68 protein-coding genes and 2 tRNA genes are annotated in these 88,842 nt (G+C 48.3%); 41 read left to right on the plus strand and 29 right to left on the minus strand.

What is annotated here, in order from left to right; translation table 11 throughout:
- The 3 genes from CIL02_RS15595 to CIL02_RS15605 all read left to right on the plus strand — a co-directional run.
- A partial coding sequence (locus tag CIL02_RS15595) for a sigma-70 domain-containing protein (protein ID WP_305775617.1) occupies positions 1 to 534 on the plus strand: 534 nt, incomplete at its 5' end.
- Between the two features lie 173 nt (positions 535 to 707).
- Complete coding sequence (locus tag CIL02_RS15600; protein ID WP_094403142.1) at positions 708 to 1,502, plus strand: hypothetical protein; 795 nt, start codon at positions 708 to 710, stop codon at positions 1,500 to 1,502.
- A gap of 179 nt (positions 1,503 to 1,681) precedes the next feature.
- Positions 1,682 to 3,430, plus strand: a complete 1,749-nt coding sequence (locus tag CIL02_RS15605; protein WP_094403143.1) for a GNAT family N-acetyltransferase — start codon at positions 1,682 to 1,684, stop codon at positions 3,428 to 3,430.
- Positions 3,431 to 3,490: 60 nt separating this feature from the next.
- Here CIL02_RS15605 and CIL02_RS15610 read toward each other — a convergent pair whose 3' ends face one another.
- Positions 3,491 to 5,827, minus strand: coding sequence for a TonB-dependent receptor (locus CIL02_RS15610; RefSeq protein ID WP_094403145.1), 2,337 nt, complete (start codon positions 5,825 to 5,827; stop codon positions 3,491 to 3,493).
- Between the two features lie 268 nt (positions 5,828 to 6,095).
- Between CIL02_RS15610 and CIL02_RS15615 the strand changes: the two genes are divergently transcribed.
- The 16 genes from CIL02_RS15615 to CIL02_RS15690 all read left to right on the plus strand — a co-directional run bounded on the left by CIL02_RS15615 (position 6,096) and on the right by CIL02_RS15690 (position 23,898).
- Positions 6,096 to 7,445 carry a TlpA disulfide reductase family protein gene (locus tag CIL02_RS15615; RefSeq protein WP_094403147.1) on the plus strand — a complete coding sequence of 450 codons (1,350 nt, stop codon included), beginning with the start codon at positions 6,096 to 6,098 and terminating at the stop codon, positions 7,443 to 7,445.
- A gap of 300 nt (positions 7,446 to 7,745) precedes the next feature.
- Positions 7,746 to 8,750 (plus strand): SPOR domain-containing protein, encoded by a 1,005-nt coding sequence (locus CIL02_RS15620; RefSeq protein WP_094403149.1) that lies wholly within the window; start codon positions 7,746 to 7,748, stop codon positions 8,748 to 8,750.
- Positions 8,751 to 8,865: 115 nt separating this feature from the next.
- The gene (locus CIL02_RS15625; RefSeq protein ID WP_094403150.1) at positions 8,866 to 9,402 is read left to right on the plus strand and encodes an FHA domain-containing protein; all 537 of its coding nucleotides are present in this window, start codon (positions 8,866 to 8,868) and stop codon (positions 9,400 to 9,402) included.
- A gap of 189 nt (positions 9,403 to 9,591) precedes the next feature.
- Entirely contained in the window at positions 9,592 to 10,455 is an 864-nt protein-coding gene (gene purU, locus CIL02_RS15630; protein ID WP_094403151.1) for a formyltetrahydrofolate deformylase, read from the plus strand.
- 28 nt (positions 10,456 to 10,483) lie between these two features.
- A complete protein-coding gene (hisH, locus tag CIL02_RS15635; protein WP_094403153.1) occupies positions 10,484 to 11,086 on the plus strand; it encodes an imidazole glycerol phosphate synthase subunit HisH in 603 nt (200 codons plus the stop codon).
- On the plus strand, positions 11,086 to 11,811 hold the full coding sequence (hisA, locus tag CIL02_RS15640) for a 1-(5-phosphoribosyl)-5-[(5-phosphoribosylamino)methylideneamino]imidazole-4-carboxamide isomerase (protein WP_094403154.1): 726 nt from the start codon (positions 11,086 to 11,088) through the stop codon (positions 11,809 to 11,811). The genes hisH and hisA overlap by 1 nt, the downstream gene beginning before the upstream one ends.
- On the plus strand, positions 11,799 to 12,560 hold the full coding sequence (gene hisF / locus CIL02_RS15645) for an imidazole glycerol phosphate synthase subunit HisF (RefSeq protein WP_094403156.1): 762 nt from the start codon (positions 11,799 to 11,801) through the stop codon (positions 12,558 to 12,560). Before hisA ends, hisF begins: the two co-directional genes overlap by 13 nt.
- Before the next feature lie 44 nt (positions 12,561 to 12,604).
- Positions 12,605 to 13,249, plus strand: a complete 645-nt coding sequence (gene hisIE, locus CIL02_RS15650) for a bifunctional phosphoribosyl-AMP cyclohydrolase/phosphoribosyl-ATP diphosphatase HisIE (RefSeq protein ID WP_094403157.1) — start codon at positions 12,605 to 12,607, stop codon at positions 13,247 to 13,249.
- Between the two features lie 50 nt (positions 13,250 to 13,299).
- Complete coding sequence (locus CIL02_RS15655; RefSeq protein WP_094403159.1) at positions 13,300 to 14,004, plus strand: cell division ATP-binding protein FtsE; 705 nt, start codon at positions 13,300 to 13,302, stop codon at positions 14,002 to 14,004.
- Between the two features lie 57 nt (positions 14,005 to 14,061).
- Entirely contained in the window at positions 14,062 to 15,381 is a 1,320-nt protein-coding gene (locus tag CIL02_RS15660; RefSeq protein WP_094403161.1) for an aspartate kinase, read from the plus strand.
- Positions 15,382 to 15,424: 43 nt separating this feature from the next.
- Positions 15,425 to 16,582 (plus strand): diaminopimelate decarboxylase, encoded by a 1,158-nt coding sequence (lysA, locus tag CIL02_RS15665; RefSeq protein ID WP_094403163.1) that lies wholly within the window; start codon positions 15,425 to 15,427, stop codon positions 16,580 to 16,582.
- Positions 16,579 to 17,733 (plus strand): glycosyltransferase, encoded by a 1,155-nt coding sequence (locus CIL02_RS15670; protein ID WP_094403164.1) that lies wholly within the window; start codon positions 16,579 to 16,581, stop codon positions 17,731 to 17,733. The genes lysA and CIL02_RS15670 overlap by 4 nt, the downstream gene beginning before the upstream one ends.
- An 11-nt stretch (positions 17,734 to 17,744) precedes the next feature.
- The gene (locus tag CIL02_RS15675) at positions 17,745 to 18,914 is read left to right on the plus strand and encodes a hypothetical protein (protein ID WP_094403166.1); all 1,170 of its coding nucleotides are present in this window, start codon (positions 17,745 to 17,747) and stop codon (positions 18,912 to 18,914) included.
- A complete protein-coding gene (locus tag CIL02_RS15680; RefSeq protein WP_094403168.1) occupies positions 18,901 to 20,892 on the plus strand; it encodes a fructose-1,6-bisphosphatase in 1,992 nt (663 codons plus the stop codon). Before CIL02_RS15675 ends, CIL02_RS15680 begins: the two co-directional genes overlap by 14 nt.
- Before the next feature lie 254 nt (positions 20,893 to 21,146).
- The gene (locus CIL02_RS15685) at positions 21,147 to 23,120 is read left to right on the plus strand and encodes a histidine kinase (protein ID WP_170935133.1); all 1,974 of its coding nucleotides are present in this window, start codon (positions 21,147 to 21,149) and stop codon (positions 23,118 to 23,120) included.
- A 22-nt stretch (positions 23,121 to 23,142) separates the two neighbouring features.
- Positions 23,143 to 23,898, plus strand: coding sequence for a LytTR family DNA-binding domain-containing protein (locus CIL02_RS15690; protein WP_094403171.1), 756 nt, complete (start codon positions 23,143 to 23,145; stop codon positions 23,896 to 23,898).
- A gap of 51 nt (positions 23,899 to 23,949) precedes the next feature.
- On the opposite strand, the gene CIL02_RS15695 is transcribed toward CIL02_RS15690, so the two are convergent.
- Positions 23,950 to 26,148 carry an autotransporter assembly complex family protein gene (locus tag CIL02_RS15695; protein ID WP_094403172.1) on the minus strand — a complete coding sequence of 733 codons (2,199 nt, stop codon included), beginning with the start codon at positions 26,146 to 26,148 and terminating at the stop codon, positions 23,950 to 23,952.
- 76 nt (positions 26,149 to 26,224) lie between these two features.
- Here CIL02_RS15695 and CIL02_RS15700 point away from each other — a divergent pair, with 76 nt between their 5' ends.
- The 3 genes from CIL02_RS15700 to hisB are packed head-to-tail and all read left to right on the plus strand — an operon-like array spanning position 26,225 to position 28,926.
- Positions 26,225 to 26,989 carry an RNA methyltransferase gene (locus tag CIL02_RS15700; protein WP_094403174.1) on the plus strand — a complete coding sequence of 255 codons (765 nt, stop codon included), beginning with the start codon at positions 26,225 to 26,227 and terminating at the stop codon, positions 26,987 to 26,989.
- Between the two features lie 24 nt (positions 26,990 to 27,013).
- The gene (locus tag CIL02_RS15705; protein ID WP_094403175.1) at positions 27,014 to 27,853 is read left to right on the plus strand and encodes a hypothetical protein; all 840 of its coding nucleotides are present in this window, start codon (positions 27,014 to 27,016) and stop codon (positions 27,851 to 27,853) included.
- On the plus strand, positions 27,850 to 28,926 hold the full coding sequence (gene hisB / locus CIL02_RS15710) for a bifunctional histidinol-phosphatase/imidazoleglycerol-phosphate dehydratase HisB (protein WP_094403177.1): 1,077 nt from the start codon (positions 27,850 to 27,852) through the stop codon (positions 28,924 to 28,926). The genes CIL02_RS15705 and hisB overlap by 4 nt, the downstream gene beginning before the upstream one ends.
- 41 nt (positions 28,927 to 28,967) lie before the next feature.
- Here hisB and CIL02_RS15715 read toward each other — a convergent pair whose 3' ends face one another.
- Positions 28,968 to 29,609, minus strand: coding sequence for an HAD family hydrolase (locus tag CIL02_RS15715; RefSeq protein WP_094403242.1), 642 nt, complete (start codon positions 29,607 to 29,609; stop codon positions 28,968 to 28,970).
- A gap of 113 nt (positions 29,610 to 29,722) precedes the next feature.
- Between CIL02_RS15715 and mltG the strand changes: the two genes are divergently transcribed.
- Positions 29,723 to 30,769 carry an endolytic transglycosylase MltG gene (mltG, locus tag CIL02_RS15720; RefSeq protein WP_094403179.1) on the plus strand — a complete coding sequence of 349 codons (1,047 nt, stop codon included), beginning with the start codon at positions 29,723 to 29,725 and terminating at the stop codon, positions 30,767 to 30,769.
- 88 nt (positions 30,770 to 30,857) lie between these two features.
- On the opposite strand, the gene CIL02_RS16575 is transcribed toward mltG, so the two are convergent.
- The 5 genes from CIL02_RS16575 to thrS all read right to left on the minus strand — a co-directional run bounded on the left by CIL02_RS16575 (position 30,858) and on the right by thrS (position 34,798).
- Positions 30,858 to 31,040, minus strand: a complete 183-nt coding sequence (locus CIL02_RS16575; protein ID WP_094403181.1) for a hypothetical protein — start codon at positions 31,038 to 31,040, stop codon at positions 30,858 to 30,860.
- A gap of 238 nt (positions 31,041 to 31,278) precedes the next feature.
- Positions 31,279 to 31,623 (minus strand): 50S ribosomal protein L20, encoded by a 345-nt coding sequence (rplT, locus tag CIL02_RS15730; protein WP_094403182.1) that lies wholly within the window; start codon positions 31,621 to 31,623, stop codon positions 31,279 to 31,281.
- 37 nt (positions 31,624 to 31,660) lie between these two features.
- Positions 31,661 to 31,858, minus strand: coding sequence for a 50S ribosomal protein L35 (rpmI, locus tag CIL02_RS15735; RefSeq protein ID WP_094403184.1), 198 nt, complete (start codon positions 31,856 to 31,858; stop codon positions 31,661 to 31,663).
- A 75-nt stretch (positions 31,859 to 31,933) separates the two neighbouring features.
- On the minus strand, positions 31,934 to 32,632 hold the full coding sequence (gene infC, locus CIL02_RS15740) for a translation initiation factor IF-3 (protein WP_094403185.1): 699 nt from the start codon (positions 32,630 to 32,632) through the stop codon (positions 31,934 to 31,936).
- Positions 32,633 to 32,845: 213 nt separating this feature from the next.
- Positions 32,846 to 34,798, minus strand: coding sequence for a threonine--tRNA ligase (gene thrS, locus CIL02_RS15745; RefSeq protein WP_094403187.1), 1,953 nt, complete (start codon positions 34,796 to 34,798; stop codon positions 32,846 to 32,848).
- Between the two features lie 685 nt (positions 34,799 to 35,483).
- Between thrS and CIL02_RS15750 the strand changes: the two genes are divergently transcribed.
- The 4 genes from CIL02_RS15750 to CIL02_RS15765 all read left to right on the plus strand — a co-directional run bounded on the left by CIL02_RS15750 (position 35,484) and on the right by CIL02_RS15765 (position 40,389).
- Positions 35,484 to 35,771 carry an HU family DNA-binding protein gene (locus tag CIL02_RS15750; protein ID WP_094403188.1) on the plus strand — a complete coding sequence of 96 codons (288 nt, stop codon included), beginning with the start codon at positions 35,484 to 35,486 and terminating at the stop codon, positions 35,769 to 35,771.
- Positions 35,772 to 36,060: 289 nt separating this feature from the next.
- Positions 36,061 to 37,635 (plus strand): Rne/Rng family ribonuclease, encoded by a 1,575-nt coding sequence (locus CIL02_RS15755; protein WP_094403190.1) that lies wholly within the window; start codon positions 36,061 to 36,063, stop codon positions 37,633 to 37,635.
- A gap of 305 nt (positions 37,636 to 37,940) precedes the next feature.
- Positions 37,941 to 39,671: an ATP-binding protein gene (locus tag CIL02_RS15760; RefSeq protein ID WP_094403191.1), complete on the plus strand. Its 1,731-nt coding sequence runs from the start codon at positions 37,941 to 37,943 to the stop codon at positions 39,669 to 39,671.
- A gap of 25 nt (positions 39,672 to 39,696) precedes the next feature.
- Positions 39,697 to 40,389, plus strand: coding sequence for a nitroreductase family protein (locus tag CIL02_RS15765; RefSeq protein ID WP_094403193.1), 693 nt, complete (start codon positions 39,697 to 39,699; stop codon positions 40,387 to 40,389).
- 171 nt (positions 40,390 to 40,560) lie between these two features.
- On the opposite strand, the gene CIL02_RS16900 is transcribed toward CIL02_RS15765, so the two are convergent.
- The 3 genes from CIL02_RS16900 to pdxS all read right to left on the minus strand — a co-directional run bounded on the left by CIL02_RS16900 (position 40,561) and on the right by pdxS (position 42,642).
- Positions 40,561 to 40,686 carry a hypothetical protein gene (locus tag CIL02_RS16900; protein WP_256387565.1) on the minus strand — a complete coding sequence of 42 codons (126 nt, stop codon included), beginning with the start codon at positions 40,684 to 40,686 and terminating at the stop codon, positions 40,561 to 40,563.
- A 488-nt stretch (positions 40,687 to 41,174) separates the two neighbouring features.
- On the minus strand, positions 41,175 to 41,756 hold the full coding sequence (gene pdxT, locus CIL02_RS15775) for a pyridoxal 5'-phosphate synthase glutaminase subunit PdxT (RefSeq protein ID WP_094403196.1): 582 nt from the start codon (positions 41,754 to 41,756) through the stop codon (positions 41,175 to 41,177).
- Positions 41,757 to 41,766: 10 nt separating this feature from the next.
- Positions 41,767 to 42,642: a pyridoxal 5'-phosphate synthase lyase subunit PdxS gene (gene pdxS, locus CIL02_RS15780; RefSeq protein ID WP_094403197.1), complete on the minus strand. Its 876-nt coding sequence runs from the start codon at positions 42,640 to 42,642 to the stop codon at positions 41,767 to 41,769.
- Between the two features lie 359 nt (positions 42,643 to 43,001).
- Here pdxS and CIL02_RS15785 point away from each other — a divergent pair, with 359 nt between their 5' ends.
- A complete protein-coding gene (locus tag CIL02_RS15785) occupies positions 43,002 to 43,772 on the plus strand; it encodes a YaaA family protein (RefSeq protein ID WP_094403199.1) in 771 nt (256 codons plus the stop codon).
- Positions 43,773 to 43,786: 14 nt separating this feature from the next.
- Here the strand turns inward: CIL02_RS15785 and CIL02_RS15790 are convergent, their stop codons facing one another.
- From CIL02_RS15790 to rpsF, 6 genes are all read right to left on the minus strand, one after another.
- Positions 43,787 to 44,680, minus strand: coding sequence for a bifunctional hydroxymethylpyrimidine kinase/phosphomethylpyrimidine kinase (locus tag CIL02_RS15790; RefSeq protein ID WP_094403200.1), 894 nt, complete (start codon positions 44,678 to 44,680; stop codon positions 43,787 to 43,789).
- Between the two features lie 7 nt (positions 44,681 to 44,687).
- A complete protein-coding gene (locus CIL02_RS15795; protein WP_094403202.1) occupies positions 44,688 to 46,847 on the minus strand; it encodes an alpha-amylase family glycosyl hydrolase in 2,160 nt (719 codons plus the stop codon).
- A gap of 3 nt (positions 46,848 to 46,850) precedes the next feature.
- On the minus strand, positions 46,851 to 47,738 hold the full coding sequence (fabD, locus tag CIL02_RS15800; RefSeq protein ID WP_094403203.1) for an ACP S-malonyltransferase: 888 nt from the start codon (positions 47,736 to 47,738) through the stop codon (positions 46,851 to 46,853).
- Positions 47,739 to 47,837: 99 nt separating this feature from the next.
- Entirely contained in the window at positions 47,838 to 48,377 is a 540-nt protein-coding gene (gene rplI / locus CIL02_RS15805) for a 50S ribosomal protein L9 (protein ID WP_094403205.1), read from the minus strand.
- A 16-nt stretch (positions 48,378 to 48,393) separates the two neighbouring features.
- A complete protein-coding gene (gene rpsR / locus CIL02_RS15810; RefSeq protein WP_094403207.1) occupies positions 48,394 to 48,666 on the minus strand; it encodes a 30S ribosomal protein S18 in 273 nt (90 codons plus the stop codon).
- Between the two features lie 2 nt (positions 48,667 to 48,668).
- The gene (gene rpsF, locus CIL02_RS15815) at positions 48,669 to 49,013 is read right to left on the minus strand and encodes a 30S ribosomal protein S6 (protein WP_094403209.1); all 345 of its coding nucleotides are present in this window, start codon (positions 49,011 to 49,013) and stop codon (positions 48,669 to 48,671) included.
- Between the two features lie 182 nt (positions 49,014 to 49,195).
- Here rpsF and CIL02_RS16185 point away from each other — a divergent pair, with 182 nt between their 5' ends.
- From CIL02_RS16185 to CIL02_RS15835, 5 genes are all read left to right on the plus strand, one after another.
- Entirely contained in the window at positions 49,196 to 49,399 is a 204-nt protein-coding gene (locus tag CIL02_RS16185; RefSeq protein WP_141210276.1) for a hypothetical protein, read from the plus strand.
- 300 nt (positions 49,400 to 49,699) lie between these two features.
- Positions 49,700 to 50,299 carry a riboflavin synthase gene (locus tag CIL02_RS15820; RefSeq protein ID WP_094403211.1) on the plus strand — a complete coding sequence of 200 codons (600 nt, stop codon included), beginning with the start codon at positions 49,700 to 49,702 and terminating at the stop codon, positions 50,297 to 50,299.
- 333 nt (positions 50,300 to 50,632) lie between these two features.
- Positions 50,633 to 52,408: a glutamine--tRNA ligase/YqeY domain fusion protein gene (locus CIL02_RS15825; protein WP_170935134.1), complete on the plus strand. Its 1,776-nt coding sequence runs from the start codon at positions 50,633 to 50,635 to the stop codon at positions 52,406 to 52,408.
- A 74-nt stretch (positions 52,409 to 52,482) separates the two neighbouring features.
- Positions 52,483 to 53,874, plus strand: a complete 1,392-nt coding sequence (locus CIL02_RS15830; RefSeq protein WP_141210277.1) for a tetratricopeptide repeat protein — start codon at positions 52,483 to 52,485, stop codon at positions 53,872 to 53,874.
- A complete protein-coding gene (locus CIL02_RS15835; RefSeq protein WP_094403215.1) occupies positions 53,871 to 54,491 on the plus strand; it encodes a DedA family protein in 621 nt (206 codons plus the stop codon). The genes CIL02_RS15830 and CIL02_RS15835 overlap by 4 nt, the downstream gene beginning before the upstream one ends.
- Before the next feature lie 235 nt (positions 54,492 to 54,726).
- Here CIL02_RS15835 and CIL02_RS15840 read toward each other — a convergent pair whose 3' ends face one another.
- Positions 54,727 to 58,791, minus strand: a complete 4,065-nt coding sequence (locus tag CIL02_RS15840; RefSeq protein ID WP_094403217.1) for a glycoside hydrolase family 2 TIM barrel-domain containing protein — start codon at positions 58,789 to 58,791, stop codon at positions 54,727 to 54,729.
- A 269-nt stretch (positions 58,792 to 59,060) separates the two neighbouring features.
- On the opposite strand from CIL02_RS15840, the gene CIL02_RS15845 reads away from it, so the two are divergent.
- Positions 59,061 to 60,539, plus strand: coding sequence for a tagaturonate reductase (locus CIL02_RS15845; protein ID WP_094403218.1), 1,479 nt, complete (start codon positions 59,061 to 59,063; stop codon positions 60,537 to 60,539).
- Between the two features lie 76 nt (positions 60,540 to 60,615).
- Here CIL02_RS15845 and CIL02_RS16580 read toward each other — a convergent pair whose 3' ends face one another.
- The 7 genes from CIL02_RS16580 to CIL02_RS15880 all read right to left on the minus strand — a co-directional run bounded on the left by CIL02_RS16580 (position 60,616) and on the right by CIL02_RS15880 (position 69,500).
- Positions 60,616 to 60,819, minus strand: coding sequence for a hypothetical protein (locus CIL02_RS16580; protein ID WP_094403219.1), 204 nt, complete (start codon positions 60,817 to 60,819; stop codon positions 60,616 to 60,618).
- A gap of 180 nt (positions 60,820 to 60,999) precedes the next feature.
- Entirely contained in the window at positions 61,000 to 61,749 is a 750-nt protein-coding gene (locus tag CIL02_RS15855) for a hypothetical protein (RefSeq protein ID WP_094403221.1), read from the minus strand.
- 28 nt (positions 61,750 to 61,777) lie between these two features.
- Positions 61,778 to 62,332 (minus strand): hypothetical protein, encoded by a 555-nt coding sequence (locus CIL02_RS15860; RefSeq protein WP_094403222.1) that lies wholly within the window; start codon positions 62,330 to 62,332, stop codon positions 61,778 to 61,780.
- Between the two features lie 19 nt (positions 62,333 to 62,351).
- The gene (locus CIL02_RS15865) at positions 62,352 to 65,855 is read right to left on the minus strand and encodes a hypothetical protein (protein ID WP_094403224.1); all 3,504 of its coding nucleotides are present in this window, start codon (positions 65,853 to 65,855) and stop codon (positions 62,352 to 62,354) included.
- A gap of 26 nt (positions 65,856 to 65,881) precedes the next feature.
- Positions 65,882 to 67,426 (minus strand): hypothetical protein, encoded by a 1,545-nt coding sequence (locus tag CIL02_RS15870; RefSeq protein WP_094403225.1) that lies wholly within the window; start codon positions 67,424 to 67,426, stop codon positions 65,882 to 65,884.
- A gap of 59 nt (positions 67,427 to 67,485) precedes the next feature.
- On the minus strand, positions 67,486 to 67,929 hold the full coding sequence (locus CIL02_RS15875) for a hypothetical protein (protein ID WP_240513753.1): 444 nt from the start codon (positions 67,927 to 67,929) through the stop codon (positions 67,486 to 67,488).
- A gap of 80 nt (positions 67,930 to 68,009) precedes the next feature.
- A complete protein-coding gene (locus tag CIL02_RS15880) occupies positions 68,010 to 69,500 on the minus strand; it encodes a hypothetical protein (RefSeq protein WP_094403228.1) in 1,491 nt (496 codons plus the stop codon).
- Positions 69,501 to 69,628: 128 nt separating this feature from the next.
- Between CIL02_RS15880 and CIL02_RS15885 the strand changes: the two genes are divergently transcribed.
- The 7 genes from CIL02_RS15885 to CIL02_RS15915 all read left to right on the plus strand — a co-directional run bounded on the left by CIL02_RS15885 (position 69,629) and on the right by CIL02_RS15915 (position 81,725).
- Positions 69,629 to 71,662, plus strand: coding sequence for a DUF5686 family protein (locus tag CIL02_RS15885; protein WP_094403230.1), 2,034 nt, complete (start codon positions 69,629 to 69,631; stop codon positions 71,660 to 71,662).
- Positions 71,663 to 71,755: 93 nt separating this feature from the next.
- Positions 71,756 to 75,055: an exodeoxyribonuclease V subunit beta gene (locus tag CIL02_RS15890; RefSeq protein ID WP_094403231.1), complete on the plus strand. Its 3,300-nt coding sequence runs from the start codon at positions 71,756 to 71,758 to the stop codon at positions 75,053 to 75,055.
- Complete coding sequence (locus CIL02_RS15895; RefSeq protein ID WP_240513755.1) at positions 75,052 to 77,937, plus strand: PD-(D/E)XK nuclease family protein; 2,886 nt, start codon at positions 75,052 to 75,054, stop codon at positions 77,935 to 77,937. The genes CIL02_RS15890 and CIL02_RS15895 overlap by 4 nt, the downstream gene beginning before the upstream one ends.
- A 93-nt stretch (positions 77,938 to 78,030) precedes the next feature.
- Positions 78,031 to 80,568, plus strand: coding sequence for an ATP-dependent Clp protease ATP-binding subunit (locus tag CIL02_RS15900; RefSeq protein ID WP_094403233.1), 2,538 nt, complete (start codon positions 78,031 to 78,033; stop codon positions 80,566 to 80,568).
- A 188-nt stretch (positions 80,569 to 80,756) separates the two neighbouring features.
- Positions 80,757 to 80,830, plus strand: a tRNA-Asp gene (locus CIL02_RS15905).
- Positions 80,831 to 80,854: 24 nt separating this feature from the next.
- A tRNA-Asp gene (locus CIL02_RS15910) sits at positions 80,855 to 80,928 on the plus strand.
- Positions 80,929 to 81,317: 389 nt separating this feature from the next.
- Entirely contained in the window at positions 81,318 to 81,725 is a 408-nt protein-coding gene (locus CIL02_RS15915) for a hypothetical protein (protein WP_094403235.1), read from the plus strand.
- 46 nt (positions 81,726 to 81,771) lie between these two features.
- On the opposite strand, the gene CIL02_RS15920 is transcribed toward CIL02_RS15915, so the two are convergent.
- The 4 genes from CIL02_RS15920 to CIL02_RS15935 all read right to left on the minus strand — a co-directional run.
- The gene (locus CIL02_RS15920; protein WP_094403236.1) at positions 81,772 to 82,278 is read right to left on the minus strand and encodes a redoxin domain-containing protein; all 507 of its coding nucleotides are present in this window, start codon (positions 82,276 to 82,278) and stop codon (positions 81,772 to 81,774) included.
- A gap of 37 nt (positions 82,279 to 82,315) precedes the next feature.
- Positions 82,316 to 85,348 carry an efflux RND transporter permease subunit gene (locus CIL02_RS15925; protein ID WP_094403238.1) on the minus strand — a complete coding sequence of 1,011 codons (3,033 nt, stop codon included), beginning with the start codon at positions 85,346 to 85,348 and terminating at the stop codon, positions 82,316 to 82,318.
- The gene (locus tag CIL02_RS15930) at positions 85,345 to 88,368 is read right to left on the minus strand and encodes an efflux RND transporter permease subunit (RefSeq protein WP_094403239.1); all 3,024 of its coding nucleotides are present in this window, start codon (positions 88,366 to 88,368) and stop codon (positions 85,345 to 85,347) included. Before CIL02_RS15930 ends, CIL02_RS15925 begins: the two co-directional genes overlap by 4 nt.
- Positions 88,369 to 88,374: 6 nt before the next feature.
- Positions 88,375 to 88,842, minus strand: a 468-nt coding sequence (locus tag CIL02_RS15935; protein WP_206073529.1) for a hypothetical protein, incomplete at its 5' end; no start/stop codon positions are given.

The following is an 88,842-nucleotide window of genomic DNA, read 5'->3' on the forward strand; positions in this document are numbered from 1 at the left end:
AAAAAAAAAAAACTTCAGGCCATCGCCGAGCAGAGCCGCATCGTCAGACTGCCACTCAATCAGGTAGGCTCACTCAACAAGATAAACCACGAGATTAGCCGGTTCGAGCAGGAACACCAGAGAAGACCGTCTATAGCAGAACTGGCAGAGGCAACAAATATCGACCAGGAGAAAATTGGGCAGAGCATGATGGCCGATGGCCACCATGTGAGCATAGACGCACCATTCCAGGATGGTGAGGAAAACTGTATGCTCGACGTCATGCCCAGTAGCGATGACAGCCGCACCGACCGCTCGGTAGACCATGAGAGCATGGCCCTGGAGCTGAACAACGTGCTTAAGGACGTACTGAAGGAGAGAGAGATTATCATCATACGCGAATGTTTCGGCATAGGTTGCCACGAGAAAGGACTGGAGGAAATTGGCGACCAGCTCGGACTTACACGCGAGCGAGTAAGACAAATAAGAGAGAAAAGCATAGCAAAGCTACGCGAGAGCGGCAACGTAAAGATACTGATGAAGTATTTAGGGTAAGAAGATAGTGAGAGGTTTAAGGGGTTCGAAGGGTTTGAGAGGTTTGAAGGGTTTTGAGCCTCTCAAACCTTTTTTTGTTGTCCATTCCATTTTTTAGCTATAAAAGTTTGCACTTTACAAATTATTACTTACTTTTGCAGGCAAAGAGAAAACATAAAAAAACAAAAGACTATATGAGAGATAAAAAAGCTTTGACTCTTAAGACTTTAAACAAAAGCAACGTTTGGGACATACAGGAAAACGACATCTTCAGACTTTGGGAGGCAGCCGAGAAAGAGGCCGACCTGAAGGATAATGTCCGTCATTATACGGACATCATCAAAAGCGCCTTCGAGATGGAGGAGGTAAAAGTGGACAAGCCTGAGGTTATCAAGAAATATGAGGCAAGAGATTTCAAGATAGGTACTCTGAAAATTGACGAATCGGCAAAGATAAAGTTCGCCATAAAGAAAAAGCCTATCCTCAGAGTCACCGACCTCACCTATGAGAACATCCGCCATATCTCTGCCGCCAAGCTCATGGAGGTGATAGAGCGCAACTTCGGTGGCGGATGGGACTCTTTGTCTCAGAGCATACAGGACATCATCCTGACAGGCTTCGACATCAGTACAACCACTCTACCACAGGACAGGCTTCACAAGCCAGGTGGTCTCTACGAGAAGAAGGTCAACGATGGTTTCGAGGTTCTGGAAATAGCCAAGGGCACATGGGTAGAGGCTATCTTTGCAAAAGAGAAACCAGAGACTGAGAAGCCAAGAATGAAATTCGGACAGGACGACCTTGACGACAAAGACTACGATGACGACGAGGACTTGCCGGAGAATGACTATGAGGACGAGGAGGAGGACGATGATGACGATAGCTTCGATGACGACAAGCTCACCGAGGAAAGCTACCGTACAACATTCGAAACCAATCCCGATGACCTCAACCTTGAGGCAGAGGACGTTGCTGACGACGATTATTAAAGTCCCCGTCATCCATTAGACTGTCAGGCGGCTAACGACTTGCTTGTATTTAAGCAACATAAAAATACGAGACTACAGGCTGGCAACCGCCAGGCTGCAACTACGGCTTCATCCCATGATGGAGCCGTAATTATAGAATTATATACCAACTCTCCATTCCTGACAACACATACAACAAGATGATAAGATTCAAAGACGTAACCATACATGACAAAGAAACCATCGAGAGTTTCACCATGTGGGGCAGTGGCCAGAACTGCGACCTCTCATTCGCAAACATCATCATCTGGCGTTTCCTGTACAATACCCAGTATGCCATCGTCGATGACTATCTGGTATTCCGCTTCTATGCCGGACATCATCTTGCATACATGATGCCGATAGCAAGGCCGAAGCCCAACGGCGAGGGAGTGCTGAGGGTTGAGCCTTGCGAGGAATGCGACATCAACGTCATAAAGGCTATCCGGGAAGACTCCATAGCCATGGGGCATCCTCTGCTCATCCTTGGTGTGAGCAACTATATGTGTGATATCATTGACAGCCACATGCCAGACATGTTCAATGCCAAGCCCGAAAGAGACTACGCAGACTACATATACACACGTGAGAAGCTTGTGAGGTTGTCAGGAAAGAAATTGCAGGGCAAGCGTAACCACATAAACAAGTTCAAGAGCCTATATCCACAATATGTATACCGGCCTCTGACACCCGACCTGATACCACACTGTGTGGAGTTGGAGAGGAAATGGCGCATGGCACAAGGCTCTCTCGATGGTGCCACCGAGGAGCTAAGGGCTATGACATGCGCTTTCGACAACTGGGACAACCTACAGCTCATGGGTGGAACAATATGGGTTGACGAGACCCTTGTGGCATTCACCTTTGGTGCCCCCATCAACCATTGTACCTTTGACGTGTGCGTGGAGAAGGCAGACACAAGCTATGAGGGAGCATACGCCATCATAAACCAGGAATTTGCCAGCCACCTGCCAGAGGACTATTTCTACATCAACCGCGAGGAGGACATGGGCGATGACGGCCTGCGCCAGGCAAAGCTCTCATACAAGCCCGACATTCTGCTGGTAAAAAACTCACTAACCGAGAAACGGCCACTTGCCGACTTCGAGGACACCACCCGCATAAAGGGAGAGACCCGACAACTGTGGGAAACGGTGTTCTGCGAGGACAGCAAGGAATTTGTTGACCTGTACTTCTCACGCGTCTACCACGACAATATCAACATCACCTGCCAAATCGGCGGACATGTGGCAGCAGCGCTACAGGCAATCCCCCACTCCATTCTCCTCAAAGGACAAGAGGCCAAAGCCGCATACATTAGCGGAGTATGCACAAGCCCTGAGCACAGACGGCAGAACATCGGCAACAGCCTCATGGCCCAGGCTCATTTCCATCTTTACACCTTGGGGACAACATTCGCCACACTCATACCGGCTGAGCCATGGCTGCACGACTGGTATGGCAAGTGTGGATACACAAAGGACATTAAATGCCTGCCTGCACCAAAGGATTTCGCTACTTCCTCGTTTGAGAACTACGACAGGTGGCAGCGTTCCCACGAGTGCATACTGCTCAACGATGCTGACCAATTCGACATTGCCTGTAAAGACTATGGCCTCGACCCTGACCACTACTTGTCACAACAGGAGCCTGTACAAGGCATGATAAGGATAATAAACGCAAGAAAGGCACTGGAGCTATATGCCTCGGCAAACACAGGCATGGAGATGACCGTACTCGTGACAGGTGACAGGCACATACCAGCCAACAACTGCTATTACACCATCGCACACGGCAACGTAACCACAAGTCACGAGCCACGTCCCGATGCCCAAGTCATGACCGTCCAGCAATTGTCCACCTTCATTATCGGATCACAACAGCCCGTCATGTGTCTGATGCTGAACTAAACCTCTCGAACCCCTCAAACCTCTCAAACCCCTCAAACCCCTCGAACCTCTCGAACCCTTTTATATTGAAACCTTAGCTCCAACAAAGAAAGTTCGGGGCTGTGTAGGTCCATAGAAATACCCTGAATCACGGTAAGTACCCCTGTCAAGGTCTTTCTGGAAGGCATCAAAGATATTCTGCACACCACCATTGAGCTGTACTTTCACATGGTCGTTGAGCACAAATGTATATGCCACCTTGGCTCCAAGCTCGAAGAACTGCGGCGTGTGCACCATCTCGTCCTTGTCTATATAGCTATAAGGATATTCCTCCGGTATGACATCTGAGGGCGCGAAGTGGGGAACATGCATCCTGCCGGTGTATATTCCCGAGAGCGATATGTCGAGCCTCTTTAGCGGTTGGGCTGTAAGCGTGACATAGCCATAGACATCAGGTGTTCGGGGCATGTTGCTGACAGCAGCCACTTCAGGGTTGTCGCTCCACTGCGTCGGTTGCTTGTATCTGCTACGCTGCATGGTCAGTCCGGCCTGTACGGAGAATGTCGAGCCATGAGCCGCCTTGGCATCGAAGTTGACGCCATACACCTCCGCACCACTTCCGTTGCGGCGTTCCTGTATGGAATTGCCCTGGCTGTCCGTACCAAGGTCGTGAAGATAGAACACATCGTCGAGTGATGTATAGAAAGCCTCGGCAAGAATATTGAATTGGAAATGGCCTGCCCGGAAAGTCCAGTCAGCAGAGCCGCTAAAGCTGTTGGAGCGTTCGGGGCTTAGCCCGTCGGCCAGCTTGATGAGTACGCCCTCACCGCCAACGGCAGTCACGTGCAAGTCCTCGTCGTAGGCCTGTGGAGCCCTGAAGCCCGTCGACCATGTTAGTCTCGTCTGGATGTACTGTGAGGGTTTCCACATGAAGTTGACACGCGGACTGAGAATAGGATTGTCTATTAGGTTATGGTCGTCCAGTCTCAGACCTGCCAGCACGGTACATTGTCCTATCTTCCATTCCGACTGTGCAAATGCGCTTGCTATTCTCACCTCCTGCTTCAGGTCACGCCCGTAGCCGACCATTATGTCGTGGAGCGTGTTGAGCTGATATTCCAGACCGGCGGTCAGCGTGGCTGGTGCTACAAGCAGCTTGCGCAGCTGTCCGGTATATGTGGCTCCGCCAACATACGTCAGGTCCTTGGTCTTGCCGTATGCGTCGGGGTTTTGCTGTGCTCCATAATAGCTGTTACGGTCTACATGCTGTACCGACGAGTATACCGATAGTTTATGGGCATACTCACGCCAGAACAGGTCGTAGTTCACTCCGCCACTGTTTATGATGTGCCTCGTCTGCTCCGTGATGTCCGTCAGGAAAGGCTCCTGGTCAAACTTGTTTCCTCCGCGCCTGAACTCGTTGGTTGTATGGTATTCTATTCCGAGACGGCTCATCGCTGTGGGACGATAGTAGCCACGCAGTCCGAAGGTATGCGCATTGAGCTTGCCAATCTCCGAAAAGCCGTCACCATCGTCGTCGTATGGCATACGGTTGCGGTATGACTGGTACAGGGCAAGCCCATACACATTATCCTTTGACACTATCGAGGCATTGGCTCCAACATATTCCTCCCATGCGTCGCTACCGATATTCGACAGTGTCGAGGACACCTGTAATGAGTTGTTTACAGGGTCCTTGGTAATGATATTTATGGTGCCGCCGACAGCGTTGGCACCGAACAGGGCCGAGCCTCCACCACGTACCACCTCCACACGGTCGATCATGCTCACGGGTATCTGCTCCAGCCCGTACACCCCCGACAATGCACTGACTACGGGACGGCTGTTTATGAGTATCTGCGAGTATGGGCCCTCAAGGCCATTTATGCGCACCTGCGGGAAACCGCAGTTCTGGCAGTTGTTCTCCACTCTGAGTCCCGACTGGTAGCTCAGCGACTTTGCCAGGTCTGTAGAGTTCACCGTCTCGAAAAGCTTGTTGCCGATGACGTTCACCACCACGGGCGCGTCACAACGGCTTACCTCATTACGGTTAGCAGACACTACGACTTCACCTGTTCTGAATGCCGAAGCCTCCATGGCGAAATGCAGGTCGGTGGTGAAATTATTGCTCACAGTCACCACCTTCTCCTGTGTCTCATAGCCAAGCAGCTGCACACGCAGCGTATATGAGCCAGCTGGCAGCTTGTCGAAAGCAAACAATCCGTCGTTGTCAGAGACTGCTCCCTGCTTGGTCTCAACTATCAAGATGGTGGCATGGGGAAGGTTTTCCTCCGTTGTCTTGTCAATTACATGTCCAGTTACCCTATTTCCATGCTTTACGGGTTCTGTCGATTCGGCAATCACTGTCGCATTGGCACTCACGAGCATGGCCATGAGATAAGTCATCAGTCTTTTCATTTTTCTTTTGCTATTTCTGTTAGCCTTGAAGGCGGTGCAAAGATACTGAAAAACATCTGTCCGAACATCCTTGACAACATACCCAAAAATAGGTATTTTGGCTCATGCGTCTTCAATGTCTTAAATTATTTTCATCATTACACACCTTGTTTCACAAAAAAAGCTAAGAAAATGACATTAATGTGTGATGCAAGGAAAAAAAACACTATCTTCGCAGAATGTAATAATATTGTATTGATAATAGAACAAACAAACGGACTACAAGGAAATGACTAAACGGAAACGACTGTTTACAACATTGCTGATGGCAACAACAATATTGGCTGCCATGGCTCAACAGAAGAAGATAACGCTGAAGACAGACTCCCCACAGGACAATGGAGAGGTTATGATGTACATCCAGCCTCTTAACGCTGGGGCGCAGGACGATGCCCAGAAGATGGTGCAGACGGGTACGGCGTTCAGCGCAGACACCGAGACATCCTCATACGGGCTGTACCGGGTGATATGCATAAGAAACCAGACTCAGACCTTCCTGCCGATATATATACCCAAGGGGGAGAATGACAACAGCATAAAACTGGAGATTACCGCCAAGGGCCCCATCGCCGTAGAAGGCAACGACAACAAGGCACTGTCTGCATACGCTACTAAGGTCTTCGATGCCGACCAGACGCTATGGACGGCCCAGAACGTTGGATGGCAGGGCTATGCCGACATGCTCGGAGGCTATATGACGGCTGCCGACTCCATACTTTCCCTCTACGCATGCAGCAGCACCGTGAGCCAGTATATCAGGCTGTGGGCCTGTACCTCGGCGTACAACGCTTTCAGCTCGCTGCCGAACATCACCAAGACAAAAGCGTTCGACATTCCGCTGAGGCTCGAAGACATTATTGGCGAACCGAGCAAGACCCTCGACACCCCATTGGCATCGCTATTCCCAACCACCAGCCAGCTCATAAGCTCTACCATGCCACGTCAGGCAACGCTAACTCAGAAGATGGAAACGCTGTTTGACAACTATAAATGTGAGGAAATCAGAAACACCGTTGCCAACAACATGCTCCAGAATTTCATCACCAAATTCAACTACCAGCGTGACTACGAGTCTGGACTGGCTGAGCTGACGGCCCTTACTGAGCAATACTCCCTGGACGGCAAGTACCTCAAGACTTTCGTCAGCAACCGCGCCACCATAGCAGGCACGCCATTCCCCGAGGGACTGACCTTCGTGGACAAGGACGGCAAGCAGCACAGCATAAGCGAGCTGAAAGGCAAATACGTATACATAGACCTTTGGGCATCATGGTGCGTACCGTGCTGCAAGGAGGTTCCTCACCTGCAGAAACTTGAGGCTGAGCTGGCCAACGAGAACGTAGCATTCCTGTCCATATCCATCGACAAGACCGCTGAGCCATGGCTGAAGAAGATGAACGAACTGCAAATGCACGGCAACCAATGGCTTGACACTGGTAGCAAGCTGGCAAACGCCCTCAACGTCAGAGGCATACCATTCTTCGTCATCTACGACAAGGAGGGCAAGCTCTATAAGTACAACGCTCCAAGACCAAGCAGCGGCGAACAGCTCAAGAGCCTACTTGATAGCCTGAAATGATACGAATACTCACCATAATATCATTATCATCGCTGATGACTGTACCCTACGCCGCAGCCGTCGGCGATGATACGTAAGGTGACAAACAACTTACAGAATTTAAACGATGACATTTTTCAGGAAAGACACGTTCAATGCCTTATGAAAGCGCCTCCGTTGGCCAACGAAGAGATCTTCTATTTTTATAGTATTATATATATATGTTTGCGCACGCACGAGAGGACAAATATGGCACAAGGACGTGAAAATATATTTGGCAAATAATTTGTTTATCTTGCAAAAAAATCCTATCTTTGCAACATGATTGAGCTCGAGAGACACATAGAAATACTGCTCCTTGACAATGATTGCGTCATAGTCCCTGATTTTGGCGGCTTTATGGCACATCATGTTGACGCGCGCTTTGACGAGAGGGACTATACGTTCATCCCGCCATTGCGTACGCTTGGGTTTAATCCAAAGCTTACAATGAACGACTCCCTGCTCGCACAGTCGTATGTCGAGGCATACGACATCAGCTATCCGGAGGCCGTGAAGCGCATCAGCGACGAGGTTAGGGAGGTAAGGGAAAGAATAAGCCATGATGGCTCGTACGAGCTCCACAACATAGGTGTCATCTCCATCAACGATGACGGGAACTACGAGTTTGAGCCTTGCGAGGCAGGAATACTCACACCCGGGCTGTACGGTCTCGGCAGCTTTGTCTTCAAGCCCATATCTGCCACTGCGGAACAGGAGGAGACAGCACAGGATGCGGCCGCCAGCATGGCAGACGACACGGAGGACAAGACCATAAGCATCAGGTTGAGCCTTCTCCGCAACCTTGCTGCTGCCTGCATCGCCATCATCGCTTTCCTGCTGCTGCCCAAGCCTCTTGACAACCATACGGCTCAAACGGCTGGCACCACCATTGACACTGGCATGCTTGACAGGATTATGCCAAAGGATGTTACCACCGGTACGGATGTAGTCAAGAACATTGATGTGCGCAAGGTCATCAAGGAAGCCAAAGCAACAAAAGAAACTACTGAAGAGGCCAGCCAGCCGACTGCAGAGGTAATAAAGACAGAAGAGACAAGCTATGTCATAGTACTGGCATCGAAAGTAGGCAAGAAAAATGCTGAGGCATACGCACAGACTCTCCGCAACAAAGGCTACGAGGAGGCACGGGCCGTGACAAGGACAAACGGCTCGAAAGTAGTATACGGAAACTACAGCAGTCAGGAAGAGGCCCAGCAAGCTCTTAGGGATTTGAGAAGCAAGAGTGAGTTTGCCGACGGATGGGTAATGAAGGTAACTCAATAATGGTTTAACGGTTTAATGGTTTAATGGTATAACGGTTTAATGGTTTAACCTAATAACCTAATAACCCTTTACCCCAATAACCTAATAACCCCTTAAAATAACCCCTTATCACAGGATGAAAAGAGTAAGATGTCCGAAGTGCGATAACTTCATAACGTTCGATGAGACCAAATACGAGTCTGGCCAGTCACTGGTGTTCAAATGCCCGGAGTGTGGAAAGGAATTCGGCATAAAAATTGGCGTGACAAAACTAAGGAACAGGCAGAAAGAGGAAAACCCTGACGAGATGGCCAACGAGAAAGGCTGCGGCTCAATAGTTGTCATAGAGAATGTCTTCCACTACAAGCAGGTAATACCACTCCAGATGGGCGACAACGTCATTGGACGCTACATGAAAGGCTCCGGCATCAACTGTCCCATAGAAACCAACGACCCGAGCATTGACATGAACCATTGTGTCATAAACATCAGCCGTGACAAGAAGGGCAACTTGAAATACATCCTACGCGACGGCCCGAGCTATACCGGCACGTTTGTAGACAACGAAATCCTTGGTGATAAGGAACGGAGGGTTATTGGCAACGGCACCCTTTTCACCATTGGTGCAACATCAGTAATACTGCGCACTACCGACGAGGATGAGGCAGAGTAAAAGGCTGACAGGAAACAGCACCCTGCACCAATGCCCAGTGTCTGTATAATGTCAATTTGTGGCATCTAAGGCAAGAAAACATTTCATTTTATAAATAATACTGCTACATGCCGTAATTTTTCGTAATACAATTTCCTGTTTTCAATTAATCTTTGTATCTTTGCAACGTTTATTAACAACGTTGCGAACATGAAATCAACAGCAATACTGCTTCTTCACTGTCCCGATGAGCATGGAATAATCTCGGAGGTGACCAAGTTTATAACAGACAACAAGGGTAACATCGTATACCTCGACCAATATGTCGACCGTGAAGACGGCATGTTCTTTATGAGACTGGAATGGGAACTGGAGGATTTCATCATTCCACGGGAAAAGATAAGAGAATATATCGACACGCTATACTCGCAAAGGTACAGCATGACCTTCAACCTTTACTTTAATGACGAGCGTCCACGCATGGCCATCTTCGTAAGCAAGATGAGCCATTGCCTGTACGACCTGCTGGCACGTTACAAGGCCGGTGAGTGGAACGTGGACATACCATGCATTGTCAGCAACCACGAGGACCTTCGCTACGTTGCCGAGCAGTTTGGCATCCCATACTACGTATGGTCAATAAACAAGGACCACTCCAACAAGGACGAGGTGGAGAAGGCCGAGATGGAGCTGCTACAGAAGGAGAAAGTTACCTTCATAGTACTGGCAAGGTATATGCAGATTATCACCGACAACATGATAAACGCCTATCCGCACCATATCATCAACATACACCACTCGTTCCTCCCGGCCTTCATAGGCGCCAAGCCGTACCATCAGGCATGGGAACGCGGAGTGAAGATTATCGGTGCTACAAGCCACTATGTCACGGCCGACCTCGACGCAGGACCAATCATTGAGCAGGACGTTACGCGCATTACTCACAAGGACACGCCCGAAAGCCTCGTCCTCAAGGGCAAGGACTTGGAGAAAATTGTTCTGTCAAGGGCTGTCACGAAGCACATTGAGCGGAAAATCCTCACTTACAACAACAAGACCATCATATTCAGCTGACAACAACAGCAGGAAGGACTGACGAAACGTGAAAGTATCTATTGTAAAATACAATGCCGGAAACATCTACTCCGTTGTCAATGCCTTGAGAAGACTTGGAGTAGAACCGCTGATAACGGACGACGCAGAGACATTGGCATCGTCAGACAGGGTGCTGTTCCCCGGACAGGGCGAGGCCCGCACCACCATGTCGTATATCAGGGAACATCGCCTTGACGACATCATACGCAACCTCAGACAGCCCGTTCTGGGAATATGTATAGGACAGCAACTGATGTGCAGCCATAGCGAGGAGGGAGATACAGACTGCATAGGCCTGTTCCCAATGACTGTGAGGAGGTTTCAGCCTACATGCCACGAGGACAAGGTTCCTGCTATGGGATGGAACAGGATTTCGATAGGCGACACTCCCGACAGGCTATTCGCAGGAATTGGCAACGAACCGTATGTCTACTTCATACACAGCTACTATGTGCCTGAATGTCAATGGACCATAGCCTCAGCAGACTACATACACCCGTTCTCTGCCGCCTTAAGGAAAGACAACTTCTACGCTACACAGTTCCATCCGGAGAAGAGCGGCAAGGTGGGTGAGAGGATATTGAGAAACTTTCTTGAGATAGAACCATAATGAGAAATAAAATAGAGCTTATACCGGCCATAGACATCATAGACGGCAAGTGCGTGAGGCTTACCAAGGGTGACTACGGGCAGAAGACAATATATGACAACAGCCCCGCTGACGTGGCTCGCCGCTTTGAGGACCTGGGCTTCGACAGGCTGCATGTCGTAGACCTTGACGGAGCAAAGTCAAGGCATATCGTCAACGATGCGGCCCTACGCTCCATAACCTCGTCGACAAATCTGAAGGTAGATTTTGGAGGAGGCATCAAGACAAGCGATGACATAGCCAAGGCGTTTGATGCCGGAGCGGCAATGGTAACCGTAGGCAGCGTGGCCGTGACATGCCCGGAACTGTTCATGGGATGGCTCGACACCTATGGAGCAGACAGGCTCATACTGGGTGCAGACGTGCGCAACGGAATGATTTCCATAAATGGATGGAAGGAAGACTCTGCCGAGGAGCTGCTGCCATTCCTGAAGCAATATGTCGACAAGGGGGTAAGGAACGTGCTCTGTACGGACATATCGAAAGACGGCACCCTGCAAGGTCCTGCAATCGGTCTCTACAGACAGATAATGGACGCCTACCCCACCCTGCACCTGATAGCCAGCGGGGGCGTTGGCAGCAACGAGGACATAAAGGCCCTGGCCGACAGCGGCATTCCTGCCGTGGTATTCGGCAAGGCATACTACGAGGGCAAGATAAACATCGACACACTATGGGAACATTAGCAAAACGCATCATACCATGCCTGGATGTCAGGAACGGCGAGACCGTGAAAGGCACCAACTTCGTAAACCTGCGCAGCGCTGGCGACCCTGTGGAGCTGGGCAAGGTATACAGCGAGGCCGGAGCCGACGAGCTGGTATTCCTCGACATAACAGCAAGCTTCGAGGAACGCAAAACCTTCACGGACATGGTGACACGCGTGGCCAAGGAGATAAACATCCCCTTCACCGTTGGTGGCGGCATCAACCAGCTGTCGGACGTAGACAGGCTGCTCAACGCTGGAGCTGACAAGGTGAGCATCAACTCCGCTGCCATCAGAACACCTCAGCTCATCGATGACATAGCGGGCACATTCGGCTCGCAGGTCTGCGTATGCGCCATTGACGCACGGATGGACAGCGACGGATGGCATTGTTATGTAAAGGGAGGCAGAGAACGTGTGGAACTGGGACTTTTCGACTGGGCACACGAGGTACAGGAGCGTGGCGCAGGAGAAATACTCTTTACCAGCATGGACCACGACGGTGTGAAGCAGGGTTTTGCCAACGAGGCTCTGGCAAAGCTGGCCGACCAGCTCAGCATTCCAGTCATAGCAAGTGGCGGAGCGGGAACGAAGGAGCATTTCCTCGACGCATTCCGCAAAGGAAAGGCTGACGCCGCTCTTGCAGCAAGCGTCTTCCACTTCGGCGAGATTAGCATACAGGAGCTAAAGGCCTATCTGAATGACAATGGGGTGAACGTCAGAATGTAGTAAAAGACAGATAAAGGACATATTCGAAATATAGATATACGATAATGGAGATTGACTTCGACAAACTGGGAGGCCTCGTGCCGGCAATTGTTCAGGACGCAAGAACAAAGAATGTTCTTATGCTGGGCTTCATGAACCGTGAGGCTTACGACAAGACTGTCGCTACGGGAAAGGTGACTTTCTGGAGCCGCTCCCGCAACTGCCTTTGGACAAAGGGCGAGACATCAGGAAATTATCTGAACCTCGTAGAGGTGAGGAACGACTGCGACAAGGACACGCTGCTCGTGAAAGCCATCCCTGACGGACCGACTTGCCACACGGGAACAGACACCTGCTGGGGCGAGGACAATAGCGCAAACCCACTGCTGTTCCTCACGGAACTGCAGGACTTCATAGAGAAACGGCATGAGGAGATGCCTGAGGGCAGCTACACTACGAGCCTATTCCGGAAAGGAATTAACAGAATAGCACAAAAGGTTGGCGAGGAGGCTCTTGAGACTGTCATCGAAGCTACTAACGGCAGCAATGACAAGATGGTCTACGAGGCTTCCGACCTGCTGTACCACCTCATTGTGATGCTCACCGAGAAGGGACTGCGCATAGAGGATGTGGCAGGAGAACTGCAGAAAAGACACGACCCGGAATGGGACAAGAAACGGAGAATGGAGAAGAGCAAGGAAGCCAAATAATAAAAATCTGAGAACAAGGCAAATAACACAATAATAACAGAATAAAAGAAATGCTGATTGAGTACAAGAACGTAAACATATACCAGCAGGACACGATGGTTCTCAGCAACGTCGACTTTCACGTTGACGAAGGCGAGTTCATATATATCATCGGCAAAGTAGGCTCGGGCAAAAGCTCGCTGCTCAAGACCACCTACTGCGAGTTGGACCTGTATCAGGACGAGGCCGACAAGGCTGAGATACTTGGACGCAACCTGCTGAAGCTCAGACGCAAGGACATACCGTCGCTTAGGAAGGAAATGGGCATCATATTCCAGGACTTCCAGCTGCTGCATGACCGTACGGTGTACCAGAACCTGCTGTTCGTGCTGAAAGCTACCGGATGGAAAGACAAGGAGAAAATCAAGACGCGCATATCCGAAGTGCTTGCCGATGTCGGCATGCAGGACAAGGCTGACTCCATGCCCCATGAGCTGTCCGGAGGTGAGCAGCAGCGCATATCAATAGCGCGCGCATTGCTCAACCAACCAAAGGTAATCATTGCCGACGAGCCTACCGGCAACCTCGACCCAGAGACAGCCAGCTCGATACTGCAACTGCTGAAGGACATCACGGCGACGGGCACGGCCATTGTGATGACCACGCACAACATTCCACTCATCGACAAATATCCCGGCATCGTATATAAATGTCAGGACGGAAAGATTACAGACATCACAAAGGACTATAGCCACATGTGCCTCGAAGAGGAATAGGCATCACGGGGCTGTAGGCAAGACTATAAAGGAACAAATAAAATAATAATAACGATTATGAAGGTAATGAAATTTGGAGGCACCTCGGTGGGTACTCCTGAGAGAATGAAAAACGTTTCACAGCTCATCACCGAATCGGGTGAGCAGACTTTCGTTGTGCTCTCCGCCATGAGCGGTACTACCAACTCCCTCGTTGAAATCAGCGACTATCTGTACAAGAAGAACCCGGAGGGCGCTAACGAGGTTATCAACAACCTGGAGAAGAAATACATGCAGCATGTAGAGGAACTGTTCTCTACCGACGAATACAAGCAGAAGACATGCGAGTTCCTGCAGTCGGAGTTCAAGTTCCTGCGCTCGTTCACCAAGGATCTCTTCACAAGCTTCGAGGAAAAGAGCATCGTGGCACAAGGCGAGATTATCAGCACCAACATGGTTGTGAACTATCTTCAGGAATGTGGCGTGAAGGCCATTCTGCTCAATGCCCTCGACTTCATGCGCACAGACAAGAACGCAGAGCCAGACCCCCAATATATCAAGGAGAAGCTGCAGGCCATAATGAACGACAACGAGGGCTACCAGATATACATCACCCAGGGTTTCATCTGCCGCAACGCCTACGGAGAGATTGACAACCTGCAGCGTGGCGGCTCCGACTATACCGCCTCTCTCATTGGTGCCGCCCTGCCCGCAGAGGAGATACAGATATGGACCGACATTGACGGCATGCACAACAACGACCCACGCATTGTCGACAAGACTGAGGCCGTTAGGCAGCTCAACTTCGAGGAGGCCGCCGAGCTGGCATATTTCGGTGCGAAGATACTTCATCCGACATGTGTTCAGCCTGCCAAGTACGCTGGCATTCCCGTAAGACTAAAGAACACCATGGACCCACAGGCCGAGGGAACAATCATTGACAACGTCATTGTAAGAGGCAAGATAAAGGCTGTCGCTGCCAAGGACAACATCACGGCAATAAAGATAAAGTCGTCGCGCATGCTTCTCGCAACAGGTTTTCTCAGAAAGGTATTCGAGATTTTCGAGAGCTACCAGACGCCTATCGACATGATTGCCACATCAGAGGTGGGTGTAAGCATGAGCATCGACAAGGACGACCACCTGAACGATATCGTCAACGAGCTGAAGAAATATGGCACCGTGACGGTAGACACGAACATGTGCATCGTATGCGTTGTCGGCGACCTTGACTGGAGCAACCTCGGGTTCGAGACTCTCGCCACAGACGCAATGAAGAACATCCCCGTGAGGATGATAAGCTACGGAGGAAGCAACTACAACATATCATTCCTCATAAAGGAAAGCGACAAGAAGCGCGCTCTCCAGAACCTTAGCGACGTACTGTTCAACAAATAAGCAACTTATCAGAAACAACACATACACTTACAGATTAGCATATATGAAAGGTAATTTCCCCATAGAACGGTTCAGTGGCATAGAGACGCCATTCTACTACTACGACAGCGAGTTGCTGCGCAAGACGCTCAATACCATCAACGACGAGGCCGGCAAGCATGAGAACTTCTGCGTGCATTATGCCGTTAAGGCCAATGCCAACCCGAGAGTTCTGAACATCATCTGCCAGGCCGGCCTTGGTGCCGACTGCGTAAGCGGTGGAGAGATTGAGGCATGCATAAAAGCAGGGTTCGCACCATCGAAGATAGTATATGCCGGAGTAGGCAAGAGCGACTGGGAGATAAATCTCGGACTCGACCACGACATCTTCTGCTTCAATGTAGAGAGCATAGCAGAGCTGGAGGTTATCAACGAGCTCGCACAGGCCAAGGGTAAGGTGGCAAGGGTGGCCTTCCGCATCAACCCTAACGTGGGCGCGCATACACACGCCAACATTACCACAGGACTGGCAGAGAACAAGTTCGGCATTGCCATGGACCAGATGGAGGAGGCTATTGCAGAGGCTGAGAGGATGGAAAACGTAAGCTTCGTTGGATTGCACTTCCATATTGGCAGTCAGATACTTGACATGGGTGACTTCGAGGCTTTATGCAACAGGATTAATGAGCTGCAGGACCAGCTGGAACGTCACCATATCAAGGTTGAGAACATCAATGTGGGAGGCGGACTGGGCATCAGCTACGACCATCCAAACCGTGAGCCGATACCCGACTTCAAGTCGTACTTCAGCACATACGCGACAAAACTGAAGTTGCGTCCCGGACAGAAGCTGCACTTCGAGCTGGGCAGGGCTGTAGTGGCACAGATGGGAAGCCTCATCACACGCACCCTCTATGTAAAGCAGGGAACGGCCAAGCAGTTTGCCATCGTTGACGCCGGCATGACCGACCTCATACGTCCGGCACTCTACCAGGCTTACCACAAGATTGAGAACATAAGCAGCGACCTGCCCTGCGAGACATACGATGTAGTAGGTCCAATCTGCGAGTCGAGTGATGTCTTTGCCAAAGCTATAGACATCAACAAGACACGGCGCGGTGACCTCATAGCTCTTCGCTCTGCGGGCGCTTACGGCGAGATTATGGCCAGTCAGTACAACTGCCGTAAACTCCCCAAAGGTTATATCACAGAAGATTTATGACAATAGATCAGACAACTATCATTACAAGCGGCATACTGCTGCTGTTGGCCATCGTAACACCATTCCTTAACCCCTTCTTCCGAAAGATCAGGAAGGAGGAGCAGGAAGACAACTGCGATGACGGTCAGCAGCAGCAGTTGCCGCCTATAACGGTTTTAATCACCGCTCACGACAACGCTCCAGAGCTGAAGCGCAACCTTCCGCTCATACTGGAGCAGGACTATCCTGCCGGCTACCAGGTTATAGTAGTGGCAGAGAGAGGGGACAGCGAGAGCGAGGATGTACTCAAGAGGCTCTCGGCAAACAGCCACCTCTACTACACGCTCATACCGGAGTCGTCAAGATACATGAGCCGCAAGAAGCTCTCCGTGACTCTGGGAGTGAAAGCGGCGGCCAACGAGTGGATACTGATGACGGAGCCCACGTGCGCTCCACAGTCTGATAAGTGGCTTGCCACAATGGCCCGCCATTGCTATCAGGGCAATGACTTGGTGATGGGCTACAGCAACTACGTGCCCTCTGCCCCACTCTACTACCGTTTTGAGAGACTTCATGCAGAATGTTACTCCCTGCGCGAGGCACAGAAAGGCATCGCATACGGGCATCCAGGCTCCAACCTGCTGTTCCGCAAGAGCATCTTCCTGAACGAGGAGGGCTTCAGGGGCAATCTCAACCTTGTCAGGGGTGAGTACGACTTCATTGTCAACAAGTTCGCGAAAAAAGGAAACACAGCTACGGAAATAGCTCCCGAGGCATGGGTGAGGGAGGACGCTCCCACCCGCAAGGCTTGGAAATACCGGCACTTATACTACCTCGAGACACGTAAATACCTTTCACGCGGCTTTGCCCATCGCTTCCTGTTCAACCTTGACCAGACGATGCTGCACCTCAGCTTTCTGGCCTCGGCAGCAGGATTGATATTGTCGGCAATACAGCAACAATGGGTGATTACGTCGGCTGCTGCGGCATCTATATTAATAATGTGGATAGTGCGTGGCATAATGATGGTACGGGCAGCACGAATGCTCGGCGAGCACATACCGGGAATATTGGCCTTGCCATTGCAGCTTGCTGTCGTATGGCACAACATCGGTTACAGAATAAAATACCTTCTGGCAGACAAGCTCGATTTCACTACTCACAAGCTATAGGTTACGACATCATGAGAATACTACTGTTCATACCCAAGGACACATACGACATTGCCACCAACAAAGAGCTGGTGACAATGCTGGCATCGTATCTGAACAAATGGGGTGATACGGTTGTTGCTCATCACTACAAACCCGGACTACTTGACGGCGTCACTCTCGTACATGTCTTCGGATGCTGGAGGACAGAGGCTTCGAGAATAATATCCAAGGCAACACAGCTGGACATCCCAACGGTGTTCTCTCCGCTTGGCGGACTGGAGCCGTGGATAATGCAGGGACAACGCCTGCGCCGCCAGCTGCTCACGTCCACATACCAGCGCAAGATGACACGCAAAGCCTCTGCCGTGCACCTATGTGGCAGATACGAGCATAGCACCTTCACAAAGCTCAAGTGGAACTGCAGGACTGCCATCATAAAGAATCCTACGCTGACAAGCCAGCTGTCGCCCGAGGAGATGGGGGCAAGCGTTATGGAGCTATACCAAAAAGTGTTAGACTCGAATGTCAACATGCTCATAAGTCCCAAGGCGGTAAAAGCTCTACGCAGCATACTGTACGCCTCCGTTTGCCGTGACATTGCAGGCAAGCCGCGGATGTATTCAGAGGCAAAGGCCGATATTGAGGCCATCGATGACACGGACTGGCGAAACATCTGCCTGTATGCTGCCGACGAACATGTAGCCGACTTTGTCAGGAATGGTGCAGAGGTGATGGGGATTACCAGGACATTCGTAACACTAACCCCCTCCATGAGGTTCGGGCACGACTACGGCTATAATGACGGAGATATTCCCTGCGATGACGTCATCAGCAACAACATCATGCTGAGAAGCAAAATGGAGGACATCGCCTCAGACGACGAGCAGAGGGAACGTGTGATATGCACCATGGTACTGAACATAAAATATGAGCTGACACACGGAACATTGCCATTACGCCACGCCATGAACTTATTGGAGTCTCTCATGCAAGGGAATTTTGATGAAGACCGACTACGGTCCATGCTCGCGGCAACGGGAGCACTGGCGTTTATGAGACACCTTGAGGGAGCCATGAGCACTATCGCAGGCCTTGGCGAGGGCTTCATGCCCGTAACTCCGAGGTACGGAAAACAGGCTGACAAGATAGCTACGAGAATAATGAAACTTAAAAACATACAGAAAAATGACTACTCCTAAAGACATTGAAAAAGACTTGAGATACCTGCAACTGCTCGCCCACTCGTTCCCGACAATTGCAGACGCCAGCACGGAGATTATCAACCTCCAGGCAATACTCAACCTCCCCAAGGGCACGGAACACTTCCTTGCCGACATACATGGAGAATACGAGGCTTTCCAGCATGTCATAAAGAACGCGTCTGGAAACATCAAGCGAAAGGTCAACGACCTCTTCGGCACAACACTGCGCGAGAGCGAGAAACGGGAGCTATGTACTCTGATATACTATCCAGAACAGAAACTGGAGCTGGTAAGGGCGAACGAGGAGGACCTTGACGACTGGTATCACATAACCCTTCACAAACTTGTGGCCGTATGCAGGGACATATCAAGCAAGTACACACGCTCGAAGGTAAGAAGTACCCTTCCTCCTGACTTCGCATACATCATCGAGGAACTACTCCACGAGCGTACCGACGACCTTAACAAGGCTGCCTACGTAAACGTCATCATCGACACCATTATATCTACTGGCAGAGCCAACGACTTCATCATAGCCATGGCTGAGGTGATACAGCACCTTGCCATAGACCAGCTGCACCTACTCGGCGACATCTTCGACCGCGGTCCCGGCGCACACCGCATCATGGACCTTATGGAGCAGTACAGGCACTGGGATATAACATGGGGCAATCATGACATTCTCTGGATGGGTGCAGCCGCCGGCAATGACGCCTGCATCTGCAACGTCATACGCCTGTCACTAAGATACTCCAACCTCGTGACGCTGGAAGAGGGGTATGGCATAAACCTCATACCACTGGCCACATTCGCAATGGAGATGTACAAAGACGATCCGTGCAAGGAATTCCAGCCAAACCTTAACGGAGGAGCAGAGAGTACCAATGCGAAGACGCAGCGGCTAACAGCTCAGATGCATAAGGCCATAGCCGTAATGCAGTTCAAGATAGAGGCTCAGATGTATCACAAGCATCCCGAATGGCGAATGGAGGACCGTGACCTTCTCAGCAACATCAACTACGAGAAAGGAACCATCACTATCGGCGGAAAGGAGTATGATCTGAAGAGCAATAACTTCCCCACTATAGACCCTGCCAACCCGACAAGGCTTACCGAGGAGGAGGAGGCACTGATGAAGCACCTGCACCATTTCTTCATGGTCAGCGAGAAGCTGCACCGGCATCTGCGTGCCCTGCTTGGACACGGATGCATGTACGGCATCTGCAACAACAACCTGCTATATCACGCCTCTGTACCTCTCAACGATGACGGAACTCTCAAGAGTGTCGAGATACGGCCTGGCCACTCATGCTCAGGACTGGAACTGATGACAGACATAGGTATGCAGATTAGGGCAGCATTCCAAAACGACACTCCGGATGATGAGAGACAATACGCCATCGACTATTTCCTCTATCTGTGGTGCGGTCCTGACAGCCCCCTTTTCGACAAGTCAAAGATGGCTACGTTCGAACGCTACTTCATTGCAGACAAGGAGACCCACCATGAGGCTAAGGGCAACTATTTCCTACTGCGTGACAACGAGACTATATGCGACAATATACTAGATGCCTTCGGCGTGAATGGCAATAACAGGCATATTATCAATGGACATGTGCCCGTACATGTGGCAAGCGGCGAAAATCCAATAAAGGCTAATGGAAAACTGATGGTTATCGATGGCGGCTTCTCACAGGCGTACCACAAGGAAACAGGTATAGCAGGATATACGCTAGTATATCACAGCCGAGGTTTCCAGCTTGTACAACACGAGCCGTTCACAAGCACTGAGAAAGCTATTATGCAGGGTACCGACATCAAGAGTACTACACAGATAGTTGAGATGTCAAGCCATCGTATGCTCGTCGCTGATACAGACAAGGGTGTTGAGCTAAACAAGCAAATAGCAGACCTTAAAAAACTTCTCTACGCCTACAGGCATGGCTTCATAAAGGAAAGTGAAAGAAAAAAATAAGAAACCATACACATCTATCCAAACAGAGTGCATTTTCAGCCAAAAGGTATTTTCCTTAGTCTGAAATGCATTCTGCATGGTTAAAAGGATAGTATACTGACTCTTAACGACAATATTTAGGACTAATTATTAATATAAAAAAGAACCTTTTTTATTTATTTTTGTTATATTTGCAAGGAAATATGCAATAGTCTATGGAAAAGGGTAATATATTGTCTTGTCGAATCCTAATAATAATTCTGACAGCCATAATTATGGCTGCCTGCAATGACTTGGACACTGACAAGTCTGATAATAATATCTCCCTATATTACCAAAGCACAGACTCTCTAAACAACAGGAATTTGGCTTTCGCAGAGAAAACCTTACGACAGTTGGACAAGACAGCCGACCAAGACAGCAACATCTACTACCTCAGCCAATGCCTAAAAGGCAAGATGGCATTCATCAATAATGACACAGAGGTAATCAATAATGTTAGGACTTTGCTTAAGAATTTCCTAAAGCGCAACAACAGCAGTCATAACGAAATAAAGGATGTCATTAGGGTTGAATACTACAGCATTGAGGGACTGTACTGGATTAAATGCGTTGGCAATACCGACTCTACGTATAAGTATTTCAACAAGGCATACATGCTGGCAAAGAATACAAAATCCATCCCAAACAGCAGCATGGTTAACATCATAATCAATCTTGCTGACACCTACAAGCAGACAGGACACTACGACCAGGCCATCATCTACTACATTGAAGCAGCTAAAAAGGCGCAGAGGGAAAAGCAAAACTACAATAACGTCATAGCCATATACATGGGTATAAGCATTGCCTATACCTCCATGGGCGACTTCAAGATGAGCGAGAAATGGTGGGACAAGTCGGGGCAGTACTGGAGCCACATGAATTCCAACGACAGGTTTATCTATCTCAACAACCGTGGGCACGATTACTACCAACGCAAACAATTTGAGAGGAGCAGGTATTATCTTGAGAAAGCAGACTCCATGCTCTCGGACAAGCCCGAAGACGAATGGAACAAGATGTTCGTCAGAGTCAACCTGTCTGATGTATACATACAACTCGGCATGTATGACAAAGCAGAGGCAATGATTCATGTCACTGAGGCTTATTTCCAGAAACAGAAATACCTCATACCCCTACATTATCTCAAGACACAGAGGATGACACTCGACCAGAAACGTAGAGGCGTACCATCTGAAAATTATTTGTCGGAAAGACTCATTGCCGATGACCTTGACAATGTTACTGGAGTGACCGAACTGAAGAGACTACGACTGCAGGCTCTCATCAATCACTATGCCGAAATAGGCGACTGCCGCAGACTCTATTCCGCAGGCGAGACGTTGAGAATACTCGACGACTCACTGCGCAACAACAATATGCGAATGAGGTTCACAACACTTGTAAAAGATTACGAGCACGACCGACGGCTGCTTCAGCAACAGAGGCAGATTGAGCGTCATAAGCAGAACTTCATTATAACAGCTATGTCAGTAGTCTTCCTGCTGATGTTCATCATAGTAAGTACACTCGTATTGCTGCTCAAACGCAGGCAGCGCAAAATTAAGGAGACAAAGCTCCTTAAGAAACTGATGGTTATGAGAATGGAGATTGTCAGAGGACGCATAACACCGCACTTCATCGGCAACTCTCTGAACATAGCCATGAATGACCAGATGGCAGGAAAGCCTATAGACCTCACTCCGTTAGTAAAACTGCTACGAATGAGTACAGAAACTGCAGACACCCTGTTTGTATCATTAGATACTGAGTTGCAGTTCATAGACTATTACGTAACGGTCATGTCCAGCTCACTCGGCCCTGATTTCAAATACAACAAGAACATAGAGCGTGACATGGATACTACGCATATTATGCTCCCGTCAATGACACTGCTCACTTTCGTCGAGAACGCTGTCAAACACGGACTGTCAAAACTACCTGACGATGTTGAGAAGACTCTCAAAATTAATATCAGGAGGCATGACAAAGGTGTAAGGATAGAAGTCATAGACAACGGCCATTGCAATAAAGATGCACAATTTTCAAACACAAACACTGGACTCAAAGTTATAAGACAGACATTAATGCTCTTAAACGAGAACTACAAAGAGAAAATGACTTTCGGTGTGGGAAACATCGAAAGCGGGCATGGCTTCATGTCATGGCTATACATACCTGATAACTTTACTTTTACCAACTATTAGAATACTCTAACCACAAAAAAAAATGAAAAGCAAACTAGTAAAAGCATACATCATAGATGACAACAGGTCCTCTATTGACATTCTCAAGAAAATGCTTGAGGACAACTACTCCGTAGAGGTTATTGGTACGACAACAGACGCACAGGATGGACTGAGGGGTATCGAGGAGTTGTCTCCCGACATACTGTTCCTTGACATAGAGATGCCAGACATATCAGGACTCGAGGTCTGCTCAACCCTCAAGGACATACTCTCTAATGACACAAAGGTTGTATTCTATACAGGCTACAACAAATACATGCTCGATGCTATACGCAGGCAGGCATTCGACTATCTGCTCAAGCCCATACAGGCTTCCGACCTCAGTACCATCATGAACCGTTATTACGAGAACAGGCTTAGCAACATAAGAACGGTGGCAACAAATTCCAACGCTACAAGCCTGCCTATACTCGTTGTAAACTCCACCAATGAGCATCTTGCCCTCAAAACCAACGACATAGCTTACTTCAGATATAACCTTACGAAGAAAGTATGGGAGATTATCAGTTCTGACACCACTGTCTACACCCTGCGCCACCGTACCTCGTCCGACATCATACTTGCCCATTCCAAGCAATTCGTACAGATACACAAGCGTTTTATTGTAAACATCAACTTTATCAACAAAATACAGGACAACACATGTTTCCTCACTGGACAACTGAGTGATATAACCGAGTTGAAGGTAAGCAAGAACTACAAAAAAGGCCTTATGGACTCTTTCTACGACCTGTAATCGTGAAAGCCGACAATGTCTCTCTGGGAGATTATCTCTCTGAGGGGCATATCAGAAAGGCAAGCCGACAGCAAAGTGGAAGGAGAAGTCCCTACCAAAATCAGGATTGAGGAACGCATAGTGTTCCTTATGGTTCTCATAGGCGGGATTGATGGCTTTCATGCCCATATCAAATCTCAGTATGAAATAGCCGAAGTTCAGACGCAAGCCAACGCCGTATGCAACGGCTATTTGCTTATAGAACTCGCTGATTTTAAACTGTCCGCCTGGTTGCTCGGCATACGAACGCAGGGTCCATATATTTCCAGCATCTATGAATGCCGCACCATCGAACTTCCAGAACAGGAAGGTACGGTACTCGGCACTTAAATCAAGCTTCATGTCTCCCGTCTGGTTGATGAAATCAATTCTTCCATCTGTTCCCTTGAACTTACCCGGACCAAGCTCTCTCACTCCCCATCCTCTTACGGAGTTTGCACCTCCCGAGAAATATCGTTTCTCAAAAGGAAGCACGGTGCTGTTGCCATAGGGATAGGCTATGCCGAAAGCACCATGAAGTGCCAAGACATTATGTGTGTCGAAGCGTATCTGTTTGGTAAAGTCGAAATCGAACTTCACGTACTGGGCATATGCAATATTGAAAAGAGTGTGCTGTCCGACATCATTCTTACGGAAACTCGCCATATTGGCGAAAGCACCGAGGAGATTGCCTGCCGTTTCGACATTTGCTCTGAGGGCAAGCTTGTCATTGTTATAAGTGATGCCGAAACCCATCTTCATTATGAACAGGTCCTCGTAATTATATCGTAGGATGGCGTTACGGTTGCTTACGCTATCAAGATAATCATGCTTGAAGGTTGCACTTATCCATGGCATATACACGTAGTTGAGGTCCAGAAGGTCGAACCTGTAGCTCACATGGTGGCGAGGCTCAGCCCATCTGTATCGCCATGCCGTAGAGAAGACTCGCCTATGAAACTCTGGTCTGTTCTGTAAGTCCCATGCGACAGAGAGCTCTGATGAGGCTGTACTCCTGCGACGGAATGTCTTTGACAGGAATGGAGCAACGAAACGTGGAAACTGCAATTTTGCCTCAACACTATACTCCTCGTAGTCTTGGTTCTGATAACCCTCAAGTCCGGTGATAGCCTCGAAGGCACCACGCAGCTCTATACTGAACAACTCGCTGCCATGAAATATATTTCTGTTCTCATATGTCAACGACGCAGCCGCGCCAAGGTCACCTGCGGTATTGGTTCCCTCTGGCTGGAATGACAGCGTATGCGGTTTGTTGGTGCTCACCTGAATGTCGCAGTCAAGAACAGATGTGTCTGGCAACTCGCTGAACTTTATATTGGTATATCTGATAGCCTTGAGCCTCGCAAAATTATTGTATGTTTTCTGAAGGGCATTGGCAGAGAATGGGGTTCCAGGTATGATTGCTGTATTATACTGCAAAACTTTCGGCCTTAGCTGTATATTTCCCTTATCGCCAGAGGCGTAGCTTACTGTACCGATGGTGTATCTTGGGTGTAGGGTCTCCGGGGCATTGCTGTTGGGCCTGTATTTGTCGAGGTGCAGCGTAAGGTCTATTTCTCTGCTGTCCCTGGCTGAGTCGGCACTGAAATGTATAAAGTCTTTGTTGAATTTGTAGTACCCATTCTCAAGAAGAAAGTTGGTAATTCGGTTTCTTTCCGCATCAAGCCGCTCAACCGTAAATGGTGCTCCCGTGCGCAAGGTATATTGCCTGTCAGCATCGAGAAGAGCCCTGATACTGTCGTCAGCGATATCATACCTTACATTTCTGAGATAATAAGGCTCTCCAGGTTTCAGAATATACGTCACACGAACCTTTTTACCCTTGTGACGAGTTTGCAGCTCCACTTCCGAATGGAGATAGCCCATATTGGACATCGCTGACCTAAGAGCCTCGCATGACCGTTCAGCCATTACGGTGTCATAGACTACAGGAGCCTCACCGATATTCTTCAGCGTACGGTTAATCCAACGAATCGTATCTGTCCCGGAAAGGGAATAGGTGGCAAGAGGTATCTTGAACAGCGAGAACCATTTGGAATTGGCTTTCTGCCTGACGTAAGGTTCAAGTAACGATACATTAAAGTCCTTCTGAGCGGACTTCACCTCCACTTGGTCAAGGAGGTAATCGCCATCAGATATAAACTTCGTTGCCGAGCACGCCGTCAGCAGTATTAGCGCTGTTAGTGCAATATATAATTTAATTAACTTCAAAGGAATACAAATTTGTTTGGCAAAGTTACAAAAAAGAACAGAATAATTACTACCTTTGCAGGAAATATTTTAATTAATGATATCCAAAGCTAAGATAAAATACATCCGTTCGCTGGAACTAAAGAAAAACCGGTTGGCAGACAATGTCTTCGTTGCTGAGGGTCCGAAGGTTGTGGGTGACTTGCTCCGTGTTATGAGAGCAAGGCTCATTGTGGCTACACAGGAATGGATGTCATGCAATGAAAGCGAATGCCATGGAGCAGAGATAATAGAAGTCTCAGCCGATGAGTTACGCAAGGTGAGCTTCCTACAGACTCCGCAAGACGTGCTTGCTGTCTTCAACATGCCAGACAGGAATGATACAGACAACTGCGTGGTGCCAATAGGAAAGTTGTCATTGGCACTTGACGGTGTACAGAACCCAGGGAACCTCGGAACCATCATCCGTATAGCCGACTGGTTTGGCATCACAGAGATTTTCTGCAGCAACGACACTGCCGATGCGTTCAATCCAAAGGTAGTACAGGCAACCATGGGAAGCATAGCAAGAGTCAGCATACGATATGTAAATCTCTCAGAGATGCTCTCTACCCTGCCCGACGGTTTTCCTGTCTATGGCACATTCCTCGACGGCGAGGATATATACCAGCAGACGTTGTCAGACGAGGGACTCATCATCATGGGCAACGAGGGTAACGGTATCAGCCACGAGGTTGGACGACAGATAAACAGACGGTTGCTCATTCCCAACTTCTCTACATCAGAAGACCGGGCAGAGAGCCTTAACGTTGCTATTGCCACGGCGATAACCTGCTCGGAGTTTAGAAGAAAACGCAAATAAGCCAATAATAACAAATAAGCCAATATGGAATCAGAACTTATAAAGAGCCGCAGTTTCTCTTCTTGCATAAAAGCTGCTTTCAATACCTATTGCACAAATGCCAACACCATTCTGCGCAACACCTGGCTGCCAGCATTGGTCAACGCCATGGTTGTAGGACTTGTCCTGTCTTCAAAGACCATTTTAGGAGCGGCAGCATTTGTGCCCCAGCTCATAGCCAGTTTGCTGACAATATTCACAAACGCATGGCTCTACGGGTGCTTGTTCAACATGCTTAACGCTAACGGACTCCGCACAAACCTACAACGCGTGTTCTATGTCCTGTTGTCAATGACTGCCATCAGCATCGCCTTTGGTTTTCTGATAGGATATGCAGCAATGTCCGTAACCGCCAATGCAAATGGTTCAATGTTATCAGCCTTGGCAATTCTGGGGATGTATGCAATCATCATGGCGTTTCTTCTGCCAATCATCTACTCTGGCATCAAATATATAATGGAAAAGAACATGAGGCTAATAGATGTTTTCAGCAAACAGTATATCGTTGGTCTCAAGTCGTGGGGATATCTCTTTATGGTCATGCTCCTCGTTGGTATCGTATTTACTATTGTTGTCATACCGGCTTTCACTCCAGTAAGCTCACTGATGCTTGCGGCTGCCAATAATGCCCAAGGTGTTGGCATGGGCGACCCTTCAGGACTCCCTGCCCTCTTCGGGCTTCGCCTGTTCGTTACTGCATCCTTGTCGGCTTTTGTCCTCAGCTACGTATCCATCTGGGGCACGCTGGCCGCATACTATGCCTATGGAGCGATAGAGAAGAAAAACATAGACCGAAAGAACATAATAGCACAAACACAGGAATGAAAAAAGAAAGACTACTGTTCATAGACCGTGACGGTACTATCATCGAGGAACCGGAAGACGAGCAGATTGACTCGTTTGCAAAACTGAAATTCACACGTGGCGTATTCGGAAGCATGGCGTTCATCAGGCAGCACCTCGACTTCAAATTCGTAATGGTGAGCAATCAGGACGGACTGGGAACCGACAGCTTCCCCGAGGACACCTTCTGGCCCGTACACAACTTCATCCTTCAGACTCTTGAAAGCGAGGGAGTGACGTTCGATGACATAAAGATCGACCGCCATTTCCCAGAGGACAACTCACCGATGAGGAAACCCGGTACAGGAATGCTCACCGAATATATGGACACGGAGAAGTACGACCTTGCCAACAGCTATGTCATTGGCGACAGGGAAACGGATGCCCAACTGGCTGAGAACCTTGGATGCAAGGCACTGATACTGGGACGCGACGGTATGACATGGGAGAAAATCACCGAGATACTCTTTGCCGGTGAGCGCAAGGCTCAGGTCAGACGCACTACCAAGGAGACGGATATTGACATTCGGCTGAACATTGACGGCACTGGCAAATGCGATATCAGCACAGGGCTGGGCTTCTTCGACCACATGCTCGAACAGATAGGCAAGCACGGCATGATGGACCTCTACATACACACACGTGGCGACCTGCATGTAGACGAGCACCATACCATCGAGGACACGGCTCTGGCTCTTGGCGAGTGTCTGCTAAAGGCTCTTGGCGACAAGAGAGGCATCGAGCGCTATGGCTACTGTCTGCCTATGGACGACTGCCTGTGCCAGGTTGCTCTCGACTTTGGCGGACGCCCTTGGCTGGTATGGGATGCCGACTTCCACAGGGAGAAAATCGGTGAGATGCCAACGGAAATGTTCCTTCACTTCTTCAAGAGTCTTAGCGATGCCGCAAAGATGAACCTCAACATAAAGGCAGAAGGGCAGAATGAGCACCATAAGATTGAGGGGATATTCAAGGCTCTGGCACGTGCGCTGAAAATGGCTGTCAAGAGGGACATACACCATTTTGAGTTGCCATCAACAAAGGGAATGCTTTAAGGTGGGTTCGATTAATTCCCACCTTAACAATTATACAAGCATCATAGCAGAAGGATATCAGATGCCTTATTGGCAAAGGTATCCGCACCATGGGCAACGAGGAAATCCCTGTCTCTAAATCCCCATAGCACGCTGATACACGGAATACCACAATTGCGGGCAGTCATCACGTCTACATCACTGTCACCAATATACACAGTTCCTTCTTTACCGGTTCCAAGCTGCCTCATAGCCTCTATGACGGTATCTGGAGCCGGCTTTTTTCTTATGCCCTCACGCTCTCCTATGGCAACAGTTATATAATCACCAAAGAAGTGGGCCACCAATTCCTGAGTGGCAGCATAGAACTTGTTGCTTACTACGGCAACGGATGCCCCATTGCGCCGCAGGCTTGCCAGCATATCCATAACACCAGGATAAGGACATGTGGTATCAAGGTTGTGCTCCATATAGTGCCGTCTGAACGTTGCATACGCTGCGTCGAAAGCAGGATTGGCTTCACCGTTTGGCACAGCCCGCTCCATGAGCTTTCTTACGCCATTGCCTACGAACATCCTTACTTCCTCAAGGGTACGTTCGGGCAGGCCGTTAGTACGGAGGGCATAGTTGCAGCTCGACGCAAGGTCACCAAGAGTGTCAAGGAGTGTGCCGTCGAGGTCGAAGATATAAGCATTGTACTTCATCATCTTGTTCTATTATTATATTTTGTAGCGCAAAGATAACATTTTTATATTGCTGTAGGGTCGGAGTATTCATTTTTTTGTTATCTTTGCATGGATTTTTGATACATATCATTATGAAAGGCAAACCAAATCTAAAGTTTATAGTACCAGCCGCATTATGCGTAATGGTATTAATGGCTGTTGTATGCTTCTACCTGTTCGCGGCGTTCAGCAACAACAAGGAAACAGCATATCTGTATATTGATGGAGATGACAACATTGACTCTGTCTTCACTAAGATTACTCCCATGGCAACCGACCACGGAATGGCAACATTCAAGATTCTGGCACGACACACAAGCTATGACGGGAACGTTAAGACAGGACGCTACGCCATCACACCAGGACAAAGTGCCCTGGCAATATTCAGGCATCTGAAAAACGGTATGCAGACTCCAGTCAATCTTACAATACCTTCCGTGAGGACAACAGAAAGGCTCGCTGCAGAACTTAGCAAGAAACTCATGCTTGACAGTGCAGAGATAGCCGATGCCCTATCTGATGAGGCTACATACAGCAAATACGGATATGACACAGCCACCATCATCTGCATGTTCATCCCGAACACATACGACGTCTACTGGAACACATCTATTGAGAAACTGCTCAACAGGATGGACAAGGAGAGCAAGAAGTTCTGGAAAGGCGAGCGTGAGGCCAAGGCCAAGGCTATGTCGCTAACGCCTGTTGAGGTTATGACGTTGGCAAGCATTGTCGACGAGGAGACGGCCAATGATGCCGAGAAACCCATGATAGCGGGAATGTACTACAACAGGCTCACACTCCGCAACGCAGAATATCCCGACGGCATGCCACTACAGGCAGACCCAACAATAAAGTTCGCATGGAAGGATTTCGACCTGAGAAGAATTTACAACAAGCTGTTGCATATCGACAGTCCATACAACACCTACCGCTATCCCGGTCTTCCTCCCGGTCCTATCCGCATTCCTTCCATTGCAGGCATCGATGCCGTTCTCAATCATGTAAAGCACGATTATCTGTATATGTGCGCAAAAGAAGACTTCAGCGGCACCCACAATTTTGCCAAGACCTACACAGAGCACCTTGCCAATGCTGCAAAATATTCAGCTGCACTAAACAGGCGGGGAATAAAATAGAAACTATTTATTTATTATCAAAAATCAAAACAGGTGAGACAGCCTCTGTCTCACCTGTTTTAATTTTCCTCCCCTATCTTATCTATCCCTAAATCTCCTCTATCTTATCTATTTTATCTATCTCCTCTATCTTATCTATCTCCTCTATCCTTCCTAAACAAAAAAACTGGATTTCCCGACTTCCGATATACTCGGCCACGAGATTCTGTGGCAATTTTTTATAATAATCTAAGAAGGTAATCATTACTCTATGAACCTCTAAGCCTTGCATTCTTTAGCCGGGCAAATCCAGCAATATCGTCACCTTATGGAATATGATGGTTCCTCTTTTTCCTCTATTACAAGTGCAAAGTTAATAATTTTCCAACTAAATAGCAAGTATAAAGCAAGAAAATACTAACTAAATAACAGAAAATAATGCTTTTTTCATATAAAATATATTGTACAACATAAAAAAAAACTGCTGCCATTGTAAGAATGACAGCAGTTAAACAGATATGAAGGCTTATTTATTTCACCTTATCAACGATAGCCTTGAAAGCCTCGGGATTATTCATGGCGAGGTCAGCGAGAACCTTACGGTTGATCTCGATACCAGCCTTGTGAAGAGCACCCATAAGCTGTGAATAGCTCATATTCTCCTGACGTGCGGCAGCGTTGATACGCTGAATCCACAATGCACGGAAAGTGCGCTTCTTGTTCTTACGGTCACGATAAGCATAAGTAAGACCCTTCTCCCAGGTGTTCTTTGCTACTGTCCAAACGTTCTTCCTTGCTCCAAAATAACCTTTGGTAAGCTTAAGAATTCTTTTTCTCTTGGCTCTTGACGCAACGTGATTTACTGATCTTGGCATAGTTTTCTTCTTTTTTAATGTTAGACTAAAAAGTTAATTAGCGAAGGCGCAGCAAGTCGCGTACCTGCTTCATGTTGTCCACGTCAACGATTGTTGTGTGAACAAGGTTTCTCTTCTGTTTCTTTGTCTTCTTAGTCAGAATGTGACTGTGGTAAGCATGTCTTCTCTTAATCTTACCAGTTCCGGTGAAAGAGAATCTCTTCTTTGCGCCGGAGTTTGTCTTTACTTTTGGCATTTTTTTGTTATGTTTAAATTGTTATTATTATGTGGCAACGCATATACCGGGCGTTACGCACTTGTTTACTTGCTATTATTTCTTAAGCTTCTCAAGAGCTTCAGAGCCGTTCTTGGCATTTGCGAACAGACCGCCTGATGCTGGAATATCAAGTTCCTCACTATCGGTAGCAACCGCTGACAGCTTTTCTGTTGCAGCCTTCTCTGCCTCTCTCTTCTCCCTATCAAGTTTCTGTTGGCTCTTCTTTGCTACGCCAGCCTTCTTGGGTGCGAGATATAGGAACATCTTCTTGCCCTCAAGCTTTGGCAACTGCTCCACCTTACCAAATTCCTCAAGGTCATTGGCGAAACGCAACAGGAGAACTTCTCCTTGCTCCTTGAAGAGGATGCTTCGACCACGGAAGAACACGTAAGCACGAACCTTATTGCCTTCCTCCAGAAATTCCTTGGCATGTTTGAGCTTGAACTGATAGTCATGCTCATCGGTCTGCGGTCCGAACCTTATTTCCTTCACCTCAACCTTCACCTGCTTCTGCTTCATCTCTTTCTGATGTTTCTTCTGCTGGTAGAGGAACTTTGAATAGTCGATGAGACGACAAACTGGCGGTTGTGCGTTAGGTGATATTTCTACAAGATCGACCTCCATCTGCCTGGCCATTTCCAAAGCTTGGCGAGTTGGCATCACTTGTGCACCATCTTCTCCTACAACACGAACTTCCCGAGCGCGAATCTGTTCATTCACGCGGTACTGAGTCTTCATTTTGTCATTCTTCATTCAACTATATTAAGTGTCTTTTTGCTAAACGGCTGCAAAGTTACGAAAAAGTGCTCAATATACAAAACAAATTTAAAAGTTTTTTCTGTTTCCCGATTAGTTTTTTGTTTGTAAGTCACAGGGTTGGCTTCTATTGTCATAAGAAACAAATATAACAAGTGTCGCCCTCTGATATGGAGAGCGACACCTATTATATATAATGTACCAACAATACTATTCGTTAAGTGCAGAGAGCATATCTGCCACCTCGGCATTGATGCGTCCGGCAAACTCTTCCATGCTCATGGTAGCCTGTTCGCCACCACCCTGCTTGCGCATGCTGACAAGACCCTCGGCAGCCTCCTTCTCTCCGACAACCACCATGTAGGGAACACGCTTCAGCTCATTGTCGCGTATCTTACGGCCAATCTTCTCGTTGCGGTCGTCGATGGTGGCGCGCACACCCTTGCTGTCGAGGAAGCTGGCAACCTTGCGGGCATAGTCGTTGTATTTCTCCGAGATAGGAAGTATGGCAACCTGGTCAGGAGTGAGCCACAGTGGGAAGTGTCCTGCCGTGTGCTCGATGAGCACGGCTGTGAAACGCTCCAGACTTCCGAACGGCGCACGGTGTATCATCACAGGAGTCTTCTTGCTGTTGTCCTCAGCAGTGTATTCCAGCTTGAACCTCTGTGGCAGGTTGTAGTCTACCTGAATGGTACCCAGCTGCCAGCGGCGGCCAATGGCATCCTTTACCATGAAGTCGAGCTTCGGACCATAGAATGCAGCCTCGCCAATCTCGCAGCGGGCGCTAAGTCCCTTCTCGGCACAAGCCTCCTTGATGGCATTCTGGCTCTCTTCCCAAATCTCGTCAGAGCCGATGTACTTCTCCTTGTCGGCTGGGTCACGGAGTGAGATCTGTGCCTCGTAGTTCTCGAAGTTGAATATCTTGAACACCTTGAGAATGATGTCGATGACATTCTCAAACTCTGCCTTCACCTGCTCAGGGCGCACTAAGATGTGTGCATCGTCCTGAGTGAACGTGCGCACACGTGTCAGTCCGTGCAGCTCACCGCTCTTCTCATAGCGGAACACAGTACCGAACTCGGCAATGCGCAGAGGCAGGTCCTTGTATGAGCGTGGCTTGCGTGAATAAATCTCACAGTGGTGAGGGCAGTTCATTGGCTTAAGCATATACTCCTCGTCCTCCTCCGGAGTGTGTATAGGCTGGAAGGCGTCCTTGCCGTAATGGGCGTAGTGTCCGGAAGTTACGTATAGGCTCTTGCCGCCGATACCCGGAGTGATAACCTCCTGATAGTTGTATGGCTTGAGCAGGCCGCGCAGCAGTTCCTGCAGGCGCAGGCGCAACTGTGTACCCTTCGGCAACCATATTGGCAGACCCTTGCCTACCCTGTCCGAGAACATGAACAGTTCCATCTCCTTGCCTATCTTGCGGTGGTCGCGCTTCTTGGCTTCCTCCAGCATCACGAGATACTCGTCAAGCATCTTCTTCTTCGGGAAGGAGATACCGTAGATACGTGTCATCTGCTCGCGCTTGGCATCGCCACGCCAGAAGGCTCCGGCAACACTCGTTATCTTGACAGCCTTGATAAGTCCGGTCGATACAAGGTGCGGGCCACGGCAAAGGTCGGTAAAGGCACCCTGTGTATATGTAGAGATTGTGCCGTCCTCAAGGTCCTGGTCAATGTGCTCACACTTGTAGAGCTGTCCGTCGGCATTGAACTCTGCCAGCGCGTCGGCCTTCGACACGTCCTTGCGCACTACAGGCTCATCCTTCTTGGCCAGTTCCATCATCTTTGCCTCTATCTTGGGGAAGTCATTCTCTGAAATCACCTGTCCCTCTGCCGGCATCACGTCATAGAAGAAGCCACTCTCCACAGCCGGACCAAATCCGAACTGTATGCCAGGGTACAGCTCCTGGAGAGCCTCGGCGAGCAAGTGTGCCGATGTATGCCAGAAGGTGTGCTTGCCTTCCTCGTCCTCAAACTTGTACAGGGCGATGGTGGCATCAGTGTTGATGGGACGGTTAAGTTCTACAGTTTCACCATTTACTCCGCAAGATACAACGTTGCGAGCGAGAGCCGGCGAAATGCTCTCGGCGATTTGAAAGCCAGTAACTCCCTCTTCGTATTCACGAACGGAGCCGTCTGGAAAAGTAATTTTAATCATAACAAATTAAACAATTATTTGTACTTAAATGATAATTGCTTGCAAAGTTATAGAAAATATATGAAAAGACGAATGTTTGCCAATGTTTTTTTTAAAAACCATCAGCATCTTTTTTATCCGACACCATGGCGTGGTCCTCGCCTCTCATCGCTTGCTACACCTATTTATATATGGTTCGTCAGACGTTTAGAGCGAGTACCACTTACTGCTGCGTGGCCTCTGGATATTATATGCGTGGCCTCTGGATAATATATGCGTGGCCGATAAGGTTAATAACCTTACTGGCGTAAGGTTATTAACCTTGCAGCCGTAAGGTTATTAACCTTATCGGCTGTGCAATTGTATTCTTGGTCCATTACATATATATCAGACTCTCTTTGAGAACAATAGGCTATAAGACATCAATCCATATTTCGGACGGGCCTTATATATTATATGGTTCAAGTCTCACCCCACAGTACACGGACAAAAAAGATTGAAAGCTGCTACCATATCACGCGCATAAGCAAATACAGAAATGCACAATACTGAGCATAAAATGTTGTAGATTAACGACTTCACAAACAAAATACGAGCATTTTTAGAAAAAAAAGGCAAATAAATTTTCTTATCACACAAAAAACTCGTATATTTGCAAGCCCAATACAAAGAGAAAGTAAAATAATATAACAAGACACACAAGAAAATGACGAAAGCAGATGTAATAAACCAGATTACTGAAGCCACAGGACTTCAGAGGAGAGACGTAGCAGCTGTTGTTGAGAGTTTCATGGAAACCATCAAGGACTCTCTTCTAAACCAAAAGGAAAATGTGTACCTTCGTGGGTTCGGCAGTTTCATCATCAAGCATCGTGCAGAGAAGACTGCCCGCAACATCACAAAGAACACCACTATCACCATAGCAGCCCACGACCTGCCTTGCTTCAAGCCTGCCAAGGCATTCGTAGACCAGATGAAGGGTGAGAGCGAGTAACGATTATCATAGACAACATTATAAATAAACTTTAAAAATTACAGCTATGCCAAACGGTAAGAAGAAAAAAGGCCACAAGATGGCTACTCATAAGCGTAAAAAGAGATTGAGAAAGAACAGACATAAGAGCAAGTAAGCCCACTTACTTCTCGTAAGCTGTTCTTATGAGGCGTGTCAATTTTCCCGCCAAGGAGTCTTGACACGCCTTTTTTGGTAACATCATGTTAGGATGGGATGCCAAGGCCGCCACCAACGGCCGCAACACCCATAAATGCGAAAACAAGGAACAATGACAAGCGAAGTCATCATCGACGTCAGGCAGACCGAGATTTCCATCGCACTGCTCGAAGACAAAAGGCTGGTGGAATATCAGAACGAGCCTAAATCGGCAAGTTTCTCTGTCGGAAACATCTACATTGCAAAGGTCAAGAAGCTTATGCCAGGACTTAACGCATGCTTCGTGGATGTTGGATTTGAACGTGATGCCTTTTTGCATTATCTTGACTTGGGAAGCCAATTCAATTCCTACAACAAGTATCTGAAACAGGTACAGAGCGACAGAAAGAAACTGTTCCCGTTCTCGAAGGCTACAATGTTGCCAGACCTGAAGAAAGACGGCTCAGTGCAGCAAGCGCTGACTGTCGGACAGGAGGTGCTGGTACAGATTGTCAAGGAACCGATATCGACAAAAGGACCAAGGCTGACTGGCGAGTTGAGCTTTGCCGGACGATATCTCGTACTCATGCCATTCGGCAACAAAGTTTCCGTATCCTCAAAAATCAAAAGCGGAGAAGAGCGTGCCCGACTGAAACAGCTCATCCACAGCATCAAACCACAAAACTGCAGCGTCATTGTACGTACTGTTGCAGAAGGAAAAAGAGTTGCAGAACTCGACTCGGAAATGAAAATCCTTACCAAACGATGGGAGGACGTTATCAGTAAGGTTCAGAAAACACAGAAAAGACCGCAACAGGTATTCGAAGAAACAGGAAGAGCAGTAGCTCTGTTGCGCGACCTCTTCAATCCGAGCTACGAGAACATCTATGTAAACGACGAAGAAGTGTTCAACGACGTAAAGGACTACGTCACGCTAATTGCACCGGAGAAAGCCAACATCGTGAAACTGTATACTGGCAAGGTGCCCATTTTCGACAACTTCAACGTCACTAAACAAATTAAGTCGAGCTTCGGCAAAACCGTCAACTACAAGCACGGTGCCTACCTCATCATCGAGCATACCGAAGCACTACACGTTGTGGATGTAAATAGCGGCAACCGCTCAAGATCGGAAAACGGACAGGAAGCAAACGCACTCGACGTAAACCTCGGGGCAGCAGACGAACTTGCACGGCAGCTGCGACTGCGTGATATGGGAGGAATCATCGTAGTCGACTTCATTGACATGAATCTTGCCGAAGACAGACAAATGCTCTACGAGCGTATGTGCAAGAACATGCAGAAGGACCGCGCACGGCACAACATTCTGCCACTAAGCAAGTTTGGACTGATGCAGATTACACGGCAGAGAGTGCGCCCGGCCATGGACGTCAACGTAGAGGAGACATGCCCGACATGCAACGGAACAGGAAAAATCAAGTCGAGCCTACTGTTTACAGACCAGTTGGAAAGGAAGATTGACACCCTCGTCAACAAGATAGGCATCAAGAAATTCACTTTGCATGTGCATCCTTACGTAGCAGCCTATATCAACCAGGGAATGATGTCCCTGAAAATGAAATGGCAGCTAAAATACGGATTTGGTGTCAAAGTCATCGCCTCACAGAAACTCGCTTTCCTGCAATACGAATTCTACGATGCACAAAAGCAGTTCATAGACATGAAAGAGGAGAATGAGACCAGCTGACACAAGCAAGGAACACTACACAGGAAAAGGGATGGGAAAGCCAATTCGGCTAACCATCCCTTTTCCTGTTTCCGCTATATTGTGTCATCAAGCTTTTTCAATATCTGCTGTTAGGCTGCAAAATTATATACTAAAACTTTTGTTGGTTTAGCGTCATAATTCTTGGTCTATTGGAACTGATGGCCATAATCAAGGTCGTACACCCCACCTTCCTTCAGATGCACCAATATTTGCAATAAAGAATTTGGCAGATTGTGATAATTGCCGTATTTTTGCACATGAATGGCAAATAAAATGGAGGAAAGATGGAAACTGTAAAGCAAATACCATACGGAGTGGCAGATTTTGAGTCGGTGATCAATCAGAATATGTACTATGTCGATAAGACTATGTATTTGGCTGAATTGGAAAACCAGCCTCGTACACTGATCTTCATCCGTCCCCGAAGATTCGGCAAGAGCCTTTTCATCAGTATGATGAGGGCTTACTACGACAAGTTGAAGGCTAAGGATTTCGACAAGCTCTTTGGCTCCCTGTGGGTTGGCAGCCACCCCACTCCATTGCGCAATCATTACCAGGTGCTGTATCTTGACATCTCGCAAATCTCCAACAATATCGACTTGCTTGAAGATAATTTCAACAGATACTGCTGCATCAAACTTAACGATTTCATCCACACCTATTGTGAAGATTATCCTGAGGATAAAATTAATGAATTCCTTCGTGCAAATAATTTCGGACAGAAGCTCAACATGCTCCTCAACATGTCAAGAAAATATGGGCAGGCACTGTATCTCATTATTGACGAGTACGACAGTTTCACCAATATTGTATTCAGCGAACAAGTTGAAGAAACATATTTCAAAACATCCTTAATCGGAAGATTCTACAGTCATGTATTCAAATTATTCAAGGGAATGTTCGAGCGCATCTTCCTCACGGGAGTTAGTCCCGTTACGCTCGACGACCTCACAAGCGGATTCAACATTGGATGGAATATATCGATGGCGCCCGAACTCGACAAGATGCTCGGATTCTCAACTGAAGACGTGCGTCAGATGTTCACCTATTTCAAAGAGGCAGGACAGTTGCCCGCCGACTGCGACATCGAGGCAATGATAGCAGAGATGAAACCATGGTATGACAACTACTGCTTTGCGAAGGAATGCCTTGAAAGCGACGTAAGAGTGTTCAACTGCGACATGGTGTTGTACTATCTTCGCAATTACATCTCCTACAAGCATTCACCGGAAATCATGCTCGATCCGAACACGAGGACCGACTACAAGAAGCTCAACATGCTCATCCAGCTCGACAAGCTCGACGGAGACCGGAAGGGTGTGATGATGGAAATCATAGAAAAGGGAGAAATCGCCGCCACACTCATCCCCTCGTTCTCAGCTAACGAGATGACCGAGCCGGAGACATTTCCAAGCCTGCTGTTCTATTACGGTATGCTGACCATTAAGGGAAAGTATGGTTCTATGTTGTCGTTAGGCATACCAAACAACAACGTACGTATGCAATATTACAATTACATATTGAAGCAATATGCACAATATAAGATTGTGAATGTCAACAAGCTTCAGATAGCTTTCGTGAAGATGTCATTGGATGGTCTTTGGCAAGAACCACTTCAATACATGGCCGACTGCTACAAGCAACTCTCCTCGGTTCGTGATGCCATCGAGGGTGAGCGTAACATACAGGGGTTCTTCCTCGCCTACCTAAGCCTCAACGACTACTACATCACGGCTCCCGAGGTAGAGCTCAACCATGGCTATTGCGACTTCTTCCTGCTCCCCAATATGACCCACTACCAGGCAAACCACAGCTATATCCTTGAATTGAAATATCTCCCTAAGGCTGATTATACGGAAGAGAAGGCTGCAAAACAATGGGCCGAAGCCGTAGAACAAATCAATGGCTATGCCGTGGCCCCACGTGTCGAGGCACTGCGCCAAGGCACCAGGATGCACAAGATAATCATGCAGTTCTGCGGATGGGAACTGGTGAGGATGGAAGAGATTATGTAGATAACATTATTAGAGATACAAAAGAATGACACTGTCAGAAGCAATCAAATCTCGCCATTCGGTGAGGAAATACATCGACAAACCAATAGAAGAGAACCTTGTCAGCATACTGCAGGAGAAGGTTGACGAGGTTAACGAGAAAGGAAATCTGCACATTCAGCTCGTGACCAATGAGCCAAAGGCTTTCAAGGGCAAGATGGCTTATGGCACCTTCAGCGGAGTAACAAATTACTTTGCTATGGTTGGCAAGAAAGCTGATGACCTCTCAGAAAGAATTGGCTACTATGGTGAACAGCTGGTTCTTCTCGCTGAGACTCTTGGTCTCAACACTTGTTGGGTAGGGCTCACTTACAACAATATCAAAGAGGCATACGAGAAGGCAGATGATGAGAAACTTTGCTGTATGATTGCCCTTGGCTATGGCAATGATCCAGGAAGGAATATGAAGCGAAAAGGCGTCAGGGATGTTAGCAATGCCAGTGAAACCACTCCCCAATGGTTCCTCCGGGGAGTCGAAGCGGCTCTCCTGGCCCCTACAGCTGTAAATCAGCAGAAGTTCCGCTTTGAATACGTCGGCCCTGATGGTGACGGAGTACACAGAGTAAAAGCAGAGAGAACATTCTCGCTTATCGGCTATACAAAGATGGACTTAGGTATAGCCAAGTGTCATTTTGAGATTGGAGCAGGCAAGGAAAACTTTGAATGGTCGAGCCAATGAGAGCAAAGCCAAGCTCCCTTGACCTCATCTTTGCCTTGGGCTATGTGATTCCCGCTATTAGGGATCACCCGAGACTTGCACCCGATAGACAATGCTCATGCCGAGCGTACGAAAAAGGTGGGTACATCCAATAAACGGATGTACCCACATCTTTCTGTTACGGGGAAGTGATTATCTTACGACAAACTTCTTGCCGTTTCTGATATATACTCCCTTTGAAGCCTCGCCCGTGATGCGGCGACCAGCAAGGTCGAAGATTGGAGCATTTGTGACGTCTGCCCCTTCTACTTCAGGCATTCCAATAGCCGAAGGCGTATCTTGGAAGCTGAACGTAAGAGCCTTAGCTGTGGGTGAACAATATCTCCTTGCGACCTTTGCGGCTTGGCGAGAAATATACCACGCAATAAACATCTGCGAGAAAAAGCTCTCGCAAAGGCGCAAAGAGCGCAAAGACAATGTACGTTCAAAACGCTTCTGATACATGCGGCATGGCCACGATGTACTGGCGGGGACTCACATCCATGGCGGTAATACAGAGATTACCTGAAGTCATACTACGATGATTTTGACCTATCTAACAACGAACCTTAATTCGGGTGGCGCATTGACGAAGTCAGGAGATGCAACTTTAGTTGTGGCTTGACAAAGGTGCAATGTAAATAAAATGTTTATTTTGGTTTTTATCTTTCACGCGGACACAGTGACGATTCTGTTAAGGAAAAACGAGAAAGTGGGGAAAAGGCCAAGACGCCCCTTCCCCACTCCGTTGCTATCTACAATCAGGGTTAAGCCCCGATATGTTCTCGTATGATGTCTATGAAATGCGAGTGTATGCGCATGTCTTCGTTCAGCTCCGGATGGAACGCAGTGACAAGCTGGTTGCCCTGCCTTGCCGCAACAATATGTCCATCGACAACAGCCAGAGCCCGTGCGTCACCATACACCTTATTAATATATGGTGCACGGATGAAGGTCATAGGGATGTTGTCTCCTACCTCCTCCACCTTGTCCTCGGTATAGAAACTTCCAAGCTGGCGGCCGTATGCGTTACGGCACACATCGATGTCCATTGTCGACAGGCGATCGAAATCCTGTCCCGTCACCTTGCGTGCCAGAAGTATCAGTCCCGCACAGGTACCGAAGACAGGCAGTCCTTCCAGTATGGCGTTGCGTACAGGTTCAAGCAGGTTCAGGTCGCGCAACAGCTTCAGCATGGTGGTGCTTTCGCCTCCCGGTATCACCAGTCCGTCCATGGGCTGGTACCAGTCACGCTCCTGCCTAATCTCGAATGTCTCGGCACCGAGCTTCTGCAACATCCTTTCGTGTTCGATAAATGCACCTTGCAGTGCCAGAACAGCTATTCTCATCTTCCTGCTCTTACTTTCCTCTCTCTGCCATGAGCAGCTGTATCTCCTGCTCGTTGATACCCACCATGGCCTCACCAAGGTCCTCAGACAGTTCAGCGAGCTTCTTCGGGTCGTTGTAGTTGGTTACGGCCTGTACTATGGCTGCAGCACGCTTGGCAGGATTTCCGCTCTTGAAGATGCCTGAGCCAACGAATACACCCTCAGCACCAAGCTGCATCATCAGAGCAGCATCGGCAGGAGTAGCCACACCACCGGCAGCGAAGTTCACTACAGGCAACTTGCCATTCTCGTGTACGAACTTCACGAGGTCATAAGGCACCTGCAGCTGCTTGGCAGCCTCGAACAGCTCATCCTCAGCCATGGATACGATGCGGCGTATCTCACTCTGCATCTGACGCATGTGGCTGACAGCCTGGACAACATCGCCTGTACCAGGCTCACCCTTGGTACGTATCATGGTTGCACCCTCGGCTATACGACGTAGAGCCTCACCCAGGTTGCGGGCACCGCATACGAAGGGAACGTCAAACTTGGTCTTGTCGATGTGGTAGATGTCATCGGCTGGTGAGAGCACCTCGCTCTCGTCAATATAGTCAATCTCTATGGCCTGCAGGATCTGCGCCTCGGCGATATGACCGATACGGCACTTTGCCATGACAGGTATGGATACAGCTTCCTGAATACCCTTTATCATCTTTGGATCGCTCATGCGCGAAACGCCACCAGCTGCACGGATGTCGGCAGGAATACGTTCGAGCGCCATTACTGCACAGGCACCAGCAGCCTCAGCAATCTTTGCCTGCTCGGGAGTAGTAACGTCCATGATGACACCGCCCTTGAGCATCTGTGCAAGGTTGCGGTTAAGTTCTTGTCTGTTTTCTTTCATCGTAATTGTGTTTTATGAGAATGTGGCTGCAAAGTAATAAAAAATAAAGGAAACAGCACACAACATGTTCCCAAAATGACAATCAATGCGCAGGTATGTATAACAAACTATCAACGTCGGCATACTCTCTTCTTAGCCATGATTCAATCAAGGATAACTCGATTTCCCGTGTATCTCACACTTCACTTTCGAATACAAGGATATTTTTTCTTGCACTATAAATAAGGTTAGCAAAGCATATAAATAGAGAAATATGGCAAAAACAATCATAAATATACGTACTCAGAATGAATGGGTTTGCCAAATTATTTGTACTTTTGCAGAGTATAAACCACAAAAACGAAATGAAGAAATAAGCCATGCAGATATTGCTCGCCAATGCAAAAATCATGTTCGGCAGTTCAGAGACAAAGCCACTGACCGACCCCCTGTTCCAATCCATCGCCAACAGACTCGCTGCGGAGATGGCTACCTGTTCCGTTGACATGCTTGCCCAAAAGCTGGACTGTAGCCATAACCTTGCAGCCGAAAACTGGCGAAGATACCAGAACTACTTCCTTGCAGACAAGATGCCTGCCATCATGGCATATAACGGACAGGCATACAAGCACCTAAAAGCCAAGACGTTGAGCGAGGAAGACCTTCTGTTCGGACAAAAGCATCTGTGGATTACATGTTTTCTCTATGGCTTGCTCAGGCCGATGGATGCTATTGTGCCATACCGCATGGAGCATTGCGTAAGCCTTGAGGCGACAGATGGCAAACCTGTAAATCAATTCTGGAAAGACAAACTTACAGATGTGCTGATAGAGAGTGTGAAGGCTGACGACGGCATCCTGCTTCATCTCTCAACCGAAGAATATGAGCACCTGTTTGACTGGAAAAGGGTACTTTCGGAAGTGAGAGTCATTCATCCGCTGTTCTATGTCAGGCAGAAGAATGGAGGCTTGAAGATGCAGGCGGTATGGGCAAAGTCGTGCAGGGGTGCTATGCTGAGATTTATACTCCAGAATAAGATACTACATCCAGACGAGCTGACCTCGTTCAGTTATGAAGGCTTTGTGTATAATTCGAAATTGGGTGAAGACTCTTTTCCGCATTTTGTCAGGGAACAAGCAATACGTGTATAACAATAACAAGGAGTCTATTCTGCCGAATTGCGCAAACGGTATTCCCTGGGTGTACACCCCATGGCCTTCTTGAAGAACTTCGCAAAATGCGGCTGCGACGAGAAGCCGAAGGCAAAGGCAATCTCCTGCGCTGTACGTGATGTGGAGAGCAGCTGCTGGCGTATGGCTGCCAACAAGTACTCGTCAATAATCTGCTTCGGCGACTTGTCGGCAATCTTCTTGCATACCTGAGCAAGGTAGCGCGGCGACACATTCATCATGTCGGCATAGAAGGCCACGTCGCTGTTGGTGGTGAAATGGGCTGCCACCTTTGATATGAAGTCATGATATAGTTCCGACGAGCGGTCGGACAAGCCATCAAGCATAGGCTTGTGACTGTTGACATAGCTCTCAGCCTTCTGCATGGACTCGTCAACAGGCAAGTCCTGCGACAGATAGAAAGCTATAGCACTGGAATAAGCGTTGTTCTGACCGTGGAGGGCCATGCGCTGCCCTACGACAATAGTGCATAAAGGCAGCAGGTCGGTCTTTATCCGCTCCACGACATCGGTACTTACGAGTCTCTCGCCCTTGCTCGACACGAAGATAGGGTCGTAGACAACATGGCGGGGATGATAGCGTCTGAGAACACCAACCACTACATTCAGTACATCGACCGAGCGTATGAGTCCAACTTTGATGACAGACGGTTGCACATCGTTGACAATGGCCTCAATCTGCCCTGCCACAATATCAGCCGGTATGTCGTAGAACTCCTGGATGCCGAGCGTGTTCTGAACCGTTATCGACGTAATGGCAGAGACAGCATAGCCTCCCAAGGCAGATATTGTCTTGATATCAGCCTGAACACCGGACCCGCCTGTAGAGTCGGATCCGGTGATAGTCAGTATGGCATTATTATTCCGCACAGGCTTATTACTGTACGACCTTAAATCTTACTCTGAAGGTATGTGTAGCCTCATCCCAGTTGGTACCGAGCAGTTCGAAGCGTCCAATCTGAGCCGTCGAGCGAACGTGCTTTCCTATGCATGGACATACGTCGAAGTCGCCGATACGCACAAGCCTAATCTTCTGGCTTGCATCCTTGGGCAGTCTGCTCCTATCGACGCCCTCTGGCAGGTTATCGATGTCGACCGTCTCGAATGTCACAGGCATATCGGCCTGTATCATCTCGTTCATCATCTGCTCAATGGCTTTCTCCTCCTGCCTTGTCGGCTTATGGTCGAGTACATAGCTAATCTTGCTCTTCTTCCTCTCCACATGAGCGTTTGTCGAACGCTTGCATCCGAAAAGCCTGATCATCACCTGATTAAGCAGATGCTCGGCAGTATGTGCAGGTGGGAACTCATCCTTGTTGTGCTCGTTGAACACATAGTCAGTATCGTCCTTCATTATGGTGAATTTAAATATCCTTCCGCTATATGGTCTCAGGTCAGCCGGGAACTGTCCGTTGCGTGTCAGCTCAACAGTCTGCTCCTCACCCGTCAGCAAGTCGATAGCCACCACGGTTGTCTCAGGCAAGCCGAGATAGTCGAAGGCATGGTCAGGAATGTTAACCTTGACATTCATCCGGTCGCCCGAGAAATTGGCTACAACGAGTATGACATCGCTGCCAGCCTTGCGCAGAAAGGCGAAGTTGAAACGGGGATTAAACTGATACGAAGCCGGATTGACGTACATAAGGTCGAAGAAATCGCCCTCGAAGATGGCTTTCTCCCGATTGGCAATGCGCAGTATCTGCTGGTATTTCAGCGCCAGCGCCTTCTCCTCCTTAGGCATGTGCCTACGGTCGTAGTAGCCGTGGATGAGTGAGTCGAGCGACCAGTAGTCGAAAATGGTTGTACGTCCATCACGTCCAGAGAAGCCCTCGGCATCCATACCCCTTTCTCCGAACTCCTGTCCTGCATAGAACATGAACGGGTTACGCATGAGCAGAGCAGAGACAATAACACCGGGAATGGCCTTGTTGCCGTCGCCACAGAAGAAGTCGGACGCTATACGCTGCTCATCGTGGTTCTCAAGGAAATAAAGCATGTGCCCGGCAATGTCGCCAACTGTTTGCCACTGATATGTTATTGATGCGGCAGGGCGCTCGCCACGTATGACAGCCCTGACAGCATCGTACATGCCAACCTTGTCATACAGGTAATCGAAACCTGAGCTGATGAAAGTCCTGTACTGGTTGCCGTCATAAACCTCGCCTATGAAGTCTATCTCCGGATAGCGGTTCTTGACAATGCCCGTAGCATAGCTCCAGAACGATGCCGGCACCATCTCTGCCATGTCGCAACGGAAGCCGTCGACACCCTTAGATGCCCAGAAGAGCAGTATGTCGGTCATCTTGGCCCATGTGTTAGGTATCGGGTCGAAATGATAGCTTCTGCCACGTCCGTTACAATAGTCGATGCCATAGTTGAGCTTTACTGTCTCATACCAGTCGTTGTCGCCAGGCCGGTTGTCAAAGCGGTCGTTGCCTGTTGCCTTGGCAGGTGTCTCTACGTATGGTTTCTCCGGATCCTGATTCCTTGCGGCTGTTACGCCGCTAAGGTCGATGGGCATGCCGGTATAGTAGAAGTTGTTCTGCTGCGAGAAGTTCATCGTCTTGTCGTCGTCCTGTCCAAGGTCTTTAACACCAGTCGGCTTTTTAACCGACTTGTATTCCCTTGCCACATGGTTGGGTACAAAGTCGATGATTACTTTCATGCCTGCCTTGTGGGTACGGTCAACAAGTTCCTCGAACTCCTCCATTCGACTGTTCACGTTCTCAGCCAGGTCGGGATCAATATCGTAATAGTCTGCAATGGCGTATGGTGAGCCAGCAACGCCCTTGACAACTGCAGGCGACTGCTTTGGTATGCCAAAAGACGAATAGTCGGTCTGAGAAGCATGACGGATAACGCCAGTATACCAGACATGTGTTACGCCCATGTCATGTATATGGCGCAATACCGTAGGGGTGAAGTCGTTCATCTTTCCCACACCATTCTCAGCAACCGAACCGTTTACCTTGCGGGTAACGTTCCGGTTGCCAAAAAGGCGTGTGAATATTTGATATATTATTATCTTCTTGTCCATGGATTACTGAATGCCTTGCACATTGACATTCTTACCGATACGGCCAATCATTCCCTGCAATGCCTTGCCCGGTCCGCACTCTGTGAAGTCGTCAGCACCATCGGCAATCATGTTCTGCACACTCGATGTCCACCTTACAGAGCTTGTAAGCTGAGCAATAAGATTCTGCTTAATCTCCTCAGGGTCGGTGTGTGGCTTGCCGTCAACATTCTGGTAAACAGGGAATTTAGGCGCAGAGAACTGTGTCTGCTCAATGGCAGCCTGAAGTTCGTCCTTAGCTGGCTGCATGAGTGGAGAGTGGAAGGCACCACCCACCTTCAGAGGCAGGGCGCGCTTTGCTCCAGCAGCCTTCAGAGCCTCGCAAGCCTTGTTTATGGCATTTACGGTTCCAGAGATAACCAGCTGGCCCGGACAGTTATAGTTTGCGGCAACAACCACCTCACCATCGGCAGATACCTCAGCACAAATCTCCTCAACTTTCTCGTCGGGCAGACCGATGATGGCAGCCATGAGACCAGGGTTGGCCTCGCATGCCTTCTGCATGGCATTTGCACGTGCGGCAACGAGCTTGAGCCCGTCCTCGAAGCTGATGGCACCAGCAGCCACAAGGGCAGAGAACTCACCGAGTGAGTGGCCAGCAACCATGGCAGGATTGAACTCCTCGCCGAGGCACAGAGCAGTGATGACGCTGTGGAGGAATACGGCTGGCTGAGTAACATTGGTCTGTTTGAGCTGCTCGTCTGTACCGGCAAACATTATATCTGTAATCTTGAAACCAAGTATTTCGTCGGCCTTGTCGAAAAGAGCCTTGGCCGTCTCGTTGTTATCGTAGAGTTCCTTACCCATACCTACGAACTGTGAACCTTGTCCGGGAAAAACAAATGCTTTCATAAATACAAAACTTTTAGGTGTTAGAAAAAAACAATAAAACCCCGAAACATCCTGAATGAATGAATCGGGGTTATGGAAAGTTGCTTTACAGTAATAATATTATTCTGCTGCAGGAGCCTCTTCCTCAGCTACAGGAGCCTCAACTGCTGGCTCTGCTGTAGCTGCTACAGTCTCCTCAACCTTTACTTCTTCGGTAGCGTTCTCAGCAACAACCTTTACTGGAACCTTCACCTCAACCTCCTTGTGGAAGTGAACTATAGCCTCGAAGTCGCCAAGCTTCTTTGCATCACGCATGGTGATAATCTTACGGTCAACCTCGATGCCCTTCTTGGCCAGTTCCTCTGCAACAGTTGCAGCGTTGACAGAACCATAGAGGACGCCAGTGGCACTTACCTTAGCGGCAATCTCAAGAGTAAGACCCTCGAAAGCAGCAGCCTTCTTCTCAGCCTCAGCCTTGGCAGCTGCAAGCTTGGCAGCCTGCTGACGGAGATTCTCGGCGAGCACCTTCTTGGCAGAAGGAGAAGCGATAACGCCCTTGCCCTGAGGAATGAGGTAGTTACGGCCATAGCCGCTCTTTACATTCACGATATCGTTCTTGTAGCCAAGACCGATGATATCTTCTTTCAGTATGATTTCCATTATCTATCCTCCTTTATTATTTCATCAAATCGGTTACGAATGGAAGCAGTGCAATCTGACGGGCACGCTTAACAGCCTGTGCCACGCGACGCTGGTACTTGAGAGAGGTACCTGTAATGCGGCGGGGAAGAATCTTACCCTGCTCGTTGAGGAACTTCTTCAGGAACTCAGGATCCTTGTAGTCAATGTACTTGATGCCGCTCTTCTTGAAACGGCAGTACTTCTTCTTCTTCGTATCGATAGAAGGAGCTGTCAAATAACGGATTTCGGTGTTGTTCTGCTCTGCCATGATTAAGCCTCCTCTTTTTTGCCAAGCTTAGCGCGACGCTTCTCTGCGTACTGCACTGCGTACTTGTCGAGTTTAACAGTCATAAAACGAATTACTTTCTCGTCACGGCGATAGCCTATTTCGAGAGTGTTGACGATTGTTGGCTCAGCCTTGAACTCAATCAGACAGTAGAAGCCTGTTGATTTCTTCTGGATAGCATAAGCCATCTTCTTCAGTCCCCAGGCCTCTTCGTTCAAAATCTCAGCACCGTTGTCGGTGAGGAGTTTCTTGAATTTAGCGACCGTTTCCTTCATCTGTTCATCAGACAAAACGGGAGTCAAAATGAAAACGGTTTCGTATTGATTCATAATCAATTTAAATTAATAAAATGTGTTATTTTGCAAAATGCGCCGCAAAGGTACTCATTTTTATTGTAATACAACCACCAATAAGCTATTTAAAACCAAAAGTTTAACAGCTTTTAAGACTTTACATACATCTATGCTAAGCAAAATATTGTTTTTCGGTTGTAATTTAGTAAATTTGCGCCATGAAACGAAAGGTATTACAATTACTGAAACGCCGATGGACAGGGTTTGCCCTAACGGCAACAGGCATACTCGTAATGGCAGTCTGCTATCTGGCAGGACTCTACGACGACGACAACAACTGGCTTCTCGCCCTACCCTTATTATTAATAATAGGTGGAGCGTGGGTATACGTTCACAACATCAAGGGAACAGACAAATACTGAGAAAAAAACAGGCTGTAAATTTTGCCATGTTGACGAATTGCATTAACTTTGCACACATAGAACAATACACGGGAGTTGTGTTGATTAGATAGGGATACTCATCAAATAATATCGAAAACCGATGTTGCCACTCCTGCTAATGGCGGGCCACACTAAAGGGCGAACAACCCGAGCTGTAAAGCCAGTGGATTACAAAGGCGGAGAGCACTCAAATCTTACAGATTAGGAGTTTTCATCACATCATTGGCACGACTCCCACTTTTTTTCTCACAACATCACTCATTAAAACCCACCACGACAATGTTTTCCGGAATTGTAGAAGAGATGGCAACCGTTGTTGCCATAACAAAGGAACAAGAGAACATAGACCTCACGCTGAGATGCTCATTCGTTGACGAGCTGAAGATTGACCAAAGCGTAGCACACAACGGCGTGTGTCTGACCGTGGTCAATATATCCGACGGTTGCTATACCGTAACGGCCATGAAGGAAACGCTCGACCGCTCGAACCTCGGACTACTGAAAGTTGGCGACAGGGTGAACGTTGAACGCTCGATGCTAATGAACGGCAGGCTGGACGGACACATAGTACAGGGACACGTTGACCAGACAGCCGTTTGTACGGACATGCAGGATGCTGATGGCTCAACCTACTTCACCTTCAAATACGACATAGACCGCGAGATGGCACGGCGTGGCTATTTCACTGTTGACAAAGGCTCTGTAACGGTCAATGGCGTATCGCTGACTGTATGCCGACCAACAGACAACACATTTACCGTAGCTATTATTCCGTATACTAAAGAGGTGACAAACTTCCACGACATCAAGGTTGGAACAGTCGTAAACATAGAGTTCGACATATTGGGCAAGTATATAGCCAGACTCCAGCAGCTATAACTTAATTACTGACCTTTTCAAATTAGTTTTAGGAGTCAACCTATTCAAAAAAAAAGACATAACGAAAATATACTGAAATGAAAATGCCCCTTGCTTCACAGCGAGAGGCATTTATTCTCAATAGGTATTAGTCTTTTTTAAGGTAAAAAGATTGTATTCAGGATAACGAGTGCAAAGATATACAAAATAACGATATGCTCCAAATATTTTTTTATGTTGCAGAGCAGGTTTTTGGCTGTTATGGCACACAATTCGAAAAAATATCTACTACAAGGGTGCCATCTACTCATTTTTTCGTATCTTTGCACACATTATTATAATTATATGAGTTTTATGACAGTCACAGAAGAGAACATCACTAATGAGGAAAAGCGCAGCTTAAGCTTCGTAGAGCAAATAGTTGAGCAGGATTTAGCCGAGGGTAAGAACGGAGGACGCATACAGACCCGCTTTCCGCCCGAGCCAAACGGCTACCTACATATCGGCCATGCCAAAGCCATTGCCATAGACTTCGGTGTAGCACGCAAATACGGCGGAGTTTGCAACCTACGTATGGACGACACAAATCCTCAGAAGGAAGATACAGAATACGTAGAGGCCATAAAGAAAGATATCGAGTGGCTTGGCTTCAAGTGGAATAACATCTACTATGCCAGCGACTACTTCCAGCAACTCTGGGACCTTGCCGTAGAACTTATCAAGGAAGGCAAGGCATACGTTGACGAGCAGACATCCGAGGAGATAAGGCAACAGAAAGGTACGCCAACCCAACCAGGCATCGAGTCACCCTATCGCAACAGACCTGTAGAAGAAAGCCTTGCACTGTTCGAGGAGATGAACTCCGGACGAATGGAACCAGGCAAGATGGTTCTAAGGGCAAAGATAGACATGGCCAATCCGAACATGCACTTCCGCGACCCAATCATGTACAGGGTTCTGAACATGCCCCACTGGCGCACAGGCAACAAGTGGAACGCCTACCCGATGTACGACTATACACACGGGCAATGTGACTACTGGGAGGGTGTCACCCACTCTCTCTGCACTCTGGAGTTTGTCAGCCACCGTCCTCTCTACGACCTGTTTGTAGACTGGGCAAAGCAGGCCGCACACGACGACCAGCCGTTGGACGACAACCGTCCGAGACAGACTGAGTTCAACAAGCTGAACCTGACTCACATTCTTCTGTCAAAGCGCAACCTGCTTATACTGGTTAAGGAAGGAATAGTAAACGGATGGGACGACCCACGCATGCCGACCATATGTGGTTTCCGCCGCCGTGGCTATAGCCCAGAAGGCATTCTCTCTTTCATCGACAAGATTGGCTATACAAAGTTTGACGCACTCAACCAAATGTCGCTCTTTGAGTCGGCCGTCCGCGATGATCTGAACAAACGTGCTCTGCGTGTAAGTGCCGTCATCAATCCGGTGAAGCTTGTAATAACAAACTTCCCAGAGGGAAAGACTGAGGTATATACAGCTATAAACAATCCAGAGAACGAGGCCGACGGTACACACGAGATAGAGTTCAGCCGCGAGCTGTGGATAGAGCGCGAGGACTTCATGGAAGACGCTCCGAAGAAGTTCCTCCGTCTTGGTCCGGGCAAGCAGGTGAGACTCAAGAACTCGTATATCATACAGTGTCCGGAGAACATTGAGGACTGTGTGGTAAAGAACGAAGATGGAGAAATCGTTGAGATACACGCTGAACTTATCCCTGAGACGAAGACCGGAGAGGCCAACTGCAACATGAAGATAAAAGGCAAGACCATCCACTGGGTAAGTTGCAACCACTGCCTGGAGGCAGAGGTCCGCAACTACGACCGTCTATGGATGGTAGAGAACCCACGCGATGCAGTAGCCGCCTACTCCGAGGAACACGACGGAGTGAGAGGCATAGAGGCCATGCGCCCATTCCTCAACCCCAACAGCCTTGAGATAAAGAAAGCCTACGTAGAAAAATGGCTGGAGACACGCAAGCCTATGGACTACCTGCAGTTCCAGCGTGTAGGCTACTATAATGTTGACCCAGACTCTACCCCATCCCACCTCGTGTTCAACCGCACGGTACAGCTCACAGATACCTGGAAGAAGATGAGCGGGAAATAATCTGGCCACAGTCAGGAACACCTCATACAAAATACAAACATTCATTGACGAACGATTTCATAAACAACAGAGAATTGGAAGAGAACATCCGGAAATATGAGGAGGCCAAGAAGAATGGCACCTCCATATTTCTGGATGCTGACCAACTGGCCGACATTGCTGAACACTATTACACGTCTGGCCGGAAGGACGATGCCATGCAGGCCATAGAATATGCCATAAGCATGTTCCCAGGCTCTGTGCTGCCGTTATGCTTCCTGGCACGGGAGGCTCTTTCGGAAAACGACATTGCAAAGGCAGAGAAGCTGGGCATGCTGATTGACGACAAACAGCACATTGAGTACATCTTCCTTCAGGCAGAGATAATGCTCGCCAAAGACATGTGCCAACAGGCAGACAACTGGATGGAGCAATGTTATGAGGACACAGAAGAGGCCGAGCGTGACGGTGTGGCCATAGACACGGCATTCTTGTTCTTCGACTACGAGCTGTATGACTATTGCGAGAAGTGGCTCAGCAAATGCTCCGACAAGTCTACAGTGAACTACCGCACACTTCAGACAAAACTTGCATGGATTAAAGGCAACCATGCCGAATGCCAGCAATTGCTTAACACACTCATTGACGAAAACCCTTTCTGCAGCGAGTACTGGAACAACCTTGCTTCCTCGCAGTTTCTCAACAACGAATTAACAAAGAGCATAGAAAGTTGCGAATACTCACTCGCCATAGAGCCTGACAACAGCGACGCCTTGCTGCTAAAAGCCAACTGCCTGTGCGCCCTGACCAACTTTGAGGAAGCCGCCCACTATTATAAGCGTTATGCCGAACAGAATCCGAGCTCAGAGATCGGCGAGCTGTTCTTTGGCATTTGTCTCTCAAACCTCGGCAAATACGAGGATGCCCTACACCATTTCAGCAAGGCTCTCGATATCTGCCCTATGAACTCCCCCAACCTCTCTCAGCTTTACAAGGAATATGCCTATGCGCTCGCATGCCTGCAGAGACTGGACGAGGCTCTCGCCCTGTTGGACATCTGCACGTCACTACCCGATGCGGACACCAGCGGTCTCCTTGCCTTCCGAGGTACATGCTACCTCATCAACGACAAGATCGATGATGCAGACTCATGCTTCACGAAAGCTTTAAGCACAGCCACAGAAGAGCAAATTCCACAGATACGCATAGAAATAGCCACAGCCATACTCGACAACAGCTCACCCGAGTGGGCATACGAAATCCTGCATGAGGCATACAACAAGGAGACAAGCAACAGCCTGACTTACGGATGGGGATACTATGCCCTTGCGTGCCACGAGACAGGCCATTGGGAAGAGTTTCTGTATGCCTTGGAGAAAGCATGCGCCATAAACCCAACAGAAGCCCAACAGGCACTGGGGGAGATTTTCCCTCCGGGTCTTCCCGTAGAGGACTATGTATCATATTTAAAAAATCATCCTAAATGAACATTATCACATCCTTATTAAGCAATCTCAACTACGGCACGGTGTTTTTCCTTATGCTCCTTGAGAGCACGGTAATACCAGTACCGTCAGAGCTTGTCGTGTCACCTGCCGCATATCATGCCGCGGCAGGCAACCTCGATATCGCGCTTGTAATACTGTTCGCCACTCTTGGTGCTGACGCAGGAGCAACCATCAACTATCTCGCCGGCTACTATCTCGGCCGTCCCATAATATACCGTTTCGCCAACAGCAAGTGGGGAAAGATGTGCCTGCTCAACCAGCAGAAAGTGGAGAAAAGCGAGAAATACTTCTATGACCACGGCATGGTGGCCACCATCACTGGACGTCTTCTTCCAGGCATACGCCACCTCATATCCATACCTGCCGGTCTTGCAAGGATGAAGTTCTGGCAGTTCCTGCTCTACACAACCATCGGCGCAGGTGTCTGGAACTGCATACTTGCCGCATTGGGCTGGTATCTGCATTCTGTCGTTCCAGAGGAACAGCTCAACGACAAGATTATGGAGTATGGGGAATACATCAAGTACGGAATAATCGGTATTGTAGCTGTTGCCGCACTGTGGTTTGGAGCAAAGTGGTATCTGAAGAGGAAGTAGAGGGACCTCTACAAGCCTACTTTGGGGTGATTAAGAAATCACTATCTTTGGATACTTAGATAGGGTGTACAGTTTGATGTGCAAAAATTGAACATCCTAATTCTGAAGTTCATGTCGGTAATTGTCGCGCTGTAAGCGCGTGCTGGACACAGTATTTTCTGCGAGCAAGTAGTCTGAGTAAATCAGGAACAACATAGGTTTCATTTTGGGTACGACAAACTGGACACCCTAATATTTAGAAGAATGTCATCTCTGCTCCACTTGCAAAGTCCTGCCCATCCTGGCTGCTTAGGGCCGTGAAACGGACGAAGCGAGCCTTGCATGGCTTGTCGAATAGCACTTTCTTAACCTTCCGGCTGTTGTCGAACTCTCCTTGCGCAACAATGTCGTCCCAAGTCTGTCCGTCGTTGCTTACCTCTATCTTGTATGCCTTGATGTTTCCGTTGGCACTACCATCCTGCCGCGGCATGTACGAGAAGCCCTTTAGAAGCCTCTGCTCGCCACAGTCGAAATCTATCCAATGAGGATATTTCGGCACCGTAATGCTGTACATAGTATGCCATATCGTTGACGGGTCACCATCGAGGAGGTTCCTGGCAACAGCTCCGTCGGGGCCTTCCTCGCTACTCACATAGACAATCTCAACAGGCACGCTTTCGATGCGCTGGAAAGTGACGATTGTCTTTACCCGAGAGTCTCCCTTATACCATGCGCTGACGGTTCCTCCATTACGCATAGGCACAACAGCCTTTGAGTCCGAGCATACCTGTACCTTTCCAGTTTTTCGCATTCCTGGTTCCTGTATCTGATAGCAGATGGTTGAGGGGTCCATGACCATTGTGTCGCCCTGAATTGTGACATTACCTGCGCGGTCTCTTGAAATGCTAACAGGACATGGCACATAGGAAACAATCTGGGAACGTGATGTGAGCTCGGCTCCACGATGAACGGGACGGATGATGAATTTCACTTGATGAAGCGCTCCCTTTACCCTGTCATCGGCAAGAGGGCCTCCCTGACCACAACTGTTTCCTCCAAGTCCCGTAACCTGGCAGTCTATATGCAGATATGTTCCGTCGCTCTGCGGCAACTCATGAGGATGCGCAGCAAGTGTAAGCTGCAAAGCACTCCATGGCAATGCCGAAGCCGACATACTGCAGCTTGCGTTATTGGCAACAATCTGCAGTCCTGTTCCCTGTCCATTCGTCAATGCGCACCAGCGGACATCCTCACGGTTGCCCATACTCTGCGGCTTGGGGAAGTTCACGAACTGCTCTTCCACCTTGCTTGTATAGAGTCCGATGAAAGAGCCTGTCTTGCGGTCGGCATAGTTGTTGAGCGGTCCACGTCCGTAATAAGCATAGTTGTCGAACTCTTTAGGCAGTTTCATCACATATCCCAGCCTCGGAAGGACAACAGACGGGTCGCTACTGATGACGCTGCTTGCCACACATATGTTTCCGTCGGCATATACGGTATATCTCTGTGTAGTCAGGAAGTGGAAATCATCTTCCTCCATCTTGTCGCCAGCAACTATTTCCTCAAACGGCTCACCTGCCTTTCCCGGGCGATGGATTGCGCTTCCCTTGGCTGGAGCCTGACTGCGCACGGAATATATAATGCTCACGCTACCATCCGGGTTGTTGACAACAACAGGCCTTGCCACAGCATAATGACGCAAGTCGTAGAGTCCATTCTGGAACCACTGGCTCCATGCCCAGTTGTCGTTGTCTACAGGAGCACGGAAGGCATCTATCCTCGGTCCACATCCTGGCTCTATGACATTCTCGCCAGCATATACAAGCTTGCTGATACTTCCGTCGGCATTGTTGAAGCTCAGGCTGAAGGCATCGCCTGTGATGGTAATGGCATCAGGGCCGTTGTCTACAACAAGCGGAGAATGTCCCTTGCAGGTAGGTTGAGTCATATCATACTCTCCAGGCGTACATTCCAGCTGTTCGCTCATCTGCACATATCCCTTCCTTGCCCAAGGCATATCCTTGCCAAGACTCAGCTCAACGTTGAGGAAATACTCACCATCACATGGCAAGTCCATGATATTGAAAGGCAGACGGTACTGTTTCGAGGAGCGAGGTCCATGAATGCTGCGGTCGGTGATAAACTCCCCGCTACTCTCCTCACGACCATCCTTTACAAGTATCCATCTAACGAGATAGTCACGTAGCGAGGTGAAATAGTTTTTGTTGAATATCCTAACGGCATTATGCTCGAAGTCGGACTCAATGCCCACGTTCTGATACACTTTCTTCACCTCGAAATATTGTGGTTTTGGAGTAAGGTCAGGCAGCATTATTCCGTTCATGCAGAACATTCCGTCGTTGGGCCAGTCACCGTGGTCACCTCCGTAGCCCATATACTTTAGTCCTGACGGTGTATAGGTGTCCATGGCCTGGTCAACCCAATCCCAGATGGCAGCCCCGCAGAAGTAGTTGCTGCTCTCCATAGCCTTCCAGTAGTCGGCAAGGTTGCCAAGAGAGTTGCCCATGGAATGTGCATATTCCGAAATATGATAAGGATACTTGACGTTGCTCTTGCCCTTTGCCACCTGCTGAACCCACGCAACACTCGGATACTGGTTGGAGCCCATGTCCACAATGTCGTTGTTGCGCTCATACTGTACGGGGCGGCTGGTATCGAAAGCCTTGATAGCCTTGTAAGCCTCAACGAAATTGTTTCCCGGACCAGCCTCGTTGCCCAAGCTCCATATCACTATTGAGGGGGCGTTTACGTGCGCACGTACCATTTCCATATTGCGGGCCACATGGGCATCACGCCACTCTACGGGATGTGACAGAGAAGCCTCTCCATAATAGTATTCATGACTCTCTATGTTAGCCTCGTCCTCAAGGTAGAGTCCGTACTTGTCGGCAAGATAGTAGAAATATGGGTGGTTGGGATAATGGCTGAGCCTGACATGATTGATGTTGGCTCTCTTCATGAGCATGACCTCCTCGGTCATCTGCTGTCTTGTGATGGCATGACCAGTCGTAGGATTAGTCTCATGTCTGTTTACTCCCTTCAGCTTCACGGGCTTGCCGTTGACGAGGAAATAGCGTCCCGCATTTCCGAACTCGTCCTCCTGTGCCGTCATCTCCTTAATCTCAACCGTGCGCACGCCGAAATAAGTACTCGTACAGTCGAGTATGCGTCCACGTTTGTCGAGCAGCTTGGCTACGAGTACATAGCGATGAGGTTCCTCGGCACTCCAAGCCTTTGGATGAGGAACATCTAAAGCTGTTCTGACAACACCCTCCCTGGCATCTCCGCATGATGCTACTCCACTTGCCACACGGCCCGTCACATCGTCGCTATACAGAGCTATTTCATAGACATCGTAGCTGAGTGTTGCCCCACGAAGAGCCTTTTCATTTTTAGAGACAATCTCTGTACGAATGTCTATACATGCAGCCTCGTCATTTAGGGAGGTAGTCCTGACAGCCATGTCGCTGATGCGGTTCTCAGGCACACTGGTCAGATAGACACTACGGATTATGCCTGGCAGACGGAACATGTCCTGAGCCTCAAGAAAAGAGCCGTCGCTACTTCTGTAGACTTCCAGCGAAACAGAGTTCGTCTTATCATAAAACACATATCGAGTTATGTCGAAAGATGCTGTGTTGCGGCTGTTCTTACTGAAGCCTACGTAGTGACCGTTGACCCAGAGGTAGAAGAAACTGTCCACACCATCGAAGTTGATTAGTAGCCTCCGGCCTTTCCACTCCTTCGGCACAGTGAACGACCGCCGGTAGCTTCCAACCTCGTTAGGGTACTTCCATGTTGTATAGAGAGTGTCAGCAGGCACACGCATGACGCCCTTGCGCCAGTCGTCTACGGCCACCTGATGATAGAATATCACGGGTTGGTTGACATATATGGGCACACCATACTTCATGGTACCATCGGTATTTAGCCCTTGCATGTTCCAGCATCCGGGAACGGCAATATCATCCCAGCCACTCACGTCATAATCTGCCGAGGCAAACCCTACAGGACGCTTCTCGGGCGATGGTACCCAACGGAACTTCCATGTACCATCGAGAGACAGCACGTATGACGATGCATCTGGCAATACAGACTGCGCCGATGAGACATCAGCAAAATGAAACATGTATGCATGCGGCTGCTCCTTGTTGAGAGCCAACTGCTCAGGCGACTGCCACTCGTTGCCCGAAGGCGACTGCTCTGAAACATATCGGAAACCTCCCAACACATCGCTTTGAGCCACAACAGGAACATAGGTGAAAAGCAACAATAATGATAAATAGGCTTTAGTATACATATGGCTACTGTTTTTATAGCATTTCTCTCTTATTATGATAGGTTAGCAGCATAGTACAGACTTGGGAAGTATGAGCCCCACAATGCAAGCCGTGAAGTCTATAGATATGCCAGCCTCAATGTCTTTGGCAAATTTACTAAAAAAAGCAACATTCGCAAACCTTTGCGCAATAATTTTTAGATAAATAAATGCCAACGTATGAAGATTTTTATTATCTTTGCATCAATCTTAAACAAGAAACACCGAAAACTAAAACAAATACATCAAAAATGAAAGAATTAAAATCATTGAACAAGCGCACTGCGCCTAAAAGCGTGATGCCAGAGAAAATCATTCAGTTTGGAGAGGGAAACTTCCTACGAGCATTCGTAGACTGGATAATTTGGAACATGGACCAGAAGACCGACTTCAACGGCAGCGTTGTCGTCGTACAGCCTATAGACAGAGGTATGGTCGACTGGCTCAACGGACAGGACTGCCTATACCACGTAAACCTACAGGGCCGTCTCAACGGAGAGGCCGTCAACAGCCTTGAGCGCATTGACGTCATCAGCCGTGCACTGAACCCATATACACAGAACCAGGCCTACATGGCACTTGCCGAGCAACCCGAGATTAGATTTGTCATCTCCAACACCACAGAGGCAGGTATCGCCTTTGATGACAAATGCAAATTCACCGACGCTCCTGCAAGCTCATACCCTGGCAAGCTCGTCCAGTTGCTGTTCCACAGATACAAATATTTCGATGGTGACCCCACCAAGGGACTCATCATTATGCCATGCGAGCTGATATTCCTAAACGGCCATCACCTGAAGGAGTGCATCTACCAGTACATAGAGCTGTGGAAAGAAGACCTTGGCGCTGACTATGAAGGCTTCAAGAGCTGGTTCACAAACAGCTGCTACGTTTGCGCAACCCTCGTCGACCGTATCGTTCCGGGCTTCCCACGCAAGGAGATTGCCGACATACAGCAAAAGATTTCCTACAAGGACAACCTCGTTGTTCAGGCCGAGATATTCCATCTGTGGGTGATAGAGCGTCCTGAGAACATGACTTGCGAGGAGCTAAGAGCAGAGTTCCCTGCTGAGAAGGCAGGACTGCACGTCCTTATCGCCGAGAGCGAGAAACCATACCACGAGCGCAAGGTAACCTTGCTTAATGGTCCTCACACCGTACTCTCACCTGTAGCCTACCTTAGCGGCGTAAATATCGTACGCGACGCCTGCAACCACGAAGTCATCGGCAAGTATATCCACAAGGTACAGTTCGAGGAGCTTATGCAGACACTCAACTTGCCTATGGACGAGCTCCAGCAGTTTGCCGCTGACGTGCTTGAGCGTTTCAACAACCCGTATGTAGACCATCAGGTAACAAGCATCATGCTCAACTCATTCCCGAAATTCTGCGCACGCGACCTTCCAGGAGTGAAGACTTACCTTGAGCGCAAAGGTGAGTTGCCACAGGGACTGGTATTCGGCCTCGCAGCCATCATCACCTATTACAAGGGTGGCAAGCGTGAGGACGGAGCAGAGATTGTACCAAATGACGCACAGGAGATCATGGACCTTCTCAAGGAGCTTTGGGCAACAGGCGACACCCAGAAAGTTACCGACGGCGTACTCGCTGCAACCGATATCTGGGGCGAGGACCTGCATGGCGTAAGCGGATTGGCTGAGTTGCTGAAGAAAGACCTCGACCTTATTCAGGAGAAGGGTATGCTTGAGGCTGTCAAGACAATCCTGTAATGGTATTAAACCGAACAACACACATATATATATAATAGGTGGAAGCAACGTGCTTCCACCTATTATCGTCTCTATTCTACCATGCCTTCTTCTTCTGTGCCAGTTTTGCCCATCTCGGAACGCAAAGCATTGCATGTGCCAACGCAAAGCTTTGCAACCGTCCACGCAAAGCTTTGCAACCGCCAACGCAAAGCTTTGCATCTGCCCACGCAAAGCTTTGCATCCGCTCACGCAAACGTTTGCTTGAAAAGGCGCCTTCATTTTGGAATTCCTTCCCCATGTTTTCCACAGGGTCCTACTTCCACCACAAAACATGTGTGTAAGAAAACGCGGCAATATGTATAAGAAAACGCAGGGGCATGTGTAGTCAAACTCAGCTACATGCTTAGACCAACGCAACAGCGTGAGTGGCAGCTTGCACCGAGGTGTGTTTTCAGGTGTAAACGGACAAGATTCTTCGTTAGTTCTCAAGCTTCTTCATCAGCAGGCCATCGCCAGCATCAATAAGCTCATTCTCCTCATCAAGGTAATAGACAAACGTCTTCCCGTCACCGAAATCGCAGTTCAGTTTGGAATATGTATAATAGAAAGTTCCATAAACCGTAGCATTCCCCCCTGATGTCTCAGCAATAGTGTTACCACGGATGGTGATGAATATTTCTCCGAAGTCAGTCTTCACATACCATGTTCCCTGTATCCATTCGGGTGCCTTCTCTGCATCAGCATGCCTGCCAGGAGCCCTGTCGTTTGGTACAGCAGACGGACGGAGCACGTCTGTAGGAGTTTCGCTAATGACGACAACATTCTCCCTGTATCTGCGGTCTTTCCAGCATCCGCGCAAGGTGAACATAACGACAATTATGAGGCCAACGGCCAGATATATCAGCAACTTAATACATCCCTGACGTGTGTCACGCCTGCGCTTCATGATTTCCTCAGGCGTGGGCTGATGGAAGTTTGGTCCCAAGCCAAAGGGTGCGCCAACAGGCTGTTCTTGTCCAATAAGCGCCTGAGCCTGCTCTATCTGAGCTGGCTGCTCATTGAGTGATGCCACGGTTTCGTCTGGCTCAGGGCCTTCCTCCTTACGGAGGGTATGCTCGAACGGCATTCCGCAACGTGGGCACACACAATCTACCGTCATGGCACCAGCAGGAGCCTCGACATCAAATACAAGTCGGCATTTTGGACATTTTACCGATATATTCTCCATTATCGCTTCTTATCAATATTCTGTTTATCTACTCAAACCTGACGAGAGCCTTTTTTGATACCCTCCATACATCACCTTCCCTAACAGCAGAGCCTTGCTCAATGGTAACAATCCTTGTTGGATACTGACGAGTATTACCCTCAACCTTGCATACGGACTTCACAAACTGACTGACGGAAATCATGGCTGTTGCCAGCGCGTCATGACTGTCAATAAAGGAGAACGAGCCGTTATAGCCATCAGTAGTCGTGAGGCAATAGACGCTTGAACCCTCCTGAACGGCAGGCGAACTGCCAGTAAAGGTGCCATCGGCTGCTGGGGCAGACAGGTAGAGAACTGTGTTTGCGGGAGCCACAGGTTGCTGGGCGGTCATCGTTTCAGCAGAAGATGCCGGCTTGTCAGACTTCTGAGCAAGAAGGGCTTCCAACGACTCGACCTTCTCAGACATAGCTGCTATCTGAGAGTTTAGTGAGCTAATCTTGCTCTTGAAGAATGCCGACTGGCTTTTCAGTTCCTCAACCATCGCACCCATATGTGCAAACGACTCACGAAGTTCCTGTATTTCCTTAGCGTTTCCAAACATTATTGCAGCAAGTTAAATGTTATAATTTCTCTATCAGGTTATCCCTGATGCTACCCTTGATGGGATAGAAGAACGGTACATCCTCTATGGGGTCGTTGCCGTTACGGTCGTTACGGTTGCCGTTCTGATAGTTCCATCCACTTACCAAGTGGTGCTCAAGGTCAAGTCCTACCAGTTGGCGGAAATTCTGTAAGGCTGTATTGTCAACGAGGAATCGGTCGACGACATGTATCTCGTCGCACAAAGCATTGAAGAAGTCGTTGAACGTCCTGACATTTGCCACAATCTGCTCACGAACCTCCTGTTTTTCCATATCATCATATACAAGGCGTTCTTTTCCGATTGTTGACCAGATGACTTTCACCTTGCTGTCGAAAGTATCAAGCATGTTGTTGAGCGTCTCAACATCCCTAACCCCATCACCTGCCGGATTGCCTACCTGCATCAGAGCACCACGGCATGTCAGCTGCTTCGGCTCCCTGCGTTCCATAACTACCGAGAAGCCATCGGAGCCATAGCTACGGCCATAGACTTTCTCGAATACAGCTCTGGTAAGCAGGTCAAGGTCACGCTGGCTGCCCACTATGTCGAGTACCTTAGAGCCAGTACCGCTGAACATCAGGCATCTCGGCATATCGAGATTGCGATGGTGCATCAGGCTGGCAACGTAATAGACGATGGCCGTATAGAAATATATGAACACTATCTTGAACCTTCCGTCCTCACTTAGTCGGGCGTTGTATGAGAAGACATCGTTGCCACCGACAGCCTTGTTGCTGATAACAGAGAAGAGGAAAGCATTAATCTCCTCACTCTTCCTCTTTGCCGTAATGTCGTCGAGAATGCCGTTCAGCTCTCCATACTTATCATCGTCGCTATTGAATATGCGTCTGAAATAGTCTACATACTTGACGGTCATGGGATTGGTGTCTCCATGCGGGACCTGCGAGAAGCCATCGCCAAAGAGAACATTGGCTGCAAAGCGAAACGAAGTCAACAAAGCAGGCTGAGAGGCATTGGCCTCGTAAACAACTACATCCGACGAACCTCCACCAATGTCGATGCTTGCCACCGTAGATGCTGCACCACGATAATTGCTTGAGCAACGGTAAAAATAATATGGAGCAACAGACTCAGGCATCTGCATAATGTTGTGCTGAACATCGGTAATGCCAAACACGTCTGCAAACGTACGCTCCCACAGGCGGGCAAGGGTGTTTATGTTGCCGACCTTCATAGAGAGGGGATAGAACCATACGAGGCGGGTGCGGGCAATGTCGCCTCCACCCAGCAACACCTTTGCACGCATCAGCTGTGCTATCTCTGTCAGATAAGCCTGTATACGCTTCCTAACAGCCATCTCGGCACCTTGCGTAGTGGCTCCATCGGTACCCCACTTGAGGTTTGGCACGATGCGGTTTCCATATCCTGTTGACTCCTTCTCATAGATAAACGGTATATTGGCATCGGCAAGAGCAACTATACTGTCAATATTCTCAGCATCCATGCGCTCACTCTCGCTCAATACCGTACGTTGCGGAAATCCATAATCAGCCCCAATTTCCTTGGGCAGGAACTCCTGCTTCATTATGTTGTCGTAGACATTGTGGGTACCATTGTAGAGTGTTGCCACAAGTCTCTCAACAGCAGCATAGGATATGGCAAGCGGCTCGGGCATTCCGTCGCCCCGCTTACATTCCACATGTGTGTTGGTTGTACCGAAATCGACTGCAAAAGTATATGCGTCATGACCAGGCACATAGAGCGGCCACTTTGGACATACCACTCCCTGGACAATAATGTTTCCCTGCTCATCGGCAAGGCTTACGCCTATATGGTCGAAGTGTGATGCCACACGATAGTAATGCGACCCTACCCTACGCTCCTTCTTCATCGTACGGTTGCGGCATGTCACAACATCCTCCGCCAAAGCCTCAGCAACACCATTACGGAAGAACGACAGACCAAGCGAGTGGTTGTCGAGCATACCCAACGCACGGTCTATGAGCTGTACGTTGTAAAGCTGGGCTCCCTCCGTTCTAACAAACGGGAAGAGCGCAAGAGCAAACGGAACGGTTATGAAATGACCGCAGTCGTTGCTCACGTCATAGCGCATGTCCACTCCATTGGCGTTGGTATATGTACGCTCAAGAGTGATAAAATGTCCCTGTTTCTGAACGGGTATGCGAAGAATAACCTTTACTGTCTCGCCCTGCCCTATCCTGGTATGTACCATCTCAAAGCGTGGCCGTCCGGCAACAGTTCCCCAAAGGTCTGCAACATCAAAATACTTGAAGAACAACGGCTTGAGCGGCAATACGAAATCGTTGTTGTCTGTATCACGGCTGCCTGCGGAGAGGTTTCCGTTGAAGTAGCAGTTGGCGTCCATGGTATAGTCGAGTTTCATAAGCGCAGGCTGGAAGAAGTCTTCAGCCGTCAGCCATGGATATTGATGATTGGTAGCAGGAAGCACTCGCTTGTCTGGCGACAACCTGCAGTCATCAAGAGTTATTATGGTTGTATCGTCCCAATAGCCTGTAACATATCTGAATGGGTCTGTAGAAGGTGCGTTCAGATGGTTCTGAAGAACAAGTGGTATGCGCTCACCCTCAGGCTTGCGAGTGGGAATCATGAGGAAATCGCTCTTGGCAATCGCCTCAACCACGTCTTCCTGTCGCGAGCAATAGAGTGGTACTCCAAGTATCTGTGCTCCGCCTTCAATAGGCGAATAGTTTGCATTGAGATAGTTTCGGGCCTTGTCTGCTCCCTCTATGTCGAGCGACGCAGGGTTGCCGATTTCGGTAAGTATCTGGTCACGCAACTGTTTAGGCAATTTTGGCAAAGAAGCAATGAGATAGGCATTTACCTCGCCACAACGCTTCTTCAGCTGAGGGTATGCGGTGAACAGGGCATAGAGCATGGCTACAAACTTCGGAGTGCGCTGATGTAGCGGTCGCCATGAGTCGAATGCCATCTCGTTTTGCTCAACCGGAATATCCACCGTCTGTGGCTTTGCGTTTGGCGTGGCCATAAAAAGCGTAACTGGTGACGTAGAGCCGAGCACCTTGTTGCCATAGACAAGGAAATAGAGTTTGTCCATAATATCGAAATTGAACGCCTCCTTGTCCTGTTCCAGGAACATAGCCATGGTATCGGCCAGCAACTTGTGCTGTGGCTCATCCTGCAACATGGCAAGGGCCGTAGCCCTGTTCCACTCCACGATGTGCAGCCTTTCCTTCAGCTCGCCATAAGAGAAGAACAGCTGGGCAATATCGAGCGCATTACTGACAAGCTTCTCGTCCATGGCCTCGCCTATAAGGTCTGCATCCATGGAAAGTCTGCGGAAGGCATTCTTTACAAGGTCCATATTGGCAAAGGGCGATGGTATGGCCGTGCGTGGTGTATCGGCGAGTCCGGCGTTCGGGTCGCTAATCATGTTTATCTCGTCGGCCCCATATTGTGCCGTCAGGCTAATCCAACTCTCGCCTGTAGTCTTGTTGTTATAGCTTAATATGTTTGACATATCCTGTTATCACTTAGCATCATAAATTATACTACACCTACAAATTTCTCGTCTATCAACTTCTCCAACACCTCGTCCAGCAAATCAAGGAGCTTGTATGATACGTTGGCCGATGTGTAGCGTCCCGTCTTTGAGATGTCCATACTGGCCTTGTTGAGGGCTGATAGCAGAGTCTTGTAATCGATGGTACCCTGAAAGAGTTTCTTTCTGGGTGCAATGTCGCATAATGCCTCCGAAAGTTTTGTTGTCTCAAGATTGAATGGTGCGAAACTGCGCCTATTGTTTCGCAGTTCTACGAGCCACATCCTGTAAGCCACAAAGAAGTTTGATGTCAGGTCGTTGAAGAACGTCGACGACAGGAACTCGTTGCGTATCTCGGGCTTGTCGTAGGTGTAGCCATGGCCAATATCGGCACGAAACTGGTTTGTGATGTACATATATGCGAGATGGAACATGGCCATGCGCCTGTTGACAAGCGATCGTGTCTGAGCGCCAAAGTCGCGCAGTGTGAGCGTCATCTTGTCGGCGGCAAGGCCATACTCCTTGAATATGGGGTTCAAGGCATTCCCGTTACGGCTCACAAGTTGAGAGTCGGGAATGGACAGGAAGTCAAGTATAGCAAGAGCACCCACATACTCAATGACGTGTGCGTCGTTGCGCTGTCCGTTATCGCCAGGGTCGTTGAAGTAAGGATTTGATGCCACCTCGTCGCCTACATAGTAGCAGGCGTTAATCTTCGACATGTTAAGATCCTGTCCCTCCTGCCTCAGACCTGTGAGGTTATCATGATAATAGAACAGGGCCGACTTGGTCTTTGATATGAAGTCAGCTCTTGATATAGGACTATTCTCGTCTTGCTGTACGTTGAAATAAGGCAGCACGGTAAGGGCTCCTATCTTGGCATCACGCAAATCACCACGGTTGTTGAGCATGGTGTTGTTGGCCGCATTGCGGATATTTTTTACTATGATGGGGTATCCGGCTGCTCCCGTACCTCCAAATATGCTTGATACGACAAACACCCGGTCGTTCTTGTCGAATACGTTAGAGAACTGGCGGAATTCTTCGCTGTCCTTGAACTGGTTGAGAGCCACGGCTCCGATATTTGGGCTGCCCACAAAACCGATATCCATCTTTGTGTCGAGCTGGTAATCGGAGAACATCATCGAGCACAAAGCCTGATTTCCGGAGTCGAGCGTAGGATAGGAAATGAAGTCGCGGAACTTCTTCGACGCCACCGAGCCGAGGTTGAACATAAATGTATCGGCTATACCCGTGCTGTCCGGTATAATATCGCTAAGTGTGGAAATCTTTACTCCGAAGAATCCTTTCTTCACATCATCACTATCTCCGTACATGCTTCTGCGTATCTGTCTGTACCACCTGAGCAGATTGTCCGTCCGCTTCAGGTCTTCGTTGGCCTTGTGAGGATCAACGATGATAGGTACTATCTCGGCAGGCAACTGGTTGCCGTTCTCGTCCAATGGACGTATGCCGGCAGCAAGCTGCATGATAAGCGGACGCATTACGCGTGAGCCTGTACCGCCGACAAGGAATAGGAATAGTCTCATGTGTTGCAGTTTTTTTCTTGAAAATGACTGAGATTATTATGTGTTGCAGACATCGGCTGCTACTCCGGAATTGGGGTGTGCCGGCAATTGCTGCTCCACCAGCGTATGCTGAAGCTCGCAATTACGAACAGTACTGCCGTTACAAAGACATCTGCCAGGCAGAACGAGGCTATCTGCCCTGTAAAATCGTAACCCAACTCCATGAATATACCTACAAGGCTTACGAATATGAACACTGGTCCTGCCACAGAAGCAACACCAAGCATAATGAGCCAATGGTACCATCGGCTGAAACTTACGGAGTTGACTAAATAATAATATGTGAAAGCCGGTACCCATCCAAAGCATACCGTAACAAAGGCTAACAAACGGTAAACTGACAGGTTGTACAACTCATTAGAGAATGCACGCTCATAATAAAGTGCCTCATACAACTGAGGAGCAAACAATACAAACAGCAACGACAATATGCCTCCAGCAATGGGAAAAATTATATTTTTCATTATTCTGTTATTTTTTTGTTCTTGTGATTATATGTTTATTCAAGTTTATTATTCAGATTTAGCACACAGCCTGTTTCCTCTTACTTCTCTAATTTCAACGTCATCGTGAAATAAGCAGGTTCTCCTTTTACGTTCCTCGTGTATGCGTCATATATGCCCTGCATGAGATATCCAAAGGCAAAGGTGCTGTGGGCATCAGGTGTCGTATCGTCATCAATAGATGTTTGCGAAACCCATTCCGGCAACACGTTGCGGAGTGATATGCTTATCTCCTGGTCGTTAGTGAAACTCTTCATGCGCAGTATAAAAAGATGTGTAGCATTACCAGCATATTTCTTTTCGGCAGCCGTAAGATCCTTGTGCTCATCAATGGGCGTAATCTGCTGGATAACAACCTCATCATCGGCACTTACCTTATAGTTGGCAGGGTTAAGCAGGGAACGACTATCTGCAAGCACTCCGCTCAGGTCGGCCGCAAGTACAAGCTGTATATCTCCAGAATTGCGGTCTATCTCTACGTCATCTATATTCGTGATTGCATCCTGCTGTCCCCTAACGGTCCTGAAGCGTCCGCGTATGGACGGGTGACTGAGCAGAAGGGTGTAATGAGGCTTGAAGATATTGGGCGAGGCAAAGAGATACATGTTCTCATATCCAGGCAAAGTCTCCACCTTTGCCAGCGCACCCAGTTCCTTATCGTTGGCCAGTCGGGACATCACGCTATTGTCAGCAACCATAACGACATAAAACGGCCTATTGCCCCGATAGCGAGATACGGCATTGTTGTAGGAATAATACTGTCCGGAAAACATTCCGTTGAGCTTCACAACGAGCATGGAGCGGTTAGCGCTCGGCTCCTTGAATACGGCATTGGTCATGCCCTTGGCTTCGGAAAAGACTTTCTGAGGATTGATACCCTGCATGTCGCGGGTAGAATATATCATATCGGAGAACAATACAGAGAGACAGTTGTTGCCAGTCTTGTTTAGCAGGATATCAAAAATCTCACGGAAATCCGTATACGAAGGGTCTCCGATGCCCTTAGTAGCCTCGAAGATATCGTTGTCTTGCAGGAACTTCGATGTTCCCTCGGGATATTCGTTTACGGTACCGTTAACGATGAACAGCCTGCTTACATTATCGGGAACCTTGTTCATCATACCCACGATAGCCGCCTTGAACGCTCCATCCACATCGGCATTATCGTATCCTGTCATAGAGCCACTACGCTCAAGGTAGAAGTCTACAACCACCTGCTTCCCAGCCACTCCGCTAAACGTAATCTCCTTAGGCGGTCTTCTGTCGGCAAAAAACTCTGTTACATAGTTCTTGACATACTCTACGTTAAGTTCGTCACCATCATAGAACTCTGGATAATGGGCTCGATTTGCTTCGAAGAATGCCGACAATTCTTGCCAGTCGCCACTGCTGATGTCACCATCAGCATCCGCAACATCCAGCAAAAGCTTGTTCAGCTCTCCTTTGCTCCTATCCGCACAACTATCCAAAAAAACTGTCAGCAACAAAGTAAGAATTACCGCTGACGCATAAAATATAATAGTTCGTTTCATTCCTGTTGGACGCCAAAATGTATCAATCCGTTGCAAATTTACAAAATAAAATAATAATAGGAGGCATAAAGGTGCGTTTTTTTCACGATTGCTTTGACATTCCACCCGTTTACGCTAACTTTGCAAGTATGAAATACCTTGCCACATACTTATTGGCAGCAATATGGTTCCTTGCCTGTAGTCAGGAGGCTTCGGCAATAAGGCCAGACTCTCTGATGCTCGAACGGATGTTCCGTTACGCAGCATCGGTAGACACTTCTGATGCCCACGGGACAAGCCGCAGCAACTACACTCGCTTCGGCCTTAACATAGAGCGCAAGAACATCACCCTGCTGGCCGTACCTACAATGTATGCCGTTGCAAATGGAGGCAAAAGGAGCTATATTGACGAGAGCTACGGAGTGACGGAATACAACAGCACGAGGGATGTACGCACACGCACATTGATAAGGAATACTACCATTCCACACAGGCGCAAGACCATGGAGAACGTAACAAAGTATCTTACTCCGAAGCTCTATGACGAGACTATTATAGACGAGTATATAATCTCTCCGTTCAACAAGGAGAACAGGCGGTTCTACAAATACTCCACTACTTTCCTGCTCGATGGAACTGCTCGCATAGAGTTCACCCCGCGGCGTAAGAACACCCAGCTGGTAAGTGGCACGGCTCTTCTCGACTATGCCACAGGAAGAATTATCGAGTGCAACATCCTGGGAGAGTACGACATGATAGACTTCAACCTCAACCTTACCATGGGCGACGAGGGCTTCCGCTCCCTGCTTCCAAGCAAGAGCAACCTCGATACGGAGTTCTCCTTCCTCGGCAACAGGATAACCTGCCGACATGTGGCCTACTATGACCTCCCCGTCAATGGCAACCTAAAAACGGACAACAGGGAGACATGGGAACAGATGGGAACAGTCAGGCCCGACACCCTATCGTACAAGGAGCAGGCGGTAATAGACGAGTATGTAGGGAGCCGTGACACCAAGGACTCTACCATTGAGAAAAAGAAAAAGACACGCTCAGCCATACTGTGGGACATTATAGGCGACCATGCCGTAAACCGAATAAGGTCGCATTTCGGAAACGATGACAGGGGGTATGTAAGGATTAACCCCATTCTGAACCCACTCTACCTGGGCTACAGCCACCGAAAGGGCATCACATACAAATTCGACATCAGAAGCAGCTATATGTTCTCTCCACAGAGCGAGCTATCGGCAAGACTGAAAGCCGGATATTCCTTCAAGCAGAAACAGTTGTACCTGTCCATACCCATCACATGGTATTTCAACAAGGCCCGCAACGGGTATGTCATGGCCGACATTGGAAACGGCAACAGGATATCCAACTCCATGGTGGTCAGACACATGCTGGCACAGTTTCCAGACTCGGCAGATAGTTGGCAAAACTCAAACATAGGTGAGTTTACCGACAACTACCAAAAGATTGCCGCAAACATAGATATTAACAAATACGTAAGCATCAAGGCCGGCATATCGCAGCACATCAGGAACGCCGTAGACAAGCGTACATACAAAGACCTGGGTCAGCAATACACCTATCGCTCATGCGCTCCAATGCTTGAGCTGAAGCTAAGACCATGGTCGTGGAACGGCCCAGTCCTGACGTGCGACTACGAGCGCAGCTTCCGTGGGCTGATGAAGTCAAATACGGAATACGAGCGATGGGAGCTGAACGGAGAATACACCTACCTGCAGAACAATCTTCAGGCACTTCACATGAAGCTGGGAGGCGGTTTCTATACCAGCCGCGGCAGGAACGAGTACTTCCTTGACTACGAGAACTTTAGGGAGAACAACGTCCCAGGAGGATGGAACGACAACTGGAGTGGAGAGTTCGAACTGCTGCGAAGCGAGACTTACAATAATTCCGACTATTATATACGTGCCAACGTAACCTACGAAAGCCCACTCCTGCTGTTCAGCTGGATACCCATTGTGGGCAAGTTCATAGAGATGGAACGCATACATATAAGTACCCTTGACGTGAAAGGCATCCACCCCTACATAGAGTCTGGTTACGGCTTCACCACACGCCTGTTCTCTTTCGGAGCATTCATAGCGACAAGTCAATGGAAATTCCAGTCGGCTGGAGTAAAATGGGGCTTCGAGCTGTTCAGACATTGGTAACAGAAACGATATGACATCACACTATTATTTTATTTGAGAAGAATATATAAACATCTATAACCCCTGCACCCAATAAACCACAGAATTTCAACAATGACCTCCAACAACAAACTGCTTACCGTCTATAGGGCAAGCGCTGGAAGCGGAAAAACCTTTACCCTGACGGTAAAATTCATAGAGCTGCTAATAGAGAGACCTGAGAACTACAGGTCAATACTGGCCGTGACCTTCACCAACAAGGCAACAAACGAGATGAAGCTACGAATACTCAGCCAGCTATACGGCCTGGCCAATGGGCTGCCCGACTCTGACGACTATGCCCGTGCCATAGAGAACAGCTTCCTGAAGAGGGGAAAGACCATAAGCCGCGAACAGATTATGACTAATGCAGCCATCGCCCTGAGGTATCTGCTGCATAACTACAACTATTTCCGGATACAGACCATTGATGCCTTCTTCCAGCAGGTGACGAGGAACATGGCCAAGGAGCTGAACCTAAATGCCAACTTCAAGCTATCACTCAACGACAAGCAGGTGGAGGAGAAGGCTGTCGACGAGATGATTGAGCAACTGTTGCCCAAAAGCGATGTCATGAAATGGATTCTCGACTACATAAGCGACAACATCAGCCAGGACTTGAGTTGGAACGTCATCGGAGCCATAAAGGATTTCGGACTGACCATATATAAAGATGTATATAAAGAGCACGAGGACGAACTGAACAAGATATTCAGCAATCCCGCATTCTTCAAGGACTTCGAGACAAAGATGCGCGCTATCATGAGCAAATCCGAGAAGTTTTACGAAGGAGTTTACGCATCTTTCTGCGAGACCCTGTCCACGCACGGTGTGGAGATATCCGACTTTAAAAATGGTACGCGTGGCGCATGCGGCTATTTCATAAAGTATGGCAAGGGCTTAAGGGAAATGTCGAGGAAGAAGGACGACGACCACTTCAACAAAACGGCTCAAGCCGCTTGCGAGAGCACCTCGGCATGGGTGAAGAAACAGGACATGGGAACCTCTCTCGAACTGGCTGCCGAGGCTCTCAGGAAGCTTATGAACGAGGCCGAGGACAAGAGGCGGGAATATCTCGGCAACTACAAGTCTGCTGCCAGAACCATTGAGCACATCAGCAAGCTGCGCCTGCTGGGAAGCATCAACGACAAGATTGACGAGGCAAACGCTCTGGCCAACAGGTTCCCGCTGAGCGCGACACAGATGCTGCTCAACAGAATGATTGGCGATAGCGACGCCCCGTTCATATACGAGAAGATTGGGACGCAAATCAAGCACATCATGATAGACGAGTTCCAGGACACGAGCATGGCACAATGGAAGAACTTCAAGGTGCTGCTCAACGACTGTCTGGCACAACATTCGACAAGTCTGATTGTGGGAGATGTAAAGCAAAGCATCTACAGATGGCGAAATAGCGACTGGAGACTGCTTAACGCTATCGGCAAGGAGTTCGACAACAAGGATATCGGACAGACAACTCTCGACACCAACTACCGCTCGGAAGCCAACATTATCAACTTCAACAACGTATTCTTCGAGGAAGCTGCAGCCACTGAGTTCGGTGAGTTCAAGGACACGTTTTCCGGCATCGGAGACATATACAGAGGCAGCAACATCATACAGAAAGTTCCAGACAGCAAGCATGGACAGCAGCGAGGGTATGTAGAGATTGCCTTGCTCGACAAGCAGGACTATCGAGCCAACACCCTCGCAAGGACGGTTACCATCGTTAAAGACTTGCTGGCAAGGGGCGCGAGACAGAAATCCATAGCCATACTGACGCGAACAAACTCCAACATAACCACTTTAGGAGAATATCTAATGAATGAGCTGCCTGGCGTAAACCTTGTCTCTGACGAGGCGTTTGTGCTTGGCGCATCACTTGCCGTCAACACAATCATAACGGCCATGAGAGTATTGGCAAACGAAGACGATATCCTTTCCAAGGCCACTCTTGCCAGATACACCCTTCTGCTTATAGGCCAAGACGACACGGCTGCCGACATATTCCGCCACATGGACAATCTGGATGACATTCTGCCAAAAGCATTCCGCAAGGCAGAGAGACAAGTCCTGCTGACCAAGCCTGTCTACGAGCTGGCAGAGACAATATACACCATCTTCTCTCTGGCATCCGTCCGCGAGGAGACAGCCTATGTATGCAAGTTTTTCGACACTCTTGCAACGTTCCTCTCCGACTATCCCGCCACCCTAAAGGACGTGCTTCGCGAGTGGGACGAGAACATGTGCACAAAGGCCATCGAGAGCGACGATGTAGACGGAATAAGGCTTATAACCATACACAAGAGCAAGGGTCTGGAGTACGACAATGTCATCATTCCGTTCTGCGACTGGCCTCTTGAGCGCGGCGGAATCATATGGCTCTCGCCAGATGTAGCCCCATACAATGAGCTGCCACTGGCTCCCATAGAGTTCAGCAAGACCGGACTCGAAGGTACCATCTACGAGGCAGACTACGAGGCAGAGCACGTGCAGAACCTCGTGGACAACATGAACCTTCTGTACGTGGCTTTCACACGTGCGGGGAAAAACCTTTTTGTCATAGGAAGGAAGGCTTCGTCAGCAACATCACAAAACACAGCCATCCGCTCAGCCATTCTCGAAACCGTCTTACCCGAGCTGACGAAGAGCAGTAAGCTGGCTGGAGGCACCTTTGAGGAGGAGAATGACGGAGAAACCTCAAACATGGTATACAGGCTTGGCGAGATATATATTGCCGATGAGAAGGAGGAGAAAGCGTCCGACAACGTATTCAAGGCTAAGCACAGGCAGATTTCACTAACTGATGTTGCCGTAGGCTATAACCCAGCAGAACGGGCAGTACAGTTCCGTCAGAGCAACAAGAGCCGGGAGTTCACGGGCAACCATGAAGAACCCGACGAGGAGCGTAAGGCATACATACAGACAGGAACCCTGCTCCATTACATCTTCTCTACCATAAGCACTCTCGACGACATCGACAAGGCTCTCACCATGCTTGAGCAGGAGGGTGAGCTATACCCGGCCTCGCTATCTAAGGAGAAGCTCATGGCCATGCTGCAGAAGAGGCTCGAGAGCCCGAAGGTAAGGGAATGGTTCTCTCCCCGCTGGCATCTCTTCAACGAGTGTGAGATATTGTCCAGGGACCCTATGACGGGCAAGACTGTAACACATCGGCCTGACAGGGTGATGACCGACGGTAAGGAGACGGTAGTTGTCGACTTCAAGTTTGCCGCACCCAACGATGAGCACAAACGCCAGGTGGCCACCTACATGGCCCTGCTCCGGCAGATGGGCAACAGCAACGTAAAAGGCTATCTCTGGTACGTTTATTCCAACAAAATAGTAGAAATAGAAGCAGAAACGATATGAGCATGACACACAACAATACCTTCCTTGAGCATGTTGCACAGGACATCATCGCACGGTTCGGCACCAACCTGGCCACTACAGCAGTCGTGTTCCCCAACAAGCGTGCCTCGCTATTCATGAACGAGTATCTCACGAGCATTGCCGACAAGCCCATATGGAGTCCCGCATACATCACCATCAGCGACCTGTTCAGAAGACACTCGTCTTTAGAGGTTGCTGACCAGATAGAGCTCATCTGCCGCCTATACGCCGTCTATTCCAAGCATGTTTCCATGCAAGGGGCGGCAGCAGAGTATTCTCTCGACCACTTCTACGGATGGGGCGAGCTGCTGCTGGCCGACTTCGACGATCTGGACAAGAACATGGGCGATGCCGATAAAATATTTGCCGACCTTAGCAGCTATCAGCAGCTTACTACAGCTCCTGCCGACATGCTCGACGAGACGCAGCTGGCACAGCTCCGCAGGCTCTTCGGTTACTTTGCCGAAACCGACAGCGAGCTGAAGGCGAGGTTCAATGAGCTATGGGGAAAGCTGCCCGACATATACCACGACTTCCGCAACGGGCTGGCCAAGGACGGACTGGCATACGAGGGTATGCTCTACAGAAACGTGGCGGAAGAGCCAGACATAGACTTCCGATACGACAAATACCTGTTCGTGGGCTTCAACATGATGCAGCAGGTGGAACAGCAGATGTGCCGTAGACTGAAAGCACAGGGCAAAGCTTTATTCTATTGGGATTTCGACCACTACTACCTCGATTCTAAAAGTTGCGAGGCAAAAAGCGAGGCAGGAATATATATCGCCAAATATCTCGAACAATTCCCCAATGCCCTGCCATCAGCCGATGACAGTCTCTACAACAACATCGGCAAGCCCAAGGACATAACCTACATTAGCGCGCAGACGGACAACATTCAGGCCAAGCTCATTCCGCAATGGCTGGAACAGAAAGGACGCAAGGAAGCCGGAAGGCATACAGCAATAGTTCTGGCAGACGAGAAGCTGCTGCCTACGGTTGTCAGCAACATTCCCCCGGGCATACCTGTAAACATCACAACAGGATATCCACTGGCACTCTCGCCAGCCGCCTCGCTGCTCAACCTGCTCATAACACTGCGCACCGACGGCCTGCGCCCCGACGGATGCTCGTTCAGGCTCAAGGCAGTGAGCAGCCTGCTTACCCACCCATACATTATATATATTAGCGACCAGGCTATGAAGCTCAGGAGCAAGCTGCTCGATGAGCGCAAATATTTCCCTACATGCAAGGAACTGACTATAGACGAGGGTACAGGTCTGCTGTTCAGGCAACCTGCTGAACCAGGCGATACGGCCGAGACCATAACATGGATGGCGGAGGTAATGGAATTTATCGGGCAGCATAGCGGAAGCAACGATGACCCGTTTTTCCAGGAAACCATATTCAGGAGTTTTACTTTGACAAACAGGATAAAACTCCTAAGCGACAGAGGATTACTCGACATAAAGCCACAAACGCTCGAACGCCTGCTGAGTCAGATAGTAAGCTCAACAAGCGTTCCCTTCCATGGAGAACCGGCCGAGGGAGTACAGGTAATGGGAGTACTCGAGACCCGAAACCTCGACTTCGACCATATACTCTTCCTGTCGTGCAACGAGGGAAATATGCCTAAGGGTGTCAACGACTCTTCGTTCATCCCCTACTCCATCAGAAAGTTCTACGGACTGACCACCATCGACAACAAGGTGGCCATCTATGCCTACTATTTTAACAGGCTAATACAAAGGACAACAGACATCACCCTGACCTACAACACCACTACCGAGGGCACCCATACTTCAGAGATGAGCCGCTTCATGCTACAGATGATGGTTGAGGGGCCTCATACCATATCAAGGGAAAGCCTGCTGGCCGGACAGACCCCTATGCGAACTGTCCAAAAAGCTGTAAGCAAGACCGACGATATCATCCGTAAATTGCTTACGCCCAAGAAGGAAGCCAAGCTACCAAGCATCTCGCCATCGGCTCTCGGTATGTATCTCAACTGCCAGCTGCGGTTCTTCTTCGCACATGTGGTAGGGCTCAGGGAGGATGAGGACGAAGAGGACGAAGACATCGACGCACGCATATTCGGAAACATATTCCATAGTGCAGCCGAATTTTTGTATTGCGGGAAAATAGGACGCATACTTCAGGCTGATGACCTGCGGAAACTCCACAAGGAGGTTGACTCATGCGTGGAGAAGGCATTTGTAAAGGAACTGTTCGGACAAGACCCTACAACGGCCAGACTCGGCAGGCTAAACGGACTGCAGGAAATAAACTCAGAGGTTATAAAGAAGTATCTGCACCGATTAGTGGAGGCCGACATGGCGAAGGCTCCCCTTACTATCCTGGCAACAGAGAAATGGGTAGAACGGGAGTTCAGCACAATGGTAGGCGGCAAGGTCGTCACATGCAAGTTCGGAGGCATCATCGACCGTGTCGACCGTACTGAGTCAGACGGCAAGATACGCATCGTAGACTACAAGACAGGCCGATACCCATCGTCATGGCCGAAGACGGTAGAGGAGATTTTCGATAGTGAGAGAAATACCTCCATTCCCGCCAACTACTATCTGCAGACCATGCTCTATTCGTCTATTGTGCGTGCCCAAAACCCGCAGACACCTGTCGTACCAGCACTGCTATACATACAGCGGGCATCAAACAAGGATTATGACCCAACCTTGACTTTCGCCAAGGAACCTATTGGCGACATATCCGACTATGATGACGAATTCAACCAGATGCTCCAGCAGTTAGTTGGCGAAATGTTCAGCACAGACATCGACTTTGCCCCAACAACAGACAGAACAAGATGCGAGAGATGCCCGTTTGCGCAACTATGTTACTGATTTAGTATTTTTTGGCATAGACTTTGCATTATATCACACAAAAATGATATAATTTTGCAGAGTAACAATAAGAAAGAAAGGATACAGACCAATATGACAAGCCAGTTTTCACCAAAAGTATCGGAAATACTTGCATACAGCCGCGAGGAGGCTACACGGCTCGCAAGCAGGTCTGTCGGACCGGAACATCTTCTCCTGGGCATCATACGCGACAGGAAGAGCAACGTTTGCGATGTTCTGAGACGAATGGCTATCAATACGGACATCATAAAGGCCGAACTGGAAGATAGGGTAAGAGAGGACAACTATTCACAACCTCTTATAACAACAGAACTTGTACTTAACGATAAGGCAAGCAACATCCTGAAGCTCGCCGTACTTGAGGCACGCGTGCAACACACACAGACAGTGGACGTGGAACACCTGCTACTGGCCATGCTTCACGACAAGAGCGACAATGGGGCAAAAATTGTGCTCGAATCAAACAATATTACATATGATGACGCTCTTGCATACTTGCACAAGACAAGCAAACCTAACGACGGCATAGGTCTGTCGGATGACGAGTTCGAGGACGAGATGGATGATAACACAGTGGATAACAAAAATCAGAACAAGGACCATATGGCTACAGCAACGAAGAAGCCAGCCGGCAAGACTCCTGTACTGGACAACTTCTCTACCGACTTGACACAGGCAGCACTCGAAGGCAAGCTCGACCCTGTGGTGGGACGTACGGCAGAGATAGCACGAATGATGGAGATACTGTGCCGAAGAAAGAAGAACAACCCCATACTCATAGGAGAGCCAGGAGTAGGCAAGAGCGCTATCGTCGAGGGACTGGCGCAACTTATTGCCCACCATCGCACCTCACCGATACTTTTCGGCAAGAGGGTAGTAAGTCTTGACATGACGGCCATGGTAGCAGGAACGAAATATCGTGGACAATTTGAGGAGAGAATCAAGACCTTGCTGCGCGAACTGGAGCAAAATCCTGACATAATAGTATTCATCGACGAGATACACACCATGATTGGAGCAGGCAGCACGCCTGGCAGCATGGACGCAGCCAATATCATGAAGCCAGCCCTTGCAAGGGGTACCATACAATGTATCGGAGCCACGACCATCGACGAATATAGAAAGAGCATCGAGAAGGACGGAGCATTGGAAAGAAGATTCCAGAAAGTACTTGTCGAGCCAACATCCGAGACTGAGACCCTCGATATCCTGCGCAATATCAAGGACAGATACGAGGAACATCATCATGTCAACTATACCGACGAGGCACTAAGCGCATGTGTCAAACTGACAGGGCGATATGTCAACGACAGACACTTCCCGGACAAGGCCATTGATGCTCTTGATGAGGTGGGAGCAAAAATACACCTGCTGCATGCAGAGGTTCCCGTCGAGATAAGAGACAAGGAAAAGGAAATAGAGCAGATGAAGGCCAAGAAGCAGGCTGCCGTGAAGAACCAGAACTTCGAGCTGGCAGCGGGCTTCCGCGACAGACAGACCGAGCTGGAGGCAGAGCTGGCCGAGATGAACCGCAAATGGACAAGTGGCGACGGAGCAACACGCATAACCGTTACCGATGCTGACGTGGCAAACGTAGTGGCAATGATGTCTGGAGTACCCGTGCAGAAAATAGCTGAGGCAGAGGGTTCTCAGCTGCGGCACATGGCCCAGGAGCTGAAGAACAGGATTGTAGCACAGGATGCCGCCATAGACAAAGTGGTGAAGTCCATACAGCGCAACCGCGTGGGACTCAAGGATCCCAATCACCCCATAGGCGCATTCATGTTCCTTGGCCCGACTGGAGTAGGAAAGACATACCTTGCCAAGCAGCTCGCCATCATGATGTTCGGACGCGAGGACGCACTCATACGCATAGACATGAGCGAGTACAGCGAGAGCTTCAACACTTCAAGACTCGTAGGAGCACCTCCGGGATACGTAGGCTACGAGGAAGGAGGACAGCTGACCGAGCGCGTCAGAAGACATCCCTACTCCATCGTGCTGCTTGACGAGATAGAGAAAGCTCACGGCAACGTGTTCAACATGCTCCTGCAGGTTCTTGACGAAGGCCGACTTACCGACGGCAACGGACGATTGGTAGACTTCCGCAATACCATTATAATAATGACATCCAACGCAGGAACACGGCAGTTGAAAGAATTCGGCAAGGGCGTGGGCTTCAATGCAGGCACCACCATGGGACTATCCCTTGACGACAAGGATAAGGAGTACGCACGCTCCATCATACAGAAGAGCCTCAGCAAGCAGTTCTCGCCAGAATTCCTAAACAGGCTCGACGACATCATCACCTTCGACCAGCTGGACATCCAGGCCATAAAAACCATCATCGACCTTGAGCTCTCCGGCCTATTCGGACGAATGGAACAGATGGGCTACAAGCTCAACATAAGTGACGAAGCCAAGGAAATGGTTGCAACCAAAGGCTACGATGTGCAGTTCGGTGCCCGCCCACTTAAGAGAGCTATCCAAACCTATATAGAGGAAGGTCTCTGCGAGATGATGCTCAATGGAGAGGCACATCCGGGCGACACGATAACAATCGGCAAGGAAGAAGGACAGGAAAAACTGAAATTTGAGATAACAGCCTAATATCCAAGAAATAGGGACGCATTGCAATGCGTCCCTATTTCTTATGTTATTTTTGAACCAACAACTATCAACAATATACATCAAACTCTATTTTTACATAAATCAAAAAAAAGTTCATGTAATATTTGGTGGAAACAAAAAATAATTGTACCTTTGCACTCGCAAATGAGGAACAGCATCCTTTCAATGGTGCGTTAGTTCAGTTGGTTAGAATACATGCCTGTCACGCATGGGGTCACGAGTTCGAATCTCGTACGCACCGCAACTGTTCCTTAATAATGCACAAGGTGCGTTAGTTCAGTTGGTTAGAATACATGCCTGTCACGCATGGGGTCACGAGTTCGAATCTCGTACGCACCGCAGAGAGTCTTAAGTTAAATACTTAAGACTTTTTTTATGCCATATTCCACAGCGGAACCTAATAAGCCCCATACCAGGAGTTGAGGTTTATTATGAATGAGAGTTTGGGGTCAATTTATTCCATTATTGAAAATCTTCCTCCAAAAGGAGTGAGTTTCTCAGATTTTATTGCTACCTTTGCCATGTCTGTCGGGTTTGATACATATTTTGATTTGCAACACTAAGATAAGTGAAAAATCTGACATGGCAAAATTCTGAGGCGCTCGGCTTTGCCGCTTGCCACAAGCAAGAACTTTTTGTTGCTCAGGTACTTAAAAAAAATAGAACTATAGTGTTGCGGAATTAAGGAATATCAATAAACTGAGTAAAGAATCATAAAAATAAACACTATGTCATTCGATTATATATCTGATCTGTTCGGAAAGTTCCGCAAAGGCAAGAGAACACGCTTTACGGACGTAGAAACAACAGCTAAGGACTTGCTTGAAAAATTCGTCAAAGGCGAGATTTGCAATAAGGACTTCGCTGATGGGTTCATAGATGTCGGCAAAAGATTCAATGAACTCATGGACAATGGCAATGAGATCGTTTTCGATGAAGACACCCCATTGTGGCTGAACTCCCTGCTGGGTCTTCATTTCACTGACTGGCTCCAATTCCAAAGGATTGAGCAATACTTCCAGGAACATCCTGAAGAGTTGGTTGGTGAGAGGGCAGCCACCTTTGCAAATTTGAAACAGCGTCAATACACGGAGAAATTCAAGGCTGTATGCGCCAATGTAATTTCTGAGCTCTAAAAGTAAAATTCAATCAAAAACATGGGTTACTTTCCTGCAAAATACCTCATAGATTGTAAACAGGGTTGCCAACTGCAATGACCTTATTGTTATTATCTAGCAAAAATGTTTGTAGAGCAAATTCATCAGGAATATTGTAAGTCTTTTTAAAATATCCCTTTTTATCAAAGAAAACAGGCATATTCCAATCAACCATTCCTAACAGGTTCTCTGCTTCATGCTTTAAAGAAGAATTGAAGACAAGTAACATAACCACGCTTTTCTTCTTATCTGAAACCTCAGATATATACTCTTTCCATTTCTTGAGTTGAAGTCTGCAACTATAGCAATAGGAAGTATCTACATACGAAATGATTTTATATTGATTCTGTTTCAGAATAGAATCAACAGAGACAGGAATAGTATCTTTAACTATGGCAGTATCTGATAATACAATGGTCTGTCCTATCAACTCCGTAATTATTTCATTGACGTTGTTGGTCTTACGATGGTGCAGATAAAGCGAAGATGTGATTAACACTATTATTCCCAAAAGTGTCAACACAACAAACATAGTTTTTTTGATTTGAAATACTTCATTGTTAAAGTTGTTATGATTTATGTAATTTTACTTTTATGTTTAGTCTCAATATTAATGGCAAAAATAACAAAAGAGGAATGACGCTAACTGAAAGGCCACCAATAGTACCAACCGCAAGGGAATACCAGAACGGTTGTTCCTCATGTCCATCAATGAGGAATGGTATCATTCCGAGCATTGTGGATAGAATGGTCAGTAATATCGGCAGAATTTTGTGATTTAGCGAAGTGACGTACGTCTTCACTCCCCTGCATGACATATTATTGTACTGGCATAATACATATATACCTGCATTGACAGTGAGACCAGACAACAGAACCATGGCGGCAAAGCCACCAGTACCGAACGGAACACCTGTAAGGTAGTATGTCAGGAACAGCCCGATGAACGAAACTGGTATCAGCATAGTAATAGCCAGAGCCTGTAACAGACTCTCAAATATTATTGCCAGAATGAAGAAGATAATCACAGCAACAAGTCCGATAAGCCAGTATTGCGTACCATTGTCATCGTATGCCCCATACGTCTTGTTCAGGCATCTGAAACCAACAGGAAACAAATTGTTATATTTCTCAGTAATCCGCTTGATGTATCTGTCTGTATAGGTATATGAGCCAAGAACATTGAATGCTACCCTCAGGACATATTCCTGATTGTTACGTGGAATGACATTCTTGGCCTGACGCTCGTTAATATCCATAAAGTCAGAAGGACGGACAGCGCGACCGCTTACATTGATATAAGAGTTCCGCAGTTTCCACTGGTCATACGAGTCAATGGTAGATGGCTTTATCATAACAGGAAGTCTACAGTCCTTATCCCTGTCAATGATTATCTCCCCTGCACTACGCTGAGACAACAATCCCTGGATAGCATTGTGAACATCCTGCGGCTTTACGCTGTCAACGGCGAGAGCACGCCTGTCATAGTCCATATAGAACTCATCCTCCTGTTCCTCATGGTCTGGCGTTACGATGGCAATATCCGTCACTCGTTTGTTCTGCCTCATATCACTGCACATATCTTCCGCATAACGGTATAACCTTTCGTAATCATATCCGGAAATTTCAATGCTGTTGGCACGATACTGCAGGTTAAGGGAATTGCTGAACCCTCGTTCACTGACACCCGATGTTGCCCAGTCTGCTCCACCTATTGTTATCACCTTGCCTATCACCTTGTTCTCCAGCATATAAGGGAAACCCGTCTGTAAGGCATCTTTCCTGAATTCCACAACGATGGAAGCACCACGCGAACGTATTGAGGTCTCAAATCTCTTTATCTCCTTATACTGTGTCAGGAATGCTTCCACCTCTTTCACCTTCTCGTTTAGTTCCTGCACGCTGCCACCTACTGGCATCTGTGCACGTATTGTCAGTTGCAGCTCTCTGTCTTTCGGACGGAAAGTATTGGAGTCAAGACAGTCGATGAATAGTTTCAATGCCCCACCAAACATACATGCAAAGACAACAAGCAAAGCCCATCTGCCGATGCGATGCTGGGTAATACCTACATACTTTGAATATAAATGCGTGAAAGCAATAATGAAGCGAGTACCAAAATTCCGCTTTACAATGTTTCTCCTGCTGATATACTGCATCCTCTCTACCAAGGCAGGGGCAAAGAATACTGATACAACTATCGCCACTGCGAGGTTTATCATCACAACGACAGAGAAGTCCTTCAGGTCATGCCGTAGGAAATCCGGCAGCCAGAATACGATTACCAATGAACCTATCGTCGTAAGCATGGCGGCTATGATACCGAGGAAAGCCTTGCGGTTACGGTAATATCCATAGTGATCCACCATAACGATGGTAGAGTCAATGATGATACCGAGTGAAACGGTAATGCCAGCCATGGACATAGGATGCAGGCGGATATCCAACAACCAGTAAACCACAGCGGCAATCAGAATATTCGCAGCAAGGGAAATGGCAATGATACAGAGATATTTCCACCGTCCGCGGCTTACAATCCAGACAAACAGCAGGAGAATGATGAGTGTGAGGGACGAACGTACCAGCAGGGTTCTGAACTCCTTCATCTGTACTTCCGCACGGTCGTAGCTTAATTCATATTCCAATGTGTTCGCCTTTGTCTGCGATGACAGACATCCGTCAATAGCATCCTTCACCGCATCGGACACTCTTACGATATTGGCATCCTTTTCTGCGTATATATTTATATATAATGTATTCTGTCCGTTGATGCGGAAATAACTGTCCGGCTGTTTCTCGCGTACAGTGCATGACGTGAGGTTGTTGAGATACATCGTCTTTCCTCCTATACTCTTCAGTGGCATGGACTCAAAAGTATTATCCTTTTCCTTTGATGAGAGGATGAGAGGTATGGTGACTTGACCTTTGTCTGTGGTGACTTCACCGATAACATCCTCCCTACCTGTATAGTTACGCACTGCTTCAGTTATGTCTGCTCCCTTTATGCCATACAAAGCCATTTCCTCCGCATCGTATGCTATCTCCATATAGTGGGAGGTGGCACCAGTTATGTCAACATGGTGTACTCCTTCTATCCTTTCGATGGAATGTCCCAGTCTGCGCTCCACCAACTGTTTTATCTGTTCGCCTGACATATCGGCAGCATTTACCCGATATGTCAGAATCAGCTTTACCTCATTATCATCAGCGGAAGACGCATTGATCTCTCCTCCAGATACTATAGGGTAAGAGACATCCTCCGGCAGTTTGCTTTTCACCTGTCGCAGTATGGAGGCTATCTCAAACTTTGCCATCGACACATTTGCCTTCGGCTTCATCTCTACGGTTATGAGTCCGGAACCGAAACGGCTTACGGAAGAGACCTTCTCCACTCCTTTTACCGAACTAACCAGAGCTTCAATACGCGAGGTCACGTTCTGCTCAACAACCTTAGCGGAAGCATTATGCCATGAGAAGGAAATGGTGAGAGTCTTTCCTTGCTCAGGGCGTGGCTCATTGCTTATGTCCAGGCGTGGTGTTACCCATACACCGATGACCATCAGAACGCACATGATTAGTATTATGGAAAACGAATGTTTCATTTCTTTCTGTATATCATCAGATAAACCAAAGGCACGAAGAACAGGCTCACCATCGTACCTACAACCATTCCCACGATAATGGCGAATGAAAGTGGGAACTGTAATGCGGAGCCCATGTCACCGCGGTGCATCAGCGGCAATATGGCCAGGATTGTCGTCAGCGATGTCATTACGATAGGTCTCAGTCTGCTGTGTCCTGCCTGCAATACGGACTTCAGCAGAGTCATCTTTGTTCTTGCCCCTGCTTTTGTGGCATTCCTATATATCCTGTTGATTGTGTCAACCTTCAAGATGGAATCGTTGATGATGATACCGCACATCACAACTATACCTATCATTGACATTATGTTCAGAGACTCTCCGCAGACAAACAATACAAGCATAACCATTGCAACATCGATAACCACCTCTGTCAGGATGATTACTGGCTGCAGCATACTCTCAAACTGCGCTGCAAGGATGAAGTAAAGGAGCATGACAGCAACTATCAGTACCATCACCAACTCCCATATCATTGAGCGAGAGGAGAAATAACTTCCCTTGAATGAAGGCTGTATGCTGAGTGACTCTTGATCTGAAAGACGAGAGACATACTCCATTATCTCCTTGGCATCACTGTCACTGGTGCTTTCTATGTTTATCACGGAGATCTCCCCGTCATCACCAGAGAGAAGATGTTTGTAGTCTTCCTTTCGAGATTCTTTTACAAGATATGACAAAGGAATATCAACGCCATCCGTATTTCTTATAGTATTGCTGAGCAGGATATGTGCATCCTTGTTGCCGTTGCCTATTATGACAGGAACGCTCTCACCACCGTTGTTGATGTCATAAATACTGTTGCCGCCAAGTAATTCTCTGAAGCGTGCATACAACTGCTGATAAGAGACCTTAAAATAAGCCATCTGTCCGGCATCGGTGATATACTGCAGATATGCTTCTGTTGATACAGGCTGGATGTCAAGGTGTGGAAAATTCAGTCTCAGAGAATCTGTCACCGTCCTTGTCTGTTCCACTGTTGGTCTGCTGCCGTTACGGTTTTGGAGACGTATCTGCAGCGTTGGCTCGTCTATTGAGAATATGAGGTCAAAGATATTCGTTGCAACAGCGGACTCTACCTTGGCTTTCGGATAATGTGTTTCTATATAGCGTGTCATTTCTTCACGCGCCTTCTCGCATTCATCTGCCGATCTGCTCTTGATGTAGCATACAGCCTCACTGCTCGTTATGTTCCTTGTATGAGAGAGAATGAAGTCCTGACCGCCTACCATCGTTGTGTTTGACTCTATATGTTCCTTAGCCTTATCAATGACCTCTGTGACACGTCGGTGATTCTCTTCAGGTGTTATGCCTGCATTCCAGTCAATCATCACCAGCGCATCGTCAAGTGGCAGTTCCGGCATCCTTTCTTTCTTCAGCAGTGGGAACACTATCAGCAATGCTGCTATACAGACAGCAAACACTACTGCGAATTTCTTTCCGTTTCGCAAAGTGAACCTCATGCCTTGCTCGTAGCATTTCTGCATGATGCGTTCTGCCTTATGAAATTGTTGTATGTTTACATTTGCAGTATTGTTTTTGAACAGCAATCGGTAATAGACGGGTATTACGAGTGATGCTACCATCAGCGAACAGAACAGTGCTATGGTTATTCCCATTGCCTGGTCATAGAATAATGCGCCTGCTGTTCCGCTGAGAAATATCAGCGGTATGAAGACAGAGCAAGTGGTAAGGACAGATGACAGCATCGGCATAAACACTTCCTTGACTGAACCAACTATGCTCGCATCATTGCTTTCCTTCTTCTGTCTGATATTGTCTATCACAATGATGGCATTGTCCACTATCATTCCCACTCCAAGGATAAGACCGGAAAGGGATATAATGTTCAATGATATTCCTGTTATGTAGAAGCACAGCAGCGTCAGTATGAGTGAGAGCGGTATGGATATTATTACCAACAGCGGTATTCTCCATCCACCGATGAAGAGGAACAGCACCATGCTTGCCATCACGATACCGAGTACGAGGTTACACTGAAGGTTCTCCATACTGTATGACAGAAGCCGTGTCTGATCACGTGTTACATGAAAGCTGAGTTCTGGATAATCCTTCGTCAGCTGTGTCATCAGTGTGTCAACGCTTCCTTGCAGCTTACTCATCTGAGCATCGCTCTGTTTTATCACCGCCATTGTTATGGCAGGTTTGCCGTCTGAAGTCACCAGACCTTTGCGCTCGGCAGCCTTCTCTTCTATCTTGCAGATGTCCTTCAACTGCAACAAGCGTCCTTCATGATGCAGGTAGATATTCTCAATGTCGTTGACGGAGAGTATCTGCGAGTCGAAATGTATGGTATAGCGATATATGCCATCGCGAACATTAAGTGCCTCCAATACGATATTGTTGTCGCTGATAGCCTTTTCTATGTCGCTGTTGGTGATACCGAGTCCGCAGATACGTGTCTCATCTGGCGTTATGGTAATCTGTGTCCCTACCATTCCGCTGTAATCCACCATCGCTACCTCTGGCAGTTGTTCAAAGCGTTTGCTGATGACATTCCGCACAAGTCGTGACGATTGTTCTGGTTTTCCACCTGTTACGTCGATATAGAATGCTGGTATATCCAATGCTCCAATCTTCATCACCTTCGGACGCTCCATATCCTTCGGCATGGTGCTCATGGCGCGGTCAATCTTTTCGTTTACCTCGATGAAGAGCAGGCTCATGTCGCTGCCAGGGCTGAACGAAAGGGTTATCACTCCTGCATCAGTACGCGATGTGGATTCAATCTCTTTCAGTCCTGTCACCTGAGACAGTTGCTGACGCATGGGTTTGACAAGACGTTGTTCTATCTCACGTGCAGAACTGCCTTGTGCCGACATCTGCACCACGATGCGTGGTACGTCGATGTCGGGCATGAGTGATACCGGTATGCGTGTGAAGCCAAGCACACCGAGTGTCACGATGGCTATCAATGCCATCGTGACTGCTATCGGGCGATGGAGAATGGTGCGTAGCATTAATAACTATTTTAATTTGAGAATGTTTAAGGAATTATCCTCAATCGAAGTTAAGAATAAGCGGTTGTTATTTTCATCTAAAAGCATTTTGTCTGCAATTATATTCATTACCAATTTCCTTATACAGTTACCATTATAATCATAGATTTCAACTTCAGAGAATCCCGTAGCATCGTTTATATTAACATTTTTCTGTGATAGAATGTAAATATATTTACCACATGCTATGTCTGAGTACGTGATACGTTCTGCAGAAAAATCTTCATGTGTATCATAAATGGAAGTCTCTATAACGGTGTATTTTCCATCTATCTTATAGATTATAAATTTGTCAGAATGTTGGTGAGCTATTACAATCATATTTTCATAACTATTCCACACAAAATCATATAGTGATGAATTTCCTTTATTCGAAGAGTCTATGAATGATATGGAATCAACTAAATTATAATCTTCGAGATTAATCAAATTGAG

This window comes from Prevotella sp. P3-122 (assembly GCF_002251365.1).
Classification (GTDB): domain Bacteria; phylum Bacteroidota; class Bacteroidia; order Bacteroidales; family Bacteroidaceae; genus Prevotella.

Excerpts from the sequence above, each read along its gene's own strand:
- hisIE (WP_094403157.1), top strand. The coding sequence starts at position 12,605 with ATGGAGATTGACTTCGACAAACTGGGAGGCCTCGTGCCGGCAATTGTT.
- CIL02_RS15930 (WP_094403239.1), bottom strand. The coding sequence starts at position 88,368 with ATGCTACGCACCATTCTCCATCGCCCGATAGCAGTCACGATGGCATTG.
- CIL02_RS15605 (WP_094403143.1), top strand. The coding sequence starts at position 1,682 with ATGATAAGATTCAAAGACGTAACCATACATGACAAAGAAACCATCGAG.
- CIL02_RS15860 (WP_094403222.1), bottom strand. The coding sequence starts at position 62,332 with ATGTTTGGAAACGCTAAGGAAATACAGGAACTTCGTGAGTCGTTTGCA.
- CIL02_RS15690 (WP_094403171.1), top strand. The coding sequence starts at position 23,143 with ATGAAAAGCAAACTAGTAAAAGCATACATCATAGATGACAACAGGTCC.
- CIL02_RS15680 (WP_094403168.1), top strand. The coding sequence starts at position 18,901 with ATGACTACTCCTAAAGACATTGAAAAAGACTTGAGATACCTGCAACTG.
- CIL02_RS15880 (WP_094403228.1), bottom strand. The coding sequence starts at position 69,500 with ATGAAACGAACTATTATATTTTATGCGTCAGCGGTAATTCTTACTTTG.
- CIL02_RS15875 (WP_240513753.1), bottom strand. The coding sequence starts at position 67,929 with ATGAAAAATATAATTTTTCCCATTGCTGGAGGCATATTGTCGTTGCTG.
- hisB (WP_094403177.1), top strand. The coding sequence starts at position 27,850 with ATGAAAAAAGAAAGACTACTGTTCATAGACCGTGACGGTACTATCATC.
- CIL02_RS15610 (WP_094403145.1), bottom strand. The coding sequence starts at position 5,827 with ATGAAAAGACTGATGACTTATCTCATGGCCATGCTCGTGAGTGCCAAT.
- CIL02_RS16580 (WP_094403219.1), bottom strand. The coding sequence starts at position 60,819 with ATGGGGAAGGAATTCCAAAATGAAGGCGCCTTTTCAAGCAAACGTTTG.
- infC (WP_094403185.1), bottom strand. The coding sequence starts at position 32,632 with ATGAAGAATGACAAAATGAAGACTCAGTACCGCGTGAATGAACAGATT.
- CIL02_RS15900 (WP_094403233.1), top strand. The coding sequence starts at position 78,031 with ATGACAAGCCAGTTTTCACCAAAAGTATCGGAAATACTTGCATACAGC.
- CIL02_RS15895 (WP_240513755.1), top strand. The coding sequence starts at position 75,052 with ATGAGCATGACACACAACAATACCTTCCTTGAGCATGTTGCACAGGAC.
- rpsF (WP_094403209.1), bottom strand. The coding sequence starts at position 49,013 with ATGAATCAATACGAAACCGTTTTCATTTTGACTCCCGTTTTGTCTGAT.
- CIL02_RS15890 (WP_094403231.1), top strand. The coding sequence starts at position 71,756 with ATGACCTCCAACAACAAACTGCTTACCGTCTATAGGGCAAGCGCTGGA.
- CIL02_RS15705 (WP_094403175.1), top strand. The coding sequence starts at position 27,014 with ATGGAATCAGAACTTATAAAGAGCCGCAGTTTCTCTTCTTGCATAAAA.
- fabD (WP_094403203.1), bottom strand. The coding sequence starts at position 47,738 with ATGAAAGCATTTGTTTTTCCCGGACAAGGTTCACAGTTCGTAGGTATG.
- CIL02_RS15660 (WP_094403161.1), top strand. The coding sequence starts at position 14,062 with ATGAAGGTAATGAAATTTGGAGGCACCTCGGTGGGTACTCCTGAGAGA.
- lysA (WP_094403163.1), top strand. The coding sequence starts at position 15,425 with ATGAAAGGTAATTTCCCCATAGAACGGTTCAGTGGCATAGAGACGCCA.
- CIL02_RS15620 (WP_094403149.1), top strand. The coding sequence starts at position 7,746 with ATGATTGAGCTCGAGAGACACATAGAAATACTGCTCCTTGACAATGAT.
- CIL02_RS15840 (WP_094403217.1), bottom strand. The coding sequence starts at position 58,791 with ATGTATACTAAAGCCTATTTATCATTATTGTTGCTTTTCACCTATGTT.
- CIL02_RS15885 (WP_094403230.1), top strand. The coding sequence starts at position 69,629 with ATGAAATACCTTGCCACATACTTATTGGCAGCAATATGGTTCCTTGCC.
- CIL02_RS15700 (WP_094403174.1), top strand. The coding sequence starts at position 26,225 with ATGATATCCAAAGCTAAGATAAAATACATCCGTTCGCTGGAACTAAAG.
- CIL02_RS15795 (WP_094403202.1), bottom strand. The coding sequence starts at position 46,847 with ATGGACAAGAAGATAATAATATATCAAATATTCACACGCCTTTTTGGC.
- CIL02_RS15835 (WP_094403215.1), top strand. The coding sequence starts at position 53,871 with ATGAACATTATCACATCCTTATTAAGCAATCTCAACTACGGCACGGTG.
- pdxT (WP_094403196.1), bottom strand. The coding sequence starts at position 41,756 with ATGAGAATAGCTGTTCTGGCACTGCAAGGTGCATTTATCGAACACGAA.
- rpmI (WP_094403184.1), bottom strand. The coding sequence starts at position 31,858 with ATGCCAAAAGTAAAGACAAACTCCGGCGCAAAGAAGAGATTCTCTTTC.
- CIL02_RS15670 (WP_094403164.1), top strand. The coding sequence starts at position 16,579 with ATGACAATAGATCAGACAACTATCATTACAAGCGGCATACTGCTGCTG.
- CIL02_RS15615 (WP_094403147.1), top strand. The coding sequence starts at position 6,096 with ATGACTAAACGGAAACGACTGTTTACAACATTGCTGATGGCAACAACA.
- CIL02_RS15920 (WP_094403236.1), bottom strand. The coding sequence starts at position 82,278 with ATGTTTGTTGTGTTGACACTTTTGGGAATAATAGTGTTAATCACATCT.
- CIL02_RS15715 (WP_094403242.1), bottom strand. The coding sequence starts at position 29,609 with ATGAAGTACAATGCTTATATCTTCGACCTCGACGGCACACTCCTTGAC.
- rplT (WP_094403182.1), bottom strand. The coding sequence starts at position 31,623 with ATGCCAAGATCAGTAAATCACGTTGCGTCAAGAGCCAAGAGAAAAAGA.
- hisF (WP_094403156.1), top strand. The coding sequence starts at position 11,799 with ATGGGAACATTAGCAAAACGCATCATACCATGCCTGGATGTCAGGAAC.
- CIL02_RS15675 (WP_094403166.1), top strand. The coding sequence starts at position 17,745 with ATGAGAATACTACTGTTCATACCCAAGGACACATACGACATTGCCACC.
- CIL02_RS16575 (WP_094403181.1), bottom strand. The coding sequence starts at position 31,040 with ATGCAAGGCTTAGAGGTTCATAGAGTAATGATTACCTTCTTAGATTAT.
- CIL02_RS15845 (WP_094403218.1), top strand. The coding sequence starts at position 59,061 with ATGAAAGAATTAAAATCATTGAACAAGCGCACTGCGCCTAAAAGCGTG.
- mltG (WP_094403179.1), top strand. The coding sequence starts at position 29,723 with ATGAAAGGCAAACCAAATCTAAAGTTTATAGTACCAGCCGCATTATGC.
- CIL02_RS15855 (WP_094403221.1), bottom strand. The coding sequence starts at position 61,749 with ATGGAGAATATATCGGTAAAATGTCCAAAATGCCGACTTGTATTTGAT.
- CIL02_RS15785 (WP_094403199.1), top strand. The coding sequence starts at position 43,002 with ATGCAGATATTGCTCGCCAATGCAAAAATCATGTTCGGCAGTTCAGAG.
- rplI (WP_094403205.1), bottom strand. The coding sequence starts at position 48,377 with ATGGAAATCATACTGAAAGAAGATATCATCGGTCTTGGCTACAAGAAC.
- CIL02_RS15755 (WP_094403190.1), top strand. The coding sequence starts at position 36,061 with ATGACAAGCGAAGTCATCATCGACGTCAGGCAGACCGAGATTTCCATC.
- CIL02_RS15600 (WP_094403142.1), top strand. The coding sequence starts at position 708 with ATGAGAGATAAAAAAGCTTTGACTCTTAAGACTTTAAACAAAAGCAAC.
- CIL02_RS15925 (WP_094403238.1), bottom strand. The coding sequence starts at position 85,348 with ATGAAACATTCGTTTTCCATAATACTAATCATGTGCGTTCTGATGGTC.
- CIL02_RS15865 (WP_094403224.1), bottom strand. The coding sequence starts at position 65,855 with ATGTCAAACATATTAAGCTATAACAACAAGACTACAGGCGAGAGTTGG.
- CIL02_RS15915 (WP_094403235.1), top strand. The coding sequence starts at position 81,318 with ATGTCATTCGATTATATATCTGATCTGTTCGGAAAGTTCCGCAAAGGC.
- CIL02_RS15870 (WP_094403225.1), bottom strand. The coding sequence starts at position 67,426 with ATGAGACTATTCCTATTCCTTGTCGGCGGTACAGGCTCACGCGTAATG.
- hisA (WP_094403154.1), top strand. The coding sequence starts at position 11,086 with ATGAGAAATAAAATAGAGCTTATACCGGCCATAGACATCATAGACGGC.
- CIL02_RS15760 (WP_094403191.1), top strand. The coding sequence starts at position 37,941 with ATGGAAACTGTAAAGCAAATACCATACGGAGTGGCAGATTTTGAGTCG.
- thrS (WP_094403187.1), bottom strand. The coding sequence starts at position 34,798 with ATGATTAAAATTACTTTTCCAGACGGCTCCGTTCGTGAATACGAAGAG.
- CIL02_RS15625 (WP_094403150.1), top strand. The coding sequence starts at position 8,866 with ATGAAAAGAGTAAGATGTCCGAAGTGCGATAACTTCATAACGTTCGAT.
- rpsR (WP_094403207.1), bottom strand. The coding sequence starts at position 48,666 with ATGGCAGAGCAGAACAACACCGAAATCCGTTATTTGACAGCTCCTTCT.
- CIL02_RS15655 (WP_094403159.1), top strand. The coding sequence starts at position 13,300 with ATGCTGATTGAGTACAAGAACGTAAACATATACCAGCAGGACACGATG.
- CIL02_RS15765 (WP_094403193.1), top strand. The coding sequence starts at position 39,697 with ATGACACTGTCAGAAGCAATCAAATCTCGCCATTCGGTGAGGAAATAC.
- pdxS (WP_094403197.1), bottom strand. The coding sequence starts at position 42,642 with ATGAAAGAAAACAGACAAGAACTTAACCGCAACCTTGCACAGATGCTC.
- CIL02_RS16185 (WP_141210276.1), top strand. The coding sequence starts at position 49,196 with ATGAAACGAAAGGTATTACAATTACTGAAACGCCGATGGACAGGGTTT.
- purU (WP_094403151.1), top strand. The coding sequence starts at position 9,592 with ATGAAATCAACAGCAATACTGCTTCTTCACTGTCCCGATGAGCATGGA.
- CIL02_RS15750 (WP_094403188.1), top strand. The coding sequence starts at position 35,484 with ATGACGAAAGCAGATGTAATAAACCAGATTACTGAAGCCACAGGACTT.
- CIL02_RS15825 (WP_170935134.1), top strand. The coding sequence starts at position 50,633 with ATGACAGTCACAGAAGAGAACATCACTAATGAGGAAAAGCGCAGCTTA.
- CIL02_RS15820 (WP_094403211.1), top strand. The coding sequence starts at position 49,700 with ATGTTTTCCGGAATTGTAGAAGAGATGGCAACCGTTGTTGCCATAACA.
- CIL02_RS15685 (WP_170935133.1), top strand. The coding sequence starts at position 21,147 with ATGGCTGCCTGCAATGACTTGGACACTGACAAGTCTGATAATAATATC.
- CIL02_RS16900 (WP_256387565.1), bottom strand. The coding sequence starts at position 40,686 with ATGCCTGAAGTAGAAGGGGCAGACGTCACAAATGCTCCAATCTTCGAC.